At 38.6% G+C, this 115,343-nt stretch carries 98 protein-coding genes (2 of these 98 running past the window's edge); 54 read left to right on the plus strand and 44 right to left on the minus strand.

Annotated elements, in window-relative coordinates; translation table 11 throughout:
- Positions 1 to 4,319: the end of a toxin TcdB middle/N-terminal domain-containing protein gene (locus NOX80_RS15050; RefSeq protein WP_256550620.1), read on the plus strand. 8,038 nt of this gene lie to the left of the window's left edge; the window shows 4,319 of its 12,357 coding nt (coding positions 8,039-12,357); its start codon lies off the left edge, out of view; it ends in the stop codon at positions 4,317 to 4,319.
- A gap of 76 nt (positions 4,320 to 4,395) precedes the next feature.
- On the opposite strand, the gene ilvA is transcribed toward NOX80_RS15050, so the two are convergent.
- The 6 genes from ilvA to NOX80_RS15080 are packed head-to-tail and all read right to left on the minus strand — an operon-like array spanning position 4,396 to position 11,609.
- Positions 4,396 to 5,658, minus strand: a complete 1,263-nt coding sequence (gene ilvA / locus NOX80_RS15055; protein WP_256550621.1) for a threonine ammonia-lyase IlvA — start codon at positions 5,656 to 5,658, stop codon at positions 4,396 to 4,398.
- 2 nt (positions 5,659 to 5,660) lie between these two features.
- Positions 5,661 to 6,707 (minus strand): ketol-acid reductoisomerase, encoded by a 1,047-nt coding sequence (gene ilvC, locus NOX80_RS15060; RefSeq protein ID WP_256550622.1) that lies wholly within the window; start codon positions 6,705 to 6,707, stop codon positions 5,661 to 5,663.
- A 34-nt stretch (positions 6,708 to 6,741) separates the two neighbouring features.
- Positions 6,742 to 7,263: an acetolactate synthase small subunit gene (ilvN, locus tag NOX80_RS15065; protein WP_256550623.1), complete on the minus strand. Its 522-nt coding sequence runs from the start codon at positions 7,261 to 7,263 to the stop codon at positions 6,742 to 6,744.
- A gap of 4 nt (positions 7,264 to 7,267) precedes the next feature.
- A complete protein-coding gene (ilvB, locus tag NOX80_RS15070; RefSeq protein ID WP_256550624.1) occupies positions 7,268 to 9,013 on the minus strand; it encodes a biosynthetic-type acetolactate synthase large subunit in 1,746 nt (581 codons plus the stop codon).
- A gap of 13 nt (positions 9,014 to 9,026) precedes the next feature.
- Positions 9,027 to 10,703, minus strand: coding sequence for a dihydroxy-acid dehydratase (gene ilvD / locus NOX80_RS15075; protein ID WP_256550625.1), 1,677 nt, complete (start codon positions 10,701 to 10,703; stop codon positions 9,027 to 9,029).
- 24 nt (positions 10,704 to 10,727) lie between these two features.
- Positions 10,728 to 11,609 carry a branched-chain amino acid transaminase gene (locus tag NOX80_RS15080; protein ID WP_256550626.1) on the minus strand — a complete coding sequence of 294 codons (882 nt, stop codon included), beginning with the start codon at positions 11,607 to 11,609 and terminating at the stop codon, positions 10,728 to 10,730.
- Positions 11,610 to 12,119: 510 nt separating this feature from the next.
- On the opposite strand from NOX80_RS15080, the gene NOX80_RS15085 reads away from it, so the two are divergent.
- The 4 genes from NOX80_RS15085 to NOX80_RS15100 all read left to right on the plus strand — a co-directional run bounded on the left by NOX80_RS15085 (position 12,120) and on the right by NOX80_RS15100 (position 16,887).
- The gene (locus NOX80_RS15085) at positions 12,120 to 13,139 is read left to right on the plus strand and encodes a hypothetical protein (protein ID WP_256550627.1); all 1,020 of its coding nucleotides are present in this window, start codon (positions 12,120 to 12,122) and stop codon (positions 13,137 to 13,139) included.
- An 8-nt stretch (positions 13,140 to 13,147) separates the two neighbouring features.
- Positions 13,148 to 15,022, plus strand: coding sequence for a LodA/GoxA family CTQ-dependent oxidase (locus NOX80_RS15090; protein ID WP_256550628.1), 1,875 nt, complete (start codon positions 13,148 to 13,150; stop codon positions 15,020 to 15,022).
- Between the two features lie 26 nt (positions 15,023 to 15,048).
- The gene (locus NOX80_RS15095) at positions 15,049 to 16,116 is read left to right on the plus strand and encodes an FAD-dependent monooxygenase (protein ID WP_256553022.1); all 1,068 of its coding nucleotides are present in this window, start codon (positions 15,049 to 15,051) and stop codon (positions 16,114 to 16,116) included.
- A 78-nt stretch (positions 16,117 to 16,194) separates the two neighbouring features.
- Positions 16,195 to 16,887 carry a Bax inhibitor-1/YccA family protein gene (locus NOX80_RS15100; RefSeq protein ID WP_256550629.1) on the plus strand — a complete coding sequence of 231 codons (693 nt, stop codon included), beginning with the start codon at positions 16,195 to 16,197 and terminating at the stop codon, positions 16,885 to 16,887.
- Between the two features lie 51 nt (positions 16,888 to 16,938).
- Here NOX80_RS15100 and NOX80_RS15105 read toward each other — a convergent pair whose 3' ends face one another.
- Positions 16,939 to 17,430 carry a DNA-deoxyinosine glycosylase gene (locus tag NOX80_RS15105; RefSeq protein WP_256550630.1) on the minus strand — a complete coding sequence of 164 codons (492 nt, stop codon included), beginning with the start codon at positions 17,428 to 17,430 and terminating at the stop codon, positions 16,939 to 16,941.
- Positions 17,431 to 17,743: 313 nt separating this feature from the next.
- On the opposite strand from NOX80_RS15105, the gene NOX80_RS15110 reads away from it, so the two are divergent.
- The 5 genes from NOX80_RS15110 to NOX80_RS15130 all read left to right on the plus strand — a co-directional run bounded on the left by NOX80_RS15110 (position 17,744) and on the right by NOX80_RS15130 (position 22,377).
- Positions 17,744 to 18,361 (plus strand): hypothetical protein, encoded by a 618-nt coding sequence (locus NOX80_RS15110; RefSeq protein ID WP_256550631.1) that lies wholly within the window; start codon positions 17,744 to 17,746, stop codon positions 18,359 to 18,361.
- Between the two features lie 3 nt (positions 18,362 to 18,364).
- Positions 18,365 to 19,003, plus strand: a complete 639-nt coding sequence (locus NOX80_RS15115; protein ID WP_256550632.1) for a hypothetical protein — start codon at positions 18,365 to 18,367, stop codon at positions 19,001 to 19,003.
- Entirely contained in the window at positions 18,988 to 19,749 is a 762-nt protein-coding gene (locus NOX80_RS15120) for a sensor histidine kinase (RefSeq protein WP_256550633.1), read from the plus strand. Before NOX80_RS15115 ends, NOX80_RS15120 begins: the two co-directional genes overlap by 16 nt.
- Positions 19,746 to 20,423, plus strand: coding sequence for a response regulator transcription factor (locus tag NOX80_RS15125; protein ID WP_256550634.1), 678 nt, complete (start codon positions 19,746 to 19,748; stop codon positions 20,421 to 20,423). The genes NOX80_RS15120 and NOX80_RS15125 overlap by 4 nt, the downstream gene beginning before the upstream one ends.
- A gap of 118 nt (positions 20,424 to 20,541) precedes the next feature.
- Entirely contained in the window at positions 20,542 to 22,377 is a 1,836-nt protein-coding gene (locus NOX80_RS15130) for a hypothetical protein (RefSeq protein ID WP_256550635.1), read from the plus strand.
- Positions 22,378 to 22,490: 113 nt separating this feature from the next.
- Here NOX80_RS15130 and NOX80_RS15135 read toward each other — a convergent pair whose 3' ends face one another.
- The 4 genes from NOX80_RS15135 to NOX80_RS15150 form a co-directional block, all read right to left on the minus strand.
- A complete protein-coding gene (locus NOX80_RS15135; RefSeq protein WP_256550636.1) occupies positions 22,491 to 22,997 on the minus strand; it encodes a ClbS/DfsB family four-helix bundle protein in 507 nt (168 codons plus the stop codon).
- Positions 22,998 to 23,121: 124 nt separating this feature from the next.
- Positions 23,122 to 24,216, minus strand: coding sequence for an efflux RND transporter periplasmic adaptor subunit (locus tag NOX80_RS15140; protein WP_256550637.1), 1,095 nt, complete (start codon positions 24,214 to 24,216; stop codon positions 23,122 to 23,124).
- On the minus strand, positions 24,206 to 27,490 hold the full coding sequence (locus NOX80_RS15145; protein ID WP_256550638.1) for an efflux RND transporter permease subunit: 3,285 nt from the start codon (positions 27,488 to 27,490) through the stop codon (positions 24,206 to 24,208). Before NOX80_RS15145 ends, NOX80_RS15140 begins: the two co-directional genes overlap by 11 nt.
- 10 nt (positions 27,491 to 27,500) lie before the next feature.
- The gene (locus tag NOX80_RS15150; protein ID WP_256550639.1) at positions 27,501 to 28,886 is read right to left on the minus strand and encodes a TolC family protein; all 1,386 of its coding nucleotides are present in this window, start codon (positions 28,884 to 28,886) and stop codon (positions 27,501 to 27,503) included.
- A gap of 168 nt (positions 28,887 to 29,054) precedes the next feature.
- Here NOX80_RS15150 and NOX80_RS15155 point away from each other — a divergent pair, with 168 nt between their 5' ends.
- The 9 genes from NOX80_RS15155 (at position 29,055) to NOX80_RS15195 (ending at position 41,015) form a co-directional block, all read left to right on the plus strand.
- Entirely contained in the window at positions 29,055 to 30,068 is a 1,014-nt protein-coding gene (locus NOX80_RS15155) for a sensor histidine kinase (RefSeq protein ID WP_256550640.1), read from the plus strand.
- Complete coding sequence (locus tag NOX80_RS15160) at positions 30,065 to 30,766, plus strand: LytR/AlgR family response regulator transcription factor (RefSeq protein ID WP_371926054.1); 702 nt, start codon at positions 30,065 to 30,067, stop codon at positions 30,764 to 30,766. The genes NOX80_RS15155 and NOX80_RS15160 overlap by 4 nt, the downstream gene beginning before the upstream one ends.
- Before the next feature lie 275 nt (positions 30,767 to 31,041).
- Positions 31,042 to 35,007, plus strand: coding sequence for a Dyp-type peroxidase (locus tag NOX80_RS15165; RefSeq protein WP_256550641.1), 3,966 nt, complete (start codon positions 31,042 to 31,044; stop codon positions 35,005 to 35,007).
- Between the two features lie 117 nt (positions 35,008 to 35,124).
- The gene (locus NOX80_RS15170) at positions 35,125 to 35,694 is read left to right on the plus strand and encodes a Crp/Fnr family transcriptional regulator (protein WP_256550642.1); all 570 of its coding nucleotides are present in this window, start codon (positions 35,125 to 35,127) and stop codon (positions 35,692 to 35,694) included.
- Positions 35,695 to 35,944: 250 nt separating this feature from the next.
- A complete protein-coding gene (locus NOX80_RS15175) occupies positions 35,945 to 37,159 on the plus strand; it encodes an MFS transporter (protein WP_256550643.1) in 1,215 nt (404 codons plus the stop codon).
- Between the two features lie 2 nt (positions 37,160 to 37,161).
- The gene (locus tag NOX80_RS15180) at positions 37,162 to 38,148 is read left to right on the plus strand and encodes a TIGR03571 family LLM class oxidoreductase (RefSeq protein ID WP_256550644.1); all 987 of its coding nucleotides are present in this window, start codon (positions 37,162 to 37,164) and stop codon (positions 38,146 to 38,148) included.
- The gene (locus NOX80_RS15185; RefSeq protein WP_256550645.1) at positions 38,138 to 39,256 is read left to right on the plus strand and encodes an alkene reductase; all 1,119 of its coding nucleotides are present in this window, start codon (positions 38,138 to 38,140) and stop codon (positions 39,254 to 39,256) included. Before NOX80_RS15180 ends, NOX80_RS15185 begins: the two co-directional genes overlap by 11 nt.
- 22 nt (positions 39,257 to 39,278) lie before the next feature.
- A complete protein-coding gene (locus NOX80_RS15190) occupies positions 39,279 to 40,244 on the plus strand; it encodes an aldo/keto reductase (RefSeq protein ID WP_256550646.1) in 966 nt (321 codons plus the stop codon).
- Between the two features lie 6 nt (positions 40,245 to 40,250).
- Complete coding sequence (locus NOX80_RS15195) at positions 40,251 to 41,015, plus strand: type 1 glutamine amidotransferase domain-containing protein (RefSeq protein ID WP_256550647.1); 765 nt, start codon at positions 40,251 to 40,253, stop codon at positions 41,013 to 41,015.
- Positions 41,016 to 41,067: 52 nt separating this feature from the next.
- On the opposite strand, the gene NOX80_RS15200 is transcribed toward NOX80_RS15195, so the two are convergent.
- Positions 41,068 to 43,050: a PKD domain-containing protein gene (locus NOX80_RS15200; RefSeq protein WP_256550648.1), complete on the minus strand. Its 1,983-nt coding sequence runs from the start codon at positions 43,048 to 43,050 to the stop codon at positions 41,068 to 41,070.
- 331 nt (positions 43,051 to 43,381) lie between these two features.
- On the opposite strand from NOX80_RS15200, the gene NOX80_RS15205 reads away from it, so the two are divergent.
- Together NOX80_RS15205 and NOX80_RS15210 are read left to right on the plus strand one after the other, a co-directional pair.
- The gene (locus tag NOX80_RS15205) at positions 43,382 to 44,176 is read left to right on the plus strand and encodes a HipA family kinase (protein ID WP_256550649.1); all 795 of its coding nucleotides are present in this window, start codon (positions 43,382 to 43,384) and stop codon (positions 44,174 to 44,176) included.
- Positions 44,154 to 44,537: a DUF3037 domain-containing protein gene (locus NOX80_RS15210; protein WP_256550650.1), complete on the plus strand. Its 384-nt coding sequence runs from the start codon at positions 44,154 to 44,156 to the stop codon at positions 44,535 to 44,537. The genes NOX80_RS15205 and NOX80_RS15210 overlap by 23 nt, the downstream gene beginning before the upstream one ends.
- A 3-nt stretch (positions 44,538 to 44,540) precedes the next feature.
- Here the strand turns inward: NOX80_RS15210 and NOX80_RS15215 are convergent, their stop codons facing one another.
- The gene (locus NOX80_RS15215; protein ID WP_256550651.1) at positions 44,541 to 44,870 is read right to left on the minus strand and encodes a DMT family transporter; all 330 of its coding nucleotides are present in this window, start codon (positions 44,868 to 44,870) and stop codon (positions 44,541 to 44,543) included.
- A 726-nt stretch (positions 44,871 to 45,596) separates the two neighbouring features.
- On the opposite strand from NOX80_RS15215, the gene NOX80_RS15220 reads away from it, so the two are divergent.
- Positions 45,597 to 46,049 (plus strand): GNAT family N-acetyltransferase, encoded by a 453-nt coding sequence (locus tag NOX80_RS15220; protein WP_256550652.1) that lies wholly within the window; start codon positions 45,597 to 45,599, stop codon positions 46,047 to 46,049.
- A gap of 74 nt (positions 46,050 to 46,123) precedes the next feature.
- Here the strand turns inward: NOX80_RS15220 and NOX80_RS15225 are convergent, their stop codons facing one another.
- The 3 genes from NOX80_RS15225 to NOX80_RS15235 all read right to left on the minus strand — a co-directional run bounded on the left by NOX80_RS15225 (position 46,124) and on the right by NOX80_RS15235 (position 49,173).
- Positions 46,124 to 46,408 (minus strand): hypothetical protein, encoded by a 285-nt coding sequence (locus NOX80_RS15225; protein ID WP_256550653.1) that lies wholly within the window; start codon positions 46,406 to 46,408, stop codon positions 46,124 to 46,126.
- Positions 46,409 to 46,539: 131 nt separating this feature from the next.
- Positions 46,540 to 47,022: a hypothetical protein gene (locus tag NOX80_RS15230; RefSeq protein ID WP_256550654.1), complete on the minus strand. Its 483-nt coding sequence runs from the start codon at positions 47,020 to 47,022 to the stop codon at positions 46,540 to 46,542.
- A 174-nt stretch (positions 47,023 to 47,196) separates the two neighbouring features.
- Positions 47,197 to 49,173 carry an alpha-ketoacid dehydrogenase subunit alpha/beta gene (locus NOX80_RS15235; RefSeq protein ID WP_256550655.1) on the minus strand — a complete coding sequence of 659 codons (1,977 nt, stop codon included), beginning with the start codon at positions 49,171 to 49,173 and terminating at the stop codon, positions 47,197 to 47,199.
- Positions 49,174 to 49,392: 219 nt separating this feature from the next.
- Here NOX80_RS15235 and NOX80_RS15240 point away from each other — a divergent pair, with 219 nt between their 5' ends.
- The 5 genes from NOX80_RS15240 (at position 49,393) to NOX80_RS15260 (ending at position 52,661) form a co-directional block, all read left to right on the plus strand.
- Positions 49,393 to 50,343: an isopenicillin N synthase family dioxygenase gene (locus tag NOX80_RS15240; protein ID WP_256550656.1), complete on the plus strand. Its 951-nt coding sequence runs from the start codon at positions 49,393 to 49,395 to the stop codon at positions 50,341 to 50,343.
- Between the two features lie 103 nt (positions 50,344 to 50,446).
- A complete protein-coding gene (locus NOX80_RS15245) occupies positions 50,447 to 50,797 on the plus strand; it encodes a translation initiation factor (protein WP_256550657.1) in 351 nt (116 codons plus the stop codon).
- A gap of 14 nt (positions 50,798 to 50,811) precedes the next feature.
- Positions 50,812 to 51,684 (plus strand): nucleoside phosphorylase, encoded by an 873-nt coding sequence (locus NOX80_RS15250; protein WP_256550658.1) that lies wholly within the window; start codon positions 50,812 to 50,814, stop codon positions 51,682 to 51,684.
- Positions 51,685 to 52,128: a DinB family protein gene (locus NOX80_RS15255; protein ID WP_256550659.1), complete on the plus strand. Its 444-nt coding sequence runs from the start codon at positions 51,685 to 51,687 to the stop codon at positions 52,126 to 52,128.
- The gene (locus NOX80_RS15260) at positions 52,125 to 52,661 is read left to right on the plus strand and encodes a GNAT family N-acetyltransferase (RefSeq protein ID WP_256550660.1); all 537 of its coding nucleotides are present in this window, start codon (positions 52,125 to 52,127) and stop codon (positions 52,659 to 52,661) included. Before NOX80_RS15255 ends, NOX80_RS15260 begins: the two co-directional genes overlap by 4 nt.
- Here NOX80_RS15260 and NOX80_RS15265 read toward each other — a convergent pair.
- Positions 52,658 to 53,488 carry an AraC family transcriptional regulator gene (locus NOX80_RS15265; RefSeq protein ID WP_256550661.1) on the minus strand — a complete coding sequence of 277 codons (831 nt, stop codon included), beginning with the start codon at positions 53,486 to 53,488 and terminating at the stop codon, positions 52,658 to 52,660. The two genes, NOX80_RS15260 and NOX80_RS15265, sit on opposite strands and share 4 nt — an antisense overlap.
- Positions 53,489 to 53,645: 157 nt before the next feature.
- Between NOX80_RS15265 and NOX80_RS15270 the strand changes: the two genes are divergently transcribed.
- The 3 genes from NOX80_RS15270 (at position 53,646) to NOX80_RS15280 (ending at position 57,114) form a co-directional block, all read left to right on the plus strand.
- Complete coding sequence (locus NOX80_RS15270; protein ID WP_256550662.1) at positions 53,646 to 55,163, plus strand: succinate CoA transferase; 1,518 nt, start codon at positions 53,646 to 53,648, stop codon at positions 55,161 to 55,163.
- Positions 55,164 to 55,311: 148 nt separating this feature from the next.
- Positions 55,312 to 56,157, plus strand: a complete 846-nt coding sequence (locus NOX80_RS15275) for a substrate-binding domain-containing protein (RefSeq protein WP_256550663.1) — start codon at positions 55,312 to 55,314, stop codon at positions 56,155 to 56,157.
- A 24-nt stretch (positions 56,158 to 56,181) separates the two neighbouring features.
- On the plus strand, positions 56,182 to 57,114 hold the full coding sequence (locus NOX80_RS15280) for a transglutaminase domain-containing protein (RefSeq protein ID WP_256550664.1): 933 nt from the start codon (positions 56,182 to 56,184) through the stop codon (positions 57,112 to 57,114).
- A gap of 1 nt (position 57,115) precedes the next feature.
- On the opposite strand, the gene NOX80_RS15285 is transcribed toward NOX80_RS15280, so the two are convergent.
- Positions 57,116 to 57,781, minus strand: a complete 666-nt coding sequence (locus tag NOX80_RS15285) for a uracil-DNA glycosylase (protein WP_256550665.1) — start codon at positions 57,779 to 57,781, stop codon at positions 57,116 to 57,118.
- A gap of 96 nt (positions 57,782 to 57,877) precedes the next feature.
- Between NOX80_RS15285 and NOX80_RS15290 the strand changes: the two genes are divergently transcribed.
- From NOX80_RS15290 to NOX80_RS15300, 3 genes are all read left to right on the plus strand, one after another.
- Positions 57,878 to 60,049 (plus strand): endonuclease MutS2, encoded by a 2,172-nt coding sequence (locus tag NOX80_RS15290; RefSeq protein ID WP_256550666.1) that lies wholly within the window; start codon positions 57,878 to 57,880, stop codon positions 60,047 to 60,049.
- Between the two features lie 3 nt (positions 60,050 to 60,052).
- Positions 60,053 to 60,466 (plus strand): thiol-disulfide oxidoreductase DCC family protein, encoded by a 414-nt coding sequence (locus NOX80_RS15295; protein WP_256550667.1) that lies wholly within the window; start codon positions 60,053 to 60,055, stop codon positions 60,464 to 60,466.
- A gap of 73 nt (positions 60,467 to 60,539) precedes the next feature.
- On the plus strand, positions 60,540 to 60,683 hold the full coding sequence (locus tag NOX80_RS15300) for a hypothetical protein (protein ID WP_256550668.1): 144 nt from the start codon (positions 60,540 to 60,542) through the stop codon (positions 60,681 to 60,683).
- 38 nt (positions 60,684 to 60,721) lie between these two features.
- Here the strand turns inward: NOX80_RS15300 and NOX80_RS15305 are convergent, their stop codons facing one another.
- The 3 genes from NOX80_RS15305 to aroC form a co-directional block, all read right to left on the minus strand.
- Complete coding sequence (locus tag NOX80_RS15305) at positions 60,722 to 61,561, minus strand: T9SS-dependent choice-of-anchor J family protein (protein ID WP_256550669.1); 840 nt, start codon at positions 61,559 to 61,561, stop codon at positions 60,722 to 60,724.
- A 324-nt stretch (positions 61,562 to 61,885) separates the two neighbouring features.
- A complete protein-coding gene (locus NOX80_RS15310) occupies positions 61,886 to 62,632 on the minus strand; it encodes a T9SS type A sorting domain-containing protein (protein ID WP_256550670.1) in 747 nt (248 codons plus the stop codon).
- 166 nt (positions 62,633 to 62,798) lie between these two features.
- Complete coding sequence (gene aroC / locus NOX80_RS15315; RefSeq protein WP_256550671.1) at positions 62,799 to 63,848, minus strand: chorismate synthase; 1,050 nt, start codon at positions 63,846 to 63,848, stop codon at positions 62,799 to 62,801.
- Positions 63,849 to 63,991: 143 nt separating this feature from the next.
- On the opposite strand from aroC, the gene NOX80_RS15320 reads away from it, so the two are divergent.
- From NOX80_RS15320 to NOX80_RS15330, 3 genes are all read left to right on the plus strand, one after another.
- A complete protein-coding gene (locus NOX80_RS15320) occupies positions 63,992 to 64,822 on the plus strand; it encodes a UDP-2,3-diacylglucosamine diphosphatase (protein ID WP_256550672.1) in 831 nt (276 codons plus the stop codon).
- Between the two features lie 44 nt (positions 64,823 to 64,866).
- A complete protein-coding gene (locus NOX80_RS15325; protein WP_256550673.1) occupies positions 64,867 to 65,649 on the plus strand; it encodes a hypothetical protein in 783 nt (260 codons plus the stop codon).
- 100 nt (positions 65,650 to 65,749) lie between these two features.
- On the plus strand, positions 65,750 to 66,244 hold the full coding sequence (locus tag NOX80_RS15330; RefSeq protein ID WP_256550674.1) for a hypothetical protein: 495 nt from the start codon (positions 65,750 to 65,752) through the stop codon (positions 66,242 to 66,244).
- A gap of 31 nt (positions 66,245 to 66,275) precedes the next feature.
- Here the strand turns inward: NOX80_RS15330 and bshA are convergent, their stop codons facing one another.
- The 8 genes from bshA to NOX80_RS15370 all read right to left on the minus strand — a co-directional run bounded on the left by bshA (position 66,276) and on the right by NOX80_RS15370 (position 75,812).
- A complete protein-coding gene (gene bshA, locus NOX80_RS15335; RefSeq protein ID WP_256550675.1) occupies positions 66,276 to 67,409 on the minus strand; it encodes an N-acetyl-alpha-D-glucosaminyl L-malate synthase BshA in 1,134 nt (377 codons plus the stop codon).
- Positions 67,410 to 67,492: 83 nt separating this feature from the next.
- Positions 67,493 to 67,948, minus strand: coding sequence for a DUF1801 domain-containing protein (locus NOX80_RS15340; RefSeq protein ID WP_256550676.1), 456 nt, complete (start codon positions 67,946 to 67,948; stop codon positions 67,493 to 67,495).
- Between the two features lie 20 nt (positions 67,949 to 67,968).
- Positions 67,969 to 70,872, minus strand: a complete 2,904-nt coding sequence (locus tag NOX80_RS15345; RefSeq protein WP_256550677.1) for a glycoside hydrolase family 3 N-terminal domain-containing protein — start codon at positions 70,870 to 70,872, stop codon at positions 67,969 to 67,971.
- Positions 70,873 to 70,953: 81 nt separating this feature from the next.
- Entirely contained in the window at positions 70,954 to 71,436 is a 483-nt protein-coding gene (locus NOX80_RS15350) for an ABC transporter ATPase (protein ID WP_256550678.1), read from the minus strand.
- Between the two features lie 2 nt (positions 71,437 to 71,438).
- Positions 71,439 to 72,230, minus strand: a complete 792-nt coding sequence (locus NOX80_RS15355; protein ID WP_256550679.1) for a (Fe-S)-binding protein — start codon at positions 72,228 to 72,230, stop codon at positions 71,439 to 71,441.
- 43 nt (positions 72,231 to 72,273) lie between these two features.
- Positions 72,274 to 73,602: a (Fe-S)-binding protein gene (locus NOX80_RS15360; RefSeq protein WP_256550680.1), complete on the minus strand. Its 1,329-nt coding sequence runs from the start codon at positions 73,600 to 73,602 to the stop codon at positions 72,274 to 72,276.
- An 18-nt stretch (positions 73,603 to 73,620) separates the two neighbouring features.
- Complete coding sequence (locus NOX80_RS15365; RefSeq protein ID WP_256550681.1) at positions 73,621 to 74,589, minus strand: MlaD family protein; 969 nt, start codon at positions 74,587 to 74,589, stop codon at positions 73,621 to 73,623.
- A 56-nt stretch (positions 74,590 to 74,645) separates the two neighbouring features.
- Positions 74,646 to 75,812, minus strand: coding sequence for an N-acetylmuramoyl-L-alanine amidase family protein (locus NOX80_RS15370; protein ID WP_256550682.1), 1,167 nt, complete (start codon positions 75,810 to 75,812; stop codon positions 74,646 to 74,648).
- A gap of 123 nt (positions 75,813 to 75,935) precedes the next feature.
- Between NOX80_RS15370 and NOX80_RS15375 the strand changes: the two genes are divergently transcribed.
- Together NOX80_RS15375 and NOX80_RS15380 are read left to right on the plus strand one after the other, a co-directional pair.
- Entirely contained in the window at positions 75,936 to 78,617 is a 2,682-nt protein-coding gene (locus NOX80_RS15375; RefSeq protein WP_256550683.1) for a putative LPS assembly protein LptD, read from the plus strand.
- A 28-nt stretch (positions 78,618 to 78,645) separates the two neighbouring features.
- A complete protein-coding gene (locus NOX80_RS15380) occupies positions 78,646 to 79,029 on the plus strand; it encodes a RidA family protein (RefSeq protein ID WP_256550684.1) in 384 nt (127 codons plus the stop codon).
- On the opposite strand, the gene NOX80_RS15385 is transcribed toward NOX80_RS15380, so the two are convergent.
- The 3 genes from NOX80_RS15385 to NOX80_RS15395 are packed head-to-tail and all read right to left on the minus strand — an operon-like array spanning position 79,010 to position 82,227.
- Entirely contained in the window at positions 79,010 to 79,384 is a 375-nt protein-coding gene (locus NOX80_RS15385; RefSeq protein WP_256550685.1) for a methylglyoxal synthase, read from the minus strand. The genes NOX80_RS15380 and NOX80_RS15385 overlap by 20 nt on opposite strands.
- Position 79,385: 1 nt before the next feature.
- Entirely contained in the window at positions 79,386 to 80,231 is an 846-nt protein-coding gene (locus tag NOX80_RS15390) for a BadF/BadG/BcrA/BcrD ATPase family protein (protein ID WP_256550687.1), read from the minus strand.
- Positions 80,232 to 80,274: 43 nt separating this feature from the next.
- Positions 80,275 to 82,227: an amino acid permease gene (locus NOX80_RS15395; RefSeq protein WP_256550688.1), complete on the minus strand. Its 1,953-nt coding sequence runs from the start codon at positions 82,225 to 82,227 to the stop codon at positions 80,275 to 80,277.
- Positions 82,228 to 82,489: 262 nt separating this feature from the next.
- Here NOX80_RS15395 and NOX80_RS15400 point away from each other — a divergent pair, with 262 nt between their 5' ends.
- The 4 genes from NOX80_RS15400 (at position 82,490) to sucC (ending at position 85,126) form a co-directional block, all read left to right on the plus strand.
- A complete protein-coding gene (locus NOX80_RS15400) occupies positions 82,490 to 83,125 on the plus strand; it encodes a peroxiredoxin (protein WP_256550689.1) in 636 nt (211 codons plus the stop codon).
- Between the two features lie 17 nt (positions 83,126 to 83,142).
- Positions 83,143 to 83,451 (plus strand): thioredoxin family protein, encoded by a 309-nt coding sequence (locus NOX80_RS15405; protein WP_256550690.1) that lies wholly within the window; start codon positions 83,143 to 83,145, stop codon positions 83,449 to 83,451.
- Between the two features lie 2 nt (positions 83,452 to 83,453).
- Complete coding sequence (locus NOX80_RS15410; RefSeq protein ID WP_256550691.1) at positions 83,454 to 83,711, plus strand: DUF6952 family protein; 258 nt, start codon at positions 83,454 to 83,456, stop codon at positions 83,709 to 83,711.
- 221 nt (positions 83,712 to 83,932) lie between these two features.
- Positions 83,933 to 85,126, plus strand: a complete 1,194-nt coding sequence (sucC, locus tag NOX80_RS15415) for an ADP-forming succinate--CoA ligase subunit beta (RefSeq protein ID WP_256550692.1) — start codon at positions 83,933 to 83,935, stop codon at positions 85,124 to 85,126.
- A 60-nt stretch (positions 85,127 to 85,186) separates the two neighbouring features.
- Here sucC and NOX80_RS15420 read toward each other — a convergent pair whose 3' ends face one another.
- Both NOX80_RS15420 and NOX80_RS15425 read right to left on the minus strand, forming a co-directional pair.
- Positions 85,187 to 85,705 (minus strand): DUF4269 domain-containing protein, encoded by a 519-nt coding sequence (locus NOX80_RS15420; protein ID WP_256550693.1) that lies wholly within the window; start codon positions 85,703 to 85,705, stop codon positions 85,187 to 85,189.
- A 3-nt stretch (positions 85,706 to 85,708) separates the two neighbouring features.
- Positions 85,709 to 86,125, minus strand: a complete 417-nt coding sequence (locus NOX80_RS15425; protein ID WP_256550694.1) for a DUF1456 family protein — start codon at positions 86,123 to 86,125, stop codon at positions 85,709 to 85,711.
- A gap of 81 nt (positions 86,126 to 86,206) precedes the next feature.
- Between NOX80_RS15425 and NOX80_RS15430 the strand changes: the two genes are divergently transcribed.
- Positions 86,207 to 86,614, plus strand: coding sequence for a TerB family tellurite resistance protein (locus tag NOX80_RS15430; RefSeq protein ID WP_371926093.1), 408 nt, complete (start codon positions 86,207 to 86,209; stop codon positions 86,612 to 86,614).
- 21 nt (positions 86,615 to 86,635) lie between these two features.
- Here the strand turns inward: NOX80_RS15430 and uvrB are convergent, their stop codons facing one another.
- The 6 genes from uvrB to NOX80_RS15460 all read right to left on the minus strand — a co-directional run bounded on the left by uvrB (position 86,636) and on the right by NOX80_RS15460 (position 95,360).
- A complete protein-coding gene (uvrB, locus tag NOX80_RS15435; protein ID WP_256550695.1) occupies positions 86,636 to 88,624 on the minus strand; it encodes an excinuclease ABC subunit UvrB in 1,989 nt (662 codons plus the stop codon).
- A 63-nt stretch (positions 88,625 to 88,687) separates the two neighbouring features.
- Complete coding sequence (locus NOX80_RS15440) at positions 88,688 to 90,019, minus strand: DUF389 domain-containing protein (RefSeq protein WP_256550696.1); 1,332 nt, start codon at positions 90,017 to 90,019, stop codon at positions 88,688 to 88,690.
- 74 nt (positions 90,020 to 90,093) lie between these two features.
- A complete protein-coding gene (locus NOX80_RS15445) occupies positions 90,094 to 91,233 on the minus strand; it encodes an agmatine deiminase family protein (RefSeq protein WP_256550697.1) in 1,140 nt (379 codons plus the stop codon).
- Between the two features lie 406 nt (positions 91,234 to 91,639).
- Positions 91,640 to 92,050 carry a 5-fold beta-flower protein gene (locus tag NOX80_RS15450; protein WP_256550698.1) on the minus strand — a complete coding sequence of 137 codons (411 nt, stop codon included), beginning with the start codon at positions 92,048 to 92,050 and terminating at the stop codon, positions 91,640 to 91,642.
- Positions 92,051 to 92,345: 295 nt separating this feature from the next.
- Positions 92,346 to 92,534, minus strand: a complete 189-nt coding sequence (locus NOX80_RS15455) for a hypothetical protein (RefSeq protein WP_256550699.1) — start codon at positions 92,532 to 92,534, stop codon at positions 92,346 to 92,348.
- A 195-nt stretch (positions 92,535 to 92,729) separates the two neighbouring features.
- Positions 92,730 to 95,360 (minus strand): valine--tRNA ligase, encoded by a 2,631-nt coding sequence (locus NOX80_RS15460; protein ID WP_256550702.1) that lies wholly within the window; start codon positions 95,358 to 95,360, stop codon positions 92,730 to 92,732.
- A 236-nt stretch (positions 95,361 to 95,596) separates the two neighbouring features.
- On the opposite strand from NOX80_RS15460, the gene NOX80_RS15465 reads away from it, so the two are divergent.
- Positions 95,597 to 96,031 carry a DUF1573 domain-containing protein gene (locus tag NOX80_RS15465; protein WP_256550703.1) on the plus strand — a complete coding sequence of 145 codons (435 nt, stop codon included), beginning with the start codon at positions 95,597 to 95,599 and terminating at the stop codon, positions 96,029 to 96,031.
- Positions 96,032 to 96,084: 53 nt separating this feature from the next.
- Here the strand turns inward: NOX80_RS15465 and NOX80_RS15470 are convergent, their stop codons facing one another.
- Positions 96,085 to 97,407, minus strand: a complete 1,323-nt coding sequence (locus NOX80_RS15470; protein ID WP_256550704.1) for a PDZ domain-containing protein — start codon at positions 97,405 to 97,407, stop codon at positions 96,085 to 96,087.
- A gap of 127 nt (positions 97,408 to 97,534) precedes the next feature.
- Between NOX80_RS15470 and NOX80_RS15475 the strand changes: the two genes are divergently transcribed.
- Entirely contained in the window at positions 97,535 to 98,728 is a 1,194-nt protein-coding gene (locus tag NOX80_RS15475; RefSeq protein ID WP_256550705.1) for a pyridoxal phosphate-dependent aminotransferase, read from the plus strand.
- 274 nt (positions 98,729 to 99,002) lie between these two features.
- Here the strand turns inward: NOX80_RS15475 and NOX80_RS15480 are convergent, their stop codons facing one another.
- Positions 99,003 to 105,293: a T9SS type B sorting domain-containing protein gene (locus tag NOX80_RS15480; protein WP_256550706.1), complete on the minus strand. Its 6,291-nt coding sequence runs from the start codon at positions 105,291 to 105,293 to the stop codon at positions 99,003 to 99,005.
- Between the two features lie 213 nt (positions 105,294 to 105,506).
- On the opposite strand from NOX80_RS15480, the gene NOX80_RS15485 reads away from it, so the two are divergent.
- The 5 genes from NOX80_RS15485 (at position 105,507) to lgt (ending at position 109,612) form a co-directional block, all read left to right on the plus strand.
- Positions 105,507 to 105,947 carry a hypothetical protein gene (locus NOX80_RS15485; RefSeq protein WP_256550707.1) on the plus strand — a complete coding sequence of 147 codons (441 nt, stop codon included), beginning with the start codon at positions 105,507 to 105,509 and terminating at the stop codon, positions 105,945 to 105,947.
- A 168-nt stretch (positions 105,948 to 106,115) separates the two neighbouring features.
- Complete coding sequence (folE, locus tag NOX80_RS15490; RefSeq protein ID WP_256550708.1) at positions 106,116 to 106,787, plus strand: GTP cyclohydrolase I FolE; 672 nt, start codon at positions 106,116 to 106,118, stop codon at positions 106,785 to 106,787.
- A gap of 47 nt (positions 106,788 to 106,834) precedes the next feature.
- A complete protein-coding gene (cysS, locus tag NOX80_RS15495) occupies positions 106,835 to 108,316 on the plus strand; it encodes a cysteine--tRNA ligase (protein WP_256550709.1) in 1,482 nt (493 codons plus the stop codon).
- Positions 108,317 to 108,373: 57 nt separating this feature from the next.
- The gene (yidD, locus tag NOX80_RS15500; protein ID WP_256550710.1) at positions 108,374 to 108,601 is read left to right on the plus strand and encodes a membrane protein insertion efficiency factor YidD; all 228 of its coding nucleotides are present in this window, start codon (positions 108,374 to 108,376) and stop codon (positions 108,599 to 108,601) included.
- Positions 108,602 to 108,685: 84 nt separating this feature from the next.
- The gene (gene lgt, locus NOX80_RS15505) at positions 108,686 to 109,612 is read left to right on the plus strand and encodes a prolipoprotein diacylglyceryl transferase (RefSeq protein ID WP_256553025.1); all 927 of its coding nucleotides are present in this window, start codon (positions 108,686 to 108,688) and stop codon (positions 109,610 to 109,612) included.
- Positions 109,613 to 109,685: 73 nt separating this feature from the next.
- Here the strand turns inward: lgt and rho are convergent, their stop codons facing one another.
- Positions 109,686 to 111,443 (minus strand): transcription termination factor Rho, encoded by a 1,758-nt coding sequence (rho, locus tag NOX80_RS15510; protein WP_256550711.1) that lies wholly within the window; start codon positions 111,441 to 111,443, stop codon positions 109,686 to 109,688.
- Between the two features lie 187 nt (positions 111,444 to 111,630).
- Between rho and NOX80_RS15515 the strand changes: the two genes are divergently transcribed.
- The 4 genes from NOX80_RS15515 to NOX80_RS15530 all read left to right on the plus strand — a co-directional run bounded on the left by NOX80_RS15515 (position 111,631) and on the right by NOX80_RS15530 (position 114,942).
- A complete protein-coding gene (locus NOX80_RS15515) occupies positions 111,631 to 112,041 on the plus strand; it encodes a DUF4293 domain-containing protein (RefSeq protein WP_256550712.1) in 411 nt (136 codons plus the stop codon).
- Positions 112,042 to 112,231: 190 nt separating this feature from the next.
- A complete protein-coding gene (locus NOX80_RS15520; RefSeq protein WP_256550713.1) occupies positions 112,232 to 112,894 on the plus strand; it encodes a response regulator in 663 nt (220 codons plus the stop codon).
- Positions 112,895 to 112,906: 12 nt separating this feature from the next.
- Positions 112,907 to 113,185 carry a hypothetical protein gene (locus NOX80_RS15525; RefSeq protein WP_256550714.1) on the plus strand — a complete coding sequence of 93 codons (279 nt, stop codon included), beginning with the start codon at positions 112,907 to 112,909 and terminating at the stop codon, positions 113,183 to 113,185.
- A gap of 2 nt (positions 113,186 to 113,187) precedes the next feature.
- Positions 113,188 to 114,942 carry a tetratricopeptide repeat-containing sensor histidine kinase gene (locus NOX80_RS15530; protein WP_256550715.1) on the plus strand — a complete coding sequence of 585 codons (1,755 nt, stop codon included), beginning with the start codon at positions 113,188 to 113,190 and terminating at the stop codon, positions 114,940 to 114,942.
- Position 114,943: 1 nt separating this feature from the next.
- Here the strand turns inward: NOX80_RS15530 and NOX80_RS15535 are convergent, their stop codons facing one another.
- Positions 114,944 to 115,343, minus strand: the 3' portion of a protein-coding gene (locus tag NOX80_RS15535; protein WP_256550716.1) for a metallophosphoesterase family protein. 98 nt of this gene lie beyond the right edge of the window; the window shows 400 of its 498 coding nt (coding positions 99-498); the start codon falls outside the window, past its right edge; it ends in the stop codon at positions 114,944 to 114,946.

The raw sequence follows: 115,343 nt of genomic DNA on the forward strand, positions 1-115,343 counted from the left end.
TGACATCGGTTAAGGTCGACGACGGTTATGATTTGGTGAATGACGGTGTTGATACGTACATTAAGGAATTTAAATATGAAAATGCCCGTTATGATCGCCGGGAACGTGAATTTTATGGTTTTGAAACCGTTAAAACATACGATCCTATTTTGCAGGAAGTTAACGGTGAAATGGTACCTGTAGGCATTTACAGAACATCGGTTGTGAAATATCACAATAAAAATTACTTCCTGAACGGACTTATAAAAGAATCCTACACCTTAAACGAAGAAAATCCGAATCAGATTTATTCGAAAACGATTAATGATTATCAGATCAGACCACTGAATTCTTCCGGCCTTATTGACATTCAGGCCGCTTCATTACCGCATACCTTTGACGTGGGCGGAAGCGAAGGTCGAAGAACAGCAAAAGTCGTACTGGCCAAAACTCAAAACTTAGTCTATGAATTACAACAGACTCCGATTATACGAGAAACTCAGTTTGGCTACGATGCATACGGTCGCGTAACCGAATACAAAGATTTAGGAAATATCGCATTGGCATCAGACAATTATATGAGCCAGATTTCCTATCACGATGACAGCGAGTTAATCGATCGGAACATATTAAGTGTTGCAAAACAAATAAAAGTAACCAATGATGCCGGAACGCAACTTCGATTACGAACAACAGCCGATATCAATTTAGCTACCGGATCCGTAGGACGAATCGAAGTAGCTGTCGATGATAATGAAACTGCTGTTACGCAAATGGAGTACGACGATTATGGTAATCTACAACGGATAACCTATCCGGAAAACAACAATGGCGAATCCATGTTCTATCGCTATTATTATGATGGTTCCAGTACTTTTAAATACGTAACAAAAATAGAAGATGCCTACGGTTATAGCTCGTCGGCTGACTATTCACCGGAATTTGACGTTCCGCTTAGTACTACAGATAGAGCCGGAAATACAATATATTATGAATACGATACTGTAGGAAGAATTAAAACTATTCTCGGCACTAAAGAGAAAGCTCAGAGCGAATTGTATACCATTGCATTTGAGTATTATCCGCTATTTGCAACTACATCGCCTTTAGGATGTGTTACACAGCAGGATTTTGTTCCTTTTGCCGTTACCAAACATTTCGATTTACAACACCGCGACAATAATATTGAAACAATTACATTTATTGACGGAATGGCACGAACGGTACAGGTCAAAAAAGATATCTATCTGAATACTGGTAATGCAGAAAATCCGGATCATACAGAAGCCATGTCCGTTTCCGGAAAAGCGCAATATGATGAATTTGGCCGTGTGGTTCGACAGTATCATCCGCACTACGAAAAGAAAGATTGCGGAGAAAATTATCTGGTTGATAACTATGAAACGCAATATTACAGTGAAGTTATATTCGATACGATAGACAGGCCAATCAAAACGACTGATCCGGATGGCAACATTTCGGAACTCGAATATACTTTAGCTACTGATGCTTTGGGTAACATAGCAATGAAAACAAAATCAATTGTCGATCAGAATTCGCAACAACAAATCGTATCCGAAATATACAAAGATGTTCAGGGTAAAGTGACCAGTACAATGAACTTCGGTCCTACTTCAGAATTATGGACCACTTTCGAATACAATGCGATCGGTGAACTATTCAATTATAAAGATGCCGACGAACTCAACACACGTTATAGTTATGATATGTTGGGCAGAAAAAAAACGGTAGAACATCCGGACAATGGTAAAACTCAGTTTTATTATGATAATGCCAGTAATCTGATCAAATTACAAACAGCTAATCTGGCTAATAATCAGAATCTACCACCGTCTCAACGCTTTATTCATTATGAATATGATTATAACAGAATTAAGGAAATCAACTTTCCGAGTATGCCGAATGGAACTAATATTGCCAATGTTATTTATGCATACGGTAATTCCGGTAACGCAACCGGAAGAGTGATCTACCAACAGGATGCTACCGGATATCAAAGTTTTTCATATGGCGATATGGGTGAACTAATCGAAAATACCCGTGTTATTGTAGGACCGAATATTCCAACCCGAAGCTTTACAACTCAATTTGAGTACGACAGTTGGAACCGTATTCAGAAATTAACTTATCCGGACGGTGAACAAGTATTCTATAGTTATGATTTGGGTGGTAATCTGACCAAAATTAAAGGAACGTTCCAAGGAAATGATTATGACTATCTGCAACGAATCGATTATGATCATTATGAGCAACGCCAATATGTTTTATATGGAAACGGAACCGATATGCAGTATAACTATACGCCTAGCCTGCGCCGACTGGAAAGTCTTATTGCAAAAACGGCCAACCAAACTGAAATGTTTAACAATGTTTACGACTTTGACAAAGTAGGTAATGTACTTGGCATTACGAATAGTGCCGGTTCCAATACAACAAACGGCATGGGTGGTACCTATTCGCACTCCTATACGTATGATAATATGAACCGACTTACCGATGCTTTCGGAAGTTTTTCAGGCGAAGGACAACAACGAGAATTAGGTAACGATGCGAGCAGCAGTTATAAACTCAACATGGCGTATAATAATACACATGGTATTGCGCGTAAGACACAAGAGCATATTAAAAACGATGATTATGTTGAGGCAAATACTTATAAAAACGTTTATTCGTATTATGAAGGTTCGCATCGGGTAAAAGAGATTGACAACAGCGCCGGATTGGTTGAAACCTTTAAATATGATCACAACGGAAATATGCGCTTTAGAATTAAAAATGAGACTCAGGATAAAGAATATATCTGGGACGAATCCAACCGATTAAGAGCGGTTTCCGATGACAACAATATGCAGCATTATATTTATGATGCAGCCGGAGAACGTATCTTAAAAGCCGAATCGGATTTAGAACAATTGTATGAAAACGGTACTTTGGTCAATCAAAGCGGTGTAAGCTTTAGCAGTTATAAAACTTACCCGAGTGCTTATATTGTGGTCGACGGAAATGGCCAGTACAGTAAACACTATTATGCCGGTAACGAGCGTATTGTAAGTCGCATTGGCGATAATGGTTCCGGTATTTTTGAGAAAAAACAGTTGACAGCTCCCGGTTTTGATGCTGAAAAAGTACGTCAGTCACAAATAAGCGATCTACAACAATTGGCAAAAATAGCCAACAAAGGAACTGTAACCTTTAAAGAGTACCAACCGGAAGGCAAAGAACGTGAAAACGGAGAGACGGAAAACAGGGAAATGCGTCGTCCGATGGGGAATATTTATTTCTTCCATCCCGATCATTTGGGTACGGCTACTTATTTATCGGATATTAACGGAAACCCATATCAGTTTTTCTTAAATTTACCTTTCGGAGAAACAATGGCCGAGCAGCACAGTCTTACGGAAGATTATGCAAATCCATATAAATTTAACGGTAAGGAATTAGACGAAGCCACCGGATTATATTATTATGGTGCCCGATATTATGATCCGAGAATAAGTATCTGGGTAAGTGTGGATCCGATGGCGGAAAAGTTCCCGAATTGGAATCCGTATAATTATACCATGCAGAATCCGATTAATCTGATTGATCCATCCGGTCTGACTCCTGAAGACGGAGGTGGTGACCCTCCTAAAAAAAATATAATGATCAATTTTTTAAGAGGTCAAGGCAATCTAGGCAATTTTGATGATGCTGATTATGAGAAAAATGGTTGGCATGTAATCGATGCAAGTGGCATAAAAGATGCAAGAGATAAGTTAAAAGCATATTTAGGGGAAAACACTGTTGATAATATTTATATCAATGCCCATGGAGGTAAAATTACATATTTTGAGAGAGATGACGATGGAAACCCGATTTTTGATGATTCTGGCAAAGGTATAAAAAGGTCAAGCTCCGGTACTACTTTTGGAAGTGATATAATATACGGATATCAACTTGCAGACTACAATAATCCTGTTAGACAAAATAATATGAATTCTAATCTAAAAGAAAATATTCAAGCTCTACTCGAAATAGGTAGTTTTATAAATAAAGGAAAGAACTTTATATTCGGTGCTTGTTATGCCGCAAAGGATGATCGATTTGGAGAAAGTCTAGTTTCTCAATTATCTGGTATAAATCTTTTTGTAAGTAAAGATTATGTTGCTACATATTCTAACAAGTATGTCGCAAAATCTCTTTTTTCATTTTTAATAAATAATGATCAAATTAGAGAGGAAGATATGGATGAAGGAGTTAGACTATATAGATCAGGCAGTCCAACTAAAGCCTTTAGCAATTATAGAGTAACTAAGGATGGTGTAATTACCAAAGATTAAAAATTCCCTGTATACAGCATCATAATCCGTATAAACATTAAAAAATCCTGACCATTCCGGTCAGGATTTTTTAATATCAAACCAACAAATTCATCAGTAACGGTTTATCATTAAGATAGTTAACATAAAAATCATGTTGCTTCATTTTTGATAATAACGGATCAAAATCCTGATATTCTTTTACCTCTATTCCTACAATTGCCATTCCCTTTTCTTTGGAATTTTTCTTGGTGTATTCAAAATACGTAATATCATCATCCGGACCTAAAACATTCATCACAAAATTGCGAAGTGCACCCGGACGTTGCGGGAAATTCACCAGAAAATAGTGTTTTAACTGCTTGTATAATAATGCCTTTTCTTTAATTTCCTCCATTCGGGTTATATCATTATTACTGCCACTGACAATACATACAATATTTTTTCCCTTCAGCTTTTCTTTATCATAACATTTAAGTGCAGCTACTGCTAAAGCACCGGCCGGTTCCACCACAATCGCATCTTTATTATACAGTGCTAATATCTCTTCGCAAACGCTTCCTTCGGGAACTGTTATGACATCATGAAGGGTATTCCGACAAATATCGAATGTATAGTCGCCAACCTGTTGTACCGCCGCTCCGTCAATAAAACGACTGATCTTCTCCAGATAAACCGGTTTTCCTTTTTCAATCGCTTTTAACATACTCGCTGCTCCTTCCGGTTCGACACCGATAATCTTGGTATCCGGTGATTTCATTTTGAAAATTGCACTGATACCCGCAGCTAATCCGCCGCCGCCAATCGGAACGAAAAGATAATCAACCGGTTTTTCAGCTTGTTCGAGTATTTCCAATGCTACGGTCGCCTGCCCTTCTATTATAGCCGGATCATCAAAAGGATGAATAAAAACGGCGTTGTGTTCCTTACAAAATGCAAGGGCTGCCTCTTTGGCTTCATCGAAAGTATCACCGTGTAAAACCACCTCAACATAATCATCTCCGAACATTTTTACCTGTTCCAGTTTTTGTCCGGGTGTTGGTAACGGCATAAAAACGGTGCCTTTTATTTTCATTTTTTTACAGGCTAAAGCAACTCCCTGCGCATGATTTCCGGCACTGGCACAAACCACACCTTTTATACAATCTTCCTGCGAAAGCGAAGCCATTTTATTATATGCCCCTCTTATTTTATAGGAACGTACCGGTTGCAAATCTTCCCGTTTTAAACTGATATGCGCCTGAAAATCTTCAGACAACTTCAGATGCTGTTGCAAAGGCGATCGAAAGACTTCTTTTTTTAATCTTTCAGCGGCCTTACAAACAGCTTCATACTTTGGAAAATATATTTTTGTATTCATAATCAACTGTTTTCAGGTCTCAGACTACGAACCGTTTTTCCGGCCTGCCACATTTCACTTTCTCGTAACTCGGTTAATTCGGCTTCTAACTTCGAACGATAATCGGCTTTACTATTGCTCTCAATTGCTTTTTGAGCTTCTTTTCCCGTTGCGACACTCTTATATAAATCTTCAAAAAGCGGTTTTGTCGCATCGCGAAACGGTTTCCACCAGTCTAATGCGCCTCTTTGTGCCGTCGTACTACAATTGGCATACATCCAGTCCATCCCGTTTTCGGACACCAAAGGCATCAAAGATTGTGTCAATTCTTCTACCGTTTCGTTAAAAGCTTCCGACGGGCTATGGCCGTTATTACGCAATACCTCATATTGTGCCGCAAAAATGCCTTGTATGGCGCCCATTAATGTTCCGCGTTCGCCTACCAAATCACTGTAAACTTCTCTTTTAAAATCCGTTTCAAAAAGATAGCCGCTACCGATTGCGATTCCTAAAGCCACTACCCTTTCCCATGCTTTTCCGGTTGCATCCTGATACAAAGCAAAACTGCTGTTTAGTCCTCTGTCTTCCAGAAACATTCTCCTCAGTGAAGTACCGGATCCTTTTGGCGCTACCAGAAATACGTCGACATCTTCCGGCGGTTGGATTCCTGTTTCTTCATTAAATGTTATTCCGAATCCGTGCGAAAAATACAAAGCCTTTCCGGGTGTTAGCTGTGCTTTAACTCTAGGCCAATATTCAATTTGAGCAGCATCACTCAGCAAATAACAAATAATAGTTCCTTTAGCCAAAGCTTCATCGATCTCAAAAAGGGTCTCACCCGGTACAAAACCATCCTTAACTGCTTTATCCCATGATTTGGAATCTTTTCGTTGTCCTACAATAACCGACACACCATTATCCCGTAAATTAAGTGCTTGTCCGGGACCTTGAATACCATATCCGATAACCGCCACTGTTTCATCTTTTAAAACTTCCTGTGCTTTTACTAACGGAAATTCTTCCCGCGTTACTACATTTTCTGCTACTCCTCCAAAATACAATGTTGCCATTTGTTTCTTTTTTTATATTATTAATTTTTCCTTTTTATTCTTCTTTTCTCCAATACAATCCGTCTTCGGATTTTGCCATCGAAGTATTCCTTGAAAATGCTTCTAATCCTATGTCTTTCAAGCTGTCTTTTAATTCATTTATTGCTTCGCATTTCCCGATAACTTCAAATACGATAGCATTATCATCTTTCGCTACTATACTGAAATTATAGGAGCTTAATAGTCGTTCAACTTTCGGATTTGAAGTAATATTTTTTATCAGGATTTTATACATTCCGGTTTCCTTCCCGATCAATTCGTTATCGGTATGATAATACACTTTTAAAACCTCTACTTGTTTTTCCAGCAGATAAGTCAGTTTTCTGATGTTTTCTTCCGTTTCCGTTACCACTATCCTAAACTGCTGAATATTGGCAACCTGAACCGGTCCGGCACAAATTGTTGTGATATTAATCCTCTTTTTAAAAAACAGTAAGGCAATCCGATTGATTAAACCGGTATCATTTTCTGTATAAATGGTTATTGTAAATTGCTGTTTTTCATCTATCGCTCTCATTTTTCTAAATTTGATCCTTGTTAAATACTATATCCGATACACTTTTACCCTGAGGCACCATCGGGAATACATTGTCTTCTTTACCCACAACTATTTCCAGAAGATAACTTCCTTTGTGCTCCATCATATGCTGTAAGGCCTGATGTAAATCCTCACGTCGCTCAACCCGTTGTCCCGGGATACTATATCCTGCTGCAATCTTTACAAAATCAGGATTGTGCATGGCAACAAACGAATAGCGGTTATCGTGAAAGAGTTCCTGCCATTGCCGAACCATTCCTAAAAAGCTGTTATTAAGTATGATCAATTTCACATTGATTTTAAACTGCATAATGGTTCCCAATTCCTGAATGTTCATCTGGACGCCGCCATCTCCCATTACAGCAATCACAGAACGATTTGTATAAGCTGTAGCAGCTCCGATAGCCGCCGGAATCGCAAAACCCATTGTTCCAAGTCCGCCGCTGGTTATATTACTTCTGGAGTTTTTATAATGCGCATATCGACAGGTAATCATTTGATGTTGTCCTACATCAGAGACAATAATCGCCTCACCTTCTGTTAATTCATTAATATTGCGAATCACTTCTCCCATCGTTATTCTATTTCCGGCCGGATAGATCTCATTCTGAATTACTTCTTTGTATTCTGTTTCCTGACAATCTTTAAAGTAATTATACCACTTTTGATGTGTTTTTGATAACACCAACCTGGTTAACTGCGGTAACGTTTCTTTACAATCCCCCAGAATAGGAATGTCGGCTTTTACATTTTTATCAATTTCAGCCCGGTCAATATCCAGGTGAATTATTTTTGCTTTTGTAGCATATTCATCCAAACGCCCAGTTACCCGATCGTCAAAACGCATCCCGATAGCAATTAATACATCGCATTCATTGGTTAATAAATTCGGTCCGTAATTCCCATGCATTCCAACCATTCCTACGGCTAGCGGATGATCGGTCGGAATTGCACTCATTCCTAAAATTGTCCAGGCTGTCGGAATGCCGGTTTTTTCAATAAACTGTAATAATTCTGTTTCCGCTTTACCTAACAAAACACCCTGACCGATTATTACAAAAGGACGTTTGGCTTCATTAATCAACATTGCTGCTTTTATAAGCTGCGTTTTATCCGGAACCGGAACGGGTTTATAATTCGGTAATCCGATACACGGTTTATATCCCGGATAAGGCAGTCGCTGTAACTGGGCATTTTTGGTAATATCAATAACAACCGGCCCCGGTCGGCCGGAACGTGCTATATAAAAAGCTTTTGCCAGTATTTCCGGAATTTGGTTCGCATCGGTAATCTGATAATTCCATTTTGTAACCGGTGTTGTTATTCCCATTACATCAATTTCCTGAAAAGCATCGGATCCTAAAAGATGGGCATATACCTGTCCGGTAATACATACTACGGGAGTACTGTCCAACAAAGCATCTGCAAGTCCTGTAACCAGATTTGTTGCTCCGGGTCCGCTTGTTGCGATTACAACACCGACATTTCCGGATGCTCTCGCATATCCCTGAGCTGCGTGAATTGCACCTTGCTCATGTCGAACCAGAATATGCTCCAGTTTTTCCTGATAATCATATAAAGCATCATATACCGGCATTATAGCTCCGCCCGGATAACCGAAAATGGTACGGATTCCTTCATTCAGAAAAATTTCGAGTAATAGCTGACTCCCCGTCATTATCTTTTCCGTTACTATTGTTTCTTCATACTTTTTTTTCAATTCCTTCATAATCGTCCTGCTTTTATGCATCGGTAACACAACCCTCCGAAGCGGGTGATACTGTTAATGCGTATTTATACAATAATCCCTTTGTGACTTTTAATTTCGGTGCTTCCCATTGTTGCTTCCGGATTTCGATTTCCTTATCCGATACTTGTAATACGAGCGTATTTTTAACCGCGTCAATTTCAATAATGTCTCCATCGTTAACAAAAGCGATAAGACCGCCATCATACGCTTCCGGTGAAATATGTCCCACCACAAAACCATGTGTACCGCCGCTAAATCGGCCATCCGTTATCAAAGCAACACTTTGTCCCAAACCCGCACCGATAAGCGTACTTGTCGGTTTTAACATTTCGGGCATTCCCGGTGCTCCTTTTGGTCCTTCATTTCGGATAACAATAACATCTCCGGGTTGAACTCTTCCGTTTTTAATTCCTTCTATCAGTGCTTTTTCGCCGTCAAAAACCCGGGCCGGACCGCTAAAACGTTCTCCTTCTTTTCCTGTTATTTTAGCGACACTTCCGTTAACTGCTAAATTCCCATATAAGATTCTTAAATGCCCGGTTGCCTTGATCGGATCGGTTAAGGGTCTGATAATCTTTTGTTTTTCAAAATCAATGCATGTCACATTTTCCAGATTTTCGGCTACGGTTTTACCGGTTACAGTAAGACAATCTCCGTGTAGTAAGCCTTCATTTAACAGGTATTTCATCACTGCCGGAATTCCGCCTTGTTCATGTAAATCCTGCATCAGGTATTGTCCGCTCGGTTTTAAATCGGCTAAAACAGGTGTTACATCACTCATTCTTTGGAAATCATCCTGATTTAACGGTACGCCGACACTTTTCGCCATTGCGATGATATGCAATACCGCATTTGTACTTCCCCCTAGAACAATAATCAGTCGCATAGCATTTTCGAATGCTTTACGAGTCATAATATCCGTTGGTTTTATATCTTGCTCCAACAATCCTTTCAGATAGCGACCGGCTTCAAAACATTCCTTTTCTTTATCCGGGCTTATCGCCGGATTAGAAGCCGAATACGGTAAACTCATTCCTAATGCTTCAATTGCAGAAGCCATCGTATTTGCAGTATACATACCGCCACAAGCTCCCGAACCCGGACAAGCATTTTTTATAATTCCGTTAAAATCTTCATCACTCAGATTTCCGGTTAATTTTTGCCCCAAAGCTTCAAAAGCGGAAACAATGTTAAGTGGTTCTCCTTTATAACATCCCGGCGCAATTGTTCCGCCGTAGACCATTATAGCCGGTCTGTTTAACCGTCCCATAGCGATTATACTTCCGGGCATGTTTTTATCACAACCGGGTAATGCAATCACACCGTCATAATGTTGTGCTCCGCAGATTGCCTCAATACTATCGGCTATTACTTCCCGACTGACCAGTGAATACCGCATACCATCCGTTCCGTTGCTCATTCCGTCACTCACTCCGATAGTATTAAAAACCAAACCGGCCAGTCCTTGTTCCCAGGTCCCTTTTTTTACCAGTTGTGCCAGATCATTCAAATGTCGGTTACACGGATTTCCGTCATATCCCATACTGGCGATTCCGACTTGCGCTTTTTGCATATCTTCATCAGTAAAACCGATTCCATACAACATGGCTTTTGCTGCCGGAAGTGTTTCATCCTCAGTCAGTATCGCTGAATATTTATTTTTTTTCATATCTATCTCTTCATTTTCAATTCGCTATACTTCATTTATACTTTTTCCTAAAACCAGATTTCGATACGCTTTTTGGATCCGGCTACTTAAACTATCTTCCCACTTCCCGGTAAACGGAACATCATCCAGGGATGCCAGTGTGGCGACTTCAGCAGCAGTTCCGCAGAAAAAAGCCGCATCTGCACCGCGCATTTCTTCCGGTTTAAAACATTTTTCTACAACCTGTATACCCAATTTTTTACAAATCTCAATAACCGTAGCCCGTGTAATTCCCGGTAAAATATTACCTCTTGCAGGTGTAAACAGCACGCCGTCTTTTTCAAAAAAAACATTCGCGCCCGAACTTTCCGCTACATGTCCGTTAGCATCTAAAAGCAACGCTTCGTCGTACCCTTTATCTTTTGCTTCCTGACAAGCCAAAATCGAATTGACGTAATGTCCGCTTACTTTTGCTTCCACATGAAATGCTTCCGGATTGGGTCTGCGATACGATGAGGTCATAATTCGCATTTTATCATTTAGATAACCATTGTTCCATTCCCATGCTTCAATTACCAGCTGACTTTCTTTTCCTTTTGACAGTGCCATATTTGGCGAACTGATTACTAACGGACGTAAATAGGCATCACCGAGTCCGTTGCGATCCAGTACTTCATAAGATAAATCAACCAGTTCCGATGTTGTATAAGTAAAAGGCATTTGCAGTGTCTCTGCAGAAAAACGCAAGCGATCATAATGTTCTTCCGCTTTAAAAATCCGGGTTCCTTTTTCTGTTTGATACGATTTAATCCCTTCAAAAACGGCATATCCGTAATGAAGTGATTGGCTGTACAAATTCGTTTTTGCATCCGTGGCTTTTACAAAGCTTCCATCGAAATAAATAATAGTGTTTTCCTGATAATACATAAGCAAATGCTTTTAAGTTGAACAAAAAAAGGCCCTTCTCACCGTGAGAAGGGCCTTAATACTATACAATAGGTTATGCCGTCCTTCTCACAAACGCAAGGGAATAATGATAATAGTGTTGCTAATAACTGTTAACTGTCGCATAACCTTAAAATAAAAAAAGCCGTCCCAATATTGGAACGGCTTCGTATGATTCATCTTTAATTTTACTACAATACCATTCCTCCACTATCGCTTATAGCAATAATGTTATTTGTTGTAACTGTAATAATATTGGTAGTCATCATGTGAATTGTAATTGCTGTAAAATTACATAAAAAACACAAAAATCCAAGTTTTATTTATTTTTTTTCAACCTCATTCATTTTTAAAACAAATTCTAATTAAAACAAACCATTCAATCAAACTATAACATTCTTAACTTATAACAACAATAATCACGTATTACTACCTGATTTTTAACAGTTCGTGTTTTCTATATTGCAGTAACAAACCTCCAAACGAACTACCATGCAAAATCAAGCATCTCAAAAGGCAGCCATTGATTGCGAATCCAATCCGGCCGCTTCCCTCAAGAAAATGTTTATCGATTCTACGATGGGTAATCGAATTATGGCCGGACAATGTCCGGTAAGACGTGCAGTATTTTTAAAACCGCACGGTGTGGCTAAAGCCGATTTTATAATGGTTCCGGGATTATCCGACCAATATAAAGTTGGAATTTTTGCTCACGATCGTTTTTCAGCCTGGGTACGTTTTTCAAGCGATACCTTACCACATGCACCGGATATGAAATCGACGGTAGGCATCGGAATCAAGCTTTTTGACGTTCCCGGTAAAAAATTACTGGAATCCAGTCAGCATGCAACTACAGCTGATTTCCTAATGCAAAATATGAACGTCTTTTTTGTCGACAATGCAACCGAAATGTGCAAGTTTACAAAAGCCGGAGTGGTCGATCATAATTATGACCTTTATTTAAAAGACCATCCGAAAACGCAAGAAATCCTGGACGCTATGCAAAAAGAGGTTTCCAGTTGCCTTACAACGCCTTATTGGAGTGGTCTTCCCTATGCTTTTGGCGATCGTTTTGTAAAATACAAACTGGAACCGATCGGTCCTCCGTTTAGTGTCCCACCATCTCAAAACACGGCTGATTATCTTCAGGCCGATTTACAGGCCCGACTTAATATGGGAGAAGCGCAGTTTAAATTCATGGTCCAGTTTCAAACCGATCCGGAAAAAATGCCCTTAGACAAAGCCATGACACCGTGGAGCGAAACGGAATCCATTCCGGTTCATATCGCTACACTTGTTATTCAAAAACAAGACATTACAAATCAGGGACAACCGGAATACGGTGAAAATCTTTCGTTTAATCCGTGGCGTACGTTAAAAGAACACGAACCGCAAGGTAGTATCAGTGACGCCCGAAAAACCGTTTATGAAGCCGGTGCCGAATTACGACGCTTTAAAAACGGGGTACCGGCGATAGAACCCGATGCTCCAAGACCATTAAACCTCAAATAAACAGTGCTATGGATATCAACAATATAAAAAAAGTAGCGATTTACCCGGCTATTGGGGTAGCGCGTATCGGAAATTCAAAAGAATATTATCTGGCTCCCGAATTACCGGGAGTGACACCGGTTGCAGAAGGTGGCTTTAAGGATAATGATAATCTGTTTAAAAAACAGGTCCCGCGTTTTCGTATTTATGCCTTAGATGAAAACGACAAACCGCTATTTGAAATTAACACCGATACTGAAGATGCGAATATTGAATGGCGTGTTCATGTGGCCAACCGAAAAGCAGCCTGGTATCAGTTTAATAATGCTCTTGATCTGGGAAAATACAGTATTCCCAGTACAAAACGTAACGGAGCCGTAGCCGAACCGGATCGTGATCAACTGGTAATCGATCCCGGACCGCGAACAATTAGCGGAAAAAATATATCCGGACCGGCTTATCAGTTTGACAACGGCGAGTTTTACGGTAAAAAAGTGCCGTTGGGTGAAATCCGAACCGATGATAAAGGACGTCTTTTGTTTTTTGGCGGAGACGGAAAAAGCGAATCCCGTTTGGGTATTAAAGCGATTACCTTTGCTAACAACGACGACTGGCATGATGACACTTCGGATGGTACCGTTAGAGCAAAAGTTACCATTGGCGGACAAACGTTTGAAGCAAAACCGGCTGTTGTAATCTGTACGCCTCCGAATTTCGGACAGGGACTATTCCCGGTCGTAAGTATGCTGGATGTAGTAAACGACTTATATATTCGTGAAGGATGGATCAAACCGCGACCGGAGATAGATTTTTATAAAGACATCTACCCTATTCTGTTTCGTATGAGCAGTACACAATGGGTAAATGAAGGTTTCTTTATGTTATTCGGTACAAATTCACCGAGTGATTTCGGAAATCCGGAATTTATCCGTCAACTGGAAAATCCGGGAGCAGAATATGAAGCCGAACGCAGACGGGTTTTTGAGTGGTTCCGAGATCGGAAATCTGAAATCTATGAACCGACTAAAATTCCACCGCATTACGGCGATTTATTCGGCGATTATCTGGCCCTTCCTGCCGTTGATCTGGCTGTAACCGATACGCAATATGAAAAACTGCGTCGTTGGGCTGATGGTGATTTTATTACCGGAAAACCAAAAGAACCGGTTGTTTTTGATGAATTACCGGTAATCGCACAAACAATTGCGCTATTAAAAGCACCTTTGGAAGAATGCCTTGGCGGTCCTTTTCACCCCGGAATTGAAATTACATGGCCATTCCGACATCTGATGATGTGGAGCGAGCCGTATCGTTTAAAAGTACTTGAAGAAGATTCTGAAGTTCGGGATAATTACGGCGGAATGCTGACTTCCGAAATTGCATTATCTCCGGGCGGACCATTAGACGGTAGCGGACCGGGTTCTGTAACCCGTTGGTTGGGAGTACCGTGGCAAACGGACGAAGCAAGTTGCCTTTCCGGTTATGATGTAACTTTGTATCTGCCGTTACCCTCGTTCTGGTCGGTTCGAGTACCGAATACCGTATTATCAAAGGATAGTTTTGATCGGTTGAATGTATCCACAACGAACGACGGACAAAAATTAAAGCATTTTTCTTATCGTGTAGACTGGATGCGTGATTTTACTACAACTTATGTTACCCGTATCAACAATATGATTGCTAAGTGGCATCAATTGGGTATTATTACCGAGCATGATCTGGAAAACCCGTCTCAATTCCTTCCGGAAGCATTATGGGTGGAAACCGATCGCAAAGGACCTACCGGTGCCGATCCTACTCTGATACAAGTACGTCATGCTGAAAAAGAACCGCTTGTTGCTGCAAGAGGATTAATGGAAGAAACACCACGTGAAAGTCAACCTTTAAAACGACACGAATTATAAAAAATTCACGATACATACCTGTTGCTATTGTTGGAGGAGGTCCTGCCGGTCTGTCCGCAGCCCTTACTTTACAAAAGGAATCCGTATCCTGTCTGGTTATCGATTATCGTCAGGAAAATAGTTTCAAACCCGGTGAGTCATTAGCACCGGGGGCGAATTTTATCATGGCGCAACTCGGACTTGACGGGATACCGATTTCCGGTTATCACCATCAGTATGTAGGGAATAACGTTGTGTGGGGTGATACTACGCCCCGCGAGCGTTATTTTTTAAATGAACCTTACGGAAACGGATTACATCTGAATCGGATCGTTTTTGAAAATCAATTATTCGAATCCGCCAATGATCGCGGAATCACGATACTACAACAATATCGGATTAAAGAAATTTCCGAAACAACCGACCGGATTTTTATCGAATGCCTTTCCCCTTCCGGTGATTGTATTGTTATTGAAACTGATTTTATACTGGATTGTAGCGGCCGATCGGGAATTGTAGCTAAAAAATTAGGAATAAAACGAACCACTTTAGATCATTTAGCTTCCTATCATTTTATGATTACACAACCGGATGCTGTTTTAAATGGGATGACATATATCGAATCGGTGGAAGACGGTTGGTGGTATATGGCTCCGGTTCACGATAATAAAACGGTTGTTAATTTTATGTCGGATACCGATCTGCATACAATCCGACCCGATTTCTTTGAAGAATGGTTGTCTCAAAAGTTATCTGAAACACTTCATTTTTCATCTCTGATTTCAAAAGATGCCTTTAATACACTTATTCATACCGGAATAAAAACCGCTACAACTTCATTCCTCGATATTCCCGGCGGCAACCGATGGCTCGCTGTTGGTGATGCTTTGTGTTCCTATGATCCGCTAACGTCTTTTGGGATAACCAATGCGTTAACTTCCGGACATGCCGCAGCCAAAGCCATTCAGGGATTAATACAAGGAAATGCGACTGCTGCTTCAGATTATTTATCCGGACAAATGCATCTTTTTAATAAATCGGTTACAATGCTTCAAAATCAATACCGTCAAGAACAACGTTGGACGAATGAACCGTTCTGGAAACGCCGTTTATAGTACTTCAATAATTTCTTACAATCAGAATAATATAAAAAAAAGCTATATTTGTTTTTGTTAATAACAAAAATCTGATTTATGAATACAGAAAACATCATTGTAGCCCATGCTTCTGAACTGGAAAAAGCTACGTTTTACAAAAAGACTTATTTACATGTTGCATTAGCTATTCTGGCTTTTATTGTTGTAGAAAGCATTTTAATCCGTGTAGTTCCAATAGAATGGATCGCTGCTATGGTAAGTATGAAATATGCCTGGTTATTTATCCTTGGTTTATTCTGGTTAGGTTCTATGTTTTCCGAGAAAATGAGTTTTAATCCGTCCCGCCAACAACAATATTTCGGTTTAGGATTGTATGTAATACTTCAGGCTATTATTTTTCTTCCGATGATCGTAATTGCCGTAGCGATTACGAATAGTGCAGAATTAATTACGCAAGCTGCTATTATTACTTTATTTATGTTTTCCGGATTAACGGCAGTGGTATTTTTTACCCGAACTGATTTTTCCTTTTTAAGAACGGCACTTATTGTGGGTGGTTTTATTTCTTTAGGACTAATCGTTGCCGGTGCTATTTTCGGATTTAATCTTGGATTATGGTTCTCTGTCGGTATGGTAATCCTGGCTTCCGGTAGTATTCTTTATCAAACGCATCAAATTAAAAATCAATACGGTACACAACAATATGTTGGAGCCGCATTACAATTATTTTCATCGGTAATGCTTTTATTCTGGTATGTTTTACGCATCCTGATGAGCCGAAGAAACTAACATATAAAACCTGACAGGTTTTAAATAAAAATCTGTCAGGTTTCATTTCTATTATCGTCCTATCGGTTTTCGGATATTCTCCCATTCCTTTAGTTTTGACTCAAAATTTTTCCCTGCATTAGCAGGACTGGTAGACGGTAATACCACCAATTCATATTTTTTTGACGTTGTAACGTACTTTTTAAAATAAGCCGCTGCTTTTTGCCCGTTAAAAAAGATATGGGTTATTTCCGGATGTTGTTCTAAAAAAGCCGTAAAATCATTTGGTATTTCCTGTTCAATCGCACTATCCAGACTCCCTTCTCTTTTACAGGCCTGCAATACATCCCAAAGTGCAATTCTGTTTTCAATCAATACTGTCTTTTTAACTGTATAATCCGCTGAAAAAGGCACATCCAAAATGGTAAACATCAATTTCCAGAAATTATTCCGGACGTTACCATAATACTCACCGGCCATTAATGACGGAATTCCGGGCATGGTACCCAGTATTAAAATCCGGGCATTAGCAGCCGATACCGAAGGAAAAGAATAAATCAACATCAGAAAAATTTAGCGATAATTGGAATAGCAAATTAGCAACTTTCCGCCGAAATTCAAAAAGGTTTTTCGTTTTCGACCGTACAAAACCTTTCTTTTCACCAGTATTTTCGGGGCTTTTCAGCTTATTGTACTACTATTTGTACTAAACTTTATAAGTTGGTGTTAAAGGGGTTATCCCTTCACTACTCTACATTAAAAATTATCTTGTTAAAGTATTCTAACTAATCCCGCGATATTATTTGGTTTTTAGACATCAAAAATCTAATTTTGAGCGAATCAATCATATGATATTAACAAAAAAAAGCCTGAAATTATGAAATTACCTCTACAAGACGTTCTGGATGGGATCCGTAAGTGGAATATTGTCCGTAAAGACCGTGAAAAAGCCACATTTTATTTAAGTACTGCACGATTTTTCTCTTTTGAATGTGCCGATAAAGGAACATCTAAATACCTGCATGCTTACCCGGGAATTTATGAAGACAAACTTTACTTCTTTCTAATTCCGTCTGAATTTGACTCTCCTAATTCTACAGCAGTAGCCGATATCGATGCTCATATTAATGCTACACCTGTACACATCGGTGTAGGTAACGGTAACCAGGAATTACCGGAAAAAGAAGCTCAGGAACGAATTGACAACTGGGACAACAACGTTAAGAAATGGATACAGATTCAAATCGATGCTCCGGAAGGAATCTTCCAGGCATTTGCTATCCCAACAGATTATATCAAAGAAAAAGTGGCTATCCCATATGACGCTGACTTTGCACTAAGAGCTAGTGATGTTCCTGCATCCGGTTATATTGCCGATTTAGTTATCGTAGACAAGGAGTTAAAAAAATCAGTATATTACGATACGGTTAGACCGGTTCCGCCATTTGCACCGTTAGAAGGTGAGTTCTATTTATTACAATTGGCCGAAAACTAATATATGACGTTTTATCAGTTTCTGGATTATCTTACTTATTTATCTCCGGCGTTATTACTAACCGGAATAGGTATTGGTATGTATCGTTATAAATCACTTGATCTATCCCGTAAAATGCTATTGCTTTATATTAGCGTGGCGCTTTGCACGGATTTAACCAGTCGTATATACGGTCATTTGTTCGGAAATAACCTGATATTCATCATTTTGTTTAGCCTATTAGAATTGATCATTTTTGCAATTTTATACCAGTTCTGCTTTTTTGAAAAGAAAAGCAGAACTCTTTTTTTACTTACCCTGGTTGCCAGCGGTTTTATCATTTGGGAACTCAGTTCACTTCATAAAGTTGCTCCTCAACAATTTCAATCGTATTCGAAAGTAATGGATGCCTTTGTAATTCTGTTGTTTGCGCTGGCCTATTTCTTTCAGAAAGTCGGTAAATATAAAACCACACAAACAGAACAGTTACGCCTTAATGCCGCTATTCTGATCTTTTTTTCATTGCATCTTCTGTTTTTCTTACCCATTAACTTTCTGATTAATGTGAGTTCCGGTCTTAAATTCTATTTTTGGACGGCTAATCTGGTTCTTACCTTATTCTTTTATGCCTTTATAAACTGGGAAATATGGAAAAATGGATAGAACCTAAAACCATTATGTTATGGATTATCATTGCTATTACAGTGGTTTCCATACTGGTTTTCTCCTTTATACGACTCGCTTATCTAAACTTCAAACAAATGGCGGAAGCCCAGCTTGAAGAATCCCGGTTAAAACTGGAACATCAGAAAAAACTGCTTGAAAACGGAATATTAGTACAGGAACAGGAACGTACCCGTATTGCTGCCGATTTGCACGATTCCCTGATCGGAAAACTGACTTCGTTAAAATTAAAGCACCAATTGGAGTACAATTATGACGAAATGGACCATTTATTAAAAGAAAGTATAGCCGATGCGCGAAGAATTTCACATGATTTGAGTCCACCTATGTTAGAATTTATATCTTTGTGTGAATTAATTGACGGAATTATAGCGCCCTGGAAAAAAAACATTGCGGTCGATTTTTATCATGATGTTCGTACGAATGTCGATATGCCCAACACGATAAAGATTCAGTTTACCCGCGTTTTACAGGAGCTTATTACAAACATTTACAAGCATGCCGGTGCATCGGTGATTACAATACACCTACGTCAGAGTGAACGATTGTTATGTCTTTTGGTAACAGATAACGGAAAAGGATTTAATCCGAACCAAAATAAAAAAGGGCTCGGCTTACAGAATATCGAACTCCGAATGCATTACCTGAACGGAAAACATAAAATCAAACCGCTTCGAAAAGGCACCTCGGCTTTGTTATTATTAGATTATACAGACCTGATATGAATACCATTCGAATTGCAATAACAGACGACGACGGTTTAATTGTAAAATTACTGGAAAGCTTTCTTGGCATGCAGCCGGGATTTGAAGTAATCTTTACAGCTGAAAGTGGTGACGACCTGATTTCTTACCTGGAATCGGCCGCAATACTTCCTGATGTCTTGTTATTAGACCTGAAAATGAAAGGAATGGATGGTATCGAGGTTACAAAACACCTAAAAGCAAATTTCCCTGAAATCCGGATTGTAATTGTGTCTTCACATTACCAACGTTCTTTTATGAACTTTATGCTTAAAACCGGAGCTTCCGCTTTTTTACCCAAAGGTGTATCCCCTACACTGCTTTCAGAAATTATTCCTACGGTTCATCAAAAAGGCATCTTCTTTATGGAAGACCAAATGGAAGCCATCCGGGAACAAGTTACTTCTAAAACCGCACAAAAATCCATTTTCGATAACGGCACCGAACTTTCTAAAAGAGAAATTGATGTATTGCGCTTAATCAGTCAGCAAAAAACGGCAAAAGAAATCGGTGACACTCTTTTTATTACAGCGCGTACTGTTGAAGGTCATAAAAACAACCTTTTTGTTAAAACAGGCGCCAAAAATATTGCCGGATTAGTCATTTATGCCATACAGAATAACATTATCAGTGTGGACGAATTGCCTATGATATAACCTATCTATTTGAAAAACAGGTAATTTCATCCATACATTATTTCGAATTTATCGCGAACTTTGAGATAAAGGCTTCGGCCTATCCCCAAAACCTATAGTAAACTTAATTCGAAAAATTATGGAAAGTATTCAATTCGGGTTGGCCACCGATTATGACAGTGGCCGGTTTAATTCCGTTACTACCAACGAACGGGCTATTATCGAGGTCCACAATTCGGAAGCTTCCGGAAAAATGTGGTACCACATCGGTAAAGTCTATAAAGCCACCATTGAATGGGGCGAAAGTACTCCTTATAGCGAAGGTTTTCATCCTTCAATAGCACTAAACAATAAAAACATTGTTGTCGAAGTACACGAAACCAGCAATATCGTAACCAATTCGATGTATTATAAGGTTGGTACTTTAAAAGACGACTCCATCGAATGGTGGGGTAAAGATGAAAAATACGATTCCGGTGTTCAACCAAACGTAGCAATAAACGACTATGGTGTGATCGTAGAAGTTCATAAATCCCAATCGTATGACAAACTGTATTACCGTGTAGGTAAACTCAACGGTCAATCCATTAAATGGGGACCGAGCCGGAATTACGAAAAAGGAATCAAACCGGCTGTAGCTATTACAAATGCCGGATTGGTTGTAGAAGTACATCAGTCGGAAGGACATCCCAAATTATATTACAGAGTAGGTCGTATTGACGGCGATTCAATTAATTGGAGTAATAGCATTCCGTATCAGGACGGTGTAAATCCGAGTATTGCGATTACCGATGACGGACGACTGATTGAAGTACACGAATCACAAGGCGTAACCGGTTTATGGCAGATGTCCGGTAAAATAAACGGAACATCAATAATATGGAGTGAAGCCAGTAATTTCGATTCCGGTTCCACACCAAAAGCCGCTATTTCTTCGAGCGGACAAATAGCTGTACAAGTACATAGCAGTGAAGGATTAGCTTTCGGATTATGGTATTCCCTCTCCCGTTTAATGAATACTGCCGATTTTATGAGTCAGTTATTACCGTTAACCGAAAACCTTCCGTTCAAAAAAATGGTTTTTCCGGCCAGTCATGATGCCGGAATGTATACGCACGGTCTTGAAACATTAGGAAAAACACAGGATCTGAATTTATACCAGCAATTACAAGCCGGAGTCCGTTATTTTGATTTACGCCCGGATAAAAACCTAAACATCTATCATGGATTTGCAGGACCTTCTGTACAAGAAGTATTAAATGACGTAAAACGGTTTTATCAAGAAGGACATCACGAATTAACAATTCTGAAATTCTCTCATTTTGACAAATTTACACCTGTCATTTATGAGAAACTTAAAACAATGATCAATAATACTATCGGAAACTGGATGCTGCGTTCGATACCGGAAGGATATACACGACTGGCCGACGTAACGATGGGGACTTATTTACAGGATAAAGGTCAGATTCTTGTGGTTATAGATGAAGATTGGGCCGTAACCGATCAGCCGAAAGACGGTTTCTGGGTATATCGTGACTGGCAGGACAAGACAGCCGACAAAGGAGATCTCACTGTCTTTGATCTGTATTCCAACAGCATGAGTTACGACACAATGAAACAAGATCAAATTGAAAAATTTGAAGCTTTTAACGGTCAATGTTGCAGCAAACAAAAAAAGGACAGTTGGGAATGCGAAACCTTCTCCAACGTCCCTTGCGATTTATTTTTATTATCGTGGACCTTAACCCCTCCAACCGGTGTATGGCTATTTTCCAAAGAAGCCAATCGAAATTTAGGACAAGTAATGTCTTATTTATACCCTAATCAGTACGGTTTTTTCCCGAATATTCTCTATCTGGATTATACCGAATATGCCCGACCAACATTTATTGCCAATATAGTAACCAAAATATATAACAACATCACGCTCAACTCATCCCTTTCGAAAGAAGTGAATGAGATGGCGGGGTAATTCCAATTTCATTAAGCACTGAGGGAGTTACTAGCCGTTGCTCCCTCTCTTTCCTCTTTCCTCTTTCCTCTTTACTCTTTACTCCTTATTCTTTACTCCTTATTCTTTACTCTTTATTCTTTACTCTTTTTCCATTTACGTATTCTTCCCCGTGCGTTATTATAGGGTGATGCCGTATTAAACTGAATCATACGTCCCAATGTCCATTTTTCATACCAACTCCTTTCATATAACGCTTCATTGGATTTCCCGTTTATCAATATCATTATATGATCAACTGTAATGTCCAGTTTTTGTAACAACACACTGTAATCCTCATCTTTATAATCGGTATAGAATTTTTGTGCCAGTTTTCCCAGTTCATTCCATTTATAGCCGGTTTCCGGAAAATCAACCGTTTCACCGTTATCCTTCTTCTTATTCCATTTCAAAACCAATTCACCCCAACCGATAAGATAAGCTATCAAATTGTTCACGCTCATCATTGTATCCTTGGCGTGTCCTTCCAATTCTTCAGCCACGGTCAGTTCTACAGGAATTGTTTCTAATTCCTTTCGAAGTTTTTGATAGTTCGTATGGATTGCATTTACTAATTCTTCTTTTGTAGTGGGAACCGCCATGATAGAGTATTTTAAAAACCGATTTATTTTCCGAAACAGCAATTCGGATACCCTAAAAATACAAAACCTGCCAGATTTTTAAGAATCTGACAGGTTCATACTACTATTTATTTTGCTTAGCGGCTTATTTCACCGGAGTTCCGTCCTGAATTTCCTCTGAAGCCTGTTTAATCAAAAGCATATCTTTTGTAATTGCTCCGAAAACTTCGATTTTATCTTCCAGAATACGTCCTTTTTGAACCGGTAAGCGACTCGTTTTATGATCGGCAACCGATATCACATAAATTCCCTCACTCGATGTTACCACCGCCGATTTCGGCACCACATACGTACTGTCTTTTGCCGTTAAGGGTAATTGCACTTCCGCCACCATACCCGGTAACAGTTTATTTCCGGCATTAATCACATCCATTTCCACACGCTCCGAACGTAATTTACTATCCAAAGCTCCTGACATACGGGCAATTGTAGCCGAAAAATCCTGACCCGGCAATGATTTAACCGAAAATTTCAACGCTTCCCCGTTTTTTAAATAACCGGAATACTGTTCCGGAACATAAACCGAAAGACGTAATTTATTTTGCTGCTGAATAGTCATTAACGGCAATTCAGAACCTTTTCCGGCCGGACCGACATATGCACCGTGATTTACGTTACGCGTCGCCACAACACCGTCAAACGGAGCCCGGATTAACAAATACCCTAATAAGGTCTGAATCTCGTTATAAGCCGCTTTTGCTGCCTGATATTGTGCAAAATCAGAATTTTTGCGTGCTTCCGCTACTTCCAAATCATTACGGGAAACCGTTCCCTCTACTTTACTGGTTTCAAAAAGACGGTTGTACGTACTTCTACTGGCTGTATAAACCGCTTCCTGTGATTTTAAACGGGATTGAGCTGCCGATAACTGTGCGCTTAATTCCGGTGCTTCCAAAACCATCAGAAGTTGACCTTTTTTCACTTGCGTTCCGATATCTGCTTTTAGTTCTTTTACATAACTGCTCACTTTCGCATAAATATCCACTTGCTGGAATCCTGTAATTTCAGCCGGCATACGCAATTCCGTTGCCAGTATTTCTTTTTTCGGAGCAAAGGTCTCCAAAGCCGGTTGCTGCGCTTCCGTTGCCTGCGTTTCCTTTTCCTTTGCTGAAGTCTGACAGCCTACTACCAGTGCTGCCGTTCCTAAAAATGCAATTGCATGTATTACTTTATTTTTCATCTGTTTGATCTAATGCCGCTATATAATGTTTACTTTCTTTATCTTCCGGATCTAATGATACCGATTGTGTACCGGTTTTCCCTTGTACCCAGGCAAAAATAACCGGTAGGATAACTAACACTGTAAAAGTAGAAAATAAAAGTCCTCCGATTACAGCTCTTCCTAACGGAGACACCTGTTCACCGCTTTCACCGTGACCGATAGCCATCGGTAACATTCCCGCAATCATTGCAATACTGGTCATAATAATCGGACGCAAACGCAGGGAAGCCGCTTCACGAGCCGAAGCCAATGCATCATTATTGTGTTTTCGCAATTGTTCCGCATTAGTGATCAATAGTACAGCGTTGGCAATTGATACCCCAACCGACATGATGATTCCCATATACGATTGCAGGTTAAGCGTCGATCCGGTAGCCAACAACAACAATAACGATCCTAAAACTACTGCCGGAACTGCCGTTAAAATAACCAATGAGATTCGGAACGATTGGAAGTTCGCCGATAACATCAGGAAGATTACGATTACCGCTACCAATAATCCCGATTCCAGGCTACTCATCGTTTCAGTTAATACTTTACCCAAACCGATCTGTTCAATAAACAATCCGCGTGGTAATTCCCCCAACGAAGTTATCGCTTTTTGAACATCTTCAGAAGCCGATCCTAAATCGGTATGATCAATATTCGCTGTGATCGAAATATAAGGCATCGCTCCAAGGTTATCGTTTTCACCGTAAGTATAGGACGGCGTAATCGTAGCCACATCACTCAATACCGGACGTGCCGTGTTTTTCAGCAACGGAATCTCCCCTATTTGTTTAATATCCGTCATTTTATCCAACGGAACCTGAACCTGTACATTATAAGACAATCCTGCCTTTTCATCAATCCAGGTATTCTTTTCCGTATAACGGGATGATGACGTAGAAGCAATCAACGAACGGGAAATTTCGCCCATATCAACTCCTAATTGAGCCGCACGTACCCGGTCGATATTAATATCCAAAGCCGGATATTTAATCGGTTGTGCCAACTGAATATCTCTGAAATACGGTTTCTTACGTAATTCCGCCATCAGCTTATTCGCATACTCTTCATTTTTCTTTTTGTTTTTACCGGCGATACGAACTTCAATTGGTGTCGGCGATCCCTGGCTCAACACTTTATCCGTTAATTCAATCGGTTCAAACGACACGTTTACATCCGGAAGGACCTTTTTCAACCGTTGGCGGAATTCATCTTTAAAATCATCCATATCCCTGTGATACTCTTTTAAAGCAACCTGGAATACCGCTTCATGCGGACCGGCCATAAAAAGATAAATCGGTGATACAGAGAACAAAGACGGGTGCTGCCCGACATAGACTGACGAAATAGCCAAATGTTCTTTTCCGACCATTTTTTCCAGTTCTGCCAATGCTACTTTTGCTTTTTCTTCCGTTCGTTCCAGACGGGTTCCGTCAGGCGCTTTCAGACGCATCTGAAACTGACTTGAATTGACTTTCGGGAACACATCCTGTCCGATAACATTCAGCAGCAAAACCGCAAGTCCGGTTACACCTATCAAATAAAGAATCGTAATCGGTTTTTTATAATTAAATAAGCGATCGATTAGCTTCATAAAACGATTTCGGAAACGTTCAAACGGGCTTATTTTTCCATCGTTATTAAAATCCTGACGTTGCACCAGAATTTCCTTCTGCACCATAGTGTCCCGTTCCGATTCCGGTGTAAGTCCCGAAGCCATAAAAACAGCCTCATCATCGCTCACTTCCGGTGAATGGGGTACTTTCGTATGGTCTTTCATCAACCAGTTAGCCATAATCGGTACGAATGTCTGCGATAACAAAAACGAAACAATCATTGAAAATCCGATTGACAAAGCCAGCGGTAAGAATAAGGATCCCGGAATCCCTTTCATCGTAAATGCCGGCGCAAATACCGCCAGAATACACAATAAGATCAATAATTTCGGTAATGCAATTTCCTTACAGGCATCCCAAATCGCGAGTGCCTTGGGTTTCCCCATATCGAGATGCTGGTGAATATTCTCGATCGTTACCGTACTTTCATCTACCAAAATACCGATCGCCAGCGCTAACCCACTCAAAGACATCAGGTTAATTGTCTGCCCGAATAATTTAAGAAACAATACACCCGATATAATGGAAATCGGAATTGTAAGAATCACAATTAAAGCCGCACGACGGTCACCCAGGAACAATAATACCATTAAACCGGTCAATACCGCTCCGATAATCCCTTCCGTAATCAAACTTTTCACGGAATTGATCACATATACCGACTGATCAAATTCATATGACAATTTTACATCTTCCGGTAAAGTACTTTGAATTTTAGGCAATTCTGCTTTTAATCGCTGTACCACATCCCAGGTCGAAGCATCACCCGCTTTGGCGATACTCACATAAACGGAACGTTTTCCGTTTACCAATGCATAACCCGCCGTAATATCCGCACCGTCTTTAACCGTTGCTACATCACCTAAATATAAGTTTTGAACGCCGCCTTTAAACAACGGAATTTTTTCAAAATCCTTAATCTCCTTAATCGTATTATTCGTTGGTGTGATATAATTTTTATCGCCAACCCTAACATTTCCGGAAGGCGCCGTCTGATTGTTCAAACGAATCGCTTCAACAATCTGATCCGGCGTCAGGTTATGGGAACGCAATAAATCCGGATCAACATTCACTTCAACCGTTCGCGGACTACCTCCAAAAGGTGGTGGCGACAACAATCCCGGAATGGACGTAAACGAAGCCCGAACATAAACGTTAGCCAAATCCTGCAATTCGTTATTAGAACGCGTTGCACTACTTAACACCAACTGTCCGACCGGAAGCGATGAAGCATCAAAACGGATAATAAACGGCGGTTGCGATCCCGGAGGAAAAGCCGCCTGAATTCGGTTAGAAAGCGCACTTAATTCAGCCGCAGCCTGTGCCATATTCGTATCTTCATAATACGAAATTTTCATTAAGGTAAGACCTTGTATATTCTTTGTTTCTATTGATTTAACGCCATTAGCAAACAACATTATATTAACGTAGTTTTTGGCAAAATAGGATTCCATCTGGTTGGGTGTATATCCTCCGAACGGGTGTGCCAGATAAATAACCGGCAGGTTCATTTTCGGAAGAATATCCACTTTGATACTTTTTACAGCACCAATCCCAAAGATGATCAATCCCATTACCAAAACGATAATAGAAATGGGTTTACGAAGTGCAAAACGTATTAAATTCATCTTTTACGGGTTATAATTCATTAATAAATAAGTCAAAATCACCGGTTGCAGCGGCTTTTAACAATAAAGACTGCCATACGTTCACGTGAACAATATCCCGATCGGTTTCAGCACGGTTTAATGTATAAAGCGTTTGGGTAACATCAACCAGATTCGTTAGTCCGTTTTTATACAGTGTCATTTTCTGTAAATAAGCCTGAGCCGCTGCTTTCACTTGTTTCGGTGCTTCTTTATCACTCAAAGACGCCAATTGTATTTTGACATCAGCAGCATCCGATTGCGCTTTAAATTGCTGCTCCATCACTTTATACTCCTCCTCTAAGGCTTCGGTTGTAAACTTCTGCGCTTTAACTTTTTTAGCCGTACGAGCCAGACTTGTCAGATTCCAGCTTACACCTACGCCCAAAAGGTAGTTTTGACGGGTCGGATCTACTCCATCCCAATAGTTATGCGTAAACGAAGATTGATCAACTGCATAATCCGAATTAAATCCCGATGCCCGGGTTTGATATACGCCGAAGAAGCTGAAAGTCGGATAATATTCTTTTCGGAAAAGCTTTAATTGTTGTTGTCCGTATTCCATTCTGCTCTTGTAAAATTGCAAAACCGGATTCGAATCAACACCTGAAGTTTTACTTTCAGCTATAACATTTGGAGAATTGATTACCAATGTAGTATCTGCAACTATATCGACAATATCTATCCCCATTAAAGTAACCAGTTTATTGTTTTGTTCTTTCACCTGATCTTTCACCTGGTTCAATGCGATACGGGCGCGGGAAACTTCAGCCGATGCCAATGTCGAATCAACACCCGGTAGCAATCCGTTTTTTACCCGGGCCGCTGCCAGCTTTAAAAATACTTCCGCTCTTTCGAGGTTTTTCTTTTGTGAAATTTCAAGTCGTTGACTTGCTAACAGATTCAGATACGTTGCAGCAATTTTAACTTTATGCTGAAATTTTTCCTGATCGGAATCCTTTTGAAACCGGTCGGCATCTGCCTTAGACAAGGCAATTCTCTGTTTAATACGTCCGAAGCTATAAAAATCCCAGTTCATATTCACCAGGTATAAGGCTCCGAAAGCAGCATTCCAGTTTTGTTCCGGTAAAGGTAATCCGGACGAGGCAACTCCCAAGCCTCCGAAACCATACAACGGTCCGTTTTGGCCGTTCACAGTTCCGTAATCCTGTTGGGCTGCCAAAGTCAGATTCGGCAGGTAATCCCTTTTACTTTGCTTGACGGTTTCCTGTGCCGCCAAAGCATACTTCTCTTTGGCTTTAAGTGTGCCGTAGTTAGCCATCCCTTTATCAATTGCATCTTTCATCGTGAGCGACTGGGAGAACGCTCCGGAAAAACACATTAAAAGCGACAGCAGTGGCAATTTTCGTACTATCATTATTGTGGTAAGGTTTTTTAACAACGCGAAGCTACAACACAATCCCTAGCCTTGCCTATTAAAAATGACTAATTCGTTACAAAAAATGACCAATTCAATTGATCATTTAACTTTCCTGTTTATTCACTTTTTTATAGTTATTTTGTACGCTATATATCTGAAATGAGTATGAAGAAGATTTTAGAGAACAAATGGTTACAGGAATTCACAATCCTAATTTTCTCATTTGTTCTTTTCACACTAAACGACTGGATTTTAATATTAAGCTGGAAGGGATTCTGGATGGGGATTGTATATTTTTTACTCTTATACGGTCACGCCCAGATTAACCGCTTTTTCCTGTTACCTATCTTACTGAAAAAGCACCAACCTTTAACCTATATTTTATTCTCAATTATCTTAATATTAATATTTTCTGTAATATTACATGAAGTTTCAATTGAAGTAATTTACAAGAATTGTTTTTTGTATAAAACCTCAATGCAAAAGACCTATCATTTCCAATTAGGTACATTAGTCGGCACCTTAATTTGTATTTTAGGAAGTATTCAGTTGATTGAGCATTACCGGGATCAGAAGAAGAAAACAAACAAGGAATTGCTCTACAATCAGATCCAGTTAAACGCCTTAAAAGGTCAGTTAAATCCGCATTTCCTCTTTAATACTTTTAATACCCTTTACGGAATTAGTCTCCAATATCCGGAACGCACTTCCGACATGATCATGCGGGTTTCCCAATTACTACGCTATCAGGTAGAAAACTCCCAAAAAGAATACGTATCCCTGGAAGATGAAATCGACTTTATTACAAGTTATATCGAACTGGAAAAAGAGCGTGTCGGTTACCGTTGTGAAATCGAATTCGACTATAAAACCGATTCCGACTCCGATTATATGATCGCCCCGATGTTATTAATCCCATTTGTAGAAAACACCTTTAAACACGGAACCTGTGCGATTGAAAATTGCTTTGTTAGGATTAATCTTTCCGTAAATAATGGTAAATTACGTCTGGAAACCTTAAATTCGATTCCGGATAAAAAACGTAAAATAGTTTCCACTAAAATCGGATTGAGCAATGCTACAGAACGATTACGCATCCTTTATCCGAAAAAACACAATCTGGAAATCCAACAGGAAGCCAAACAATACCGTGTACTACTTGAAATGGACTTGTTATGATAACGACACCTAAAAAATGTATTATTGTTGATGATGAACCTGCTGCTCATTATGTTTTAACGAACTATATCAAGCAAAATCCACAGCTGGAACTTGCCGCGCAATGTTATAACGGTATTGAAGCCCTTCATTATTTACGGGAAAACACGGTCGATCTGATGTTTCTGGATATCGATATGCCGGAAATCAGCGGACTCGAATTGCTTCAAACCCTTAAAAATCCACCGAAAACAATCTTGACAACCGCTTATTCCGAGTTTGCTTTGGAAAGCTATGAATACGGCGTAATTGACTATTTACTGAAACCGATCTATTTTCCGCGTTTCCTGAAATCAATTGAACGTTATCTTTCCCTGCAATTCATTGAAAAGGAAACCGAAAGCCCGATTACATTAAATGTAAAAGTAAACGGTAAAAACATCAATATTTGCCTGAATGATATTTTATATGTTCAAAGCTACGGGAACTACGTTAAGATTTTCACTAAAGCCAGAACCTTCGTAACAGCAATTACCACCAATCAGCTTGTACAGGAACTTCCATCCGATCAGTTTATGCGGGTACATAAATCGTATATCATCGCTATTAATAAAATCGATCAGCACGAAAAAGAACATATCGTGATCAATAATGAAAAAATTCCGTTAGGGATTACATTCCGCAGAGAACTGAACGAACGCTTACGGTTATTATCATAACGCCTCCTCTTTCTTCTTTCTTCTTTCCTCTTTCCTCTTTCCTCTTTTTTCTTTTTCCTTTCCCCATCCCACTAAAAAACAGGTGTTTGTACGCATAGCCTGCTGTTTTCCTTTTACTACATTTGATACAGATCGATTTCCCACTATAAATCCTCTATTTAGCATTTATCCTGACTTCAAAACAAATTTCTGTTCCTGAAGCAGCACCTCTTACCTCTATAAGAGACAAAACAAGCAAACAAACCGATTTAAACAGTAACCAACAAACAACTAGCATGAAAACACTTAACTACGAAGAGCGATTTGAAGAAGTGTGGAGACACTGCCAAAGAGGATTGGTATATCCGTCGCCATTTGCCATTTTTACAACCTTTTGGTTTAAAAGAGCGCATGAAAAACAACCGTTAACCGGTGATCAATTGATCGGACACAAAAGACATTTAGCCCGAGTAATGGCAGATATCCGTCTGAAAATCAACAAAAGTGAAGCTTTAAAAGACAGGAACACCACCGTTATTTTAGGTATTTCATTTGAAAACTGGGCTATAATCAGTGCCGCAGAAGGAAAACCACTTCCAAAAGGGATGAAATTAAACTATCCGGAAGCTCATAATCCTTTCGAATCAAAAGTATTCCGGGCTTCAAACGGTGCTTTTGTCGACTCACAGGGCGACATCTGGTTTCATATTAAAAGTGACAGTGAAAAAGCCTGTGAGATTGTTAATGCCCTATTAATCGAAATTTTAGAGCCGATAACGAAAAAACATTATTCGCAGGAAGCCGCTTCTAAATCGAATGAAGCCGATGGCCACCGCGGAAAAGTACTCGGATGTCGTTTTTCGGAAAACCTGAACAATCCTTCTGATCCGATTTCAATAGCTAAGCACACTTTAATCGGTTGTGATGATATGGCTCATTTCGGCGGGTCATTTGTATTGGCACAACGTTTTCTGATCAACTGGAATCAGATCAATATGATGACAGAAGATCAGATTGAAGATCTTATCGGCCGTAAAACGGATGACACTATTATCCCGGATCGCGATTCCCGTTCACACATTAAAGCGGCTCGAATTCAGGATACCAACGGAAACACTACTCCGGTTCTTCGTTTAGGATTACCTTTCGGAAGAGCAAAACAAAACGGAAACTCCGGATTCAGAAATCCGAAATCCGTTACCGTATCGGATGAAGAAGGTATCTATTTTGCCGGTTTTTGTAAAGAAATCGGGATTCTGGAAAACATCATGAGTAATCAGATCGGTCCGGACAGCGGTTTTATGAACGACCGTTTGTTTAATCATTTGCGATCCGACCTCGGCGGTATTTTCTATATTCCTAGTGTAGACGATCTGAAACTGGATGAATTAGAAGGATACAAAAACAATTATAGCTTTATTGAATCCAAAGATTGGTCACGTTTTCCGGGTGTAGACTGGACGCGTTTGGATCGTCATTATCAGAATGCTTCCAAAAACGAGCTGATGTATTACAACCATCAGAATTACCTTTTTACGATGTCTACCGAAATCGGGCGTAACAACGATTACTTCAAAGTACCTACAAATCGTATTTTAAGCCTTATGGAGAACATTTTCTCGTTATGGCAGGATAACTGGTACTTTAACCGCAAACAAGAAGAAATTAAAGAGGATATTCGTTTTTATATCGATCGTTATCACGGAAGCGATAAACCTTCGGATATTATGAACGAATCGATTATGATCCGTAAAGGATGGGCTATTCGTCTGAGCTTACAATTATTCAGCTCTGCCGATTACGGTTTCCGGGGACGTAAAATCCGACTTGAAGACGGAACATTGATTCCTTATTCTTCATTCCGTGAAAAAGACGGTCAAATCGTATACGGATCTGATACTTTCCGTATTTCACCGGAAGAAATTATTGTAGGTGCCATGCCTAATCTTTCACTGGGAGAAGGTCGCTATGTAATGCGTTATCTGACAGACAGTGAGCGTCTGGATGGTTTCCTTGTTAATCTGAGTGAGGCTTCCGGTGTGGGCCACGTAATTCCGCATTATGAAAAAGCGTTGCAAAAAGGACTAAAAGTCATGATGGACGAAATCTTGGATTACGAAAAGAATACAACGGATACAACTAAAAAAGAACTTTATCAGTCGGCTTACCTGGCTTTAAAAGGAATTTCGGAATACTGTCTGAATTATGCCGAACTGGCACGTCAGACTGCTGCAAAAATGAGCGCCGGACAAGCCTGGGAAAAAGAAAACCTGGAATCGATTGCTTACCGAATGACCAAACTTGCCACGGAAAAACCGGACACATTGGTCGAAGCCGTACAATTTATCTTTACGCTACACAGCTGTCTGCACCTCAACGGAGAACCAACAGCTATCGGTCGTATGGATCAGCTTTTACAACCTTTCTACGAAAGTGATTCCGTTTCCGAAGACGAAGCACAGGAAATCATTGATGCTTTCTATATCAAGCTGGACGAAAAAGTACAGCAGAACCGTATTTTTATGGAAGATCATCAACCATTCGGAAATCTGGCTATGGGCGGTAGTTCCGGTCCTTATCCGCAAGGTGCTTCATTAGGCCAATGGATCCAACAGATCACGGTTGGCGGTACTATTGTTGACGGAAATCCTGATTTTGAAGAAACTAGACCTGCTTATAATGACATGACGTTATTGTTTATCAAGGCTTCGGGAAGGTTACCGCTAAACGCACCTTGTTTGTCGTTACGAACCCGAAAAGATATTCCGAAGGAAATACTGGAAGCAGCAGCTCATGCCCTTTTATCCGGCGGAGCACACCCGATCTTGCTAAACGATGAAAAAATCATCAAAGGTTTATACCACAGCGGAGACGGTGTAGGTGGAAAACTGGGCAGTGAAACCAAAAAATGGAACTCGGCTGTTAGTATGGAATCGGCACAGAATTATGCCTGCGACGGTTGTTATGAACCGCAATTCCCGGGTGAAAACTGGTTCTCTTTAGGCGGATTTTCTACTTTGCAACCGTTGGAATGCGCTTTAAACCAAGGTAGAACCTATTCATCAGCAGGTGAATCGTATTTATTCGGTCAGGTGGTTTCATTAAATTCCAAACCGGCCGATCAGATCAAATCATTTGAAGAACTGGTGGATATTTATTTCCAGCATTTCGAATGGTTAAACCGAAAAGCCTTTAACGGTCAGCTAATGGGTTATGGTGCGAATACCAAATTCTGCCCTTCTCCTATTCTGAATGTCCTGATGGACGATTGTTTAGCAAGAGGTTTGGATTTTTATAGCGGCGGAACCAAATACAACATCTACGGTCCTTGTTATATCTCGCTAAGTGCGGCCATTAATTCGCTTTATGCTATCAAAACAATGGTATTTGACGAGAAAAATGCCGTAACAACATTACCGGAATTACTGGAATGTCTGTGCTGTGACTGGGGCCATAAAATGACCGAACCGTTTATTAGTAATCTGGCCGGAGAATCGCGTATTGCAGGCCGTTCCGATCGTTTTAAACGTCTAAGAGAAATTGCTTTGGCACAACCGCGCTACGGAAGAGGTCATGCCGATATTGATGCCTTTGGTAACACGATTGTGGAAGGTATTGCGAAAAAATCGGTGGCGACATTTACAGAACCCTGGCCGCAATTATATGAAACTTTTAAAAATATGGCTACCAAATTCGGAACGGAAGAATTTCCATTCGGACTTCAGATTCAGCCGGGTGTCGGAACTTTTGAAAACCATGTGGAAATGGGTGCCTGGAACGGAGCCAGTGCCGATGGTCGTCGTTTAGGTACTACGGTTGCTTCCGATTTAAGTGCGATGCCTAGTCCTGCTGATCTTCCTATCGAACATCAACATGCCGGATTTGAAGAATCATTAGCCGGATTTGACGGTATCGGTGCCGAAATGATGACAGACGGAGCGCCAACCGATTATAATATTGATGAAAACTTCCCGGTTGAAAAGCTGGTTCAGGTAATGCAACAATTTGCAAACGGTCAGTCGTCCAATATCCTGACTATTACCGTAGCGAATCCGGATACCTTTACAGATGCGGTAGATTCACCGGAACAATACGATCTGCTTCGTGTTCGTACAGGAGGATGGACAAACTTCTTTACATCGGTATTCCCTGTAATTCAGGATCAACACCGTCGTCGTCCCGTTTCGACTCCGGAAGAAGTACAAAAAGAAAAAAGAATGGCAAAAGGATGTCCTTTCCATCAGAAAATAGCACAGGAATAGTATCTTGTTCTAAAATTTGGGAAAAAAGCACCTCGGATAACTCCGGGGTGTTTTTGTTCTAAGAGTAATACCGGCATCTGTATAAAATCTATTATTTTTGTAGTACAATTGTTTACTATGACCCAATACGACCTTTTACGTCAACACATTGCTGAAATTTGTCCGCTTTCGGATAGTGAATGGGAATATGTTTCACAGCATTTTACCTTTCGGAAACTGCGCAAACACCAGTTTCTGGTTCAAAAAGGCGAAATGGTACCGTGTGAATTCTGGATCATTAAAGGATTGGTTAAAACCTATGCTATCGATTGTGACGGCAAAGAGCATATTCTTCAGTTTGCAATGGAAGAATATTGGACCAGCGATTTCCAGGCTTTTCAAAACCAGGTTCCGGCTTGTATGTATATGGACTGCATTGAAGATTCGGAGTTTTTTTGTCTGAAACTGGAAGACCGTGAAAAAATTTGTCATGAGATTCCGTCTATGGCTAATTTTTTCAGAATTAAAGCGCATTACGGTTATATCGCACTGCAACAACGTATCATGTCGCTACTTACTGAAACTGCCGAAGAACGTTATAACAACCTCATCAAAAAACTACCGCGTCTTATTCAGCGTGTTCCTAAAAAGTTACTGGCTTCTTATCTCGGCGTAACCCGCGAAACCCTTAGCCGACTTAAAAGCTAAATAGTGTGACCTACCTCACAAAAAAACCGTGATCTAATTCCTCGCACAGCTCCGCTCCTGTTCGGACATTTGTACTGTTACTTTTAACACTACAAACATGACCGTTCAAAGTTGTTTTACCCGTTGCTATTACAAGCTATTGTGTAATAATTATTACTAGTTCGAGAGGTATCTGATTCTCATCGGATCACAAACCTATCTCATTCACTATTTAAAATTATTACAACTGCCTTTTGGGCAACAACACTTTATGGAAACAATTAAAAATATAAATACTGCTGCGGCAACTTCAAAATCTAAAAAACTTCCGGCTGCTTTATGGGCATTAACTATCAGTGCTTTTGGTATTGGTACAACCGAATTCGTAATTGTCGGACTACTACCAACCGTAGCCAATGATCTGAAAACCTCTATTTCTTCTGCCGGTTTACTGGTTAGTCTTTATGCATTGGGTGTAGCCATAGGCGCACCGATACTAACCGCCTTAACCAGTCATATCAATCGTAAAAAGTTATTATTAAGTGTAATGGTTCTTTTTATCATCGGAAACGGATTGGCTTCTATCGCTCCTTCTTTTACGACATTAGTTCTGGCCCGAATCTTAACCGGATTTGCACATGGTGTTTTCTTTTCGATCGGAGCAACAATTGCAGCCGGTTTGGTATCGGCCGATAAAAGAGCCAGTGCAATTGCTATTATGTTTGCCGGATTGACAGTCGCCATTGTAACCGGCGTACCTTTAGGAACCTATATCGGACAACATTTCGGATGGCGCGCTACTTTTATCGGTGTTGCTGCATTGGGTGTAATCGGATTGATCGCCAGTAGTCTTCTCATTCCGAATTCCCAACAAAAAAACAAGCCCTTACAATTAAAAGATCAGTTAAAGGTTTTAAAAAATCCTTCTATCCTGTTGGTATTAGCTATAACAGCCTTGGGATACGGCGGTACATTTGTAACCTTTACTTATATGGCGCCGCTTTTACAAAACATATCCGGTTTTTCTGCCGATGCCACCAGCTTGCTATTATTAATTTACGGTATTGCTATTGCATTGGGAAATGTGATCGGCGGAAAAGTATCCAATCAGAAACCGATTAAAGCCTTGATGGTTATGTTTTTGTTACAGGCTGTTGTATTACTTATTCTTTCTTTCACCGTATTTAATCAGATAACAGCAGTGATAACACTGTTTGCAATGGGAATTCTGGCCTTTTCCAATGTTCCGGGACTACAATTATATGTCGTTCAGATGGCCGAAAAATACCTGCCCGGTACAGAAGATGTAGCTTCAGCCTTAAATATTGCTGCTTTTAATATCGGTATTGCCATTGGTGCTTTTATTGGTGGTCATATCGTCGAATCTTCACTTGGTATCGAATCCACACCATGGGTCGGCGCCATCTTAGTTGCTATTGGCTTTTTAGTCACCCTTATCAGTTTTAAACGCGAAAAAAACAATTGATCATGGAAACAATTTGTGCTATTCATGTTCCCGGAAAAATGACTATCGGTTTGGAGTTTCCACTCGATAACGACTGGTCGTTGGAAGGAGAAAAAAAACGCAGTACATCCGGTCGCCCGTTTGGAATACCCGATATTAGCCGGCACGCAGAATACATCCGGCTAGCAGATCAGTTAGGTTATGCAGCTCTTTGGATGCGTGAAGTTCCGGTTTATGATCCCGGTTTCGGCGATGGCGCGCAACTTTTCGATACTATAGCCTACTTAGGTTACATTGCCGGAATTACAAAATCAATCACGATCGGTACAGCCGCTATTGTTTTACCCTTACACGATCCGTTACAATTGGCGAAAGCCGTAGCTTCAATCGAAAAACTATCCGGAAGCCGGTTTTTATTTGGTGTCGGACTAGGTGATCGTCCCGTAGAGTTCCCTTTATTCGGATACGATTTTGAAACCCGTGCGGAACGTTTTCGTCATAATTATACCATTATAGAAGAAGCGTGGAAACCGGAAAGCAATCTGAGCTTATATTACGAAGGTTTAAATCAAAACATTCAACTATTTCCAAAGCCCGACAATCCAATTCCCTGGATCCTTGCCGGACGCGCACAACAAAATATGGAATGGATCGCCCGTAATATGCAGGGATGGTTTAACTATCCCCGGCCGGTGGCAGAAACATCAGAAATGATCATTGATTGGCGTAATACTTTATACGACAACAATCAGGCCTCTAAACCTTATATTACGGCTTTTCATCTGAATCTTTTATCAGATGACGATGCTCCCTTTCGTCCGCATCGTTTCGGAGGAGCCGTAGGCATAAACAATTTGTTGCCTTTAATGAAGGAGTATGAAGAAGCCGGTGTTAATCATATGGCACTTCATCTTCGAAAATCAGAAACACCGATTAAAGACGCAATTGAAAAGATTGCAATCAAAATTTTACCTCATTTTAATCCAAAAGAAGAAAAATATGCTTTTTAAAAAATATTTACTCGGAAAACTCGAGTTACAAAACCGAATCGTTATGCCTCCTATGACCCGTTCGAGAGCGGCAAAAGAGGATATTGCCACATCACTTATGGCCGAATATTACCGTCAAAGAAGTACTGCCGGTTTAATTGTATCCGAAGGGACACAAATTAGCCGTCAGGGCCAGGGATATGCCTGGACTCCGGGTATTTACACAACCGAACAAATAGCAGGATGGAGAAAAGTTACCGATGCCGTACATAAAGAAAACGGAATTATTTTCGCTCAGCTATGGCATGTTGGACGTGTTTCTCATATCTCCTTACAGGAAAACAACCAACCGCCGGTTTCTTCAAGCGAACTGGTAGCGGAAGGTGTTTCCGTTTTTATTGATCCGGAAGGCAGAGGACCTGAAAACGGTGTCGGAGAAATGATACAACATTCCAAACCGAGAGCTTTAACGCAACCCGAAATTCAAGCCATTATAAAGGATTATGCCCAAGCGGCTCAAAATGCTATTTCAGCCGGATTTGACGGTATTGAACTGCATGCCGCCAACGGATATTTGATCAATCAATTTATTGATTCACAAGCTAATAATCGTACGGATAATTACGGCGGTTCTCTCGAAAATCGGCTACGCTTTTTAAAAGAAGTAGTTCAGTCCATTACAGCGGCTATCGGTAACGAAAAAGTTGGCGTTCGTCTGGCGCCGTTAACTACGCTACAAGGAACAGTTGACGATAACCCGGTTGAAACCTATACCGAAGCCGTCAAACTTCTGGAAACCTTACAGGTAGCTTATATTCATATTGCTGAAGCCGACTGGGAAGATGCTCCTGTAATGGAAGTCGCATTTAAAGAAAGCATAAGAGCTCATTTTTCCGGTACTTTGATTTATTCCGGAAAATATACAAAAGAACGAGCCGAGGAAGCCCTGCAACAAGGTTGGGCTGATTTAATCGGTTTCGGGCGACCTTTTATTGCTAATCCGGATCTTCCCTACCGACTAGAAAACGATTTACCGCTAAATGAACCCAAACGAGCGTATTTCTTTGGCGGAAGCGTTACCGGTTATACCGATTATCCTTTTTATAACACAACAACAAATACCTTTTAATTCCAATACTAATTAATATAATATGAGAAATTTAGGAAAATCTGCTATAGAAGTATCCCCCATAACATTAGGTGCTTTTGCCATAGGCGGAACGATGTGGGGCGGAAATGAGAAAAAAGATTCAATTGCGGCTATACAAGCCTCCGTCGATAATGGTGTTACGAGTATTGATACCGCTCCTTTTTACGGATTCGGATTGAGTGAAACCATGATCGGAGAAGCAATTAAAGGTCGTGATCGCAGTAAAATTCAGCTTCTGACTAAATTCGGTTTAGTTTGGGACGGCAGTAATAACGGTAAAGGAGAATACTTTTTTGATGCCGACGGACAGCCTATTTACAAATATGCTTCAAAAGCGAATGTTATAAAAGAAGTTGAAGAAAGTCTGAAGCGTATGAATACGGATTATATTGATCTGTTACAATTGCACTGGCCGGACAACACTACTCCGATTTCTGAAACGATGGAAGCTATGGAAACCCTTATTCAACAAGGAAAAATTAAAGCAGCCGGTGTTTCCAACTATAGTGTGACGCAACTGGAAGAAGCTCAAAATTTTGTAACTTTAGCATCCAATCAGGTTGCTTACAGTATGCTAAACCGGGCGATTGAAAAAGAGGTAGTTCCATATAGTATTGATCACAATATCGGAATTATAGCTTACAGTCCGATGGAACGCGGATTATTGACCGGAAAATATTTTAATGACGGAAAATTATCCGAAACCGACCATCGAAACGGTTATTTCGGTCAATATGATCTTGAAAAGGTAAAACATTTTTTAAATGCCATTCAACCTATAGCCGAAGCAAAAAACAGTACATTAGCACAATTGGTTTTGCGCTGGACTTTACAACAACCCGGAATTACTGTTGTTTTGGCCGGAGCCCGAAATGCGGAACAAGCCATTTCAAATGCCGGAGCTTTACATTTTGAGCTTTCAGGTGAAGAAATTCAATTTATCAATAACCAACTTAATACATTATAATAGTACATGAAAAAGATTTTAATACTACTAACCGGTCTGAGCTTACTCTTAAATGGTTTTAATGCTTCGGCCCAAACCAAAAAAGCAGGAACAATGAAAAAGAAAATCTTATTTGTAGTCACCAGCCACGACCAGAAAGGAAATACCGGACAGGCCACGGGTTACTATCTTAGTGAAGTGTCCCATCCCTGGGAGGTATTGCATAATGCCGGATACGAGATCGACTTTGTAAGTCCGAAAGGCGGTAAAGCACCGGTAGACGGTTTTGATTTAAAAGATCCGATTAATAAAAAATTCTGGGAAGACAAAGTTTATCACGCCAAAGTAGAAAACACAATGAAACCATCGGAGGTTAATCCTAAAGAATATGTTGCGATCCATTATGCCGGTGGTCACGGTGCGATGTGGGATTTACCCGATAACAAGGAAATCGCGGCTATAGCAACAAAAATTTATGAAAACAACGGTATTGTGAGCGCAGTTTGTCATGGACCGGCCGGATTAGTAAACATTAAACTAAGTAACGGCAAATACCTGATCGACGGTAAAAAAGTAAACGGTTTTACCAATGAAGAAGAAATTGCCGTAGGTCTGGAAAAAGTGGTTCCGTTTATGTTGGAAGATCAATTAAAAGCCCGTGGTGCTAAATTTGAAAAAACAGCCAACTGGCAATCGCATGTTGTTGCTGATCAACGTTTGGTAACCGGTCAGAATCCGGCTTCAGCGGAAGCTGTCGGAAAAACGGTATTATCCGAGCTGAAAAAATTATAAGAATACAGCTCTATCAAAAAACGCGCTATATTTATACTATAGCGCGTTTTTTTTACAACTTGATCAGTTTTTGCTGACTAGTCCTTCCGTCAACATGTATCGTTTTTAGTATATAACTTCCTTTAGATAAGAAAGCGACATCCACTTCATTTAATCCGGCAGACAGGCTTTTTTCCAAAACCTTTTGTCCGGTCAAAGTATAACCGTAGACTTTCATATCCGGACGGGCTCCTTCTATAAAAATCCTGTCAGCAACCGGATTAGGATAAATTTTTAATCCCGGGAAAACTGTATTTTGATCCGGAACAGAAAGCGTTCCTACCGTAATCGTTTTACACGTTGTATCAACCCCGCAATTATTGGTAACTTCAAGGCAAACCGTATAGCTTCCCGGTACAGCATAAGTATAAGAAGGATGTAATTCAGAACTGGTTTGTCCGTTTCCAAAGTCCCAATGCATTGTTGTTCCGGTGAAATCCGATCCGTTTAAAAAATTAACCTGATTCGAATTCGTTCCGGAAACCTGACTCGTAAAACCAGCTAACGGTAATCGGCAATCACAGGAAAAACCGTATTTCGCCAGGAAAAAATCAGAAGAACCTCCGATAGTAGTCAAGGTTTGGTTCCCTATAAATAAATCATTGGCAAAATACCCTCCGAATAGTAAATCGTGTCTTCTAAACTGCATCGTTGTTATTCCGTCATAAAATCCGTTTCCTTCAATGCGATCTAATTTTTCCAGATTTCCGTTATTTTTATCCAATATTGCAAACCATCCGTCTTGTCCGTTACTGCTAAGCGATCGATCATCCCAATGCATTTCGGTCGCAAAAACGCCTCCTAAAGCTACTTTATTATGATTTACGCTTCCACCGAGGGTAAAACACATCGGCATGGCATATCCGCTTTTTCCCCAAATACGATTCCCGAGACGATCCATCTTTATTACAAAGTTAGCAACATGTGACGGGTTAAATCCTAATGGATTTTCAAAAACAAACCCGTCAAAACTATCTCCAAGTGCTCCTTTTCCGAAAAAATAAAGATTGCCATCATCTTCATCAATACTGATTTTACATTCCGACGCTGTATTATTCAACTGTGTCAATACCTGACTTTTTTTATGCCAAAGGTATTCTCCTTCAGGATTAAAACAGGCAATATACATTTTGGAATTAATCTCTTGTCCGCCCAGATAAAGTACATCCGACCCGGCACCGGTGTTCGGAGGAACCAAGCTTCCGCTGATATAATAATTTCCCGTATCCCAATGTCTTTTAAAAAACAAAGCATCAACAATAAAATATTGATTCGTTTGTGAAAAATCGGCATTAAGCTGATGCACTTCCTGTAAGATCCCTTCTCCGTCATATTTTAAAACATATAATCTGTTTTGTCCCGATCCGTCCGGGATTTTTATAGTGGTATCGGCTAACTTACTACCCGGCGGAAATAGCGCTAACAGGTAAATATTTCCGGTTCTGTCAATATCCATATCAACAATAGCGGTACGACTATAAGACCAACCGGTTATGGTGTCCGATTGTATCATTTTGGTCCATTTTAACGTTCCGTCCGTTTTGTACTGACTTAAAAACAAGGATTGAAAACCTGAAGCCGGTAAAATGGTATCATTTCCAAAATTGACCGGATAACTGTATCGGTTTATACTACCTGTCAGATATACTTTATCCTGATAAACACCGATTGTTTTACCGGTATCTCCTGCATTTCCGCCAATAATTTTTGCCCAGCGCGGTTGACCGTTACAATCCAGACTACCTAATAGTATATCGGTATGCATGGCATCATGTCCTTCTCCTATTACCTGATCTCCCAAACGGATATCATTGCGAAAAACCGGCGAAAAAAAATAGACATTGCCATCTGTATCCGTACTCATCTTTTCGACGCGTTCTGTCAACCCGATCTGTCCGTTATCCGAACTTCCTCCTCCGGTTCCCCATTGCATTTGCGGAGTCGTTTGTGCCATCGCAAAAAACGGAAAAATCAACAGTAGTAGTTTTATTTTCATTGATTTTCAGATTGGTTTGTTTTCAAATATATTATTTTCCTGATACAAAATGCGAATTCCAACTTTTGACAGACTGAATATCACATTATTACAATAACCTCTAAAAAATATCACAAGCTGTTTCATTTAAATCACGTTAGAAAATTGTTTGCTTGCTTTGCCGGAATTTCCCTTCCCTTCGTTACTCGAATACTACCGAAATAAATAGTTCGAACTTAAAAAGTATGTTCAAACTATACAATCCGACATTTTTAAAATTGGTGAACAAATGTTAGTTCAAAAAATTCTTTCCTTTTTAATACATTTGTGACTGTAAAAGAAATGATGTTTTATGAATGCCAAGCTCCATTTACGAACGGTTAACGTGACCCGTTATATTACCCCGTTGCGGGAAGGCGGATCACTTCCGGCATTAGCGGAAGCCGACGATGATTTTAAATATGTCCTTAAATTCAAAGGAGCCGGTCACGGCAGTAAAGCCTTGATTGCCGAACTTATCGGTGGTGAAATTGCCCGTGCTCTCGGACTTCGGGTTCCTGAAATCGTATTTGCAAATCTGGACGAAGCATTCGGAAGAACAGAAGCTGATGAAGAAATACAGGATCTTTTACAAGGAAGTCAGGGATTAAATCTGGCCTTACATTTTCTATCCGGTGCCATCACATTTGACCCGGTTGTTACTGATGTTGACCCGGAACTGGCTTCACAGATTGTATGGTTAGATGCTTTTATCACTAACGTTGACCGTACATTTCGTAATACCAATATGCTAATCTGGCACAAAGAATTATGGTTAATCGATCACGGTGCTTCCTTTTACTTTCATCACTCCTGGCATAACTGGGAGAATCATGCAAAAAGCCCGTTTGCACTGATTAAAGATCATGTTTTATTACCCAAAGCTTCCGAACTGGATCGTGTTGATCAAAAGTATAAAGCTTTATTAACCGAAGAAAAAATTCGCGAAATCGTTAATCTGATTCCGGACGAATGGCTATTATGGGATGATAACAGGGACACACCCGAAGAGTTGAAAGAAGTTTACATACAGTTTTTACTGATGCGAAAAAACAATTCCGATATTTTTATAAAAGAAGCTCAAAATGCAAGACAAACACTTATATGAATATGCAGTGATTCGCGTTTTGCCTAGGGTTGAGCGCGAAGAATTTTTAAATGTCGGCATTATTCTTTTTTCTAAAAGTGCCAAATACATTAAAGTTCGTTATGCTATTAACGAACAAAAATTACTTATGTTTTCTGATGATCTGGATATCGAACAACTTCAGTTGAATCTGGAATCTTTCGAAAAAATTGCACACGGTGACAAAAACGGAGGTCCGATTGCACAGTTGGATATTCCGTCCCGTTTTCGATGGCTAACAGCAGTGAGAAGCTCCGTCATTCAGACTTCAAGACCGCATCCCGGTTTTTGCGGTAATCTGGATGGTACCATCGAACGCCTTTTTACCGAGTTGGTCTTATAACACTTAATGCGAAACGCTATTGGAGTACAAATTAATAATCAGTACACCTATAATAATAAAAAGTATACCGATTACGGCCGGGAAATCCAATGACTGGTTGTAAACTAGGTAACCGATACCCGAAATAAGGACAATTCCCAGGCCGGACCAGATTGCATAAGCAATTCCTATAGGTAACGTTTTTAATGTTAACGACAAAAAATAGAAGGCTGCTGCATACCCTAAAACGGATATAACACTAGGCCACAATCGGGTAAACTGCTCCGATGATTTTAAAGCACTAGTGGCAATTACTTCAAAAATGATTGCAATTAATAAAAATAGGTATTTCATGTTTTTCTATTAAAAGTTTAAAGTTACGTTTTTAAAGTGACTTCTTTTTATATTATAATTCTACTTAAAAATACTCAAAAGCAAACATTTCCAAAACTCCGTGATTATGAGTAGCTCTTCATGGTGAAAAATACAAGCTAATCCGTTTTCTTTGTTTTATACATAAAGCACTTGTATTGTTTTGTTTATGATGTATTGTTTTGTAGTATTTTTTCAGCATCACTACTAAGTCCTTATCTAGTTTATTTTCAGTATTTATTAAGGGATTAAATGATACGTGTTTTATGTAAGCTTTAAGACAGTCAGATCCAATCTGGCTGTCTTTCTAAAAAAACCTCATATTAAATAAAATTATTCTGATTTCATTTGGAGCCGAACATTTTAAGAATTACACTCCTGAATCATTTTTACAAGCCATTCCCTTAATCTGTTCGGTTTTAAATGAAGAAACTCCATCCTTTTCTACAGCCAATTATCCGATTTAGGTTACTACCGTTTTTCCGGTTATTCCAGCGACTTTTATTAAAAATATGTCTTTGTGATGAATCTCATTTCATACCTAAACAACACAAAAATCATCACAAAACATTATTTTTATAACCTTTTTTGATATTTTAAATCAAAAATTGTAAAGTAAACAGATAAAATTCACTCCTTTTTAGTAAACATTCGTATCTTTACCAAGCCCCATTTCTTTTTAAAATCTGACTAAATAATTTTTTAATTATGCCAATTTTAATAAGAACAACATCGAATAACAAGGACTTTAAAGGACTTGTTGTTTTACTGGATCACGAGCTTAAGATCAGGGATGGTCAGGATCATTCTTTTTTTGCTCAGTTTAATAAGATCGATAAAATAAAACATGTTGTTTTAGCATACAAAGAAGACAAAGTTGTTGGTTGTGGTGCTTTAAAACAGTATTCAGACGATAAAACTGAAATCAAAAGAATGTATGTTCATCCTGATTTTCGTGGTCGAGGCATTGCCGGAGAAATACTAAAGGAATTGGAAAAATGGGCTATGGAATTGTTTTTTTCCGAATGCATTTTAGAAACAGGAAAAAAACAGATTGAAGCCGTTCGGCTTTATGAAAAGTCCGGATATCATCCTATTCCAAACTTTGGGCAATATGAAGGAATAGAAAATAGTGTTTGTATGAGGAAAGTCATTTTATAATCCTATTGCATACAAATTATTTATTTTTTGCAATAAAAAAAGAAGTTTAAAACTTCTTTTTTTATTGATACCTTTTATATTGTCTTATAAATCCTGTGTATCGGAATTACTACTCCTTGTTTCAAAATAATACGTTCATCCGTAACACCCCAAATCGTTGTTTCAACTACTTTTTTAGAAATATTATCTTCAAAATAAATTTTAATCTTACCGTGTTCCAAATTTCCCAGTGCTAATGCCCGGTTTAAATCTTCTATACGGCGTTTAATTGCTGTTCCGTCATCTTCCAGTACGTCATTTTCAGGGAAATTCAAAGTCTCTATTATTTCCTTGCTAACTATTTCAAAATTTGTGTCCATAAGTTCTTTGCTCATTAAATAAATACTCACATATATTAACTAAATTAAAAAATTTTCCCTTAAAGATTTCACAAAAAAGTATTAAAAAAGCCACACTTTCGCATGGCTTTCATTTATACCCTTGATTTATATTACTTTATATACGTTTTATTTCCGTTATCATTAATATAATATCTTCCGCCACGTGGTCCGGTGTATACTTTTTTCCCGTTATACGTACCGGTTACCTTATCTTCAGTAGCTACTTTTGCTGTTTTCACCTGGTCTTTTACAGCAGTTACTTTTTTAGTTTCTGCAGTCGCTGTCTTCTTAGCATCTGCTTTAGTTTCACTTACCGCTTTAGTTGCTTTTTCTTTTACGCCCTTAGTTTCATCTTTAGTCGTTTTATTTGCTTCCGCTTTGGTATCCGCTACTTTTTTAGTCGTTTTATCTTTTATCGCTTTGGTATCGTCTTTGGCTTCTTTCTTAGCAGTTGCCTTAGTTTCATCCATTTTCTTTTTGGCCTTAGTTGTCTCGGTATCCGCTTTTTTAGTTGCTTTCTTCACTGCTGCTTCCTGAGCGAAAACAGTTAATGAAAACACCATTAACAAACTGAAATAAATTGCTTTTTTCATAGTAACACTTTTTAGATTATTGTTTTTTTTTATTAAAAAAGTAAATATTACATATAAAATTACAAACAAAACCATTACAAATCATCAACAAAGCAGTGTTTTATTATTAGAATTTCATTAAAAAAGCCCCATCAACAATTGACAGGGCTAACTTGTATAGTAAATCACCAAAAATTAATAGGCAATCAGTTCTAATAATTCTTTTTCAAATCGTTGTTTCGGTAAGTATTGATCCTCCAGTGCTTTTACAAACGGAATGGCACTTTCCAAACTTCCCACACGTTTAACAGGTCCGTCCAGATACTCGAAACAATTTTCCATGATCATCGATGAAATATCGCTGGCAATCCCTCCAAACAAGGAATCTTCCTGAAGAATGATCACTTTTCCTGTCTTTTTAACCGAAGCATAAATCGTTTCCGTATCCAATGGTTGTAACGTACGTAAATCGATTAGATCGGCTTTTATTTCCGGGTAGCGGGATAACGTTTCCAAAGCCCAGTGTACACCGGCTCCGAATGAAATTACCGTTACTTCTTCTCCTTCTTTGATCAAAGCTGCTTTTCCAAACGGTATTGTATAATATTCTTTCGGTACATCCTGATAAATACTTCTATACAACTGTTTGTGTTCAAAATACATTACCGGATTCGGATCGTTAATTGCCGTATTTAAAAGTCCTTTAGCATCATATGGGAATGCCGGATATACAACTTTAAGTCCCGGTGTTTTAGTAAACCACGCTTCATTTGTTTGCGAGTGAAACGGTCCGGCTTGTGTTCCGCCTCCGCAAGGCATACGCACAACAACATCTGCATTTTCCTGCCATCTGTAGTGTACTTTAGCCAGATAATTTACAATCGGATTAAAACCGGTAGAAACGAAATCGGCAAACTGCATTTCTACAATCGCTTTATGTCCGTTAATCGACAATCCCATACCCGCAGAAACTACAGCACTTTCACAGATTGGTGTATTGCGAACACGCTCTTTTCCGAATTCTGCCACAAAACCGTCGGTAATCTTAAAAGCTCCGCCGTATTCTGCAATATCTTGTCCCATGATCACCAAATTCTCATGGCGCTCCATCGATTGTTTTAAACTTTGTGAAATAGCATCCACCAAACGAATATTTTCTACTTCTCCGTTATGATTAAATTCTTCAAAAGCATAAGGTCTGTATACATCATTTAATTCTTCATCCAGACTCGCTGTAATCTCCGGTTCGGCCTGAACTTTTGCCCAATGCTCGTCAATTTCTTTTTTGATTTCAGCACGATATGCTTCGTCCATATCCGGTGTTAAGACACCTGCTTCAGTAAGGAATTTACGATAATTATCAACCGGATCTTTAATCGCCCACATATCCATTAATTCCTGTGGTACATATTTCGTTCCGCTGGCTTCTTCATGTCCACGCATACGGAACGTTTTGAATTCTAATAATACCGGACGCGGATTTTCTCTCATGGAAGCGACTAACTCATCGATTTTAGTATAAACTTCCAGAATGTTATTTCCGTCAATAATATAGCTATCCATTCCGTAACCGATTCCTTTATCGGCCAGGTTTTCACAACGATATTGTTCATTTGTCGGCGTAGATAAACCGTAACCGTTATTTTCGATTACAAAAAGAACCGGTAGTTCCCAAACCGCTGCAATATTCAACGCTTCATGGAAATCACCTTCGGAAGTAGCGCCTTCACCGGTAAATACCGCTGTAACTTTTCCGTTTTTCTTTAATTTATTAGCTAATGCAATCCCGTCGGCAACGCCTAATTGCGGTCCTAGATGGGAAATCATTCCGATAATTTTATATTCCTGTGTTCCGAAGTGAAACGAACGATCCCTTCCTTTTGTAAAACCGTTTGCTTTACCCTGCCATTGCGAGAACAAGCGATATAACGGTATTTCTCTTGTAGTAAACACACCTAAATTACGGTGCATCGGTAAAATATATTCGTCTTTATCCAATACGGATGTAATTCCAACTGAAATAGCTTCCTGTCCGATTCCCGAAAACCATTTTGAAACTTTCCCCTGACGAATCAGGATTAGCATTTTTTCTTCGATCAGCCTTGGCTTGATTAATTTCTTATATAAATCTAATAGTTTTTCGTCACTTAGATTTTTCCGATCAAAATTCATGATGTTGTGCTTTGATTAAACGCTTCCAAAAGTATGAAAAAATAACCGTCACCCATGGAATTGTTTTCAAAATATTTTCCCAAAAAAACTGGTTGATCTTCCCTATTTCCGATCAAATCCCAATTGTTGATAACTTTCTAAATTTTATCTAAAAATTATTATTTACCTTTGTTTTATAATGGTTTCACAACCAAAAAGTTATTAACAAAATTTTTTAAGATGCAAAACATTCCTAGTGTTGACTTGCGTGATTTCCTATCGGACGACCCGGTACGTAAACAAAAATTTGTAAATGAAATCGGAAAAGCCTACGAAGACATCGGCTTCGTAGCATTAAAAGGTCATTTTTTAGATGATCAATTAGTTGATGAACTTTATGGTGAGGTTCGTAATTTTTTCAACTTACCGCTTGAGGTAAAAGAAAAATACGAAATTCCTGGAATTGGTGGACAGCGTGGTTATGTTTCTTTCGGTAAAGAACATGCCAAAGGAAGAAAAGAAGGCGATTTAAAAGAATTCTGGCATTTCGGTCAGTATGTGGAAAACAATCCGACATTGGAAGCCGAATACCCGGCTAACGTTACCGTTACAGAACTTCCTAAATTTAACACAGTAGGTAAAGAAGCCTACCAGATGTTAGAAAAAACCGGAGTATATGTTTTAAGAGCTTTGGCTTTATACCTCGGTCTTGACGAATTCTATTTTGACAATTACATTAAAAACGGAAACAGTATTCTGCGACCTATACACTATCCTCCTATTACACAGGAGCCTGAAAACGCGGTTCGTGCCGCAGCTCACGGTGATATCAACCTTATCACTTTATTAATGGGTGCTCAGGGCAAAGGACTACAAGTTCAAAATCATAACGGTGAATGGATTGATGCTATCGCTCAGGATGACGAATTAGTGATCAATGTAGGCGACATGCTTTCCCGTCACACCAACAATAGATTAAAATCCACGATTCATCAAGTGGTAAATCCGCCGAGAGAATTATGGGGTACCTCCCGTTTTTCAATTCCGTTTTTTATGCATCCGATAAGCGAAATGCCGCTTAACTGCCTGGAAAACTGTATTGATGCCGAGAATCCGAAACGTTACGACGATATTACCGCCGGTGATTTCTTATACGAACGTCTGGTTGATTTGGGCTTAATTAAAAAATAATTCTTATTTTTATAAAATTGTAAAAGGCATTGGGTTTTACGCTCAATGTCTTTTCTTTTTGAACATTTTTGAAATGCACTGCCGCATTTAATTCATTTACATTATGGCAAAAAAAATCAGCAGTTTGGAAGACTTAGGTGGATTTGTTTTTTCTACAAACAAGGATTTTGAATTTAATAACGAACAAGAACAGGAAGAAACGCTTTCGCCCGGCGAACAGCGACTGGAAGCCCATCTTGATAAAAAAAACCGCGGCGGAAAAGTCGCTACTATTATCAAAGGTTTTTCCGGTAATGAAGACGACTTAAAAGCTTTAGCCAAAAAACTTAAAACACTTTGTGGTGTGGGTGGCGCAGCAAAAGACGGCGAAATTATTATTCAAGGAAATTTCCGCGACAAAATCATGGATTTCCTGACTAAAGAAGGATATAAAGTAAAACGCGTAGGCGGTTAATAAAAAATACAGCAATGACAGCAATTAAATCATCAGAATTAATTCTGAATCCTGACGGAAGTGTTTATCACTTAAACCTGAAACCTGAAAACATCGCAACGGATATCATTTTTGTTGGTGATCAGAACCGGGTTTCCAAAATCACGCAACATTTCGATACGGTTGAATTTTCGACACAAAAACGCGAATTTAAAACCGAGACCGGTACTTATAAAGGAAAACGCCTAACGGTAATGTCAACCGGAATTGGTCCGGACAACATTGATATCGTGATGAATGAACTGGATGCTTTGGTGAATATCGACTTAAACACGCGAACCATCAAACCACAATTAACATCACTTAATATTGTCCGCATCGGAACATCCGGCTCTTTACAAGCTGACATTCCGGTAGACAGCTTTGTTATGTCGGAATACGGTTTAGGATTAGACAACATGCTTCGCTCCTATATTATTGATTCCGTTTCCGAAAAAGAAATTGAAGATGCTTTTATAGCGCATACCAACTGGGACATGCGAAAAGGACGTCCTTATGTCGTTAAAGGCAGTACAAAACTGGCTGACAAAATCGAAAGTAACGAAATTCACAAAGGATTTACCGGAACAGCCGGTGGTTTTTACGGCCCGCAAGGACGCATATTACGTCTTGGAATTCAAGATGAGGAATTAAACGCTAAAATGGACAGTTTTAATTATAACGGCACACGAATGACCAATCTGGAAATGGAAACCGGCGCAATTTACGGACTAGCCAGCTTACTTGGTCACGAAGCATTATCATTAAACGCTATCATTGCCAATCGTGCCAACGGTACTTTTAGTGACGATCCTTATAAAGCGGTCGATGCACTTATTGTCTATACCTTAAATAAATTGGTTAACTAAATGCATTCTCCGGCAGCCCAATTATTTTCAGAAATCAGCGCTTTTGAGCGCCAGTTTCAACAAGGACACATTTCCGGTTTCGAGATCAAATCCTCCGAAACCAAATGGTCTAAAAAGGAAATATTGGGCCACCTGATTGATTCCGCGCTTTATAATCTGCAACGTTTTACCGAAATTCAATATGCAGAAAAGCCTTATCCGGTTCGACCTTACAATCAGGACGAATTGGTAAAAGCCAATCGTTATCAGGAGCGGGAAAGCACCGAATTACTAGCACTTTGGTCCGGTTTAAATAAACAGATTGCCTTTATCATGCAACATCAAACGGAAGAGACATTCGCTTTTTCGTTGCTTTTGCCGGACAAAACAGTATCCGATTTGCGTTTTCTAATGACCGACTATATTCATCATTTACAACATCACCTAATCGAAATACGAAAATGAAACCCATAATCAAAACAGACAGACTTATCATTCGGGAATTACAATCTTCAGATGCGCAAGGGATCTTTCTGATGGATTCCAATCCTGCCGTACATGAGTTTTTGGGCAAATCACCCATTACAACATTGGAAGAAGCCCAGAACGCTATTCTTTTTATCCGAAAACAATATGAGACGAACGGTATCGGGCGTTGGGCTATGCTTTTAAAGGATACAAATGAATTTATCGGTTGGACCGGGTTAAAACTAATAAATACTGAAACCGTTAACGGACATCAGAATTTCTATGAATTGGGTTACCGCCTTAATCAGGATCACTGGCGCAAAGGATATGGTTTTGAAGCCGCTAAAGCCTGTCTCGATTATGCTTTTTCCGAAATGCAATTAGACAAGGTGTATGCTTATGCTGAAAGCGGCAACATCGGATCCCAAACTATATTACAAAAATTACAACCGGTACATACCGAATCGTTCCCATATGACGGAGTAGATCATATCTGGTTTGAATTTCAAAACAACAAAATCGGCAGTTAAACCTGCTGATTTTTTTTTAATATTTCCACACCATTCAGATAATCCGACGGGCGTTGTCCCAATATCTTATAAAATGTATTACTGAACGTCGGGATACTATTATATCCGACCGCAATAGCCACCTCATTAACCGGTAACCGTTTTTCTAACAGCAATTCAATAGCCTTTAACATTCTTCGGATGGTAAAAAACTGTATAAAAGACATTCCCAGGTCTTTCTGAAATAAACGATATAATGAGCGTTCGCTAAATCCAAATTTCTCTGCCAGTTTGGAAAAGAAAATGGTATCATCAAGATGATCATCTAAATAAGCGATCACTTTCAGTAATCTTTTATCTTTCGCGGTCGGCAGTGCTAATGGTAAATTGGTTTCACAAATTTCCGGCAAAATCGCCTTAATTGCTCTTGCGATAAAAAAGTTCCGACTTCCTTTTTTCAGATTCCCGTTCCAGCGATTCGTAAACAACATCATTTGCAGTAATAAATCGTTAACCGGGTAAATTCCTTCACTATCATAAAAAGAATGTTCGTTTTTATCGACCGGAAAATACAGATTTCGCATCATTACATTTTCCGAACTCGGATGAATGCTATGCGCAATATTATGCGGAATCCACATAAAATGACGAGCCGGTAAAAAATACGTTTTTGTTTCTGTAGTCACATAAACAATCCCTCCTTCCGTATAAAGTAACTGTGCTTTTTCGTGTTTATGGGTCGGAATAAGCAACTCTCCCATCAAATCATGATGACAGTAAATACTGTTTTTATCAGTATCTACCTCTTTGGTATAATACTTCTCTGCCTTTACATTTTCGTTTTCCATGCTGTCCGAAATGAATATTTTTTTGTCCTATAACGATAATAAGCTGCTAAATTATTTCTTTAAAATTGTAGACTAAACCAATCAGAACAAAAACAAACAAAGATTTCGTTAACAAAACTTTATTTTTTGGTTTAATTTTTTATCAAAAAATCAATTTATGAACCCAGAAAGAATTCAATTTCAAAAATACAAAGACAAAGTTATTTCCGCTCATCAGGCCGCTGCTTTTTTTCAAGATAAAATGGTAGTCGGTTCGAGTGGTTTTACTAAAGCCGGCGACAGTAAAGCGGTTTTACCTGCTTTTGCTTTACGAGCGGAGCACGAATCGATCGGGATTACCCTGATTACCGGTGCTTCTTTAGGCCATACAACCGATGCCGATCTCGCCCGAAGTAATGCATTATATAAACGAATGCCTTTTCAGGTTGATCCGGTCATGCGGGGAAAAATTAATAGCGGTGACATCTTATTTATCGATCAACACCTCAGCGAAACGGCAGAATTACTCGAAAACAAACATTTACCGCAACTTGATTTTGCGATTATTGAAGCCACTTATATTGATACCGACGGAAATATCATCCCGACAACTTCCGTTGGAAATTCCGCCACTTTTGCCCATTTGGCCGACAAGATCATTATTGAAATCAACACGTCAATTCCTTTTGAATTTAAAGGAATCCACGATATTTATATACCAACCCACTACCCTAACCGTGATGTGATTAACATTACGGCTTCCGATGACCGTATTGGCTCAGATGTTATTAAAATTGACTCCGATAAAGTGGTCGGAATCGTGTTTACCGAAATTCCGGATAGTCCGGCGCAAACTACAGCTCCGGATCCTAAAACCACTGCCATCGCTAATCACTTACTGGCCTTTTTTGAAAAAGAGATACAAAGCGGGCGTTTAACAAAATCTTTGATGCCATTACAGGCCGGTATCGGTAAGGTGGCCAATGCGGTATTATCGGGACTTGCGAAAGGGGATTTCGAAAATCTGGTTATGTATTCCGAAGTATTACAAGACAGTACATTCGAATTGATCGATACCGGAAAAATGACCTTTGCATCCGCCTCTTCAATCACCGTTTCGGAGCCTTGCTATAATCATCTTCTGAAAAATTTTGATCAGTATAAAGATAAAATCGTACTTCGTCCTCAGAATATCAGTAATTCCGCAGAAGTAATCCGACGTTTAGGGATTATCGGAATCAATACAGCTATAGAATTTGATATCTACGGAAATGTCAATTCAACTCATATTTCCGGTACCAAAATGATGAATGGTATCGGCGGTTCCGGAGATTTTGCCCGCAATGCCTACCTGAGCATTTTCGTAACCCAGTCGGCTTCGAAAGACGGCAATGCCATTTCACACGTTCTTCCTATGGTATCGCATACCGATCATACGGAACACGATGTTGACATTCTGGTTACCGAACAAGGTCTGGCGGATTTACGCGGACTCGCTCCACGGGAAAGAGCACGGGTTATCATCCGGAATTGTGCTCATCCTGAATATCGCGAACAATTACTGGACTATTTTGAACGAGCCTGCGAACGTGGCGGACACACCCCTCATATTCTCGAAGAAGCTTTTAATTTCCATACAAGATACCTGGAAACAGGCACTATGAAACAAAATTGCCTTGTAACCTACCCGGTGTAAGGTAACATTTGTGTTGTTTTTCTTTGTTTATTTGCGAAAACTTTCCCCAATAGTAAATTTATTTATTATATGGGGAATGTTTATTTTTAACCCCTTCTTATCGTAAAAATTTATTTACTCTTACTATCTTAGCAATTAATTTTTTCACATGAAAACAATTCGAATTGCAGGTGTACCCGAGCATTTTAACTTACCTTGGCATTTGTGCATAGAAAACGGCGAATTTAATGAAGTTGACATTGATTTACAGTGGACTGACGTACCGGAAGGAACCGGAAAAATGTGTCAGATGCTCCGCGACAACGAAACGGATATCGCCATCATCCTAACCGAAGGTATCCTAAAAGATATTACCAACGGAAATCCAAGTCGTATTGTACAAATCTATGTGCAGTCTCCTTTACTATGGGGTATTCACGTAGGTGCTAATTCCGTTTATCAAAAAACGGCTGATCTGAAAGAGAAGAAAGCCGCGATAAGCCGAATAGGATCCGGTTCGCAACTGATGACTATTGTGAATGCGAAAAATGAAGGATGGGATACCGAAAATCTGCCTTTTGAAATTGTCAACACCATTGATGGTGCTGTTGCAGCTTTAACCGAAGGAAAAGCGGATTATTTTATGTGGGAACGTTTTATGACCAAACCATTGGTAGACAACGGTACGTTTCGTCATTTAGGCGATTGTCCGACTCCATGGCCCTCTTTTGTAATTGCCGTTCGGGAAGAAGTTTTGGAAAAAGACCAACATGTGATTGATCAGATACTCGATATTATCAATACAACCACCAGTGAGTTTAAAGATATTCCCAGTATCGACCGAACTTTAGCCAATCGTTTTAATCAAAAAACCGAAGATATACAGGAATGGTTGCGTCTTACCCGATGGTCGCAAAAAAGACCGGATAAGAAAACCTTCGAAAAAATTCAGAATCAACTATTTGATTTAAAGATAATCGATACCAAAGCCGCTTATGAATCCGTTATAAAATAAGTATTTACAAGCCATCTGTAAAAAATGACTTCATCTGAAAAGACCAAGATCCAGAAAATAAAAGAAAAGCTTTCTTTGCCAAAGCCCTGGGACAGTGTTGTCATTTTTTTCCTTAATATCCTGATTGCTATTCCGATTTTCATCATTGTCCATCAGAATATTATTGATCCGGAATGGTTTTTACATATCGACCGGGTTTTACTCTTTATCGCAATACTAGTGATTATTCAGCTCTTGTTGCGAATGCTTAAAACCGTTATCATAATCTGTATTTTTCTGTATTTATTAGCTTTAATCTGGGGCACTCTATTTGGCGGATATGGCTTTTATTCCGTTTTTGAAGATTACCGTGCGATGGTTTATACGATGTCAGAAGATGCTAATCCACAGGATATCATTATCGCTAAGTTACTTCCGTTTCCTAACAAATCGAAAATTATCGATGCTGTCGATTACACGAATCCCAAAGTTCGGAATTTTGCATTAAAGGCTACGACTCTACATTTTCAGGATGTAAAAGGTTTCCGCGAATACCGTCAGACCATTCAGTGCTTTGCTGTTTTTGCAGAAGTAAAAAAACGCTGGAACTACGTAAACGATCCGAAAGGAAGAGAATACATCGCTTCTGCCAGCGAATCCATACAGCATTTTTCCGGCGATTGTGACGATCACGCTATCCTTATGGCAGCTCTTATTCGTGCAATTGGCGGTACACCGAGAATTATCCATACCGGAGGCCATCTTTATCCGGAAATGCTAATCGGAACCAAAGCCGATCTGGAAAACGTGATTTACCTGATTAAGGAAGTTTTGTTCAAAGATGAAAGTAAAGGAAAAGAAATCAATTACCATATCGATGAGCGTGGACAAATTTGGCTTAACCTGGACTATACCGCCAAATACCCCGGCGGTCCGTTTATGTCGGAGGAAATTTTAGGGGAGTTAACCTTTTACTAGATTACCAGTTAATTTCAGGTTTCCCTTTTTGTTGTAGAAAACCATTTGTTTTACTAAAATGTTTGTTACCGAACCATAGTCCGCGATTGGCACTTAAAGGCGACGGATGTCCGGTTTCCAATACAAAATGTCGGCTTCTGTCAATTTTAGCTCCTTTTTTCTTGGCAAAACCACCCCAAAGTAGAAATACCACATCCTGTTTATCCTCAGAAATTTTTTGGATTACAGCATCGGTAAATTCTTCCCATCCCTGATTCTGGTGACTTCCGGCCATACTTTCCCGAACCGTTAGTGTGGCATTAAGCAATAATACGCCCTGATCAGCCCAACGCTCCAGATTTCCGGTTTTAGGAAAAGGAATCCCTAAATCGGCTTCAATTTCTTTGAAAATATTAATTAATGACGGCGGAAAGGAAATTCCGTCACTAACCGAAAAACAAAGCCCGTTAGCCTGATTCGGTCCGTGATAAGGATCTTGTCCGATAATAACTACTTTTACGTTATCGTAGGTACAATGATCAAATGCAGCAAAAATATGATTCCCTTTAGGATAACAACGGGTTTGGGCATATTCCTGTTTTACAAAAGTGATTAGCTTTTCAAAATACGGTTTATCAAATTCGGCGGATAATACATTTCCCCATGACGGGTGGATATTTACTTGCATTTTACTGTTTTTTTTACCAAAAATACTATTTTTAGCAGACTTTTTGCCATACCGATAACGCATCTTCTTTGTAAATTTGCAATTCAATTTAAAAAAATGATTTCAATTACCGATAAAACCCTTCAGGATTTAGAATTTAAAACCATACTGGAAACCGTTTCGGATTCATGCAATACCGAGATCGGAAAACAGAAGGCTCTTGAAATTACACCGTTTCGAGACGAAGAGACACTCATGAATGCTTTAAAGCAAACATCGGAGTATGTCGCTTCCTATACGAATAATAACGTCATCCCGAATCACTATTTTGATGCGATTCATAACGAACTGAAATATTTAGCTATTGAAGACAGTTTTCTGGAATTAAGTAGCTTTCGAAAAATAAGTGCACTTTCCGATACTGCTAATACCCTAATCCTCTTTTTAAAAAAATTCGAGGATTACTACCCAAAATTGTACTTACGAGCGTCAGAAATCGAGTTAACCAAGTTTATTATTCAGAAAATTGACGAGGTAGTAGACAAATACGGCGAGATAAAAGACAATGCTTCACCCGACTTAGTTGAAATCCGTCGTAATATGAATCTGGTACGCGGTAAAATCAACCAAAGTTTCGGTTCCGCCCTGTCCAGTTATAACAGCATGGGTTATTTGGATGATATCCGGGAAACTATTGTCGACAATCGTCGCGTACTCGCTGTACTGGCCATGTATCGTCGTAAAGTAAAAGGTACGATATTAGGCAGTTCCAAAACCGGAAGTATTACCTATATCGAACCGGAAGCGACATTGCGTTATTCACGCGAATTGAGCAATCTGGAATACGAAGAACGTGAGGAAATCACCCGTATTTTAAAGCAATTAACCAATGCGATCCGTCCTTATATCGGACTTTTAAAAGAATATCAGGAATTCCTGAGCGACATTGACGTAATTGCTTCCAAAGCAAAATATGCGAATAAAATAAACGGATTGCTACCCAAAATTTCAACTGAAAAAAGGTTGTATTTCCGGGAAGCCTACCATCCGATTTTGTATTTAAACAATAAGCAGAAAAATGCGCCTACGTATCCGCAAACAATAGAGCTGACCGATGAAAACCGGATCATTGTGATTTCCGGTCCAAATGCCGGCGGTAAAAGTATCACGCTAAAAACCATCGGTTTATTACAATTGATGTTACAGAGCGGTATTTTAATTCCGGTTCACGAACGAAGCGAAACCTTTTTATTTGACCGGATTTTGACTGATATTGGCGATAACCAATCGATCGAAAACCATCTGAGTACGTATAGCTACCGCTTAAAAAACATGAATTATTTCCTAAAGAAATGCAATGCCAAAACCTTATTCCTTATCGATGAGTTCGGTACCGGATCCGATCCTGAGTTGGGTGGTGCATTAGCCGAAACTTTTCTGGAAGAATTCTATCACCGGGAAGCCTTCGGTATTATTACCACGCATTATACCAATCTAAAAATATTGGCCAATGAATTGCCGTTTGCGACCAATGCCAATATGCTATTCGATGAAAAATCACTGGAACCGATGTATAAATTACATCTGGGACAAGCCGGTAGTTCCTTTACCTTTGAAGTAGCACAGAAAAACGGAATCCCTTACGGATTGATCAATCGGGCTAAAAAGAAAGTGGAAGGCGACAAAGTGCGTTTTGACAAAACGATAGCCAACCTTCAGAAAGAGCGTTCCCGACTTGAAAAAACTTCTCAGAATCTAAAAGAAGAAGAAACCCGGGCACGTGAGGAAAGCAAGAAAATGGAAGGGATTAATACCAAAATCCAGCAAAAACTGGAAAGCTATCAGGAGTTGTTTGACTCCAATCAGCGTTTGATCTATATGGGTCAGAAACTAGACGATATTTCCGAAAAGTACTTTAATAATAAGAACAAAAAAGAGTTAATCGGCGAATTTCTGAAAATGGTTGAAATTGAAAATTCCAAGCGTAAAAAAATTACTGCTAAGGAGAAAAAAGCCAAAGAAGTCGTTCAAAAAGAGATTATAGAAGAAGTAAAAGAAAAGGTTGAAGTTATCCGAAAAGAGAAAAAGGAGAAGAAAATAAAAGCCATTCAGGAAGAAAGCAACAAGCCTAAAATCCCGCTTAAGGTAGGCGATCGTGTTCGTATGATCGACGGAAAAGCAGTGGGCAGCATTGATGCAATCGAAAAGAACAAAGCCACTGTTAATTACGGTATTTTCACTTCCAAAGTAGCATTGGACAATCTGGAACTGGTAGAACGCAAAAAATAGAGTATGGAAGGATTGCCACAAAACAAAAAAATTGTGCTTTTTGACGGCTTCTGTAATTTATGTGACAGTTCCGTTCAATTTATCATCCGACACGATAAAAATGATGTATTTCGATTTTTACCGATACAATCAGAATTAGGCCAACAAGTGATTCGTTATATCGGAGTGGATACAGCTAAAACGGATAGCATTATTCTATATGAGCCCGGTATATCCTACCATTATAAAGCCGATGCCGCTATTTCGATAGCCAAAACAATCGGAGGTCTCTATTCCTTTTTAGGTTTATTCAGCTGGATTCCAAAACCGATTTCTAATGCTGTTTATGACTATGTTGCTAAAAACCGTTATAAATGGTACGGCAAAAAAGACCAGTGTATGTTACCGAGTCCGGAAATAAAAGCAAAATTTTTATAACCTGATAATTATCATCGTTTTATCCTTTTTTTGGAGCTAGATTTGAATAATCTAATCCCTAAAAAAATAAAAAATGATACGCCTCTTTGCTTCACTCTACTCCTGGACATCCGGAGCTTTTATTATGATCGGTATCTTTTCGTTTGTCATTTTTTCGCTTGTAGCCTACGTTTTTATTATGATGAACAACGATAAAAAGAAAAAAGAGCGGGATTAGCAATTAATTCCGCTCTTTTTCTATTAAGCTAAAAAAAATTATTTTTTAATAATCTTTTTAGTCGCTACACCTTCATTCGTTGTAATATTCATAAAATAAACACCCGAATTCAGGTCTGCTATATTTACCTGAGCTTCCGAAACAGCGTCTAATTTTACTGTTTTTACCGTTCTTCCGTTAATATCATTAATTGCAATTGCATCAACCAATACATTACCGTTATTAGCCACATTTACCACATCATTAGCCGGATTAGGGAAAACCGTGAACTTAGAAGCTAAGAAATCGTCAGTTGAAGCCGTAGTCATAGCAAGAACAGCAACATCATCAATACTCAATAGATTCTTGTCGTTGTTATTATTTCTCCAGGCAATATAGATATTCTGCCCGGCAAATTGTGACAATGAATACGATCTATTCTGCCAGGTATTCGCCTCAGATGCAGTGTTGTAAATCACATTTGTAAAATCCGCAGCGTTTGTTCCTGTAGTCGATACTAACAAGCTATATCCATCCTGATACGTCGGATCTGAATCTCCCGATTTCGCTTTAAAGGCAACTTGAATCTGGCTGTTAGCAGGAAGTGTAATTTGCGGCGTGATCAACCATCTGTTAGCTTGACCGGCCGGGTTAAACCACGATGTTGTTGAAGCCACTTTATTCCCCGGTTCTGAATTCCAGGTTACCACAGCCCATGCATTCGTTCCGAAAACCGTTGCATAATTTCCATTTGGTGTTAATCCGTCAAGATTACGTAACGTCCATCCTGTTAGTGCTGTATTCAATTCAAAATTTTCTTCAAAAATTGTTGTTGTTTGTGCATTTCCTGCAAACATGGTTCCCAGCAATAAGCCGGCAAAAAGTAAAGTTTTTTTCATTGTAATCTGATTTTCTTTTGTTTTAATAAAACTACCTTTTAAAATTTAAGAAAAAAAGTACATAAATGTTAATTCAAAATAAGAACAACAACATGTTAATACTTGATTAAAAAACGTATTATTAACTTAATGTTTTAGTAAAAATTCATTCTTTTAATACTTTTTATCTCCTATATGAGAAAAAAAATATTGTTTTTTTTACAATACACCTAACTTTTCACAAACAATACCTCCCCATTAAAGTCAAATTCCTATTTTTTTAATAAAAAAAGAGCGGGATTAACAAGTAGTCCCGCTCTTCACAATACAAATCAGAAAAATTAATTATTTTTTGATAATCTTTTTAGTCGTTACACCTTCATTGGTTGTAATATTCATAAAATAGATACCAGCGTTTAATTCAGCTACATTCACCTGAGCTTCAGTAACTGCATTTAATTTAACGGTTTTTACTGTTCTTCCGTTAATATCATTGATTGCAATTTCGTTTACTAAAAGATTATTGCTGTTTGCTACCGTTACTACATCATTTGCCGGGTTAGGGAAAACTGTAAATTTAGATGCTAAGAAATCTTTTGAAGAAGCTGTAACTTCTGTTAATCCGTTTAGAGTCACAGTACCTGTCCAAATTCCACCGGCACCTTCTTCAAAGTAGGCATTACCTAACCAAACGGTATAAGTTGTTCCGTCAAAATTAATAGGTGTCGTTAAATTAACCGTTCCGCTCACTGGTGTTCCCGGTTCGTCAGAATCTCCGTTTGCCCATAAAAAGCTCTGACTCGCATAAAGATCTTCATATCCTCCGATTTGCAAAAGTCCGGTTGAGTTAATGTCTCCATTAGCAGTAACATAAACAGTTAAATCGTTAGCATAAGTCTCTAAAGCCGAATTGTTAAGTACTGCATTTATCGTAACACTAGTTAGTGTCCCCTGAAATTCTCCGATCTCATTAAGCTTAAAAAACATTCCGCTCTCAATAACCAGATTGTTAAACGGAACTGTTGTTGATTGTGCAAATGTTGTGTTTATTGATGCCAACACAAGGCATAAAAAAAGTAATGTTTTTTTCATTATAAATTGGTTTTGTATTACTAAAAGTAAAATTACCTATTAAAATTTAAGAAAAAAACCACAAAAATGTTAATTCAAAATAAACATAACCTTACGTTAACGAATAAAAAAAAACCTTAATATTAACTTAAGGTTTTATCAAAAATTTATTTTTTTAATATTTTTATCACTTGCGTAAGAAAAAATCTAACAGGACAATTGCAGCCATTGCCTCGACAATTGGCACCGCACGTGGCACAACACAAGGATCATGACGTCCTTTCCCCTGTTGTTCAATCAAATTTCCTTTATTATCAAGCACTTCTTGTTTCTGCATAATTGTTGCCACCGGTTTAAAAGCCACCCGGAAGTAAATATCCATACCATTACTTATTCCTCCCTGAATACCACCGGACAAATTGCTTTTTGTAGTTCCGTCCGGATTATACGGATCATTATGCTCACTTCCTTTCATTTTAGCGCCGCAAAAGCCACTTCCGTATTCAAATCCTTTTACGGCATTAATAGATAACATGGCTTTACCTAACTCCGCATGTAATTTATCGAAAACCGGTTCTCCCAAACCAATCGGTACATTTTGAATCACACAGGTTACCGTACCGCCAACCGTATCACCCGCTTTACGAATCTCTTTTATATACGCTTCCATTTTTTCGGCTGAGGCCAAATCCGGACAACGTACCGCATTACTTTCCGTCAACGAAAAATCCAGTGCCTGATAAGGCTTATCGATAAAAATATCTCCTACCGACGATACAAATGCGTTGATTTTAATTTCCGGCATGGCTTGTTTTGCAATTGCACCGGCTACAACTCTACTGGCTGTTTCACGGGCTGAACTGCGTCCGCCTCCGCGATAATCCCGGATTCCATATTTTTGTTCGTATACATAATCAGCATGGCTCGGACGATACGTATCTTTTATATGTGAATAATCATCCGATTTCTGATTGGTATTCGGTACAATAAATCCTATTGGCGTACCTGTTGTTTTTCCTTCAAAAATTCCGGATAAAAATTGCACTTCATCTTCCTCTTTCCGTTGCGTAACGATTGCCGATTGTCCCGGTTTTCTGCGTTGCATTTCCTTTTGAATTGCTTCAAAATCCAAAGCGATACCTGCCGGGCATCCGTCAATAATTCCACCTAAAGCCTCTCCATGTGATTCTCCGAATGTGGTTATTCTGAATAATGTTCCATATGTATTTCCTACCATAACGCTTGTTTTTCACAAAAATAAGCTATTCTGCTCGCTTACCAAAAATAAACTTTTCTCAAAAAACTAATATTTATTTAATGTTTCATTAAATTTTTAATAACAACAAACTGGTTTATTTGTTAAACTTAAATTTCAATTCATTGAAAAAGAGAATTGTTGATATCGTTGTTATTTCCGATGTGCATTTAGGTACTTATGGCTGTCATGCGAAAGAATTGCTAAAATACCTAAACACGATCAAGCCCAAAACACTCATCTTAAATGGTGACATTATTGACATCTGGCAATTTCGGAAATCGTATTTTCCCAAGTCCCATTTAAAAGTAGTCAAAAAACTTCTGGATTTTTCATCAAAGGGAACCAAGGTGTATTACATAACCGGGAATCACGATGAAATGTTGCGTAAGTTTAGTGACACCACAATGGGGAATTTTTCCATAGTTGACAAACTCGTACTGGAGTTACACGACAAAAAAGCCTGGATTTTTCACGGTGACATCTTTGACAGTTCCGTTCACCATGCCAAATGGATTGCTAAGCTGGGCGGTATCGGTTATGATTATCTTATTCTACTCAACCGGTTTATCAACTGGTGTTTGATCAAAATGGGAAAAGAACCCTATTCCTTATCCAAAAAGATCAAAAGCAGCGTTAAAAAGGCGGTCAAATTTATTTCTGATTTTGAAACTACAGCAACCGATCTGGCAATTGAAAAGAATTATGATTATGTAATTTGCGGTCATATTCACGAGCCAAAGATCATCGAAAAAGAAAATAAAAAAGGGAAAACACTTTATTTGAATTCCGGTGACTGGATTGAAAATCTCACCGCATTGGAATACAATAAAAAAAGGTGGAAATTGTATCAATATTCAGCAGAAACAATTCAGCCGGAAGAAGAAGATTATTTTGAACATGAAAATCAGTTAAGTCAGGAATTATTATCTCTAAAAATACTGATGAAAGGTTAATATTTTAACATTTTTTAGTAAATTAGCTGAAATATTTTACTAAAATGAAGTTAAAACACATTCCTGTTCTACTGGGAGTCATTATGATCTCTTCCTGTTCTTCTTCATCGGAGGAAGTAATAAGTGATAACAATCCTACTAACACTGATTATTTACCGTTAGCCAGCCATAATTACTGGACCTATACTATTGACAATATGCGGGATTCGCTTTATATCCCGAATGATACATTAATAGCCGGTACTACTCACAAAAAATGTAAAGCCAAGGATTTTCCGGTTGGTTTTTTTTCCAATTCGCTTAATAAAAACGGGATTCGTAAGTCGGGTGACCAGATTCTTGCTTCAGGAACTTTCGATTTCGAGGCTTTTTCAGGACTTCCGATTGCCATTAACCTAAATAATTTTATTATTTTTAAAGAAAGTGCTACTAGCGGACAAACAATGGGAAATGCCACCGGGACCATACAACAAGAGCTTAACACATTCCCGTTAACCATTCAGTATAAGATTACTACGGTAGCAGGAGCTACGCTTCCAAGCTACACTTCTCCTAACGGTGACAGCTATACCAATGTTAAAGCTGTTAATACAATCATAAATTTACAAGTCACTACAATCTATTTTGGCATACCTTTTGTAATCCTACCTACACAAGATGTAATTGTTTCCACGCAATATTTTGCTAAGAACATCGGTGTAGTACATACAAATACAAATTTGCATTATCAATTGTCAAGCGGTATTCCTCCGGAAATCCCATTGCCAATACCGAGTTCAGGAAACCAGACGCAACAGGAATATTTGGATACGTATCAAATTAATTAAAAAAAGTTACCCTGTTTCACAATAAAATTGTTTGTTAAAAAAAAGCAGCAATTGTAATAATAACAAATCAGCAGGGTTATATTTGTTAAAATTATTTTTTATGAAGAAACTATTTTTATCTGCCTTCATGTTAATGGGATTAGCATTTGGCACACAAGCACAGGAAATTTCTAAAAATGCTTTAGGTTTGCGTTTGGGCGACAACGATGGTTTTGGTGGTGAGATCTCTTACCAAAGAGGTCTTTCTAAAAACAACCGTCTGGAAGTAGACTTAGGATGGAGAAACAGTAAGCATGTTGATGCTTTTAAGCTTAGCGGTTTATACCAATGGGTTTGGAACATTGACGGTGGCTTTAACTGGTATGCCGGTGTTGGTGGTGGTATCGGAAGCTGGAGTTATGAAAATGATTACCATGTTGACGTAAAAGACAGCGGAACTTTTGTTTTTGTAGCCGGTGATATCGGAATCGAGTATGTATTCGATATTCCGTTACAAATATCATTAGACTTCCGTCCGGAGCTTTATTTCAATGACGACTACAGAGGTGATAACTTCGGTCCGGATATCGCATTAGGTATTCGTTACCGTTTCTAATAAAAAAGTCCCGATAAAATCGGGACTTTTTTTATGCAAAATCTTCTAATGCTTTCTGATATAATGCTTCGTAAACAGGAAGGATATTCATAATATCAAATTCTTTTGAAACTTCCAGCGCATTCTTTTTAAAGTTCAGTAATTTTTGATCGTCTGATAATATCGAAACGGCATTAGCTGCCATTTCCTGTACATTTCCGACATCACTCAGATAACCGGAGTACCCTTGTCTGTTCACTTCAGGCAATCCACCGGAATTACTTGAAATCACCGGTACGCCACAAGCCATAGCTTCCAATGCAGCCAATCCGAAACTTTCGGTCTCCGAAGGCAATAAGAACAAGTCGGAATAACACAAAATCTTATCGATCTCACTACTGTTTCCGAAGAAAATAACTTTATCGGTAATTCCCAGGTCATCACATAATTTCTCGGCAACTTCTTTTTCCGGTCCATCCCCTACCATCATTAATTTAGACGGGATTTCCTTTTGAATTTCGTTGAATATTTTTACGACATCCGGTATACGTTTTACTTTTCGGAAGTTACTGATATGTGTAATGATTTTTTCTTCTTTGGTTGCCATTAACGAACGATGACAAGGCGAATTTTCATCGATTCTGTTTTTATCTATTTCGATAAAGTTCGGAATAACCTCAATCTCTTTTTTAATATCAAAAAGACGGTAAGTTTCTTCTCTCAGGCTATGAGAAACCGAAGTCACCACATCCGATTTATTGATACTGAAACACACAGCCGGTTTATAAAAAGGGTGGTTTCCTACCAAAGTAATATCCGTTCCGTGAAGTGTCGTTACCATCGGAATACGGATTCCTTCATCTTCCAGCATTTTTTTTGCCATATAACCGGCATAGGCATGCGGAATAGCATAATGTACGTGTAAAAGTTCAATTTTATGCAGTTTTACCATGTCGACCAACTTACTGGACAATGCCAATTCGTAGGGTTGGTAATGAAATAAAGGGTATTCCGGTACGTGTACTTCGTGGTAATGAATATTTGGATTTAGTAAAGCCAGTCGAACCGGCTGACTATACGTTATAAAATGAATTTCGTGACCTCTCCGGGCCAGTTCCAGTCCGAGTTCAGTAGCCACTACACCACTACCTCCAAAGGTAGGATAACATACTATAGCAATTTTCATTATTCGTTTTTAAAAGTGAACTAAAGTACTGCAAAAAAGTAAGGTAATCCCGATTTTTAGATAAAATTAACGAAATGAAAAAGTTACCGTTTCAGCATCGTTTCATAGCGTAAAATCCAGTCTTCCACTGTCATTTTAGTAAAAAGTTCCGCTAATAAATCATATGGAATCGTATCCATTTTTTTAAATCGGATACAGCTTTTTCCCATGTCCAGTTTTGTTTTAACATGCTTCGGGTATTCGGATACAAACCAGTCATATAAATCCTTGTCTGCATAAATCCCCATATGGTAAACTGCAATAAAGTTCTTTTGAGAAGCCAAACCTAAAAACGGAAGCGGTTGTTTCGGATCACAATGATATCCGTTCGGATAGGTTGTATGCGGAACCGAATACCCCATCATCCCATATCCCATTCCTTCCTGAAATCCTTCCGGCAAATTGGCTTTAATGATTTGTCGTAATTTCGTCATTGCCGATTTCCGATCGTCCGGTAATGTATCTAAATAGGCATCCGGTGTTGTTGCTGTTGACTGCATCTTTATCTGGTTTAGGTTTGTTAGTCGGTAATCGCTTCGTAAATTACTTTCTGAATATCTTCCCGAATATTTTCTTTTGAAAGTTTATTCACTGTACTTTCCGGAAAAGTTCTGTTGGACAGAAAAACATATACGATTTCCTTATCCGGATCAGCCCAGGCCATTGTTCCTGTAAATCCGGTATGCCCGAAACTCGTCATCGACACACAACCGCAGGTCGGTCCTTCTTTTCCGAGTTGTGGTTTATCAAACCCGATTCCTCTTCTGTTTCCTTCTTTACAAAAAGCACAATTGTTGAATTCATCAAATGTTTTCTCCGAAAAATACTGATGGTTTCCGTAGTTTCCTTTTTGTAAATACATCTGCATCATTTTGGCTACGTCCATTGCATTGGCAAATAAACCGGCATGTCCCGCTACACCATCCTGCATTGCTGCCCCCATATCATGAACATATCCCTGTACTTTCGTATAACGGAAATAATTGTCTTTCTCCGTTGGCGGGATAATATCCATATCCATTTTACGTAACGGATTATACGTCATCGTAGCAGCACCTAATGGTGTATAAAAAGCCGTATCACTTAAAACATCTAATGTTTTATGGGTTGTTTTTTCCAGGTAATCTTTTAGGATAATAAATGAAAAATCGCTGTATTTATATTCTTTTTTAGGCAATAGCTTACTATCTGCAATTCTTTTAACAATCGTATCCGAATAGTCTTTTCTGAGATAAAGATTTTCTGAAACCTGAAGCGGGAAATCCGGAGAATAGGTATAGCGATAGTATTTTTTAGACGGATGTTTGGTACTGTCTAAAGTAGCCTGATAAAACGGAATCCAGGCCTGGAAACGCGCCTGATGCGTCAACATATCCTTTAATGTGATGTTTTTCTTATCCGTATTTGCAAAAACCGGCAGCATATTTCCAAGTTTGGTATCCATGTCGATCTTTTTCTTATCATATAATTGCATGATATTTGGCAATGTCGATAAGATTTTTGTCAATGATGCCAGATCATATACGTCCTGATTGGTTACTTTATCTGTATTTTTATAATCGCGGTAACCGAATGATTTCTGATAAAAAACCTTCCCTCTTCTCGCTACAACGATTTGTAAACCGGGTGTCATTTTTCCGTCAATTGCTTTTTGCGCCAACTTATCAATCCTGGCTAATATTTCCGGATTCATTCCTACATTTTGCGGCGTTGTAAATCCAAGTCGGTTGCTTTTTTGTGTCCTTAGACCATCATTTACCTTAAAAGAATTATTAATCGAAACCGGTAATTTTCCTTTTGCTCCGATACCTCCAAAAATGGTTTCCGCTGCTACTGTCTGTGCAATATCATTGTTCTGATAGGCCAATACGACACTTTTAAAGATATTAAAATTATCGATCGACAATAAGGTATACGGTTTTGCAAAAACGGTTAATATCACATTATTATTCGAAGCAATCAGACTTAACATTGACAATTCCTTTTGCGTGAAATCGTGTTTTTTCCACGCACCGTCCGCCTTATGGAATCCCACAATTACTTTGGTATAACTTTTCAGCTGTTCCAACATCAACGGAACAGTATCCAACGGTATATTCGTAACCGGTGCATACGTTCGCAATGTATTCAGGAAAGCATCATTTTTATCGTCTCCTAACTTAATATAGGCTATCTGTTCATTCTCCAGTTCACCGATCGGTAGTTCGTTATCTGTATTTTTCAATACTGTAACCGCATTTTCATATAACTGATAATTCAAATCGTCATATTCCGGTGCATTCAGATCTTTTACCAGATTATTCATATCGATCGGCTTGTAATGATTTAATCCGATTCGGTATTTATACTTCAGGATTTTTTTTACAGAATATTCGATACGTTCGTCTGACAGTATGGAATCGTTATAGGCCTGACAGAATTTTTCGATCGCCACCGGCACATTTTCGGCAAATAAAAGAATATCATTTCCGGCTAAAAAAGCTTCCAGATCGATATCTCCCGGTTGTTTAAAATTACTGGCGCCTTTCATATTCAGGGCATCCGTAAAGATTAATCCGTCAAAGTCCAGTTTCTTTTTCAGCACATTGGTTACGACTTCATAAGAAATAGAACTCGGATAATTCGATCGTGGTTCTAAACTCGGTACATTTAAATGCGCGACCATTACACTGGCCAATCCTTCCCTAAATAGTCTTTTATAGGGATAAAATTCTACATCTTCCAGCTGTTCGCGTGTAAAGTTTACTAGCGGTAAGGTATAATGAGAGTCGTTTTCTGTAGCTCCGTGTCCCGGAAAGTGTTTTCCGGTTGCATATACATTTTCACTTTGAATTCCTTTCATCAGTGCCAATGCTCTTTTAGTTACATTTTCTTTATTTTCACCGAAAGAACGATTTCCGATAATCGGGTTTTTCGGATTCGTGTTGATGTCCAATACCGGTGCAAAATTAAAGTGCAATCCCATTCTACGTGCCTGAATGGCCATTTGCTGGCCCATTTTTTCGATCAGTTTCAAATCCTGAATCGCACCCAATGTCATATTCCACGGATAGCGATAGGTTGAATCCAAACGCATGCTCAATCCCCATTCGGCATCAATTCCCATAAACAACGGTACTTTTGCCTTCGACTGGTAATAGTTGGTTAGTTTCGCCTGACGAACCGGACCTCCCTGAAAGAAGATTAATCCACCCACACCATAGTCTGTTACGAGTTTTTCTACCGATTTAACATGAGCTGCATCCTTATTTGAATAAGCAGCAACCATAAACAATTGTCCCAGTTTTTCTTCAAAATTCAGGTTGCTGTAAATACTGTCCACCCATTTCTTTTCTCTTTCCTCAGAATAGTCGGAAACAGGTTTCGGGCTTTGTGCAAAAACAAACGGACCAATTAATAACAGTAGAAAAACCAGGTATCTCATTAACATAATTTTTTAAATAAATAAAATCATCATGCACCGTTTGCACATGATGATTTTACACTAATCTATTTTATTTTTTATTTAAAAGAAGCGACTGTGCCAGCTTTCATTTGCCGGAACTTCCCAAAACTCCTTCCATTCACCGATTGTATTCACTAAATTATTGAAAACAACGGTATTTCCGGACACGGCTTTTTCTTTAGCCATCTTCTTAAACTCAATCAAAGGCTTATGAGCGATAAACTCACCTAATCGGAAAGTTACATTCATTTTATCCAGGAGGTCAATCTCATATTTTTTCTCCAAATCCTGAATAAACTGAACCGAAGCGTCGATCGAACAACCTGAGGCGGCATGTATTTCCTGATTCACCGCTAATATGATAAAGCGGTTATAACGGGTTATAAACGATGCCTCTAATCCTGTTCCGTGAGCTGCCCAATTTGATACAAAGTTTTCTAAAGCGGCTTCAATTTCCTGAAGCTCTTCGTCAGTTAATTTTCGGTTGGCCTGATAAATCCAAATACGGGATTCTTCGGGCATGGTATCAAAAGGTACGTACATAATTATAAATCTTTGGCATTAGCGATTAATTCTGCCACGTCCATTACTTTAATTTCATGTTCTTTTTCCTTAAACTTCACGCCATCGGTTAACATGGTATTACAGAACGGGCAACCGGCCGCTATAATTTCCGGTTGTGTTTCCAGCGCATCTTCCGTACGCTCTACATTTATATCTTTATTTCCTTTTTCAGGTTCTTTAAACATCTGCGCACCACCGGCTCCGCAACATAATCCGTTAGCACGGGAACGTTTCATTTCTACTAATTCGGCGTCCAGTTTCTGAATCAGGTCACGAGGTGCTTCGTAAACATTATTCGCACGTCCTAAATAACACGGATCATGGAATGTGATTTTCTTCCCTTTAAACTGCCCTCCTTCAATGGTTAAACGTCCGTCATCTAACAATGATTTCAGGAATTGGGTATGGTGTACTACTTCATAGCTTCCTCCTAATTCCGGGTATTCATTTTTGATGGTATTGAAACAATGCGGACATGCTGTTACTACTTTTTTTACTTCGTAAGCATTCATTACTTCAATATTCATCATGGCCTGCATCTGAAACAGGAATTCGTTTCCTGCTCTTTTTGCCGGATCACCGGTACAACTTTCTTCTGTTCCTAAAACAGCAAAAGAAACGTTGGCCTGGTTTAATATCTTTACAAACGCTTTGGTTATTTTTTTCGCTCTATCGTCAAAACTTCCCGAACAGCCAACCCAAAACAGGACTTCCGGCTGCTTTCCTTCGGCCATCATTTCGGCCATTGTAGGAACTACTAAATTTGCTGACATATCTTTTATACTAGTTGCAATACTGCAATGTTTGTTTTTTTAATTAGTTTTCGTCTTTCCAGTTTAAACGGTCCATCTGGTTATACTGCCATGGTGCTCCGTTGTTTTCGATGTTAGTCATCATGTTGTTCAATTCCATCGGAGCGGCACTTTGTTCCATCACCAAATATCTTCTCATATCCATAATAATGGAAAGCGGACTGATATTTACCGGACATTCTTCCACACAAGCGTTACATGATGTACATGCCCAAAGTTCTTCTGTTGTAATATAGTCGTTTAACAACGATTTACCATCCGGAACAAATACACCTTGATTAGCATCGATATTTTTCCCTACTTCGTCAATACGATCACGGGTATCCATCATAATTTTTCTCGGTGACAGTTTTTTACCGGTTTGATTGGCCGGACATGATGACGTACAACGTCCGCATTCCGTACAAGTGTAGGCATTTAGCAACTGAACCCAATTCAAATCCTGCACATCACTGGCTCCGAATTTGGAATGTACCGGCTCTTCTCCTGCCGGTGGTGCAGCAAACGGATCGGCATTAGGATCCATCATTAATTTTACCTCTTTTGTTACCGATTCTAAATTATCAAACTGACCTTGCGGTTTCAGATTGGCAAAATAAGTATTCGGGAAAGCTAAAAGGATATGTAAATGTTTTGAATAGTATAAGTAATTCAGGAATACAAGGATACCCACGATATGTAACCACCAAGAAGCTCTTTCGATTAACACGACTGCGCTTACTGACATTCCGTTAAAAACCGGTGCGATAAACTGAGAAACCGGAAAAGCACCCGCCTGATGATAATGACTTACACCTAATGTTTGTAAATGCAAATCGGATGCATTTAAAACCAGGAATAAAACCATTAATACCGTTTCAAAGTATAGAATGTTGTTGGCATCACTTTTTGGCCATCCTTTTAAATCGTTACTGATAAAACGTTTTAATTTGATGATATTTCTTCGAATCCAGAATGTTGCAATTGCTACAATTACCATAAAGGCCAAAACTTCGAAAGATCCGATCAATACATTATAAAGTCCGCCCATAAAGGAGAAAACTCTGTGTGTACCGAACAAACCGTCAATCAGGATTTCCAATACTTCAATATTGATAATGATGAATCCTAAATAGACTATGATGTGTAATATACCGGCAACCGGTCTTTTTACCATTTTAGATTGTCCTAAAGCAATCATAGCCATATTTCGCCATCTTTCTTTCGGATTATCCGTACGATCTACATCTTGTCCTAATTTAATGTTACGGATCAGCTTCTTTACATTTCTTACGAAATAGCCGATTCCTAAAACAAGGATAATGGCAAACAGTATATTGTCTAAATAACTCATATTAAGTATGATTAACGCTTATTGTTTTGGTTCTGTTGTTGTTTTCTCTTCTTCCGGTGCCACATAAGGAGCTGCTTTTTTTCCGAATAAAGAGAAATGTACATAACGTTTCGGGTTTAGTTTCATATCCCCTAACAGCAATTCCAGTTGTTTGGAAGCTCCTGCCAGATTTTTATACATGGCATCATCTTTCAGCAATTTACCCATTGATCCTTTTCCGGCTTGTAAATCGTTCATGATTTTATCCACATTGGCCAATGTTGTCTCCAGATTTTTCACCGTTTTACCGATGTTGGCTTTAGCCAAAGAATCTGACATTTTTGCAAAATTGGTTGATACCTTATCGATATTCGTGATTGTATGATCCAGTTTTCCTTTATTATCAGCTAACAAGTGGTTTACATTTACAGAAGCCGCACTGAAATTGGTCATCGTTTTATTTAACTCAGCCAACGTATTTTTCAGGTTCGCTTGTGTTTGCGCATCCATTACATTGTTAATATTGTTCAGCAAAACATCTGTGCTTTCCAATACTTTAGTTAGTTTTTCCTGAATCGGAGCCAGTTTATCTTCCAATTTCGCGGTTAACCCCTGTTTTACATCGGCTTTTAAATAATCGCCGGATTGTGCCAGATTGGTATCTTTAAAATCAGGAAGAATCGCAATTTGTTTTCCTCCGATAAAGCCCGGTTCATAAATACTCGCCACGCTTGATTTTGAAATAGCAAAATCGTTTTTAATTTGCATTTCCACCAGTAATTTACCGGTTCCCGGCTGGATTTCGATAGCTGCTATTTTACCTACCACCAGTCCGTTTATAGTTACAGCCGCAGAAGGAGACAAACCTTCTACGTTATCATATACAACATAAAATTTACGATTGGAATCAAAAAGATTTTTTCCTTTAAGGAAACTATAACCCCATAAACATACCAATATAGAGGTAATGACTAAAATTGCTGTTTTTACTTCTCTAGTTATTTTCAAAATTCAAATATTTAATGAGCAAAATTAAAAATAAATATTTTACCTACAGTATTTATTTATTTCAATGCTTCCTGGATACTGATCTTTTTACCGTCTTTAAATGCTACAATAAAGGCGGATGTAAATCCTTTTTCTTTGGCTTCTGCTAAAAGTTCTTTGGCTTCTGCATGTTCTTTTACCTGACCGTAGTAATATTTAATAATGGTCTTATCTTCTTCCATCGAAATGTTATTCAGGCCTTTAAAGTTACTTGGTGTCAGATCCAGTTTTTTGCCGCTGGCCGAAATCTGTACTTTAAAAACAACTCCTTTATTAGACGTTACCGGTTTGATTTCTTTTTTCACTTCTTTAGTAACTTTGGTCGTATCGACTTTCACTACTTTCGTCTCTTTTTCTTTTTCTACCGTTTTGGAAGGCGTCGGTCTTTCATCTCTTCCTACGGAAACACCCGGTACGAAATATTCTTTCTTATATCCTGCAATCGCATCGGCTATCGCTTTAGCCAAATCATCTTGTCCGCTATCTGAACTTAAATAAGCTCCTTCTTCTTTATTGGAAACGAATCCCATTTCGATCAGTACGCGCGGCATGTAAATTTTACGTAATACCAGGAATCCCGCTTGTTTTACACCACGGCTTTTTCGGTTCAGTCCGTTTTCAAATCCATCCTGAATACGCGCTGCCAAATCAATACTTTGCTCGATGTATTCTTCCTGTAATAAAGTCATTCCGATTAACGATTCCGGAGAATTCGGATCATATCCGTCGTATTTCATTTTATAGTCGCTCTCCATCGTAACCACGGCATTCTCTTTTTTCGCTACTTCTAAGTTGGATGCATTACGCGTTACCCCCATTACATAAGTTTCGGTTCCGGAGGCTGCCAGATTTTTGTTTGCATTACAGTGAATCGAAACAAAAATATTCGCATCATTTCGGTTTGCGATATTGGCTCTTTCATCCAATTCAATAAATACATCGGTCTTACGAGTATAAATTACCTGGATATTCGGATCTTTTTCTAAAATTTTACCTACTTTTAAGGCAACGTTAAGGGCATTATTTTTTTCGACATAACCATGATAAACCGCACCGAAGTCATTTCCTCCGTGTCCGGGATCTAAAACAACTTTAAATTTGGTGTTATTTTGAGCAAAAGCAGCCTGAAAAAACAATAGTAAAAAAATTGATCGTATAAAATTAAACTGGATGTTCCCTCTCATTGTCTTTGATATTTATCGATATTGGTTATAATTTTATTAAATGCTTATTTTTGAAAAAAAATATATGTAAGTTTGAACCGTCAAAAATTGAGCCATATTTTTACAAAAATAGTATTAAAACCTTTGCGTACAAACTTATTTCATATCGTTTTATTGTCATTTTTTCTTCTCGTAGGAAAACATGAAATCTATTCTCAGGAAAACAAAGTCCCAACTAAAAAGATACCCACTGAAAAACAGAAAGATAGTCTTCATTTAAACCCGGAAAGCGTTAAAAACTTAACGAACGAAACCAAAAATGATACTGTCAAAAAAAAGAAGTCTTCCATAGACGGTATTGTTAAGCGTAAAGCAAAAGACTACGAAAAAATAGATCAGAAAAAGAAACAGCTGACTTTATATAACGAAGCCGAATTATACTATAAAGATATCGAATTAAAGTCCGGAATTATCGTTTTAGACTACGAAAAAGACGAAGTTTATGCCGGAAGGATTAAAGATAGCCTGGGTAATTACACGCAATTTCCTTATTTTAAGCAAGGGCAAAATGTAGTAGAACCCGATTCTATGCGTTTTAACTTTAAGACCAAAAAAGCAAAAGTCTGGAATTCCAGAACCGAACAAAGTGATTTCCGAATCAAAGCGGAAATTTCCAAAAGAGAAAACGATTCGGTGTATTTTATGAAGAATGCCCGTTTTACTACCTCAAAAAATATCGACGATCCGGAATATTATTTCCTGGCTCGTAAAATCAAATTTGTTCCCGGAAAAAAAGTAGTAGTCGGTCTGACCAATATGGTTATTGCCGATGTTCCGACACCGCTTGGATTGCCTTTCGGTTATTTCCCGATGAGTGAACGGGCAGCATCCGGTTTTATAATCCCTTCATTCGGAGACACTCAGAACCGGGGTTATTTCCTTCAGAACGGTGGTTATTACTTTGCATTAAGCGATTATTATGATCTTGCCGTTTTAGGTGATTATTATACCAACGGAAGTTATGCGCTTCGTTTTGAAAGCAGCTATGCCAAACGTTATGCTTTTAACGGTCGTGTTAATATCCGTTTTGAAAATCAGATTCAAAGTGAAAGAGGCTTCCCGGATTATAGTAAGAGGCGCGAATACAATATTCAATGGTCGCATACACAAGATGCTAAAGCCAGTCCGAATTCCCGCTTCTCGGCTTCCGTTAATATGGGTAGTAGCCAATATTTCCGAAACACATTGAACATGCTTAATGTGGGTTCTTCACTGAACAACAACATGAGTTCATCCGTATCCTATTCGCAAACCCTGCAAACTATTCCGCAGGTTAATTTTTCGGTTACGGCAACGCATTCTCAAAATACCAATACGCAAGCGATTGACATGACACTTCCCACTTTCCAGGCGAGTGTTGACCGTATTTTCCCGTTTGCCAAAAGAGACGAACTTAAAAAAGGAATTTTTAAAAACATCAACTTACAGTATAACCTGAGAGCCGAAAACAAGATTCACACTACTGATTCCCTGTTTTTTACTTCCAAAATGTTTAATGATGCCAAAACCGGTTTTCAACATACCATTCCGATCAGTACGAACTTCAAAGTATTTAAATATTTCAGTGTAACTGCCGGAACGAACTATACCGAAGTGTGGCAATTAAAAACAATTGATAAAGAATTTGACGCTTCTCAAAATAAAGTAGTCACTAACGATGTTAACGGTTTTGACGCTTACCGTACCTATAATTTCTCTTCCAATATCGGAACAACCATTTACGGTACATTTAATTTCGGAGATGATAAAAAAATTCAGGCCATCCGACACGTAATGCGACCAAGTGTAACGTACTCCTACACCCCTAGTTTTGACAAATATTACGATACCTATGCTCTTGATGCTACGGGTGCGACACGTGCTGATTATTCCCGTTTTGAAAACGGTGTTTTCGGAGCACCGACAAGGAACATAGCAAACAATGTTGGTTTTACTCTAAGTAACACCTTCGAAGCCAAAGTACGCGACAAAGACGAAACCAAAACAGAAGCTAAAAAAGTAATGCTGTTAAACAACCTGAACTTTGGTACAAGTTATAATATGGCGGCCGATTCATTAGCCTGGGCTCCGATAATGGTTTCCGGAGGAACTCAGTTCTTTAACAATAAAATGAATGTTAACTTCGGTACTACACTGGATCTTTATGCAATTGATAATGCCGGAAGAAAAATCAATACTTTTAATATTGATAACGGCGGTAGCTTATTCCGTATGACAAGTGCCAATATTACCATCAATTACAGTTTATCCAGTAGTGATTTCGGACCTACTTCAGACAAAGATTCCAAGGCGAATGATCAAAATGTAATGAATGGTGGTCGCGGAGATGATTTATTCGGTCGTTCAACTGACCTTAGCGATAACCGACAAAGTCTGTTTAAAGAGAAAGACGATGACGGAAAAGACAAATTTAAAGGCTTTTACCAACTTGATTTACCATGGGATTTGCAATTTGCCTATTCCCTGACCTACGGAAATGCTACTCGTGAAAATCAAATTGTAACCAATTCCCTGATGGTATCCGGAAATATCGATTTAACACCACAATGGAAAGTCGGGGTTTCTACCGGATATGATTTTGTTCGTAAGGGCGTTACATTTACCCAGTTCCGTTTTGAAAGAGACCTTTTAAGCTGGAGAATGAGTTTTAACTGGGTACCGTTTGGAACCTACTCCTATTGGGGCTTCTTTATCGGAATCCGTTCTTCTGTCTTAAGCGATATCAAATGGGATAAACGTAGTCTTCCGGATCGTCGTTTACGATAGTCACATAATTTAAACTCTACTATATAGTATGAAAAAGATAATTTTTACGGATAAAGCTCCGGCTCCGATCGGACCTTATAATCAGGCAGTATTAGTAAACGACCGTACTTTATACACTTCCGGTCAAATTGCACTGGATCCGCAAACCGGCGAATTGATTACTTCTTCAATCGAAGTAGAAACCAAGCAGGTAATGGAAAACATGAAAGCCGTATTAGAAGCTGCTGATATGACATTTGAAAACGTGGTTAAAACGACTATTTTCATCAGCGACATGAATGATTTTGCTAAAATAAACGGTGTTTACGGTGCTTATTTTAACGAAAAAACCGCTCCGGCACGCGAAACGGTTCAAGTGGCTTGTTTGCCAAAAAACGTTAATGTGGAAATCTCTATGATAGCTGAGAAATAGCCTTTATCAATAATTCGGCCGTAGCCTGATTCGTTGCTAACGGCACATTATGAACATCACACACCCTCATGAGCATGTTAATATCCGGTTCATGAGGGTGTTTTGCTAAAGGATCTTTAAAAAACAAAACCATATTACATTTCCCTTCCGCTACACGCGCTGCTATCTGAGCATCACCTCCTAAAGGACCGGATAACATTTTTATAACCTTAAATCCTGCATTTTCAGCTTTGCTTCCGGTTGTTCCGGTTGCGACAAGCGAAATTCCTTCCGACTTTAAAAAGGCTTTGTGTTCGTTTAAAAACTGAACCAGATCGGCTTTCATACCATCATGAGCAATTACTGCTATCTCCATTTTATACTGTGTGATAATTAATTAATCCGTCGATTGGTTTGCGATATACATTTCCCAATTTCAGTCCGTTTTCAGACAAAATAACATCGAGTTTATCTTTTAAATAATAAGCTATCGATCCGATAAAATGCACCGGTATTTCGGTACAATTATCGTACTGTTTGATATAATGATCTACAAAAAACTGCATGTCTTTTACTACAATTTCATGAATAAACGGATGGTCTTTATGCTGAATCAGGAATTTAGCGAATGTTGCCAGATAAGCATTCGGATTCGGAACTTTATAAAAGTTATGTTTAATCGCATCCGGATCTAAATCATACTCCTGTTCAAATTGTTTTGCCAGTTCTTCCGGCATCGTTCCGAAATAATACGCCCGAATCAAATGGCGCCCGAATTGATTTCCGCTGCAATCATCCATTGCTATATAGCCCAGTGACTGTACTTTCTGATGCAATTCTTTTCCGTCAAAATAACTACAATTCGATCCTGTTCCCAGAATACACACGATTGCTTCTTCTCCTCGCGGTGTTGTGGCATAAACCGCCGCATAAGTATCTTCATGAACCACCACTTCAGCATTTGAAAAATACTCCCGGAAAACATCCGACAGGAAATTCTTCATTCGATCTGTTCCGCAACCTGCTCCGTAAAAAAACAAATGGGTTACCTTGTCTTTATTATGAGCAATATCAAAACGTTCTGCAATTCGCTCCAACACTTCTTTTTTTTCCAATACTTCCGGATTCAATCCCAAAGTTGTTGCTGTAAACTGTATGCTGCCGTTATCATCCAGAGCAATCCAGTCGGCTTTTGTAGAGCCACTATCTACTACTAATCTCATGCTGTTGTTTAGTGTGTTATTTATCTTTTATCAGGGAAAGTCCTTAATCGTTTAGTTTTGCTACAATTTTATTATAATTCAGTTTACTGTTTTTCTGACTGTATCCGAAATAAATCGCAAGTCCGATTAAAAGCCAAATCGAGAAATAAATCCAGTTCCACACACTTAGTTCCGCCATCATATACAAACAACAAACCAAACCTAAAAGCGGGATCAATGACAGATTTTTTCTATACGCCCAAACCGTTAATCCGATCAATACGATAAAGAAGATCCACATCGGGATTTTATGCTGAAACAACGCTAAGCCACTTTCGTACTTTACCGAGTCTTTAATTGGTAAAGCCGATACCATCGCTGCATAATTATCGGCATCTTCTTCTTTATAATTACTTAAAATATGCTCTAAATCCTGTGTTTCTTTTGCGATATGCGCCTTGTCACCCTGCAATAACTGATTGTAAACACTAGTCGCTTCTTCTTTCGTTAAAGCCGTTACAATAGCCGACGGTTCATTGATTTGCGGTACATTCGTAATAAAGTCCATTGTTGCTTTTTTATTTACGGTAAAAGCAAACGTTAACCCGGCTACCACTAATATCGGAGCAATGTATTTCGCATTAATATAAGGTGTTTTAAATTTCCCTCTCGGAATATCTTTTCGATCCTGTAAAACCAAAACTCCGGCACAAACTAATACAAAAGCAAATAAAGTCCCGATACTACATAAATCCGTTACCATAGTCAGATTCAGGAATAATGCCGGAATCGCCACTACAAAACCGGTTACAATAGTTGCATAGGAAGGTGTTTTGTATTTCGGGTGCACTTTTGAGAATCGTTTCGGCAATAATCCGTCACGGCTCATACTCATCCAGATACGCGGTTGTCCCATCTGAAAAACCAATAATACACTCGCCATGGCTACTACGGCACTAACCGCAATAATTCCCGATAGCCATTTCAGATCCAGTTTCTCGAATACAAACGCTAACGGATCTCCTACATTTAATTCTTTATAGTTCACCATTCCGGTTAAAACCAAGGCAATTACAATATATAGTATCGTACAAATCACAATGGCCCACATCATGCCGCGCGGTAAATCCCGCTGCGGATTTTTACACTCTTCCGCAGTAGTCGAAATCGCATCAAAACCGATGTAAGCAAAGAAAACAGCCGATACTCCTTTTAAAACTCCGTTAATTCCGTTAGGCGCAAACGGATTCCAGTTTTCGGTATCCACATAAAAAACACCGACAGCAATAACCAATAAAATAATAGCCAATTTCACTACTACCATTACGTTACTCGCATTACGGGATTCTTTCATTCCGCGGTACACCAACCAGGTTATAATTATAATAATCAATAAAGCAGGAAGATCGGCAACAAAGTGAAACGAACCAATTACAGGAGAAGTTGTCCATGCTGTATGTGCCGCCTGTAAAGCCGCACTCAGATTTTCAAAAGATTTCCCTCCTTGCATCAATGCCGTAGCTTCAGCATATCCGTTTGAAGCCGTCAGGTAATCCATTTGTATCCATTGCGGCAAATGGATGCCGCCACTTTCGAGCAAACCGGTAAAATAATCACTCCAGGAAATTGCTACGGTAATATTTCCGATTGCATATTCCATAATTAACGCCCAACCGATAATCCAGGCGATTAATTCACCAAAAGCGACATAGGAATAGGTATAAGCACTTCCCGAAACCGGTACCATTGACGCAAATTCTGCATAAGCAAAAGCCGCAAATCCACAGGCCAAAGCAGTAAACAGGAATAAAAAGATAACGGCAGGACCTCCGTCGGAACTGGCTTTTCCAATCGTACTAAAAATTCCGGCTCCAACAATGGCTGCAATACCAAATGCGGTTAAGTCCTTTGTTGTTAAATGCTTACCTAAGGCTCCGTGACCATCAGCAGCATTCTGTTTTACCTGATTTAATATGTCTTCAACGGATTTTTTTCGAAATAAATTTGAAAAACTCATAAATTATCTTTGTGCGTAATCGGTTAATTTTAGGATTATTAACAATAAATTAAACATTAATTTTTTTTTCTGCTAATAAAAACAAATATATAAAACCAATTTATAAATTGACTTCTCTGTCGGAAATAAAGTAACACTCTTTTACATATAGAAATATCTTATATCAAAATAAAAAATAATAATCAAACTTAATAGTTCGATCCCGTTTGAATTGGCTACTTTTGTACTGCAAAAAAAAATAATCTTTAAATTCATAAAAATTATGTCATTAGTAGGTAAAAAATTTCCAAGCATTGCAATCGACGCTATTTCTGAAATGGGTGATAACTTAAAAATCAACATTTTTGAAGAAGCTACAAAAAACAACAAAAAAGTATTATTATTTTGGTATCCAAAAGATTTCACTTTTGTTTGTCCGACTGAATTACACGCCTTTCAAGCTGCTTTACCTGAATTTGAAAAAAGAAACACTATTGTAATCGGAGCTTCTTGTGATACAAACGAAGTACACTTTGCCTGGTTAAACACACCAAAAAACAATGGTGGTATCGAAGGTGTTACTTACCCTATCTTAGCTGATACAACTCGTAATCTTGCTAACATCTTAGGTATTTTAGATATCGAAACTGCAAACTACAATGATGAATTGGATACCGTTATTATCGAAGGTTCTAACGTAACTTACCGTGCTACTTATTTAGTAGATGAAACCGGAAAAATTTTCCACGAAAGTGTAAACGATATGCCATTAGGTAGAAATGTAAATGAGTACTTACGTTTAATCGATGCTTATACGCACGTACAAACTAAAGGTGAGGTTTGTCCTGCAAACTGGGAAGAAGGTAAAGAAGCAATGTTCGCTACTCGTGAAGGTGTTGCTAACTACTTAAATAACTAATCAAAAAAAAAATTGCTATGTTAATTGAATTAAATGAAGATAAACTACAGGAGTTAGTGAATGCTAACGAAAAAGTAGTAGTGCAATTTTCTGCTTCCTGGTGCGGAAACTGCCGTATTATGAAGCCTAAATTTAAAAAACTGGCTTCTGAAAAAGAAAATATCACATTTGTACTGGTAGATGCTGAAAATTCTCCGGAATCCCGAAAGCTGGCTAACGTGAGCAACCTGCCTACTTTTGCTACTTTCGTAAACGGTGCATTGGTTAACCAGTCGCAAACCAACAAGGCAGAAGTGCTGACTGAATTGGTAAACGAAATCGCCTAATCATGAAATTACCTGTAATCAAACAACTTACACAGTTCATTGAAGAAAACGATCAGGACTATATCATCGAAACCATTGAAGTTCTGGAAGCACTAACCGAAGTTCCCTCTTTAAAAGATGAGGAGCTGGACGTGATCGGAGAATTAATTTCCAACATGTACGGTGCGCTTGAAGTAAACAAAATGGTAAAAGAAGGAACCGATAAAAAAGAAGCCTTAAACAGCTTTATGAAACGGGTTCTTGGCTCGATTGATAAATAATCTGCTGTGATCCGAATCGATACAAAACGCTTTCCGTTGGGAAAGCGTTTTTTGTTATACAACTGTTTTGACATCCTCATTTCGGTTATAAAAAATAAAAAACAATCAAACACCTTTATTTTTAATTCCATAATCGCAAACTCATCTAAATTTAATTAGGCACTTTAAATCAAGTTTGTTATTTTTGTGGCACTTTATAATAAAGCTAAACGTATCAAATTATGAATTTACACGAATATCAAGGTAAAGAAATATTAGCGAGTCACGGTGTTAGAGTACAACGTGGTTATGTTGCTAACAATGCCGAGGAAGCTGTAGCAAAAGCAAAACAAATAACTGCTGAAACCGGATCAGGTTGGCACGTAATCAAAGCGCAAATTCACGCCGGTGGACGTGGAAAAGGTGGTGGTGTGAAGTTAGCTAAAAACCTGGATCAGGTAAAAGAGATTTCAGAACAAATCATCGGAATGGATTTAATTACGCCACAAACTCCGCCGGAAGGTAAAAAAGTACATAAAGTATTGGTTGCTGAAGACGTTTACTACCCTGGTGAAAGTGAAACTTCAGAGTTTTATATGTCCGTTTTATTAAACAGAGGAAAAGGACGTAACATGATCATGTATTCTACCGAAGGCGGTATGGATATTGAAGAAGTTGCTGAAAAAACACCTCATCTTATCTTTACTGAAGAAATCGATCCTGCTGTAGGACTTCAAGGTTTTCAGGCTAGAAGAATCGCTTTTAACTTAGGTTTATCAGGTGATGCTTTTAAAGATATGGTAAAATTCGTAGCGGCTTTATACGATGCTTATGTTGGATCTGATGCTTCTCTATTCGAAATCAACCCGGTTTTAAAAACTTCTGACAATAAAATTTTAGCAGTAGATGCTAAAGTTGTTTTAGATGACAATGCATTATTCCGTCAGAAAGCGTATGCTGAAATGCGTGATATCCGTGAGGAAAATCCAATTGAAGTAGAAGCGAAAGAAGTAGGATTAAACTATGTTGACCTTGACGGTAACGTAGGATGTATGGTTAACGGTGCCGGATTAGCTATGGCTACTATGGACTTAATCAAACATGCCGGATTTGAGCCTGCAAACTTCCTTGACGTAGGAGGAACTGCTGACGCAAAACGTGTTGAAACTGCTTTCCGTATTATCTTAAAAGATCCGAACGTAAAAGCAATCTTAATCAATATCTTCGGAGGAATCGTTCGTTGTGACCGTGTTGCTCAAGGTGTTGTAGATGCTTATAAAAACATGGGAGACACTATCAATGTGCCGATCATCGTACGTTTACAAGGAACAAACGCTGAAATTGCTAAAGAATTGATCGACAATTCCGGTATGCCAATCTTATCAGCTGTAGAATTCCAGGAAGCTGCTGATCAAGTTAAAGCTGCCTTATCATAATTGATAAAAAACGTTATATAATTATAAAGCCTGAGTTAAAACTCAGGCTTTTTTATTTCTTTATAACTCCAACAATCCTAAATACGGATCGCCTTTAATATTTAAAAGTTGAGCAAAGGCCGGTTCGGTTTTAATTCCGCTCTTTTTTAAAGCTATCACCGCTTCCCGAAACACTTCTCCCCTTTCCTGCAATAACCGGTACTCGATCAACATGTGTCGGTAACCGTTTTGCTCCCGGGTAGGTATGTTTTGTCCGAAGATTTCAATTTCAATAGCCTCGACAAAAAAGTTAGCGACTATCGTTTCAGCTCCTCCTATCTGCAATTCCTGCCATGAAAAATCTTTGTAACCGGAAAAATCAGCTATCAATTTTGCTATAAACAATTCTTTGTTTTGCCAATAACAACCAATGTCCAGATCGCTGGAATCAATCGCTATATCAATTGGAATAGTTCCGACCAGAATCGGATCAAAATCAGCTAGAATTTCAAAAATACGATGCGATGTTAAAATAGCATAACTTTTTTGTTGAAGCGCATTTCCTGTTTTCAGATAATCTAACGTATCAAATACAATCAAAGTTTACGAATTCTTATTTTTTCCGTTTTTATAACGGATTTTCTCCACTATCGGTTCTTGTTTTTTCGGTTTAAAAGGTTTTTTGGCTGCCGGTTTTTGAGGTGCTTTCGGCTTATTCACAGGTGTCTTTGCCGCCGGCTTTACTCCTGTTTTCAGCGCCTCTTTATTTTGCCCCAATACTTCCATCGGGTTTTTCGGTTCTTCTTTCGTTCCTCTCAAATGAATAACCAATCCGTTAAGGAAGTTACGCAACACCTGATCGCCACATTCCATATATTTCGGATGATCGGCATTTCTGAAAAAATTCCCGATTTCCCCTTTAGAAATTCTAAAATCAACCAATTCTAAAATTTCTACAATTTGATCATCGCGTAATTGTAATGCTACCCGAAGTTTCTTAAAAATATCATTATTTGTCATAGTCCAAATTTATCGTTCAAAGATACATAAAATCAACGGTCTCTTTTTTGAATCCGATTTTAATTTATTTTTGCAAAAAATATCCGAATGAATACTTACGAGGAACGAATTAGCCTTTTATCTGAAATGATTGCTTTTGCCATTGTAGATGGCGAGCTTCACGATAATGAATACGATTTTCTGGCTTTGGTTGCCGAAGAACTAAATATTGAAAAGCCGGTTTTCCTTGAACTTTTCAGTAAGCGAAGTGAAATTATCCCTATTAAAGACGAGCACCAAAGGATCATGCAATTTTATCGTCTGGCACTATTGATGCATATTGATAATGTTTTACACGAACGGGAAATCACGGCAATTAATGAAATCGGAATCAAAATGGGACTGAATCCTATGGGAATCCGCAAAACCTTAAAAGCAATGGAGCAATCGCCCAACCGGATGATTGAGCCGTCTTATCTGATATGCGCTTTTGAAGAACAGCATAATTAACTGTTCTTCAAAACTCCTTTTTTATATTTTTTCTTGTAGTGTTTTTATTTCGTCACGTAATTTAGCGGCCTGCATAAAGTCCAGATCTTTAGCTGCTTTTTCCATCGCCTTGCGTTTTTCACGGATTATTTTTTCAATCTCCGTTTTCGACAAATATGCTGTTTCCGACTCTGCCGCTATTTTCGCTGCTGTTTCATACTGATAAGAACCTACCTGATTTTTCGTAAGCGCACTTTCTATTTTTTTGTTGAGTGCTTTCGGGACGATATTGTTCTTCTCATTGTAGTTCATCTGTTTTACACGTCGGTAATTCGTCTCATCGATTGTTTTTTGCATACTATCGGTGATTTTATCAGCATACATAATCGCTTTACCGTTTATATTTCGTGCAGCACGTCCCACCGTTTGTGTCAGCGAACGATGACTTCTAAGAAAACCTTCTTTGTCTGCATCTAAAATCGCGACCAGTGATACTTCCGGTAAATCCAATCCTTCCCGCAGCAAGTTTACTCCAATCAAAACATCGAACAGACCTTTACGCAAATCCTGCATAATCTCCACCCTTTCCAATGTATCGACTTCAGAATGGATATATCGGCATCGAATGGATACTTTGGTCAGGTATTTAGTTAATTCTTCTGCCATACGTTTAGTCAACGTCGTTACTAAAACCCTTTCGTCGGCTTCACAACGCAACTGAATCTCTTCTATCAAATCATCAATCTGGTTCAAACTCGGACGTACTTCAATAATAGGATCCAATAAACCTGTCGGTCGGATAATCTGTTCCACATAGATTCCTTCCGACTTTTGTAATTCGTAATCTGCCGGTGTGGCCGAAACATAAATTACCTGATTTTGCAGGCTTTCAAATTCTTCAAATTTAAGGGGTCGGTTATCCATCGCTGCCGGCAAACGGAAACCATATTCCACTAAGTTTTCCTTACGCGAACGGTCACCTCCATACATGGCATGTACCTGAGAAATCGTAACGTGACTTTCATCGACGACCATAAGAAAATCTTCCGGAAAATAATCCAATAGACAGAACGGTCTTGTTCCCGGTGCTCTTCCGTCCAGATAACGGGAATAATTTTCAATTCCGGAACAATATCCCAATTCACGGATCATTTCCAAATCAAAATTAGTTCGTTCTTCCAGACGCTTTGCTTCAAGATGCTTACCGATTTCTTTAAAATAGTCGACCTGTTTTACCAAATCCTGTTGAATTTCCCAAATAGCATTTTGTAATACATCCGGAGATGTCACAAACATATTAGCCGGGTAAATATTTAACTTATCATATTTTTCGATTACCAATGCCGTTTTAGGGTCAAATGCTTCGATTTCTTCAATTTCATCGCCAAAGAAATGAATTCGGAACGGATCATCAGCATAACTCGGATATACTTCAACGGTATCTCCCTTAATACGGAAAGTTCCGGGTGTAAACTCCGCTTCCGTCCGGGCATATAAACTTTGTACTAAACGGTGTAATAACTTTGTACGCGAAATCGTTTGATTTTGTTCGATTGATACGACGTTTTTCTGAAATTCCACCGGGTTACCGATACCGTACAGGCACGATACCGAGGCGACAACCAATACATCTCTCCTACCGGATAAAAGCGAAGAAGTTGTACTTAAACGCATTTTTTCCAATTCATCGTTGATCGATAAATCCTTTTCGATATAGGTTCCTGTTACCGGAATAAAGGCTTCCGGCTGATAATAGTCGTAATATGACACGAAATATTCCACCGCATTGTTCGGAAAGAATTGTTTGAATTCCGAATACAGCTGTGCCGCCAGTGTTTTATTGTGTGCCAGAACCAATGTCGGTCTTTGCACTTCCTGAATCACATTGGCTACTGTAAACGTTTTTCCGGATCCGGTTACACCTAACAGGGTTTGAAACTGTTCGCCGTTCGTAATACCGTTACTCAGTTTTTCTATTGCCTGTGGCTGATCGCCCATTGGCTTATAATCGGAAACTACCTGAAATTTCATTGGTTATCTTGAAGTTTAGCAGCTGCAAAGGTACAAAGGAAAATACTAAATAAATGATAAACTTTAGCGCTCCTTCTTCGTTATATGTTCACTTTCAAAATACACTTTCGTTTTTTCATTCTGTACCCGGGATTTAATCCATTCGGAAATTTTTTCTTTGTCATTTGGTTTTAAAGCATTTTTTTCCGCTGAAAAAGTCACAATCGCCGTTTTCTCCGGTTCCGCACCACCGAATATAGCCGTTTCAGAAAAAGAACAGGAAGTTATTCCCGGATAAAGCGGTTTTATTTCGGCCAGTAATTGCTTTCCGATTTCTATTCTGGCATTGATACTATCTTGTTTGCGTTTTCCTTCTTTTAATAAAAGCTGCATCCGATTGAGTTCACTTTGCAAACTTTCCACTTTAGACAAATTATTATTATTGATTTCATCAAATGCCAATCCTTTCTGAATGGCAACACCGGAACTATCAATTTGAAAATCAATCGCTTTATTCAGAATATTCTTTTTGGTTTTATCTGTTAATGCATTTCCGGCATACATCAGGGTTATTTTTCTTTTATTCGCATCGATTTCATTTTTCAACAAGTAATTCCCATCGTAAAAACTAACACTCTTTACAAATTGTTCCGCCTGTGTTGTAAACCGTTCATTCTTAACCAGTACATATCCGAAATAAATACTCGGAATAATCGTGATAAGAATTACAAACGATACCCAACGGTTGACTTTTTTCTTTTGTTCTTCGTTTACCAGTGTCCGAATCGGAAATTTCAGCAATTGCGAGACCAGAACAGATGAAAGTGCGATAAACACGGTATTAATCGTAAAAAGATAAAACGCTCCGAAAAAATAAGTCAGGTTAAACGTTGCCAAACCATATCCTGCAGTACATAAAGGCGGCATCAACGCAGTAGCAATAGCGACTCCGGGAATTACATTACCTTTCTGTTTGCTACTCATTGCAACAATTCCGGCCAATCCGCCGAATAAAGCAATCAATACATCGTAGATTGTCGGACTGGTTCTGGCCAATAACTCCGAATGCGCAGTCGAAACCGGACTAATCGTAAAATATAAAGTCGAAGCAATTAAACTGGCTATAACGGCAAATCCAAAGTTTTTAAATGCTTTCCGGAATAACAGAAAATTATAGGTGGCCAAACTATATCCCATTCCGTTTATCGGTCCCATTAACGGTGAGATTAACATCGCTCCGATAATCACGGCCGTTGAATTCATATTCAGACCAATAGACGCAACGAAGATGGCAAAAACCAGAATCCAGAGATTGGTTCCTTTAAAAATAACGTCCTTTTCGATATTCTCGTGAATTTTATCAAAGTCATCTACCTCTTTTTCCAGATTTAAATATTCCAGTATGCGTTTTACCATAAGCCCACTTTTTTAATGTTCCTTATATCATTATTTTTTTTATTCTTTATTTCTCCACAACCGGTATTGGTTATTTAATTTGCGGGTTGCTGTTGTGTCACACAATGCACCATCCCTCCGTTTTCATACAAATTTCTTACATCTATACCCACGACAGTCCTTGTAGGATATAGTGTTTGTATTATTCCATTGGCCACAGCGTCATTCGGATCGTTATAATTAGGAACTAATATTTTATTATTTGCGATATAATAATTGATATAGGATCCTTTATAGCCTAAATCCGTTCCATCCGTTTTTTTGACATTGTGTAAGGTTAAGGGGACTTTTAAAAAAGTGTAGGGATTCCCGTTTTTGTCTTTCGCACTGAACAATTTATTGATATCGCTTTGCTTTACATCGAAGTCAAGTAAATCGTCAGTATTCATTGTCACGATCGTCGAAGCATTTCCAAATCGCGCAAAACCGTCAATATGTTGATCGGTAAGTTCTAATCCGGCTTGTCCGTCGAGCCAGATAAAATTTGTTACACCAAGGTATTTAGAAAATAGTTCCTCCGCTTGAGCTTGTGTCATACCCGGATTTCTATTATTGTTCAAAATAGAACTTTTACAAGCCATTAAAGTTCCTTTTCCGTCAATTTCTACACTTCCACCCTCGTTTATCATAATAGAATTGATATCGACAACTTTTATATTTTGATCCTTACCTATTTTTGAAGGAATGCTATTGCAGTTTGTAAACTGAATCGGATCACCAGATTGATCATCTATTTTTTCTCCCCATGCATTGAAGCCCCAATCCTGAATGACTAAATTGCCATTTTTATCACGTACATATATCGGACCATTATCTCTTATCCAAACGTCATCGGTTTTATAGATCTTAAAATCGACATTAGTAAGCGGAATACCCGCAGAATTCAGTAATCCGGTGATTCTGTTTTTTTCGGCTTCATTATAGGCTATAATATGCACTTTTTCACTGGTCACCAACGCCTGAGTCATTGCAATCCAGGTAGGATCCAAACTGTTTCGATAGGCTACTCCATATTGATATTGATGTGGCCATTGAAGCCATGTTCCTTCATGCTTTTCGCTTTCTTCCGGCATCGTATAACGATTTTCGGTTTCGGGAGGATTCTGGTCTTCATTTTTACCACAAGAGCCGCAAAAAGTTAATAATGTCATAATTACTACAACTGATTTATTCATATCAAGATCTTTTAACAGTACATCAAAAAAATAGTACATGATAACAACAGATCCGCTTTACCACTTCTATAATTTCTCTTAAAGATAGTGATTTGTGTAAAATATCACAAAAATTACTTTTTACTTATAAATACTAACAAAAAGAAATTACTTATAAATAAAAAAGGCTGTCTATAATTAGGCAGCCTTACTTGACAGTATCAGAAGTTTTTTATTTTAAAGTTTTCAGAAAAAAACGGTATCTATTGAATACTAAGCTTTTAAAATATCCCGCAAAACTTATGAAATATAACCCTTCAGGATTATGAAACTTATAATTACGACTCATCAATGATGTTGTATTATAAAACTTTTTAGAAAGTGTTGGAAAGTAAAAATGCCACACAAAGATTATTGTCGCAACGAATCAATCTAGCTTAAAAAAGAAAAAAACTACGGCTGCCCATTCTTTTTTAACTCCTCTTGCGTAGCCAATTGTTGAACGACTGCTGTTTTCTACGGTTCCATCATCTTTGATATAACCAATTGTTGAGCGACTGCTGTTTTCTACAGTTCCATCTTTTTTTACATAACCTATAGTAGAACGGCTTTTGTTTTCGATAGTACCATCGCTTTTGATATAACCAATTGTACTTCGGCTTTTATCTTCAATTGTGCCGTCATTTTTAATGTAACCTACCGTAGAACGACTGCTGTTTTCGATCGTACCGTCACTTTTTATATAACCTGTAGTACTACGATTTCCCGATTCTATAGTTTGTGCTTTTACAATGGAAAGACTGAACAAAAGGAAACAAATGAATAGTGTTTTTTTCATGGTTTTTAAATTTAATAAGATGTATTTAGATTCTTGGCATCATGTATAAAGATAATGAGTTTTATTGAAGACAATCTACAATAGCAAAACTTATTAAATATAATCTTCTAGAATTGTGGAACTTATATTTATGACTTTGAACAGGTTTTTGCTCAAAGTCGGGAGACTTTGCGCAGCGGGTCGTAATCATTTTCGCTCTTTTTAATCAGAAACTGTTTGTCTGAAACAATTCTATTTCTTATCGTTTTATCACAGCCATGGAAACCTAGCACAAATCCAGTTCTCCTCGAGTACACTATTTATCTTTAGATTTGGAGGTTTTATAACCTATTTTATCAGAAGTATAGTGATTGGTTAAGTTTCCGCTCTTGGTATGAATACCGGCATCTTTATAGATTTTTTTTGAAGCTTCTTTTGATTCCAAAAGCTTTGTCGTCAAGGCTTTCAATTCATCCATGTATAGTTTATGTTCCTTTGTATTCATATTTATCACTATTTAAAACTATATAATACTATATAAATATATAACAGAAGTAGTACATAAACAATACTCTTAACAAATTCATTCCCAGATGGCAGTAAGATGTCTTTTTATTTCTTCTTCTATTTACTTTTTTTATTTTATACAAGAAAGGCTGCCTAATTACAGACAGCCTTACTTTATAGTATCAGAAGTTTTTTATTTTAAACTCATCAGACTTTGTTCGATTGTAGCAATTTTTGCCAATGCATCGGCTTCTTTCTGACGTTCCATAGCCACTACTTTTTCCGGTGCAGAACCAACGAATTTTTCATTAGACAATTTAGCCTGAACTGATTTCAGGAATCCTTTTGTATAATTCAACTCTTCTGTCAACTTAGCAATTTCTTCTTCTACGTTGATATTTCCGGTGATCGGGACAAAATACTCGTTTGACTTTACGCGATACGATAATGCTCCGTCAACTTTTTCCGTCACATACTCCAATGTGCTGATATTTCCTAATTTCTGAATAACCGCATCAAAAGAAGTCGTCGCTTTTTCATTATTGATTACTTTAAGCGCAATTTCATCTCTAAACGGAATATTTTTGTCTTTACGAATTGTACGAATACCCGAAATTACTTCCGTTGCGAAATCAAAATCCTGAATCAAGGCTTCATCATACGCTTTCGCTTTTGGCCATTCTGCAATGATCAAGGCTTCTTTTTCTGTTCGCTCAGTAATATGCTGCCAGATTTCCTCTGTCAAAAACGGCATAAACGGATGCAACAATTTCAGGTTTGCTTCCAACATCTCGATTGCTTTCTCAAAAGTAATTTTATCGATTGGTTGTTGGTAACCCGGTTTAATCATTTCCAGGAACCACGAACAGAAGTCATCCCATACCAGTTTATAAATTGCCATTAAAGCATCCGAAATTCTGTATTTTTCGAAATGGTCTTCAATTTCTGCAAGCGTTTTTTGCAATTTTGCCTCATACCATTCGATCGCTGCTTTAGCCGCATCGGGTTGTGCAATATCACTCACTTCCCATCCTTTAATCAAACGGAAGGCATTCCACACTTTATTCGTAAAACCTTTCCCTTGATTACATAATTCTTCGTCAAACAAGATATCATTTCCGGCCGAAGCACTTAGTAATAATCCAACACGAACACCGTCGGCACCGAATTTCTCGATCAAATCCAGCGGATCCGGTGAATTCCCTAACGACTTAGACATTTTTCTTCGTTGGTTATCACGTACCAATCCGGTCAGGTATACATTTGTAAACGGTTTTTCTCCCGCATACTCGTAACCTGCAATGATCATTCTGGCAACCCAGAAAAACAAGATGTCCGGTCCGGTCACTAAATCATTAGTCGGATAATAATATTTATATTCCGGGTTTTCGGGATCCATAATTCCTCCGAAAACCGATATCGGCCATAACCAGGAAGAGAACCATGTATCCAATGCATCCACATCCTGAGTCAGGTCATTCTCCGTTAATATTTGGTTTCCTGATTTTTGTTTGGCTAAAGTCAATGCATCCGCTTTATTTTCGGCTACAACAAAATCTTCTTTTCCGTCACCGTAATAGTACGCCGGGATTTGTTGTCCCCACCATAGCTGACGTGAAATATTCCAATCACGGATATTCTCCATCCAATGACGGTAGGTATTATTAAAACGGTTCGGATACAGTTTTACTTCTTCCGTTTCCAATACCGCTTTGATAGCCGGTTTAACCAATTCTGTCATTTTCAGGAACCATTGATCCGATAATCTCGGTTCGATAACCGCTTTTGTTCTTTCGGAAGTTCCTACCTTATTTATGTGGGTTTCTATTTTTACCATAGCACCCAATGTTTCTAATTCTTTGGCGATTTCTTCACGAACTACAAAACGGTCTTTTCCTTCATAATGCAATCCGAACGAGTTTAAAGTCGCATCTTCATTAAAGATATCGATGATTTCCAGATTATGTTTTTCACCCAGTTCTTTATCGTTAACATCATGAGCCGGTGTTACTTTCAGGCAACCGGTACCGAATTCCATATCTACATATTCATCAAAAATAATCGGGATTACACGATTACAGATCGGAACAATTACTTTTTTCCCTTTAAGATGGAAATAACGTTCGTCATCCGGATGGATACAAATTGCGGTATCACCTAAAATAGTTTCCGGACGTGTTGTCGCAATGGTTACATATTCATTACTATCTTCAATCTGGTATCTTAAATGATATAATTTCCCCTGACGTTCTTCGTAAATTACTTCTTCGTCAGACAAGGTTGTTTTTGCTTCCGGATCCCAGTTTACCATTCGGTAACCTCTATAAATCAATCCTTTATTATATAAATCGACAAACGTACGAATTACTGAAGCGGACATATCCGGATCCATTGTAAATTTAGTTCGTTCCCAATCGCAGGAAGCCCCCAGTTTTTTTAGCTGATCCAGGATTACACCACCATATTTATTGGTCCATTCCCAGGCATGTTCTAAAAATTCATCACGGCTAAGATCATTTTTATTGATCCCTTCTGCTTTTAATTTGGCTACAACTTTAGCCTCGGTAGCGATGGAAGCATGATCCGTACCCGGAACCCAACAAGCGTTGAATCCTCTCAAACGAGCGCGACGAATCAATACATCCTGAATAGTATTATTCAGCATGTGCCCCATGTGCAGTACCCCGGTGACGTTTGGTGGAGGAATTACAATTGTGTACGGCGTTCTGTGATCCGGTTCCGAGTGGAAATAATTGTTTTTCATCCAGTAGTCATACCATTTCTGTTCTACTGCCTTGGCGTCAAATTGAGCTGGAATTGTCATATTAATAATTTGATTTGTTTCTTATATATTACAGCCTACTTTTTATTTAAAAACCTCATTTACAAAACTTTTCATTCTACATTCATTCTGAAAAGCATTAAAATCTGGTATACTTTTTGTAAACTATATCGCAAAAATAGTTATATCTGAGCAAATAAAAAAAGAGCGTTAAAATATTTGTTCGTTTAGCAAAACAATGTAATTTTACAATAACAATTAAAAAAACTAAGTTGAAAATGAAAAAATTATTAGGATTAGTTGCAGTATTAGCATTTAGTGTTGCTTCATATGCTCAAAAAGGACCGAAAATCGAATTTAAAGCAAAAGACAATACTATCGACTACGGTATCGTAACCAAAGAGGGCGATAATGGTATCCGTTCTTTCGAATTTAAAAACACTGGTGATGCTCCTCTAATTATTTCCAATGTACAATCTACTTGCGGATGTACAGTACCTTCCAAGCCTACTGAACCGATTATGCCTGGTAAAATGGGGAAAATTGATGTTAAATACAACATGAACCCTGGTAAAATCAGCAAAACCATTACAGTAGAATCCAATGCAGTGAACTATGAAGGTGGAAAAGTAGCTTTACGTATTAAAGGAGAAGTAGTTGTAAAACAGGAAACAGGTGTTCTTGAAAAACCAAAAGCAACACCGCAATCGTAACAACATTACTTAAATTCAATAAAAAAAGCCTCTGATATCAGAGGCTTTTTCTTTTAAAATATTTTTTTGATCAACACTTTATATTCCAGTACCTTTCCCTCTCGTTCTACTTCAATTCGAACCGTTTTATTCGCTTCTACCTGTAACAGTTCGTTAATCCGTTGTTTTGTGAGGTTATAGACATTTTTACGTTCAATCCGAAGAATCTTATCACCCGCTTTTAATCCGGCTTCCTCAGCCGGCGAACCTTTACGGACACTTGCGATTTCAAAAACCGGTTTTAAAGTAAACTTGTATTTAAAACTGGAATTATCAAATACAATATCATCGATATTAACGGCTCCGACCGGCTGATTTCTATTGCCTTCACTTTTGAGTTCCTGTACCCACTGAACACCATTATGCTGAACTTCAATCCCCGACATGTTATACAGAAAGGGATCGTCAAACATTTTATTTTTCTTTACCAGGAGCTGCTTACCGCCATAATCTACTATCAAATTAAATCGCTTTAAAATTTCACCTCCTAACGAACCGTTTCGGTTTTTGATGATGCTTAGCTGTTTGTATGAAGTCGTATCCGGGTATGACACCAATGGTTCTTTAAACCGGAAATGTGCTGTAGTAATTTCGGATAGTCTTGATTTTTTTCCATAAATAGTTCCTCCGATGCCTTCTCCCAAAACATCTTCAAAATATTTATCGTTACATTTAATTTTATCATCTTCAAACAACCATAATCCGTCGGTTAACCCGGTATCCATTAATAACTTTAGCTGGAATTCTTTTTCATCCAGTCTTGCGTTAACATTAATGTAAGGCCTTCCGTTTACTATATCCAACGGAATGGCGGTAAACGATTTTATACGGCGTTTTTTCAATAAATCGTTGTTTTTATACAGCGTAATTTTTTTCTTTTGATAATCGATTTCAACAAGATGATTTCTAAAAAAAGAATATCCTAAAATTCCATTTACCGGGATTCCGATCCGGGAAGAAAAATTCAGCTTTTCATCTAAAATGACAAGAATTTCAAAATTGGTATCAACATACTCACTAACACTCAATCTGTTTTTTTGGGAAAGCAAACCTTCTGCTACTTCTTCACTTCCTAAACCTGAAATTCTTATTTTCTTCGTATTGTAAAGTTGTATGGTATCATTTTGCGGGAAACTAAAAATAAGAGAGGGTTCAGAACCGGAGTCCAATAGCATATTTAATTTTGCGTTGTTAATTTCTACCGGAATAATGATCAGATTGTCAACAAAAACAAACGGTATAACAATCTTATCTTTAGGGGAACGCCATTGAAACCCCTCTTGTGCCGGGAGTATAGCTGGATACAGGATTAATAAGAAGAAGATAATTAATCGCATCACTAAATAATTTTTCTTAAATATAGCTATTTTAGTCGATATTTCCTATTAATATAAAATTTGAAAGCGTATTTTTTATCAATTTCTTAAAAAAAAGTCGCAAATTTGTGCAACAAAAATTACGATCATGCCTAAAGTTTCATTAAAAGGGCAACAGATGCCTGAATCGCCAATCCGAAAATTGGTTCCTTATGCAGAAATTGCGAAAAAGAAAGGTCATAAAGTTTATCATTTAAATATTGGCCAACCGGATATTAAAACGCCTGAAGTAGCCTTAAACGCTGTAAAAAATGCTGATATAACCGTATTAGAATACAGTCACTCAGCAGGATTCGAAAGCTACCGCAATAAACTTTCTCAATATTACCGCGAACACGGACTTCCTATTGATACTGCTGATATTATCATCACGACAGGCGGATCTGAAGCTTTGTTATTTGCAATGGGAAGTACTATGGATACGGATGACGAGATTATCATTCCGGAGCCTTTTTATGCCAACTATAATGGCTTTTCAACTGCATCCGGCGTTAAAGTTGTACCGGTTATTTCTACTATTGAAACCGGATTCGCTTTACCTCCTATCAGCGATTTCGAAAAACTGATCACTCCAAAAACCAAAGCAATTCTTATCTGTAATCCGGGAAATCCTACCGGTTATTTATATTCTAAAGAAGAAATCATGCAATTGGCTGAATTGGTAAAAAAACATGATCTTTTCCTTATTGCGGATGAAGTATATCGTGAGTTTACCTATGACGGAGATAAACACTATTCTGTAATGAATATTGAAGGATTGGAACAGCATGCTATTATGATTGATTCCGTTTCTAAACGCTATAGTATGTGTGGTGCACGAATTGGTTGTATTGTTTCCAAAAACAAGGAAGTAATGGCTACGGCTATGAAATTTGCTCAGGCGCGTTTAAGTCCTCCGACATTTGCGCAAATAGCAAGTGAAGCTGCTTTAGAAACACCGCAAAGCTATTTTGATGATGTTATCACAGAATACAAAGATCGTAGAGATACTTTGATCGCCGAGTTAAACAAAATTGAAGGTGTTACCGTTGCTACGCCAAAAGGAGCCTTTTATTGTATTGCTAAATTGCCTATTCAAAATGCCGATAATTTTGCACAATGGTTATTGGAAAGCTACGATTTAAACGGTGAAACTGTTATGGTTGCACCGGCAGCCGGTTTTTATTCTACACCAAATGTAGGCCTTGACGAAGTTCGTATTGCTTATGTATTGAAAAAGGAAGATTTAATACAGTCGGTAAGAATTCTTAAAGAAGCTTTACACACTTACAACAATAAGTAATATTCTTACCCTATTATATAATAGAAAGCGATGTCATTAGACATCGCTTTTTTATTTTCTTCTAATATACAATTGACCTATCATTTTAAGATGATCAACTTTTTAGGTTCGATATCTGTGAGATACAAGAAGATTATCCAATGTAGTCTATCCGATTTGTAATCGTCTCTGCTTGTTCTACACTCACTTGACCCATAAAAAAAAGAGCTGTCATGACAGCCCTTTTTTTGTTTTTCTTACCTGACAGGTTTTAAAAACCTGTCAGGTAAGCGCTTTATCGTTTTAACGAGAAGTGTGCTTTAAACTCTTTCACTTCTCCATTCTCCGTATAGTTCACTGTGAACCAGTAATCTGTTGATGGTAACGGTTGTCCGTTTAATGTTCCATCCCATCCGCTTACTCGTGATGGCTTGATCTGTTTCAATAGTTTGCCGTAACGGTCAAATATATAAATTTTTGCATTGACATCGTTTTCTAAATCACCAATATTCCAGAAATCATGGTAATTATCACCGTTTGGTGTGAAATAATGCGGATAGTTGATCACTGTTACATTTCTTACGATTGTGGCCGCACAACCTTTCATATCGTAAACCGTGATCGTATGTGTTCCTGAACTTACATTAGTAAACACCGAACTAGACTGGATATCACCTTCGTCTAACTGATACATATACTCTCCGATTCCGATTGCCTGAACCGTTATCACCTGATTATCCGTAAAGGCATTCGATACCGTATACGTTACCTCGGCCGGTTCGGATTGGGTGATTACTACTTCTGCCGGTAACGATACACAACCGGTTACTGTACTGGTTGCAATTACCGAATACGTGCCCGCATGGTTTACTTCATACGTTGAACCTGTTGCTCCCGCTATCGGTTGTGGCGCTCCACTTGCATCATCCTCATACCATTGGAATGTATGCGTTGCTGCATCTAATCCACTGTCAATAATATGGGTATTCAGAACGTTTCCTGTCTCCTGATCAACACATACAAATCCTGCATTTGGTGTCGGCTCCGGTAATCGGAATACGGTAATATTAAAACGTATTTCTGCAGGACATCCGTATGCACTGTACGTATTTTTAACTACCGCAATGATCTCATGCGTCAGGTAATCTGTAATCGTATAAGCTCCCGGTGTTCCAATTGGCGTTCCGTTGGCTAAATCAGCATCTGATGCATAATAGCTTACACTAAAGTTCGGATCCGCTGCTTGTACAGGACCTAAGATCGTAGCATCTAAACTGCTTAAATCGAAAGTTTCTGTTCCGTCATTCAAATCATCACATCGGGTAATATCCGGTATATCGGTCGCTTCGGATCCTCTTTCCACAAATAACTGGAAGCTGGTCGTGTTGTAACAACCTGTAGCCGTATTCACTACACGTACATAAATCGTCTCACCGTTTACCGTACTTGGGTGGTTCGTTGCCAATGGCGCCGCTCCACTATCAGCATCCGCCTGAGTAGCATGGTACGTTACCGTATAACCTGCAGGACCTTGACCTGCTAAAGCTTCCGGGGTTTTCGTACTTAAATCAAATACTCCACTTCCCGTGAATGGAATCTGACACATATGGTAATCCGTTACAGGACCTGCCGCCGGTCTTGGATTCACTATCAATGGCTGTTCTACTACTAATGAACAACGGTCACGGTTATTAGCCGGGGCTGTAGTCACCCGGATCCAAACACTGGTTAGTGCGTTTCCGTTTCCATCAACATTCTGCCAGTTCGTTGGTGTTGCAATAGCGTTGATTCCGGCTAATGCATCGGTCTGACTTGCGTGGTAGGTTAGAACATAGTTCGCATTATTGCGGATATAGTTCGCATTTACCGTTACATCAAAAAATGTAATGCCATCGCCAGGATAATCATCATCACACAATACTAGCGGTGCCGGATCAAATTTCGGTTCCGGTAATGGTGTAACTCGGATTGTTAAGGTAACATAGCTGCTACATCCTGCTCCGCTTATCACTTCTACTAACAAAGTTTGTACTGTAGCTGTATTAGGGAAAGCTGTTGGATTGGTGATCAACGTTCCAGGGTTTGGCGGTAAAGCCGTACTGCTGTAATATTTGAACGTATAACCTGTTGCGCCTCCGGTGATCTGTGCCTCACGAATCGTTAAATCAAATATCTGACGTTGATCATTCGGTAATGCGTCATCACATAAAGTGATCTCATCCGGTTGCGTTAATTGTAGCGGACTGTTTACAATCAGCTTAAAGCTGCCGATAGTATAACATCCCGTAGCGATATGCGTTACACGAACCCAGATCGTCTGACCGTTGGTGCCGATAAAGTTTCCGTTTGATACTATAAACGGAGTTCCGTTCTCTGCATTGGTCTGCGAAATATAATAGTTCACTTCATAATCTGTAGCTGCACCTGTTTGAGCTGCTAAAATTGTAGCCGTGTGTACTGTTAAATCAAACGTCGTCTGGTTGTCATGCGGATTAGAATCCGTATCACACTCATCTAAATCCAATAACGTTGGCATAATAGGCGCCGGTTCAACTCGTAACTGGAACGAGTAAACACTCTTACATCCTGTTACGTTGTTTGTTGCCAATACCCATAAAGTCTGATTCCAAGGGTTAATGTTCTCATATGGCATGATCGTGATTGGGAACAAGCCGTTTTGAGCATTTTGTTGTGTTTCGTGGAAACTTACCGTTACATTGGTCTCACCACTTAACATATCAGTCACTAAATCATTCAAGTCAAAACTTCCGATTCCGTCATTGTTAGTTCCATCACAAACCGTAACCGGTGTTGTTGGCATAATCAATACCGGTAATGGCTCTACTCGTAAATCCATAGCCGTTACCGAGTAACAGCCCGTGGTACTGTTGGTTACATTAACAAAAATCGTTTGAACAGTCGCAACCTCATTCGTGTATAATGTCGGTAATTCCGTTCCTGCTACATTAGCATGAGCTTGCGCCTCTGTTTTATAGAACTTAACTTCTAATCCTGTAGCCGTTCCGATAATCTCAGGGATCTTAGTCGATAAATCGAACTGCTCGTATAACGGCTGACCTGTGTAATCACACAAAGTATAAGCCGGTACCGGCATTGGAACCGATGGTAATGGGTTTACGATTAATTGGAATGAACCTACTGCGATACATCCATGCGCATTCTGCAACTGATACCAGATCGTTTCCGGGTTGCTTCCGTTTTGGTAAGCTGTCGGTACAGTAATAGGGCTGGTTCCCGCTAAAGCATTCGCTTCACTTAAGTAATACGTTACCGTAATTCCTGTTTGTGTTCCGCTTACTTCTGCATCTTTTGTAGTCAGATTAAAAATCTCTACTCCGTCGCCAGGTGTACTGGTTTCACACAATTCATAGTTACTTACGTTTTGTACAATTGTAGGTCTTTCATGAACGATTAACGTCAAGGTTGAGAAAGACGCACAAGCATTTACTCCTGTATTAACTACTCGGATATATAAAATCTGACTAACAGGGTTAATATTGGTATATAAAGGCATTTGGATCGGATAGTTTCCTAACTGCGCATCTTCCGGTGTTTCATGGAAAGTTACGGTAAGGTTAGGATCACCACCGGTAATCTCTGCCAGTTTTACACTTAAATCAAAAGTTACAACTCCGTCATCGTAGTTATCATTACACATCTCTAATGGTGTAGGATTAAAGATTGTTGGTGCCACTACTGTAGTTACCGTATGACTTCCGGTTTGTGCCTGACTACAAGCCGGTGTTCCGCTTGAAGTAACACTGATCAATTGATAAGTAATCGGTCCCGTTAATGGTGCTGTCGTAACTGAAGCAGTTCCCGCACTGTTTAAGGTAACCGTTAAAGGTGTTGTATTACCGTCAAATGTATAGGTAACCGTTGCATTTGGTGTTCCGTTGATAACAATTGTAGCGGAACTTCCGGAACATACTGAAGCTGGTCCGGTAATGGTCGCCTCAGGTAAAGCTTTTACGCCAATTGTTACCGATGCATTTTGGTTCTGAGTACATACCGGAGTTACTGCCGGATCGGTACTTACACTCATTAAACTATAAGTCGCAGCAGCCGTTAATGCAGGAGTCGTAATACTCGCATTTCCGGTAGCATCTAAATTTATTGTCATTGTTGTGGTTCCGTCACTATATGTTACCACTCCGTTTGCAGGACCTGTAAAACTTACAACTGCTGTATCGCCCGAACAAATTAAAGCCGGTGCACTGATCGTAGCTGTTGGTAGTGGATTAACTGTGATAGTAGCACTACCTGTCAAATCAGCAGTACACGGAGAAGTCCCTTGTGTACTTATACTTACCAAATTGTATGTTGTTGTAGCCGTTAACGGACCTACTGTTACAGTTCCTTCTCCAATTCCGTCTAATGTTACTGTAGCATTTGTTGTTCCATTATTATAGGTTACTATTGTATTGGCAGTTCCGTTAAACGTTAACACTGCAGTATCACCGGAACAAATTGTTGTACTACCGGCAATTGTCGCGCTTGGCTGACTAGCGATAGTTACAGTTGCACTACCTGTTACCGTATTAGTACATTGCGGTGCATCCGGATAATTAGTTACAACACTTATTAATGTATAGGTACTGTTAGCTGTTAATGGAGGTGTTGTTACCGATCCGTTTCCTGAAGCGTCTAACGTTACGCTTCCTGAAGATCCGTCAACATCATAATTAACTGTAGCATTTGCAGTTCCTGAGAAACTGATAACAGCTGTACCGTTTAAACAAACAGTTGTACTTCCGCTAATTGTAGCTGTTGGTAATTGTCTTACCGTTACATCAGCCGAAGCATTTAATGTTTTTGTACAAGGCGTTGTACCTGCCGATGTCACACTAACTAATGTATAGGTAGTAGTAGTTGACAAGTTAGGCGTTGTAATAGTAGCCGTACCAGCCGGACTTAATACAACTGTTACAGGAGTAGTACTTCCGCCAACTGTATAATCAACAGAAGCATTTGGCGTACCGGTTATGGTAAGTGTTCCCGAAGTATTTTCACAGATTGTTGATCCAACGATAGAAGCCGTTGGCTCAGCAATTACCTCAATATCCATAGTAGTTGCTGTAGCACACTCTCCCGGATTAGGTGTAAAAGTATAAGTTGTAGTTCCTACTCCACTTGTGCTTACTGTAGCCGGGCTCCATGTACCGTTAATTCCATTATTAGAAGTTGTCGGCAATGTTGGCGGTGGCGTGTTTAAACACAAAGGCCCCACCGGTGAAAAACCTGGTGGTGTAGACCCTCCGCGGATCAATTCAAAACTTTTAATTTTATAACAATCCGAGTTCGGATCATTTACCCTTACAAAAACATGATCATTACCCGGAGCCGGATTGTAACAGGTCGGATCATCGATCCAGTTAAATTCAGCTTCCGCATCTGCTAATGTCGGATAATAAGTTACAATATAATCTGCAGGATTTAGCGTTCCTAATACGACATCTGTATTAGGTGTCAAATCCCAACATGTATTGTCCTGAGGACATTTATTTAAATCATCTGGTTGGTTAATATCGAATGTACTTACCGGTACAACTACGTTATCCCGTACAACTGTTCTGGTACCGTCACAAGCCGTATAAGTCGCTTCAGCAGTATATACAGACGTCACACTAGGACAAACCGTCATTGTAGTATTAGTACTAAGTGTATTTCCGTTTTGGTCTAACCATTGGAAAGTTACGTTAGACGGACCTGACGGTGTAAAACGCCAAGCTTCCGGAGTATACACACTCCATGTTCCTGTATTTCTTCCCGGAGGTGCATATCCAACTGTTCCGGCCTGGTTTTGAATACCGATTAACCCGGAACCACTGTTCCATGTAGTACATGGAGTTCTTCTTTTCACATATACTTCAATAACATTGGTTGTTTCATAAAGCACCATCTGACTGGTTTGAGTACCTCTTGGTCCAGTTTGATCCGTGCTATATCCACATTGCCAATGTCCCATCTCATAAATATTAAAAACAAGCGTTCTACATGGCGCTTGTCCGATAATCTGATAGTTGATAGAATGATAAGAAGGTGAAGCTCCTGCTTCCGGATTCAAATCCTGCAATACTCCAAATATTGCATTTCGATAAGGTAATGTCTGAGCACTCTGAGGAATCTGAGTATTAAATTGATATCCACTACCGCTACCTGGTACATACAAACCTCCCGGAACTCCTCCTGGCCCTGCAATACTAAAAGACAACGCTCCATTATCACATATTAATACTTTATCATAGTTCTGATTAAAGAAACAGAACTTAAATCCTAAGTTAATAATTTGTGACCAGTCGTCATCCTGATTAATAGGAATAGCGTTTCCCCCAACGAAAGGGAACGGGGGAGCATACGGAATAGAAGAAACCGTATAGGTATTGGTACCACCCGTCTCTAAATAAGTTGCTTTAATTTGCCTGCATTCGCCAGGTTCACAAATCGTAGCAACCGGATTACCGTTTACATCTCCCCCCTTAACATTCGCACAACCAGGAGCTTGCGCATAGAGATTAATTGAAAAGACATAAACCAATAACAGTAATAGATAATTATTTCTCATTATAAATTAGTTTTTTGGAACGCGAAATTTACATAAAATTAAGAAACAATTAACTTTATTAGCCTAAAAAAATCTTTCCATCATAAAAATTAACATTTTCAATAAAAGTTCATAACAAAATACATCAACCTAGTTAAAAAAATTAACACGCTATAGGTCATTTCATTTTTTTTTCTAGTTTTACAATCTAATTTCTTAACCAAAAACCGAATCATGAGAAAATTGTATACAAACAGCTTGATTGCATTATTTTTCTTATTCACTACTTCTTTATTTGCTCAAAGCAGTTCCGATTTAGTATTATCATCTGAAAAATCTGATGCCAGCGCTATACTTAAACTAAGTACTTCTCAAAACTTATCCGCGGGATACACAATTGAAGTACAAAACAACGCCTGTGGTGTTGACGATTCCAGATACCTTGAAAAACCGATTTTTTACAAATCAACCGACACTGCCCTTACCGGTAATTTCTCAAAATCCGGTAACACGTACAGTTTCAACACTCCGTTTACCTATACCACATTAGCAGCTAAATGGTTCCGTTGGAGAGTCGTTTTAAGTAATGGCCAAACTTCCGCATGGCAGTGCTTCTCATGGAGTTCTTATTGCGCCAAATACCTTAATGCCGACGGTTCTTGTAAAAACCAATAACAGCAATACAAACACTATATAAATATAAGGTTAAGCATTTTGCTTGACCTTTTTTTATTTTATCAATTCATTAACATTTTAAGCGCAATTTACAGTAGGAATCCGAATACAGAATCAAGTTTATTACCTATCTTTGCAGCTAATTTTTTTACACTAAAATTCTACATAATGATCCATAATGATGATTTGCATGACGAAATTGGTGACAATCACATCGCTTCCAGCGCTGAAACACCATTACGTCCGGATGCTTTTGACATATCTGATGAAGAAAAAATCAACGCTATCAAAAAGGACGTTGAAAGCATACTAAACACTTTAGGCTTAGATTTAACAGACGACAGCCTTAAAGGAACACCTAACCGTGTTGCGAAAATGTTTGTAAAAGAAATTTTCGGAGGATTGAACCCTGCTAAAAAACCGGGATCATCTACTTTCGACAATAAATACAAATACAACGAAATGCTGGTTGAAAAAAACATTACCGTTTATTCAACCTGTGAGCATCACCTGTTACCAATCGTAGGACGCGCTCATGTTGCCTACATTTCAAACGGAACGGTTGTAGGCTTATCAAAAATGAACCGTATTGTAGATTTCTTCGCTAAAAGACCTCAGGTTCAGGAGCGTTTAACCATTCAGATTGTTCAGGAACTACAACGCGTTCTTAAAACGGACAATGTAGCTTGCGTAATCGATGCCAAACACCTTTGTGTAAACTCCCGCGGAATCCGTGATATCGAAAGCAGTACGGTAACTGCTGAATTCGGAGGCCTATTTAAAGAGGACAAGGTACGCAGAGAGTTTTTAGATTACATCAAGCTGGATACTCAATTTTAATTTGTTATTTTAGACAATTAAATAAACCAACAACAAATAGTTTAAAGATGCATTTATATCAAAATCAAAATTTAAAGATTTACAATTCTCTTTCCGGGGAAAAAGAACTTTTCACTCCTATTCATGAGGGAAATGTCGGAATGTATGTTTGTGGACCTACGGTTTACAGCAATGTACATTTGGGAAATTGTAGAACTTTTATCTCTTTTGATTTAATTTACCGATACCTGAAGCATCTTGGTTTTAAAGTACGTTATGTTCGTAACATTACCGACGTAGGACATTTGGTTGACGATGAAGATGACGGCGAAGATAAAATCGCAAAAAAAGCGCGTATCGATCAGATTGAACCGATGGAGGTTGTGCAGAAATACACGGTAGATTTTCACCAGATATTAGAACTTTTCAATAATCTGACTCCCAGTATTGAACCGACGGCAACCGGACACATTATTGAACAAATTGAAATTATCAAACAAATCATTGATAACGGATTCGGTTATGTAGTTAACGGTTCTGTCTATTTTGATGTTGTTAAATTTAACCAGTCCCATCATTACGGAAAATTAAGCGGTCGGAATATCGACGATATGATTGCCAATACCCGTGATCTTGACGGTCAGTCCGACAAAAAGAATCCACAGGATTTTGCTTTATGGAAAAATGCCGAGCCGCAACACATTATGCGTTGGCCTTCACCATGGGGAGACGGATTTCCCGGATGGCATTTGGAATGTACAGCAATGAGTACAAAATATCTGGGTGAAAAATTTGATATTCACGGTGGCGGAATGGATTTAAAGTTCCCACACCACGAATGTGAAATCGCTCAAAATGAAGCTTGTACCGGTCATTCGCCGGTAAATTACTGGATGCACGCTAATATGCTTACTCTTAACGGTAAAAAAATGGCCAAATCGACCGGAAACAACATTTTACCACGAGAATTATTTACTGGGGAAAACACCATTTTAAGTAAAGCATTCTCTCCGGCCGTTACCCGTTTCTTTATCCTGCAAGCGCATTACAGAAGCATTCTGGATTTCTCAGATGAAGCGATTTTAGCCTCAGAAAAAGGCTTTAACCGTTTAATGGAAGCACTAGATACGCTGGAAAATATAGAAGCTTCAAGTAATTCTACAATAGACATCAATTCATGGAAACAATCTTGTTATGATGCGATGAACGATGACTTTAACAGTCCGATTTTGATTGCTCAGCTTTTTGAAGCTGTACGCTATATCAATTTATTGAAAGACACCAAAGAATCCCTGAACAGTACCGATCTGGAACACTTTAAAAAGATATTAAAAGCACTTGTTTTTGATGTTTTAGGATTAAAAAATGAAAAGGCAGATGATCCTGAAAACGGAAAACTGGAAGGTGTTATAAATATGCTGATCGGGATCCGAAATGAAGCCAGAGCCAATAAAGATTTTGCTTTATCCGATCAGATCAGAGATCAGTTAATCGCTTTAGGCATTCAGCTAAAAGACGGAAAAGAAGGCACCTCTTTCACTTTAAATTAAAATACAAAACCTAAATGATGAAGCTTCCAACTTCATCATTTTTATTTTCAGAAAAAAATGAACATCCGGAAAATTATCATCACCCCGTTTATCTGGCTCATCCGATTTTATCAGGGTGCCATCTCCCCTTTTACACCGTCAGCATGCCGTTATTCCCCTACTTGTTCCCATTATGCTGTCGAAGCTTTACAAAAACACGGTCTTTTTAAAGGCGGATGGTTAGCCACAAAAAGAATCATCAGCTGCAATCCCTGGGGCGGAAAAGGTTACGATCCCGTCCCGTGATTTAATGTTTAAATTTACCTTAATTATTAGCATCATTCGCCTACATTTCTCTATTTTTACCAAAATATAAGCACTCAATTTATGATAACACACGCTTTACAGTTAGTCTGGAACCCTTCACACGGAATTGATCTGGGCTTTTTTACTGTTCGTTATTACAGCCTTATGTTTGTAATTGCCTTCGGATTAGGATGGTATATTATGAAACATATTTATGAAAGAGAAAACATTCCAATCGAGAAACTGGATTCTCTTTTTATCTACACAGTATTTGCCACCTTAATCGGTGCTCGTCTCGGACATGTATTCTTTTATGACTGGGATTATTTCAAAGATCACAAACTGGAAATCCTTTTACCGTTCCGTTTCGAACCGCATTTTGAATTTACCGGTTTTGCCGGTTTGGCCAGTCACGGCGCTGCTATAGCCATTATATTAGTAATGTACTATTACAGTAAAAAAATCATCCATAAACCCATATTATGGATCTTAGATCGTATTATTATTCCGGTTACCTGCGGTGGAATTTTCGTTCGTTTAGGTAACTTTTTCAACTCTGAGATTGTCGGGCACGAAACGGCATCTTCTTTAGGTATTCGCTTCATTCAGGATAAATACACACCGGGAGAAGCCATGCGTTTAACCAATATAAACAATGCAACCGAAGCCTACAAAGCCATAGAAAGCAACCCTCAATTTGCTCCGTTATTAGAAAACGTAATCCCGAAACATCCGGCGCAACTTTACGAAGCTTTCGGTTATATTTTTGTATTCCTGATTTTATTCTTCCTATACTGGAAAACCAATGTTCGTGAAAAACTAGGCTTCCTGTTCGGTTTATTCCTGGTACTTCTTTGGACTGTACGTTTTGTAGTAGAATATGTAAAAGAAAGTCAGGGTGGCTTTGAAAACGAATTAGGTATGTTTTCTACCGGCCAATGGTTAAGTATTCCGTTTATTATCGTTGGATTCATACTATTGATTCGCGCTAAAAAACAAACAACTATTTAATAAAATCTTTCCGATTTAAACATAAAAAGGGCTGTCATGTGACAGCCCTTTTTATACCTTTATTTCCCCTGATTTAATCATTCATTGAGATCAGGAATTCTTCATTATTTCGGGTTTTCTTAAAACGATCATTGATAAAATCCATTGCTTCTACCGGATTCATATCCGCCAGATATTTACGCATAATCCACATACGTTGAATAGTACCTTCATCTAACAATAAATCATCACGACGCGTACTTGAAGAAGTCAAATCGATAGCCGGGAAGATACGTTTATTAGCAATTTTTCTATCCAATTGCAACTCCATATTACCGGTTCCTTTAAACTCTTCAAAAATCACTTCATCCATTTTAGATCCGGTTTCCGTTAAAGCAGTTGCAATGATACTTAACGAACCTCCGTTTTCAATATTACGAGCCGCTCCGAAGAAACGTTTCGGTTTTTGCAATGCATTCGCATCAACACCACCACTCAATACTTTACCGGATGCCGGTTGTACCGTATTATAAGCTCGTGCCAAACGTGTAATTGAATCTAATAAAATCACTACATCATGACCGCACTCAACTAATCGTTTTGCTTTTTCCAATACGATATTAGCCACTTTTACATGACGTTCAGCCGGTTCATCAAAAGTAGAAGCGATCACCTCTCCTCTTACACTACGCTGCATATCCGTAACCTCTTCCGGTCTTTCATCAATCAGCAAAACAATCAGGTATACTTCCGGATGATTTGCCGCAATAGTATTGGCAATATCCTTTAAAAGCATTGTTTTACCGGTTTTAGGCTGTGCTACAATCATACCACGTTGTCCTTTACCGATAGGTGAAAACAAATCAATGATACGAGTAGAAATTGTACTTTGTTTTTCCGCCAGATTAAATTTTTCTTCCGGGAATAACGGTGTCAAATGTTCAAACGAAACACGGTCACGAACTACCTGCGGATCATGTCCGTTAATTTTTAACACACGTACCAACGGAAAATATTTCTCTCCTTCTTTCGGAGGACGCACCACCCCTTTTACCGTATCTCCCGTTTTCAAACCAAATAAACGAATCTGTGATTGCGATAAGTAAATATCATCCGGTGAAGCCAGATAATTATAATCCGAAGAACGTAAAAATCCATAACCGTCCGGCATCATTTCCAAAACACCTTCACTTTCGATTATACCATCGAATTCGTAATCCGGTTCACGGAAATTCTGTTTTTTATTTTTCTGATTTGGATTTTGGTTTTGATTTTGAACATTCCCTTGATTCGGATTCGGATTATTAGGTGCTTTCTCCGTTGTTTCCTCTACTGCTGAATCGTCCTGATTTTGTAAACGTGGTGTTTGTTTCTGGGATTGTTGGGTAGTTTGCGGTTGCGCTGACTTGGAATTATTATCTTTATTAAAGCGCTGTTTTTGCTGAAATTCTTTTTTCTGAGGAAAGCTCTTTTCCTTTTTACTTTCTGTAATTTCCGGAACGGCTTTTTCTTGTGTTTTTTCAGAAGCTATAACAACAGGTTCTTTTGGTACTGTTTTAATGACTTCTGCTTTTGGCTCTGTTTCTTTAATCTCGATCGAAAGCTGAGGCTTTTTCTCTCTTATCTCTCGCTGTGGTTTTGCTATTCTTGCTCTTTTTACTTTCCCTTCTGCTATGGATTCTTCTTCTTTTAAAGCCGGTTTCACAACTTCTGGGTTTGTCGCCTGGTGGTCTAGAATCTGATAAATTAATTCGTCTTTCTTTAGGTTTCGATACTTATTAATTTTAGCAATCTTCGCAATCTCCTGAAGCTCAGCAAGCTTCATTTCTTTTAATACGGAAATATCAAACATGAATCGTTTTCTAGTTAAATTAAATGTAATGTAGATCTAAATTTGGGTAGTAATATTTTTGTGAAATGAAATAACCGCAAAATGAAGTACTTACGGTTCTACCATGCAATAATACGAATTTATTTTGTATCGTATCCTATTTTTTAAAAAAAGAAATGCTATTTTTGCTCAGCAATTACACAATATAATGATACAAAGAATTCAAACCGTATACCTTTTTATCGCTTTTGTCTTCTCGGGAATACTACCTTTTGTTTTCCGACTTTGGACAAATCCTGCCGGTGAAGAAGTATTTTTCATGACCAATTTGGTTTATGTATCGCTTTTCGGTTTGAGTACGACACTTTCATTAGTAAGTATCTTTAGTTATAAAAACAGACAAAACCAGTTTGTAATGAACCGGTTAAATATGATATTAAACGTTATATTACTAGGATTATTTGTGTATCGCTCACTAAATTTATCTGGAGAAACGGAAGTTTCTGAGAAAGGTATTGGGATGTTTCTTCCTATTGTTTCTATCGTCTTTTTGGTTTTAGCCAATAAAGCCATCAAGAAGGATGAAGATCTTGTAAAATCTGTAGATCGATTACGATAAACCTATCATCTTAGTTTATTAGTGCGTTAAAAAACCGGATCGTAATGATCCGGTTTTTTTATTTCCTTCAAAAACAGCTTGTCGTTATTTTCCAACCTTTCATCGTTTATATTCAATCAAATACTTAATTAATTATATATAAAATAATAATATAACATAATTAATATTAAATTTGATTAAAATTACAGCAATGAACGATAAAATACGTATCCATCTTGCCGATGATCATCTGGTGCTAATCGAAGGAATTCTTGCTGTTTTAAAAACAAACAAGAACTTCGAAGTCGTTGGCTATTCGCTTAACGGAGCTGAATTACTCGACAAAATCTATTCACAAGCAGTAGATGTTTTGGTGATTGATATCAATATGCCCTGCAAAGACGGCATCGAAGTACTAAAAGAATTTTCACAAAAAGGCTACCCTTGTCATGTTATTGTACTTTCCAGCTATGATGATGTAAAACTAATTAAAGAAGTGATACAACTCGGCGCCAAAGGCTATCTCACTAAACAATGTGCCAGTGAAAATATCATTGAAGCCATAACCAGCGTCAGTAAAGGTGAAGAGTATTACTCCAAAGCCATTCGCGAAAAAATCTTCCTTTCCTTTACCGGAATCGGAAATGATAAATCGACCGATAACAGCGATCTATTACCGTTAATAACTGATCGCGAACTTGAAATATTAAAACTAATTTCCAAAGAATATAGCGGTAAAGAAATCAGCGAGGAACTCTTTATCAGTACCAACACCGTTGAAACACACCGCAAAAATCTTATCAAAAAACTCAATGTAAAAAATACCATAGGACTAGTAAAGTTTGCAATACGTAACAACTTGATTAACCAATAAATCTACATAGCTATGGCCTTACTAAAAAAACATGAAGTACGTGACAACGGGAACAATACTTTCGACCTGTTAATCACCTTTCCGGACAATTGCAGTTATTCGTATTCGTTTGACAGCGCAACTTCCAAAAATCACATTGACATTGTTTTGAGCATGTCGCAAAAACCCTCCTCCAATTACATCACCAGAAACGAGACCGTTACTCCTTATAACGATCAGTTAAAAATTGATGTTTCACAAACTCAGGATGGCGTTACTGCGACTAAACCTAAAATTATAATAGAGATCTGATATTGAAAAATAGTATACTGCTTGTCGTATTCTTATACAGTAGCCTCTTCTGGTCACAAAATCAGAAAAGTAGCGACTCAACAGATTATTACCTGAATCGACATCAGGAATTAAACGCTTTACGCTACCTGCAACGGGAATCGGAGTCGCTATATCGGGATCAGAATTATACCGAATTATGCCAAAAAAGAATTCGGAAAGCTCATATATATATTCGCCTGAAAGACTATTCCAAAGCCATCGATATTCTTTTTAACACCCTTCAGATCGCCGAAAAAAAACAACTCCACTTACAGGAAGCCATCATCCTAAAACATATTGGTGTATGTTTTGAACAAACCAAAAACATCAAACAAGCAGTATACTATCTTAGAAAAAGTGAAAAATGCGCCTATTCTCAGGAAAATGATTCTTTATCTGCCTGGGCACAACAAGGACTTTTTAAAATTTTTGCCGAAAAAAACAATCTTGACAGCGCCCGTTTTTACATGAAACGGATTCTGGATATTGCCAAAAACAACGGTACCAATCAACAGAAATATGTTGGCTTTAGCAATTATGCCGCTTATTATCTTAAAACTAAAGAATACGACAGAGCCAAACAATATCTCGACACTACGTTATTCTATGCCGAGGCATCCAAAAATCTCGAAAGCCTGAACAACACTCGTAGCAATATTGCTTATTACTATTTACAGGTTAAAAAAGATTACCAAAAAGCGGAAGCTATATTTTTACAGATTCTCGCTTCTAAACCCAATGACACGATTTCTTTATCCACTGCCGATACCTATCTGAACCTATCGTATGTTTATGAAAAGATGCAGGATTATAAAAAAGCGAATGCCTATCTGAATAAATACATCGACAATACAGAGGCTTTATTTAACGAAAGAGTCAGCTCTGAATTACGGGATACCGAAACCAAATACAAGATTTACAAGATCGAAGACACTTACAAAACCAAAGAGCAATTATTAAAGGACAAGGAAGCAAGAAACAAAAAACTACTTTATATTTTTATTACCTTATTTGCCTTTTGCAGCATTTTGTTTTATTTCTTCTATCAGAATATGCGCCTGAAACAGAAAAACAAACTAAAAGACGTTAACAATAAAATCCAGCAAAACATCATCAATGCAACTATTGACGGACAGGAATTTGAGCGAAAAAGACTCGCCGGAATTTTACACGACAGTATCAGCGCTTTATTATCATCTGCCAGTTTGCATTTAATGGCATACGAAACCAATCACGTAAATGAAGCTTCTCCCGAACTAACCAAAACCAAAGCGATCATAAAAGAAGCGCATGATAAAATCCGGGATTTATCGCATACCTTAATTCCTCCGGTACTCGAAAAGCTCGGATTACTGGCTGCTTTACAGGATTTATGCGAAAAGAACTCCAATACACTAATGCAGTTTGAATTCACCAATCATATTGCAAAGGATGTCCGATACAACAGTGATTTTGAAATGAAAATGTATTTTATTGTAGCTGAATTACTCAACAACATCATCAAGCACAGTCAGGCAAGCAAAGCCTATATTTCCGTTGAACAAAGTCAGAATCAACTTTTTATCAATGTTGAAGATAACGGCGTTGGCTTCGACACCAAGACAACGGAACATAAGGAAGGTTTCGGACTCACACAGATTAAAGCACGGATAAGAAGTATGCACGGCAGCATCAATATTAATTCCAAATCCAATACCGGAACGCTGATTTACATCAAAGTGGAATTACCCGATTAAATTATCCCCTTTTTCCGATCTCGATAACCTCCAGTTTTTGAATTTTATCACCGTCAATCTCAAAACGCAACATGGTTCGCATCTGATGAAAGCCGTGTGTTCCGGCCGCTCCCGGATTCATATGCAGTAAATTCAACTCTTTATCAAACTGCACTTTTAAAATATGAGAATGTCCGCAAATAAATAATTTCGGAGGATTTGCTTTTATTTCTGCACGTATGGACGGATTGTATTTTCCGGGATATCCGCCGATATGCGTAATCCAGACATCTACCCCTTCACACATAAAGCGATTATGCAACGGAAACTCCACCCGGGCTTTAGCGTCATCAATATTACCGTAAACAGCCCGCAACGGCTTACGTTCCTTTATAACATCCGTAACTGACAAATCACCGATA

It is taken from the genome of Flavobacterium cerinum (assembly GCF_024496085.1).
Lineage (GTDB): Bacteria > Bacteroidota > Bacteroidia > Flavobacteriales > Flavobacteriaceae > Flavobacterium > Flavobacterium cerinum_A.

Bases quoted from the DNA above. Each gene is read 5' to 3' on its own strand.
- ilvA (WP_256550621.1), bottom strand. From the start codon at position 5,658: ATGAATACAAAAATATATTTTCCAAAGTATGAAGCTGTTTGTAAGGCC.
- ilvC (WP_256550622.1), bottom strand. From the start codon at position 6,707: ATGGCAACATTGTATTTTGGAGGAGTAGCAGAAAATGTAGTAACGCGG.
- ilvN (WP_256550623.1), bottom strand. From the start codon at position 7,263: ATGAGAGCGATAGATGAAAAACAGCAATTTACAATAACCATTTATACA.
- ilvB (WP_256550624.1), bottom strand. From the start codon at position 9,013: ATGAAGGAATTGAAAAAAAAGTATGAAGAAACAATAGTAACGGAAAAG.
- ilvD (WP_256550625.1), bottom strand. From the start codon at position 10,703: ATGAAAAAAAATAAATATTCAGCGATACTGACTGAGGATGAAACACTT.
- NOX80_RS15080 (WP_256550626.1), bottom strand. From the start codon at position 11,609: ATGTATTATCAGGAAAACACTATTATTTATTTCGATGGAAGCTTTGTA.
- NOX80_RS15085 (WP_256550627.1), top strand. From the start codon at position 12,120: ATGCAAAATCAAGCATCTCAAAAGGCAGCCATTGATTGCGAATCCAAT.
- NOX80_RS15090 (WP_256550628.1), top strand. From the start codon at position 13,148: ATGGATATCAACAATATAAAAAAAGTAGCGATTTACCCGGCTATTGGG.
- NOX80_RS15100 (WP_256550629.1), top strand. From the start codon at position 16,195: ATGAATACAGAAAACATCATTGTAGCCCATGCTTCTGAACTGGAAAAA.
- NOX80_RS15105 (WP_256550630.1), bottom strand. From the start codon at position 17,430: ATGTTGATTTATTCTTTTCCTTCGGTATCGGCTGCTAATGCCCGGATT.
- NOX80_RS15110 (WP_256550631.1), top strand. From the start codon at position 17,744: ATGAAATTACCTCTACAAGACGTTCTGGATGGGATCCGTAAGTGGAAT.
- NOX80_RS15115 (WP_256550632.1), top strand. From the start codon at position 18,365: ATGACGTTTTATCAGTTTCTGGATTATCTTACTTATTTATCTCCGGCG.
- NOX80_RS15120 (WP_256550633.1), top strand. From the start codon at position 18,988: ATGGAAAAATGGATAGAACCTAAAACCATTATGTTATGGATTATCATT.
- NOX80_RS15125 (WP_256550634.1), top strand. From the start codon at position 19,746: ATGAATACCATTCGAATTGCAATAACAGACGACGACGGTTTAATTGTA.
- NOX80_RS15130 (WP_256550635.1), top strand. From the start codon at position 20,542: ATGGAAAGTATTCAATTCGGGTTGGCCACCGATTATGACAGTGGCCGG.
- NOX80_RS15135 (WP_256550636.1), bottom strand. From the start codon at position 22,997: ATGGCGGTTCCCACTACAAAAGAAGAATTAGTAAATGCAATCCATACG.
- NOX80_RS15140 (WP_256550637.1), bottom strand. From the start codon at position 24,216: ATGAAAAATAAAGTAATACATGCAATTGCATTTTTAGGAACGGCAGCA.
- NOX80_RS15145 (WP_256550638.1), bottom strand. From the start codon at position 27,490: ATGAATTTAATACGTTTTGCACTTCGTAAACCCATTTCTATTATCGTT.
- NOX80_RS15150 (WP_256550639.1), bottom strand. From the start codon at position 28,886: ATGATAGTACGAAAATTGCCACTGCTGTCGCTTTTAATGTGTTTTTCC.
- NOX80_RS15155 (WP_256550640.1), top strand. From the start codon at position 29,055: ATGAAGAAGATTTTAGAGAACAAATGGTTACAGGAATTCACAATCCTA.
- NOX80_RS15160 (WP_371926054.1), top strand. From the start codon at position 30,065: ATGATAACGACACCTAAAAAATGTATTATTGTTGATGATGAACCTGCT.
- NOX80_RS15165 (WP_256550641.1), top strand. From the start codon at position 31,042: ATGAAAACACTTAACTACGAAGAGCGATTTGAAGAAGTGTGGAGACAC.
- NOX80_RS15170 (WP_256550642.1), top strand. From the start codon at position 35,125: ATGACCCAATACGACCTTTTACGTCAACACATTGCTGAAATTTGTCCG.
- NOX80_RS15175 (WP_256550643.1), top strand. From the start codon at position 35,945: ATGGAAACAATTAAAAATATAAATACTGCTGCGGCAACTTCAAAATCT.
- NOX80_RS15180 (WP_256550644.1), top strand. From the start codon at position 37,162: ATGGAAACAATTTGTGCTATTCATGTTCCCGGAAAAATGACTATCGGT.
- NOX80_RS15185 (WP_256550645.1), top strand. From the start codon at position 38,138: ATGCTTTTTAAAAAATATTTACTCGGAAAACTCGAGTTACAAAACCGA.
- NOX80_RS15190 (WP_256550646.1), top strand. From the start codon at position 39,279: ATGAGAAATTTAGGAAAATCTGCTATAGAAGTATCCCCCATAACATTA.
- NOX80_RS15195 (WP_256550647.1), top strand. From the start codon at position 40,251: ATGAAAAAGATTTTAATACTACTAACCGGTCTGAGCTTACTCTTAAAT.
- NOX80_RS15200 (WP_256550648.1), bottom strand. From the start codon at position 43,050: ATGAAAATAAAACTACTACTGTTGATTTTTCCGTTTTTTGCGATGGCA.
- NOX80_RS15205 (WP_256550649.1), top strand. From the start codon at position 43,382: ATGAATGCCAAGCTCCATTTACGAACGGTTAACGTGACCCGTTATATT.
- NOX80_RS15210 (WP_256550650.1), top strand. From the start codon at position 44,154: ATGCAAGACAAACACTTATATGAATATGCAGTGATTCGCGTTTTGCCT.
- NOX80_RS15215 (WP_256550651.1), bottom strand. From the start codon at position 44,870: ATGAAATACCTATTTTTATTAATTGCAATCATTTTTGAAGTAATTGCC.
- NOX80_RS15220 (WP_256550652.1), top strand. From the start codon at position 45,597: ATGCCAATTTTAATAAGAACAACATCGAATAACAAGGACTTTAAAGGA.
- NOX80_RS15225 (WP_256550653.1), bottom strand. From the start codon at position 46,408: ATGGACACAAATTTTGAAATAGTTAGCAAGGAAATAATAGAGACTTTG.
- NOX80_RS15230 (WP_256550654.1), bottom strand. From the start codon at position 47,022: ATGAAAAAAGCAATTTATTTCAGTTTGTTAATGGTGTTTTCATTAACT.
- NOX80_RS15235 (WP_256550655.1), bottom strand. From the start codon at position 49,173: ATGAATTTTGATCGGAAAAATCTAAGTGACGAAAAACTATTAGATTTA.
- NOX80_RS15240 (WP_256550656.1), top strand. From the start codon at position 49,393: ATGCAAAACATTCCTAGTGTTGACTTGCGTGATTTCCTATCGGACGAC.
- NOX80_RS15245 (WP_256550657.1), top strand. From the start codon at position 50,447: ATGGCAAAAAAAATCAGCAGTTTGGAAGACTTAGGTGGATTTGTTTTT.
- NOX80_RS15250 (WP_256550658.1), top strand. From the start codon at position 50,812: ATGACAGCAATTAAATCATCAGAATTAATTCTGAATCCTGACGGAAGT.
- NOX80_RS15255 (WP_256550659.1), top strand. From the start codon at position 51,685: ATGCATTCTCCGGCAGCCCAATTATTTTCAGAAATCAGCGCTTTTGAG.
- NOX80_RS15260 (WP_256550660.1), top strand. From the start codon at position 52,125: ATGAAACCCATAATCAAAACAGACAGACTTATCATTCGGGAATTACAA.
- NOX80_RS15265 (WP_256550661.1), bottom strand. From the start codon at position 53,488: ATGGAAAACGAAAATGTAAAGGCAGAGAAGTATTATACCAAAGAGGTA.
- NOX80_RS15270 (WP_256550662.1), top strand. From the start codon at position 53,646: ATGAACCCAGAAAGAATTCAATTTCAAAAATACAAAGACAAAGTTATT.
- NOX80_RS15275 (WP_256550663.1), top strand. From the start codon at position 55,312: ATGAAAACAATTCGAATTGCAGGTGTACCCGAGCATTTTAACTTACCT.
- NOX80_RS15280 (WP_256550664.1), top strand. From the start codon at position 56,182: ATGACTTCATCTGAAAAGACCAAGATCCAGAAAATAAAAGAAAAGCTT.
- NOX80_RS15285 (WP_256550665.1), bottom strand. From the start codon at position 57,781: ATGCAAGTAAATATCCACCCGTCATGGGGAAATGTATTATCCGCCGAA.
- NOX80_RS15290 (WP_256550666.1), top strand. From the start codon at position 57,878: ATGATTTCAATTACCGATAAAACCCTTCAGGATTTAGAATTTAAAACC.
- NOX80_RS15295 (WP_256550667.1), top strand. From the start codon at position 60,053: ATGGAAGGATTGCCACAAAACAAAAAAATTGTGCTTTTTGACGGCTTC.
- NOX80_RS15300 (WP_256550668.1), top strand. From the start codon at position 60,540: ATGATACGCCTCTTTGCTTCACTCTACTCCTGGACATCCGGAGCTTTT.
- NOX80_RS15305 (WP_256550669.1), bottom strand. From the start codon at position 61,561: ATGAAAAAAACTTTACTTTTTGCCGGCTTATTGCTGGGAACCATGTTT.
- NOX80_RS15310 (WP_256550670.1), bottom strand. From the start codon at position 62,632: ATGAAAAAAACATTACTTTTTTTATGCCTTGTGTTGGCATCAATAAAC.
- aroC (WP_256550671.1), bottom strand. From the start codon at position 63,848: ATGGTAGGAAATACATATGGAACATTATTCAGAATAACCACATTCGGA.
- NOX80_RS15325 (WP_256550673.1), top strand. From the start codon at position 64,867: ATGAAGTTAAAACACATTCCTGTTCTACTGGGAGTCATTATGATCTCT.
- NOX80_RS15330 (WP_256550674.1), top strand. From the start codon at position 65,750: ATGAAGAAACTATTTTTATCTGCCTTCATGTTAATGGGATTAGCATTT.
- bshA (WP_256550675.1), bottom strand. From the start codon at position 67,409: ATGAAAATTGCTATAGTATGTTATCCTACCTTTGGAGGTAGTGGTGTA.
- NOX80_RS15340 (WP_256550676.1), bottom strand. From the start codon at position 67,948: ATGCAGTCAACAGCAACAACACCGGATGCCTATTTAGATACATTACCG.
- NOX80_RS15345 (WP_256550677.1), bottom strand. From the start codon at position 70,872: ATGAGATACCTGGTTTTTCTACTGTTATTAATTGGTCCGTTTGTTTTT.
- NOX80_RS15350 (WP_256550678.1), bottom strand. From the start codon at position 71,436: ATGTACGTACCTTTTGATACCATGCCCGAAGAATCCCGTATTTGGATT.
- NOX80_RS15355 (WP_256550679.1), bottom strand. From the start codon at position 72,230: ATGTCAGCAAATTTAGTAGTTCCTACAATGGCCGAAATGATGGCCGAA.
- NOX80_RS15360 (WP_256550680.1), bottom strand. From the start codon at position 73,602: ATGAGTTATTTAGACAATATACTGTTTGCCATTATCCTTGTTTTAGGA.
- NOX80_RS15370 (WP_256550682.1), bottom strand. From the start codon at position 75,812: ATGAGAGGGAACATCCAGTTTAATTTTATACGATCAATTTTTTTACTA.
- NOX80_RS15380 (WP_256550684.1), top strand. From the start codon at position 78,646: ATGAAAAAGATAATTTTTACGGATAAAGCTCCGGCTCCGATCGGACCT.
- NOX80_RS15385 (WP_256550685.1), bottom strand. From the start codon at position 79,384: ATGGAGATAGCAGTAATTGCTCATGATGGTATGAAAGCCGATCTGGTT.
- NOX80_RS15390 (WP_256550687.1), bottom strand. From the start codon at position 80,231: ATGAGATTAGTAGTAGATAGTGGCTCTACAAAAGCCGACTGGATTGCT.
- NOX80_RS15395 (WP_256550688.1), bottom strand. From the start codon at position 82,227: ATGAGTTTTTCAAATTTATTTCGAAAAAAATCCGTTGAAGACATATTA.
- NOX80_RS15400 (WP_256550689.1), top strand. From the start codon at position 82,490: ATGTCATTAGTAGGTAAAAAATTTCCAAGCATTGCAATCGACGCTATT.
- NOX80_RS15405 (WP_256550690.1), top strand. From the start codon at position 83,143: ATGTTAATTGAATTAAATGAAGATAAACTACAGGAGTTAGTGAATGCT.
- NOX80_RS15410 (WP_256550691.1), top strand. From the start codon at position 83,454: ATGAAATTACCTGTAATCAAACAACTTACACAGTTCATTGAAGAAAAC.
- sucC (WP_256550692.1), top strand. From the start codon at position 83,933: ATGAATTTACACGAATATCAAGGTAAAGAAATATTAGCGAGTCACGGT.
- NOX80_RS15425 (WP_256550694.1), bottom strand. From the start codon at position 86,125: ATGACAAATAATGATATTTTTAAGAAACTTCGGGTAGCATTACAATTA.
- uvrB (WP_256550695.1), bottom strand. From the start codon at position 88,624: ATGAAATTTCAGGTAGTTTCCGATTATAAGCCAATGGGCGATCAGCCA.
- NOX80_RS15440 (WP_256550696.1), bottom strand. From the start codon at position 90,019: ATGGTAAAACGCATACTGGAATATTTAAATCTGGAAAAAGAGGTAGAT.
- NOX80_RS15445 (WP_256550697.1), bottom strand. From the start codon at position 91,233: ATGAATAAATCAGTTGTAGTAATTATGACATTATTAACTTTTTGCGGC.
- NOX80_RS15450 (WP_256550698.1), bottom strand. From the start codon at position 92,050: ATGAAAAAAACACTATTCATTTGTTTCCTTTTGTTCAGTCTTTCCATT.
- NOX80_RS15455 (WP_256550699.1), bottom strand. From the start codon at position 92,534: ATGAATACAAAGGAACATAAACTATACATGGATGAATTGAAAGCCTTG.
- NOX80_RS15460 (WP_256550702.1), bottom strand. From the start codon at position 95,360: ATGACAATTCCAGCTCAATTTGACGCCAAGGCAGTAGAACAGAAATGG.
- NOX80_RS15465 (WP_256550703.1), top strand. From the start codon at position 95,597: ATGAAAAAATTATTAGGATTAGTTGCAGTATTAGCATTTAGTGTTGCT.
- NOX80_RS15470 (WP_256550704.1), bottom strand. From the start codon at position 97,407: ATGCGATTAATTATCTTCTTCTTATTAATCCTGTATCCAGCTATACTC.
- NOX80_RS15475 (WP_256550705.1), top strand. From the start codon at position 97,535: ATGCCTAAAGTTTCATTAAAAGGGCAACAGATGCCTGAATCGCCAATC.
- NOX80_RS15480 (WP_256550706.1), bottom strand. From the start codon at position 105,293: ATGAGAAATAATTATCTATTACTGTTATTGGTTTATGTCTTTTCAATT.
- NOX80_RS15485 (WP_256550707.1), top strand. From the start codon at position 105,507: ATGAGAAAATTGTATACAAACAGCTTGATTGCATTATTTTTCTTATTC.
- folE (WP_256550708.1), top strand. From the start codon at position 106,116: ATGATCCATAATGATGATTTGCATGACGAAATTGGTGACAATCACATC.
- cysS (WP_256550709.1), top strand. From the start codon at position 106,835: ATGCATTTATATCAAAATCAAAATTTAAAGATTTACAATTCTCTTTCC.
- yidD (WP_256550710.1), top strand. From the start codon at position 108,374: ATGAACATCCGGAAAATTATCATCACCCCGTTTATCTGGCTCATCCGA.
- rho (WP_256550711.1), bottom strand. From the start codon at position 111,443: ATGTTTGATATTTCCGTATTAAAAGAAATGAAGCTTGCTGAGCTTCAG.
- NOX80_RS15515 (WP_256550712.1), top strand. From the start codon at position 111,631: ATGATACAAAGAATTCAAACCGTATACCTTTTTATCGCTTTTGTCTTC.
- NOX80_RS15520 (WP_256550713.1), top strand. From the start codon at position 112,232: ATGAACGATAAAATACGTATCCATCTTGCCGATGATCATCTGGTGCTA.
- NOX80_RS15525 (WP_256550714.1), top strand. From the start codon at position 112,907: ATGGCCTTACTAAAAAAACATGAAGTACGTGACAACGGGAACAATACT.